We start from the raw sequence: 96,278 nt of genomic DNA on the forward strand, positions 1-96,278 counted from the left end.
GGTAAGCAAATGCAATGTGGGGGCGGGCTTGCTCGCGAAGGCGGTGTATCAGTTGACGCATGCATCGACTGACCCACCGCCTTCGCGAGCAAGCCCGCTCCCACATTTGAAGCTTCATTTGTTTCGAAAGGGGGCTTAAAAGGCAAAGGCACCATCAAACACCGGCTTGTCATCCAGCGCCAACACCCCGCTGGCGAAGATCAGGTCCAGGTGATGACTGCCTTTCTGCCCGCCACCCAAGCCCAGGTGCAACCCGCAATGGCGCTCTTCAAACCCGGCATTGCGCGCATACAGGTCCTTGACCCCTTCATTGGTACCAATCCCCAACTCCTCCACACGACGGTTGGACGGGTTGGCATTCAGGTACTTGTTGAAATCATCCGCCAGCCCCGGCACCTCACTGGCCACGCTGCAAACGGTGGAGTTTTCGATCCATAACTCCAGCGGTGATTGCAGCACGCCGTATTTGCGCGCAAAGGGGATGGTGCTGAGGAAGGTGCCGACAAACCGCACCTGGCCGTTGATGGCTTCACTGTGGGTGGCGATTTCGCCGGGGGCCAGGTCGTGGTTGCCGACGCCGTTGATATTGGTCCACTTCTTGATGCTGCTCATCGGCGCTTCCAGGCGCGAACCGTGTTTGTCGGTAAAGCTCAGCACGTTGGCCTGGGCCATGCGCCGGATCAGCGTGGCGTTGAGGTCGGCGATGCGTTGGGGCTCGACGCTGAAGGTGTCGTAGAAATAGTCGCCGTAATCCTTGAACAGCAGGGATTTCTTCCAGTGTTCGGCCATCACGCCTTGCAGGGCGCGGATAAAGTCCGGGCCTTCGGCGCGTGGGTTGGGCAGCGTGGAAGAATCGTAGAGAAACAGGTACAGGTCACAGGTTTGAATGGCCTGTGCCAAGGTGTCGCTGGGCGCCAGGTCCAGGCGTTGCAGTTGGAAGTTGAAGCGGGCGGCGCTGCCGTGGGTGATCGCCTGGGCGATGGCGTCATAGCGCTCGGTATGGCCCAGCAACACGGTGGGACGGTTCAGGCCGCTGAGGGCCGGGTGGTGCGCAAGGTAGTAGAGAAAGTGTTCGACGGCGCGGGCCTTGTCCATGACGGGTGTCCTTCTGTGCCTTGGGTAAGGGGGCAGGCGCCGTGCACAGCGCCTGCCGGATGCCTGCCGGGTATTAGAAAGGCCACATCGCGGTGCCAAAAGGCACAACGGCATCGGCTTGCATCATTTCAACGGCGGCCTCATGGGTCGGCGCTTCAAACCAATCGTCGAGTTGCAGTTCGGTTTCCAGGTCGTTTTCCAGTGCTTGCATGGTGTATCTCCTAGAGGACGTTGATTGAGAACGGCTCACCCACGGGCTTCGCGGGCAAGTGCAAAGAACCTAGAAGAGAGTGTTTCGAAATGCAAAAAATTTATTGACACGGTTTCATTTGGATTTTTTCTTCTGTTTTTTGATGGATTTTTTTATTCAGGCAAAACAGTGCATTGGCTGAAGCGATTCTTCAGATGCTGCCTACCGACAGAATTCCGTTGAGGGCTGCCGAAGTCTGGCTGTAACGCAGGTTTTCCGGGGTGTAACGACAGCTTTACGAAAATGTCCTGGCTTTGTTGGGGGTTGCGATGATGTAAGCATTAGCTGACAGAATCGTCTGTGCACTTTCCCGGTGCGTGCCGAAGCTGTCGAGCGGTGTACAATGCGCCGCGTTTTACTGTGACCCCCCTTGCGTACCCACGCAAAAGGCCAAGACCTCAGGGTTTGATCCCCCTGATCACTCCGCCTGGCCACGAGCCGGACGGGTTCGATTTCGTCACAGATAAAAACAAACAGGTGACGCATGACCATTAGAAAGACGCTGTACTCCTGGTGCCTGCGCTGGGGTTTGAGCGGCGCTGCTTGAGTCGGTAATTCAAGGCAGCAACCTGCATTCAACTCTTCAAACCTTGCGTGAGACCCTTTTCATGAGTGGACCCCATTCTTCTTCAGGCGAGCTGAAACGCGGCCTGAAAAACCGGCATATCCAGTTGATCGCCCTCGGTGGCGCTATCGGCACCGGCCTGTTCCTGGGCTCGGCCGGGGTGCTCAAATCCGCCGGCCCGTCGATGATCCTGGGCTATGCCATCTGCGGCTTTATCGCCTTCATGATCATGCGCCAGCTTGGCGAAATGATTGTCGAGGAGCCGGTTGCCGGCTCTTTCAGCCACTTTGCCCACAAGTACTGGGGCGGTTTCGCCGGCTTCCTGTCGGGCTGGAACTGCTGGATTCTGTACATTCTGGTGGGTATGTCGGAGCTGACGGCCGTCGGCAAGTACGTGCACTACTGGTGGCCGGAGATTCCGACCTGGGTCTCGGCGGCGGCGTTCTTCGTGCTGATCAACGCGATCAACCTGGCCAACGTCAAAGTCTTCGGTGAAGCCGAGTTCTGGTTTGCCATCATCAAGGTGGTGGCGATCGTCGGCATGATTGCCCTGGGCAGTTACCTGCTGGTCAGCGGCAGCGGCGGCCCGCAAGCCTCGGTCAGCAACCTGTGGGAGCATGGTGGTTTCTTCCCCCATGGCGTCGGCGGTTTGGTGATGGCCATGGCGATCATCATGTTTTCCTTTGGCGGCCTGGAAATGCTCGGCTTTACCGCTGCCGAAGCCGACCAGCCACGTACCGTGATCCCCAAGGCGATCAATCAGGTGATCTACCGCATCCTGATTTTCTACATCGGTGCCCTGGTGGTACTGCTGTCGCTCACACCGTGGGACAGCCTCTTGGCGACCCTCAACGCCTCCGGCGATGCCTACAGTGGCAGCCCGTTCGTGCAGGTGTTCTCGATGCTGGGCAGTAACACCGCCGCGCATATCCTCAACTTCGTGGTGCTGACGGCCGCGCTGTCGGTGTACAACAGCGGTACCTACTGCAACAGCCGCATGCTCTTGGGCATGGCCGAGCAGGGCGACGCGCCCAAGGCCCTGGCGAAGATCGACAAGCGCGGCGTGCCGGTGCGTTCGATCCTGGCCTCGGCGGCGATCACCCTGGTGGCGGTGCTGATGAACTACCTGATGCCCCATGACGCGCTGGAACTGTTGATGTCGCTGGTGGTGGCCACGCTGGTGATCAACTGGGCGATGATCAGCTTCTCCCACTTCAAGTTCCGCCAGCACATGAACCGCATCGGCCAGGTGCCGCTGTTCAAGGCGCTGTGGTACCCGTATGGCAATATCATCTGTGTCGCGTTTGTGGTGTTTATCCTGGGCACCATGTTGATGATTCCAGGCATTGACCGCTCGGTGTACGCGATCCCGGTGTGGGTGGCGTTCATGGGTGTGTGTTATTGGGTCAAGAACAAGCGTGCGCAGCAGCCCGTCGCAGTCCAAGCCTTGACGGTGAAGTAAGGCCATATACTGCGCTAAATGTGGGAGCGGGCTTGTGTGGGAGCTGGCTTGCCTGCGATAGCATCACCGCGGTGTACCTGTTACACCTCGGTGCCTGCATCGCGGGCAAGCCCGACTCCCACACAAGCCCGCTCCCACATTTTTGACCGCGCTCGGCTTGAGGGGGCGTATCTCTAACTCTCCTAACAAGGCTTGCGCTTTCCATGCTGGTGATTTCCAACAACGTACACTTGCCCGATGCCGAGATCGAGCTGACCGCCATTCGTGCCCAAGGTGCCGGTGGGCAGAACGTCAATAAAGTGTCGAGTGCGGTGCACCTGCGGTTTGATATTCCGGCCTCGTCGTTGCCAGAGTTCTACAAGGAGCGTTTGCTGGCGCTGCGCGACAGCCGGATCACCAGCGAAGGCGTGCTGGTGCTCAAGGCCCAGCAATATCGCACCCAGGAGCAGAACCGCGCCGATGCGCTGGAGCGCCTGGTGGAGTTGATCCAGAGCGCCACCAAGGTCGAGAAAAAAAGGCGTCCGACCAAGCCCACCCTGGGCTCGAAGAAACGCCGCCTGGAGTCCAAGACCAAGCGCGGCAGCATCAAGGCCGGGCGCGGCAAGGTCGACTTCTAGGCGTCGCGTGTTTCGCGGGCCTTGGGCGCCTGCCGGTACAGGTAGATGCTCAGCAGCAAACCGGCGAAAGCGGCGAGGGCGGCGAACAGGAAGATCGAAGCAAAGCCAAAACCTGCCGCCACGGCGCCCGCCAGTGGCCCGGTGATGCCCAGGGACAAATCGATAAACAGCGAATAGGCGCCCACCGCCGAGCCACGGCTGGAGGCCGGCACCAGGTTGACCGCCTCTACCCCCAACGCCGGGAACACCAGGGAAAAGCCGAAGCCGCTCAACGCCGCACCCGCCAACGCCAGCTGGGCATCCGGCGCCAGCCACAGCAACAGCAGGCCCAGCACTTCCACCGACAGGCAAGCGATGGCGACGCGAAAACCGCCGATGCGGTTGATCAAGTTGCCAAACAGCAAACGCGCGCCGATAAAACTGGCACCGAACAGGCTCAAGGCCCACACCGCGTTATCCCAGTGCTGGGTGCTGTAATACAGCGTGATAAAGGTGGCGATGGTGCCAAAGCCGATTGAACCCAGCGCCAGCGCGCAACCATGGGGCAGCACGCGGCCCAGCACATTCATGAACGGCAAACGGATGCCGGGCACAATCGGCGCGGCTTGTTTTTTCCAGGCCAACAGCACGCCCAGCACGGCCAATAGAATGATGCTGACGCCCATGCTCCACAGCCCCAACTGGCTGACCAGCAGCACCCCCAACGGCGCACCGACCGCCAGCGCGCCGTAGCTGGCGATGCCGTTCCAGGAAATAACCTTGGCCGTATTAGCCGCACCGACGCGGCCAATGCCCCAGCCAATCGCGCCCGAACCCACCAGGCTTTCGGCGCTGCCCAACACCAGTCGACCGATCAGCAGGCAACCGAGGCTGAAGGCCGGCAGGCTGGAGAACCACGCCGCCAGCAACATGAATACGCCGCTCAAACCGCAGCCCACCAGGCCGATCAGCACGGCGCGCTTGCTGCCCAAGTTGTCGATGATTTTGCCAGCATAGGGGCGGCTCAGCAGGGTAGCCAGGTATTGCACGCTGATCACCAGCCCGGCGATAACGGCGCCATAGCCCAGTTGGCTATGCACATAACCCGGCAATACGGCCAGGGGGATGCCGATATTCAGGTAGCCGATAAAGGTAAACAGCACGATGGAAACGACTTGCAGCGTGACCGCCATGGGGCGCTGGGTATCTGGCATGGGAGAGATCCACTGTCGCAGCAGGTAAAGATAGGCTGCTAATGATACCGGCGCGCAGGCCGGGCAGGGCGGCAAAAATGTAAAACGTCAGATCTAAAGCCGATCAAGCGTGGGCGGGGGCCAGCAATTGGGTGGTCACCAGGGCCGCCAGGGCGTTTTCCTGAGTGCCAAAGCGCTTGAGCAGTGCCGCTTGCTTGTCGGCACTGAGGCGGTTCCAGACTTCGACCATCTGCAAGGCAGCGTCGAGTACAGCGGTGTCCGGCGTGTCGGAAGGGGAAGTGGTCATAGTGAAGGTCTCGGATGATTCAGGCAGTGTGGAAAGCGCTCAAAGGCGCGCTTTCCACACGGTCTGGTACGGCGTCAGTCCCGGCTTTCGCGCTCGACTGGTTTTGCTTCTTTGGCCTCAGGCTGCTTCTCGCTGGCCTGCTGCGGTGTTGGCTGCTCAGTTGGGTGCAGGCTTGGGAAGGGGAGATTAGGTATCTCGTGCATCGTGGTCGCTCCTCGCAAGGTCTGTTTTTTCAATCGCAGGTGATTCCGCGCTCTCAAAAAGCCTTGGCAGGATACAGCACCGTAAATGACAAAAAGACTTTTATCTCGATTGTCCCGCCCATTTTTCTCCTAAAAGACTGTAGGAGCGAGCTTGCTCGGGAAAAGCGTCAACGATAACTCGGTGCGTCAGGTAGCCAGCGGTGTCTGTGCGAGCTTCGCGAGCGAGCTCGCTCCTACAAGGGATTTAGAACGGCACCTTGCCGAGGATCATGTCGCGGTACATCACAAAATCCCCCAGCAAGCTGTAAAACGGGTGCTGAAAGGTGGCGGGGCGGTTCTTTTCGAAGAAGAAGTGGCCTATCCAGGCAAAGCTGTAGCCCGCGAGCGGCAAGGCCAGTAGCAGGACCAATGAGCCTCTGCCGATGGCATAGGCGAGAATGCCGATCACCAGGGTGGTGCCGATAAAGTGCAGGCGCCGACAGGTGCTGTTGCCATGCTCGGCCAGGTAGTACGGGTAGAACTCGGCAAAACTATTGAATTTCTTGATGTTTTCCACGGTCACCGGCCCTCTGGTTGTTGTGCCGCCAACGGGTGCGCGGCGGGGAGCTTATTTGAGTCTAGAGTGAACAGTGCTAACAGCCAGTGACAATAGATGCCACTTTAGTATCCTTGGCTTCCTGGCTGCCGTTTGAGCCTGCTTTCAATAAGAAGACGCCATGAGCGAACGAACAACTTCTGCAAGCTGGGCGATGGGCATCGTCAAGGCGCTGGAAATGGATGGCCTGGATTGCAGGGCCTTGTTCAAGCAGTTGGGCCTGGATTATGCGTCCCTCACTGACCCCGATGCGCGCTTCCCGCAAGACGCCATGACCCGCCTGTGGCAGCGTGCGGTGGAGGTGTCGGGCAACCCGGCGATTGGCCTGAACATGGGCAAGGTGGTACGGCCTGCCTCGTTTCATGTTGCCGGTTATGCGTTGATGTCCAGCAACACCCTGGCCGAAGGCTTTATGCGCTTGGTGCGCTACCAGCGCATCATCGCCGAAAGCGCTGACTTGAGTTTCCGACTTTTACCCGAAGGCTATGCGTTGATTCTGACGGTGCATGGCGATCATCTGCCGCCCACCCGTCAAAGCGCCGAGGCCTCGCTGGCCAGCGCTCTGGCCCTGTGCGGCTGGCTTACCGGGCGCACCCTGCAACCGCGCAAAGTGCTGCTGCAAGGCGACCAGCCGGCGGACTTGGCGCCCTACCAACACGCCTTCCACGCGCCTTTGCAATTCAATGCACCCTATGACGCGTTGATTTTCGAGCAGGCCGACATGGAGGCGCCGCTGCCCACAGCCAATGAAGCCATGGCGCTGCTGCATGATCGCTTTGCCGGAGAATACCTGGCGCGTTTTTCCGAAAGCCGCGTGACCCACAAGGCGCGTCAGGTGCTGTGCCGCCTGCTGCCCCAGGGCGAACCCAAGCGCGAAGCGGTGGCCCAGACGTTGCACCTGTCCCAGCGCACCTTGCAGCGGCGGCTACAGGAGGAGGGCACCAGCTTCCAGGCCTTGCTCGATGACACCCGGCGCGAACTGGCCGAGCAGTACCTGGCACAACCCAACATGACCCTGCTGGAAATCGCCTACCTGCTGGGCTTTGCCGACCCGAGTAACTTTTTCCGCGCCTTTCGCCGCTGGTTCGATGCCACGCCCGGCGAATACCGGGCGCGGTTGCAGCAAATGTCGACCGTCAGTGACGCCAGAACGCCGGAATGCACAACACAAACACGGTGATGATCTCCAGGCGTCCCAGCAACATGCCCAGGGACAGGATCCACTTGGCGGCATCCGGCAGGGTGGCGAAATTGCCGGCCGGGCCGATGGTTTCGCCCAGGCCGGGGCCCACGCCGGATACGGTACTGGCGGCGCCGGTCAATGCGGTCATCCAGTCCACGCCCAGCAGTGACAGGGCCAGGGCGATCATGCAGATAGTGATGGCGAAGAAAAACGAAAAGGTCAGAATCGAGCGCACGATCTCTTCATCGAGGCGATGGCCGTTGTACTTCTGCTTGATCACCGCGCGTGGATGAATCAACTGATTCAAGTTGGCCTTGAGCAGGATATAGGCCACCTGGAAACGGAAGATTTTGATACCGCCCGCGGTGGAGCCCGAGCAGCCGCCGATAAAGCCCAGGTAGAAAAACAGCATCAGTGAGAAGTTGCCCCACAGGCTGTAGTCCCCCAGTGCAAAGCCGGTGGTGGTCACCACCGATGTCACGTTCAGCGCCACATGACGCAAGGCATCGAGCCAATGCAGGTTGGTTGTCCACCAGTACCAGGTGCCGAGTACCAGCCAGGTCACCAGCAACAGGCCGAGCAGGCCTTGCACTTGCTGGTCCTTGATCAGCGCCCGACGGTTGCCGCGCAAGGTGGCCACGTACAGGGCGAACGGCAAGCTGCCGAGGATCATCACCACCACCGCGACCCAGTGCACCGCCGGTTGTTTCCAATGGGCCAGGGACTCGTCCGAAGTGGAAAACCCACCGGTGGAGATCGCCGACATGGCATGGTTGATCGCATCGAACACGCCCATTCCGGCCCACCAGAAGGCCAGGCTGCCGAAGATGGTGATGCCCACATACGCCGCCACGATCAAGCGCGCCACCATATGCGAGCGAGGCATGACCTTTTCCGAGCGGTCCGAAGATTCGGTCTGGAACAGGCGCATGCCACCAATGCGCAGCAGCGGCAGGATCGCCACCGCCATGCCGATAAAGCCGATACCGCCGAGCCAGTGCAAAAGCGAACGCCACATCAAAATGCCTGGCGACATGCTGTCCAGGCCGCTCAGCACGGTGGACCCGGTGGCGGTGATGCCGGACATGCTTTCAAAGAACGAGTCGGTGTAGCTGATGTGCTGGGTCAGCAAAAAGGGCAGGGCGGCGAAGATGCACACCACTACCCAACTGCTGACCGTAAGCAGGTACATGTCCCTGGGGCGCAGGTGCACGTGCTCGGGGCGGCCAGGGATGACCAGCGCCAACCCGGCGATAAAGGTGATCAGGCTGGCCCACAGGAACGAGGGGAGGTCGCTGGTGCGTTCGAAGATCACCAGGGTCGCCATCGGGATCACCATGGCGACCGCAAGGGTGATCAGGAAGATGCCGATGATGAAACCGATGATACGCAGGGTCGGCAACGCCATGAAGTTCGCTCGGGTGATTGGGCAGAGGCGCCATTCTACCTGCGGTGCAGGTCTTGTAAACCAAGGGCTGCGGTGGCTTGGTGTCTACACAACTTCGCAGCGACGCTGAAGTTGTGGCGAGGGAGCTTGCTCCCGTGACTGGCGCAGATTCCCTGACACATCACGATCCAACTGTGGGAGCTGGCTTGCCTGCGATGGCGGCCTGACAGCCGATGCTTATCTACCTGACACCCCACGATCCAACTGTGGGAGCGGGCTTGCTCGCGAAGGCGGCCTGGCAGTCAACACAGTTGGACCGGGTACATATCCGTTATTTAGGTAACGGCGACCTAGGGTTCCGCTCTGACAGCGGGTCACTTTTGGAAAAGAGCCCGGAATGCCGGCCCAGCCAAAAGTAACCAAAAGGGCTCTTGCCCCACCACTCGGCACCTCGCTTAGGCTCGGTGTGCCCGTAATCCGCCAGTGATTTGGGGGGCCGCCGCCACGCGCCATCCATGGCGCGGGGCGGCTAAACCGGCATCCCTGCCGGTTTACCCCCCAAATCCCTGTCGAATTCCGGCCAGCGTGGTTTGACGGGGCGCCTAAGATCAAAAGCAGATCAAGAGCGGCTCGCTTCGCATCGTGGAGTGTGTGGCCGGGCGCGGTCAACTGTGGCTTGCCTGCGAAGGTATCGACTCGGTTTGCTTGAATCACCGAGTTGTCTGGATCGCAGGCAAGCCAGCTCCCACAGGGACGGGTGCAGCAGTTATTGCGCACATGAAAAAGGCGACCCGCAGGTCGCCTCTTTCAACTGCGCTTGATCAGAACTCGTGATCAGCACTGTCCGGGTTCAGGTCGCTGATGCCCAGCTTGCCGGCAGCGGCTTCGATCGAGCCGGTCTGCTTGACCAGGGCGGCGATCGAGTCACGCACGATCTGGTTGCCCTTTTCATTGTCCGCGGCGATCAACTGGTCGTAGTGCTCGCCGTTGTTGGCGTGGTCAACCATCACTTGGATCTTCGCTTCGGTGGCCGCCAGGTCAGCCTTGAGGGCTGCATCGGCTGCCGGGTCGGCCTTGGCCACCAGGGACGACAGGCTGGCGCCGGTCAGCTTGGTGCCGTCAACACGGGTGTATTCGCCCAGGTAAACGTTACGGATGCCCTTGGCGTCGTAGAAGTGCGAGTAATGGGTGTTGTCGCTGAAGCAGTCTTGCTCGTCTTCCGGCGAGTTGGCTTCCAGGGACACTTTCATGCGCTCCCCGGCGAGCTCGCCCAAAGACAGGCTGCCCATGCCGAACAGCATTTTACGCAGGCCGTCGGTGCCCGGTTCCGACTCCAGGGTGGCGCGGTAGTTGTCTTCGACGTTGGGCTTCCAGTTGTCGACCATTTCCTGCAGGTCGCTGACCAGCAGTTGGGTGACCGCACGCAGGTAAGTGCGGCGGCGCTCGTTGTGGCCGCCGGTTGCACCGTCACCGGTCATGTAGTCCGACGCCGGACGGTTGCCCGCGCCTGGGCCGGTGCCGTTGAGGTCCTGGCCCCACAGCAGGAATTCGATGGCGTGGTAGCCGGTGGCGACGTTCGCTTCGGAACCGCCCAGCTCATTGAGGCTGGCGAGTTTTTCCGGGGTGATGTCCTTGACGTCGACCTTGTCTTCGCCCACCTGAATCTCGTTATTGGCGATGATGTTGGCGTTGGCACCGGGGTTACCCAGCGCGTGCTCGTAGGACTTGTCGACGTAGTCGATCAGGCCTTCGTCCAGGGGCCAGGCGTTAACTTGGCCTTCCCAGTCGTCGATGATGGTGTTGCCGAAGCGGAATACTTCGCTCTGCAGGTAGGGTACGCGCGCGGCGATCCAGGCGGTACGGGCCGCTTTCAGGGTTTCGTCGTTCGGGTTGGCGAGGAAGGTGTCGATTGCAGTCTGCAGGGTTTTTGCGGTGGATTCGGCGTCGCTGTACACCGCAAACACCATGTCTGCGTAGTGCGCGACCACGGCCTTGGCGGCCGCTTCGTCGACCTGGCCTGCCGGGGCAGCCGCCGGTGCGGTAGTGCTGGCGGCAGCGGGTGCCTGGGGCGCGGCGGCCTTGTCTTTACCTTCGCCGCAACCGGCGAGAGAAATGGCAATGGCCAGCAGACTGGCGGTGGCCAGGGGCATACGAATCATGGCGAACATCCTGCTTCGGTTGTTGATAGGGCGCGCGGGGAGCGCAAACGCTGCGACATAATGCGAAAGATTTGCATTTTGTGTAAAGGCTTATACGCGGGAAATATTGAGTATCGAAGTGTAAATTCAAAGGCTCACGGCGTTATTGCGCTCTGACTGCTTCAAATAAGCCGTCAACTCCCGGGCCTGCAGCGGTTTGCTGTAGTGATAACCCTGCCCCTCATGGCACCCCTCGGAGATGACGTAGGCCTCCTGTTCGGCAGTCTCCACTCCTTCGGCAATCACCTGCATGCCCAGGCTTTTGCCCAGTTGGATAATGGCACGCACGATGGTTGCGTCATCGTCGTCGTCCTGCAGGTCCTGGACGAAGCTCTTGTCGATCTTGATCTTGTCCAGGGGCAGGCTCTTGAGATAACTCAAGGAGGAATAGCCGGTGCCGAAGTCATCAATGGCGATCAGTGCCCCGGAGCGGCGCAGGCTCAACAGATGCTGGGCGGCGGTGCTGATGTCTTCCATCAGGCCGGTCTCGGTCACTTCCAGCTCCAGGCTGCGCGGTGGCAGGCGATAGATCTGCATCAGGTTGTTGACCACCCGCGGCAACTCGGTGTGGTGCAGTTGCACGGTGGACAGGTTGACGGCCATGCGCAGCGCCGTGAAACCCTGATCATGCCATTCGCGCAATTGCCGGCACGCCTGGTCCAGCACCCATTCGCCAATGGGAATGATGGTGCCGTTCTGTTCCGCCAGCGGGATAAACAAGTCCGGCGGTACCAGCCCGTGCTCAGGGTGCTGCCAGCGCAGCAGGGCTTCCACGCCCACCACCTGATGGTCGCGGTAGCTGATTTGCGGTTGGTACACCAGGTGCAACTGCTCACGGCTCAGCGCATCGCGCAGGTCTTTCTCCAATTCACGGCGCCGGCGCATTTCGCTGTCGACGCTGGCGATATAAAACTGGTAACGGTTGCGCGAGCGGCTCTTGGCCAGGGTCATGGTTTGCTCGGCTTTTTGCAGCAACTTCTCGGTGCTGTCGCCATCCTCCGGGAACAGCGTAATGCCAATGGTGGCGCGTAGGCGGATCAGGTCGTGGTCGAGGGCGAATTCAGCCTCCAGGTCATCGAGAATGCTTTGCGCCAGTTCGGCGGCTTCGTAGGGCTGGTCGATATCGGCTTGCACCAGGGCGAACTGGTCACCGCCCAGGCGGGCGAGCGTACCCAGGCGGCCGCTGTGGGCGCGCAGACGGTCGGCCAGGGCCAGCAGCAGTTTGTCGCCGGCCTGGTAGGTAAACTGCTCGTTGACGCTCTTGAAGTCATCCAGGCCCACGCACAACACCGCGACACGGCGTTGCCGGCGGCCAGCGTCCGTGAGGATCTTGTCCAGTTGCGCCTGCAACTTCTGGCGGTTCGGCAGGCCGGTCAGGAAGTCGTATTGGGCCATGCGCAACAGGCTCGATTCGGCCTCGTGGCGCAGGTGGGTATTGCGCTCGATGGATTCGAGCAATTGGTTGGCGGTGTTTATCCACTGCCCCAGTTCGTTGCGTTCGTGGCCCTTGAGCTGAGGGATCTTGTGCTCGCTGGGGCGGTCCGGGTTGATCGAGGTCAGGTGCTCGATCATCCGCGACAGCGGTTTGGTCAGCATCCAGTGATACACCAGGTACAGCACCAGCCCCATGGCGAGGGCGCGTAATACCCCCGAGATAAAGATGATGACCGAGCTGACCAGGAAACTTCGGCCATAGGTGGCGGTGTCGAGGGTGATACTCAGGTCGCCGTAATATTCGCTGTAGGGGCCCTTGCCCACCAACGCAGTGGTAAAGGAGCGTTCCTGACCAAGAATCAGGTCGGTCAACCAGCGGCTGGGGGACTGCTGTAAAGGGCGGCTTTTTTCCGCCAGCATGGTCTCGTTGGGGTGGCCGATAGAGGCCATGCGCACAGCGTCGTCCTGGAACAGACCTTCGATCACCTGCATGCCCATCTCGCGATCCAGGCTGTACACGGCCTGGGTCGAGGGGTCGCGAAACATGTCGAGGATGCGCTGGGCATCGCCCGCGACGGCCTGGCGCGTCTTGTAGGCATCAAAAACGATCTGCGCCACGCTCAGCGCCACACCCACGATCAAGGCCGACAGCAGCACAACCCGTAGCAACTTCACCGACAAGCTGTTCTTGAGTTCCAGCTTCAAAGGGGCATTCCTTGTCTCATGCGGGTGGCCGTCAATATGCCATGAGTATTGGCAATCTGGTGATGGCAGTCAAAGGGACATTGGGGCTTGGGATAAATTGAGGGTGTTGCTGAATAAAGGTGCCGCGGCGACAACTTATGGTGGGGCTTTCACAGGCGGGCAAAAGGGCACGACGTGCGCAGCAGGCTTGGCAGGGGAGAAGGCGGAGCAGATCCGCCTTCCAGTTCGACGACCTTCTTAATAATTGCACTTACCCTCTGACTGGTGTGCGTCCCCGGCGACCTTTGCGTCCTTGCCGACCGTGTCTACGAGCTTGTTCGCCAAGTCCAGAGCGCCTTTTGCCACATCCAGGCCCTTGTCGAGAAGGCCCGATATCATCGGGATTGCGCCTGCTGCCATCGAAATAGGATCCATCGTCATTCTCCACATTCATTCAGGAGGGTTATTCCTCCTGACGGTTGTGTGGTCAATTGTTACGGTTGAGTTCCGGTATCTCTGGGCTGTCTGCCTGGTGTGCATAAAAAAGCCCGGCGATTGCCGGGCTCAAGTTCAGCGAATGTCCTGAGACGGTACTCCAGTCGATCGCTGGCGATTGATGTCAGTATCAGGCGAGGCCAGTGCCCCTGTTTGTCTCAAGGCGCTGCTTCGCTGAGGGCGGTTTACTTCCGGATACTAATCCATAACTTGTGCCAGCTACCATTCGGCAACCAAGTACCATTACCTATGAGCGTATTCAAACCATCCACTTTTTCCATTTCACTCAGCGCCCCGGTATTACTCAATACGCCGGTAACACCAAATAGCAGGGTGTTAAAGTCTTGGAATAGTTCGATGCTCGGTGTTTCCTTGAGGACCCCAGTGTATTGATAAGGCTCTATCAGGCGCAGCTTAGATATAGGATCCATATTCTCCGGCAGCTCGCCAAGGCCGGCTCGCACTATTTTTTGCGCCGGCGAAACAGCTGCCGTGCGTCGAAAGACGTTCTTGCCGACAGTGCGTGTCGTATTCCCCAGGTAGTTGGAAAGTCTTGCAAATCTCTGTGGCATGTTCTTGATCAGTGCCGTAGCTCCAGAGGCAATACCGAAGAATAGTGAGGCCCAGGCCAGTCCTTGGGACCATTCCGGATGGCTCTCGGCAATAACTACTGCGGTGACCGCCAATACTGCTGAAGTAAGAGCGGCCAAGGCCGCTGCTACTATCAGCGACGCCGGGGCCGTCATAATTGCGGTGAGCACCCCTATACCGCTAAATAGTATAGTGGAAATCACCTTACCACTCTCACCAAGGCTGAGAGGCTCGGGCAGATTGTCTCCCCAAATGTTCCTCAGTGCCCGGCTAACCGAGAAGTGACCGCTGGGGTCATGAAAGTTGATCGGGTCGTTACCGACACAATAGCCGTAGGCGTGTGGGCCACCGATGCCAAATGGGCTGCTGGTGTCTGGGGCGTGGAACTGTCGTATCTGGGGCAGGTAGACGCGTTCGCCCAAGGGGATTTGGCCGTTCGTGGCGTCCTCGTATTCTCCTTGGTAGCCCAATAAGGAGTGGGTATCTTCGAAGAAATGTTCGCCGAACGCGGTATAGGCATGAAACTTTGTTGTGTCAGCCACTGCGTCGTAGGTGACACACACCGTGCCATTAAGGTCTCGCCATTCGTACAGGATCCTGTCCACCCCTGAAATCCTGGTTTGTTGGGCGATGCAACTGGCGCTGCCGGGCTGCAATTGCCGGAAATTGCTGTCATTCTCAATGGCATATTCGCCGTTGAGCTGGCCCTCTCTATAGATGAGCTGACGTTGGTCCGGCCCCTCACCGACTGTCATCAGGCTATCATCGGGGGCGTAGCTGTATAGCTTGCTCCCTATCTGCGTCAAGTGCCCCAACCAGTCATAATGGTATTTTCTGCCTTTTTGATCTTGAGAGATGCGGCCGGCGGCGTCATAGGTCAAAGTGGCCGATTTTGTGTAGTCCGCATGCGTGTTCTCGATCTTTTCCAGGCGAACCCCCATTGAGCTGTCGTAGGTATAGGTCGCGATATTGCGCGCGCCAGCGAAGGTGCTGACACACCGGCTGACATTGCCAAGTGCGTCGTAGGTGAACTCTTCTTTGTCTATGAGTTTTCCTTTCGGGTTTTGTGGCCTCCATACCCCTGTTGTCGTGCATGACTTAAGCCTCCCAGCAGCTGTGTAGGTGAAGCTGCGTGAGCCCAGGACGTCGCTGTCTCCTTTCAACTGAACCTGTTTGAACCGGCCGTCACTATAATAAGATGTCATTATTTTAAGGACGATGGAGGTATTGACGGGGTGAAACTCGCGCATGATTTCACGTTGCTGAGCGTCGTATTCATATTTGAGATCAACGTGTTTCGCTGCGTCGGTCTTAACCTCTAGACGTTCATTCTCTGCGAGCCCTTGGTCATTGTATGTGTAGGAGGTGACGAACTCTTTTTTGCTAAAGGTACGCTGTCCACCTGAGTTGTATAGGAACTTCGTTGTCGCGCCGAATACGTCGGTATCACTGAGTAAACGCCCTGCGGGCGAGTAACTGCAGGATACTTCTTTGGTTTTGCCAGGCTGCGTCTGAGCGTGTTGTTGCGTCACGCGCAGTTGGCTGTCATGGTGGTGTTTCAGAATACGCTCTCCCTCACTGGCGGTGGAGATGTTTTGCCTGGCATGGGCATAGCTGAACGTTTTCTGTTTGCTGCCGTCTTCGTTAGTGATTTTGCTCAGCTTGTTGCCCAGTTCCGGGATGTACTCATGTTTGAGGACGAGGCCGTCCGCTGTTTTTGTCGAAGCAGGGACCGTGCTGGCGCCAATGTAGGTATAGGTTTCGGTCGCGTCGCCCCGGGTCAAGCTAGTGACACGGCCCCACGCATCAAACGTACGTTTACCCAGCGAGCGTCTTTGCAGGCCAAGGAGGGAGAAACTGATGTCTATGGTTTCAGGTTCGTTGCTCGGAGAAAAAGCGGGGTAGGTGTAATGGTAGGTGTAGGCAAGGTTTAAAAGGGGTAGCAAGCCTTTATCGTCTTCAACATGGGCCTCCGTGAGTACGCGTCCGAAAGAATCACGGGTATAGGTGATGGTGGTGACCCCGAACTCGCCATCGGTTTGCAACTGCTCAAGGAGTCGCTCCTCTGTGTAGGTAGCGGTTTGAGTCTGATAGACCGCGCCATTCTGATCGCGAAACTCAACTTTCTTGATTGTTTCGTCCTCGTTGTAGGTGGTTACCTTTCTATGTTTATCAGCGGGTGTTCCGCTCCACTCTGTGCGTGTCATCGCGATGGGGTCGTAGTGGTTAAAGTCTCGCCGGCCGCTGCTATAGTTTCGCTGCTCGACTTCACCCCAACCATCATAGACCACCTCACTCCACTCACTGAGCTGCGTGCCGTCTGCGTGGTAATCATATTGAGTGCTGCGCTTCTCCCTTCCGTAATTGTCGTAGCTGACCTCCTTGAGCAGGCGTTGAGTGCCTGGTTCGGGGTAGTCGTACTCTCTGAGGAGTCGGTCCTGCCCATCGTATACTTCTAAGCGAACCTGCCCGTTAGCTTCAGTGATCATGACTTGGCCTGGGGCAGGGTAGGTATAGGCCGTGATTTGCTTATACGTTGGGCTCTGCGCACATAAAGTGAGGGTCGCTAACCTTCCGAACGCGTCGTAAGTGTACTCGGCCCGATTACCGTCCGTGTCTACCTGGCGTATAAGTCGCCCGCTAAGTACGCTTTGAGTGCTTGAGGAAACGCGCGTCTGAGTGCCGATGCTCTCGGTGGTTGTGGTGGTTAGCTCGGAATTGTTTGTGCCTCCAAGAGCGTAATTGAAGTCTCGAACGGGTAAGCCGAATTCGCCGTCCTTCTGAGTGATTTTTTTTGGTTTTCCTTTTCGAAAGCTGTTTTCTTGGTAATACTCAATGTGTTGGTAGGTTATGCGTTGCTTGAGAGGGTTATAGGGCGAAAAGATTTGAATTAATTGGCTAAGTTTTTGCTCGCTCATGCCCTTTATTGAATCATAATCGAACTGTTTGACGATCTTAACTCCGGGAGATGAGCTCAATGAGAACTGAGTTTCTTGGCGGGGTAGAGGAGCTTGGCCATTGACAGGAGGGTCGTAATTATATTGAGTTGCTTTTCCCGGTTGTATGTTCTCGATCAGGGCGGCATGTTGATTAAATCGATTTTTAATTTCTACCTTTCGGCTCTTGGTGTTGTGGCGGTACGTAATAGTTCGGTCGTTTTTTATAGCGGTTGAGTCAGCAGAGATTGTGTGGCTTGTGGTGATAATGAAAGGTACGTTGCGGCTGGATCTTGTCACGGTTTCCAATACGATTTCATTGGTGTTGTAGTCGTATTTGTATTCTGTTATCGCTTCGTGAAATTCGGTGGTTATGTAGTAATCAAACCTGTCTGAGCGGTCGTATTCATAACGGTGAACAAATGGTAGGACGCCATTACTAGGGTAGATGTAATGTTCGTTCACACATGGCAGTTTTGTTAATTTCGGATTGTCCGGAAAACTCAACCCATTGTCGTTATACAACAACACTTCGACGAGGCCGTCCCAATTGGTGAATTTGTTCAGTAACCAACCAGCGGTCTCATGGTCCAGATACTCAAGCTTGGTTTGGATATCGTCGGCGAGCACTACGGATGTGAGGGCGTAGTCCTCAATGTTCAGTTGATAACGCAGTTTTTCAGCGGGGTGGGTCGGCCAGTAGGTCATGGTGACGGGGGTTATCGCTGGTTGGTCGGTGTCATTGGCAAGTGTGTATTCTATTTCGATCAGGGGATCTCCCTCGCCGTCACCGTCGCGGATACTTTGTAATTTTGTCTGGTAATAGGTTTTACCCTCTATGATATGAGGTGTGGCTATCCAGTTAAAATGCAGCTTGTTGTAACCATCGTCGGTCAGCCACTCTGGAAAATAAAATAATGTGTCTTCCAATTTTGATAGGAGCTCTACTCTACCTCCGCGCCGGACCTTTAGTTTTCCATCATTATCCCATTCAGCGTCGATCGTAGGGGTGTTCAAGTTTTTGCCCTTTTTCAGGGACAGTGTTTCTCCACTATGGAGCGTCAGCCTTTCATATTCCTCACTGTAGAGGGTCGGGCTGAATTCCCAGCCGTCGCCCAGGGCGGCTTGGTTGTTGGTCAGAGGGCTATAGAATAGGTTCATTTCGAATACGGGGCCATTGCCTGAGTTACCGATAATTGCAGGCATCTTTATATAAGCTTCAAACAACCCGGTACGGGTGTTCACCATATTGGATTTTTGTGTGGTTGCATTAAAGATTGGCTCGCTTTCGTAGTCGGCCGGGTCTTTGCCCATTGGGTTGTGCGCCATGGTTAATCTCCTTATAACGTGATAGTCCTGACCGTTCAGAACGGGGTATGGAGATATGAGCGTATGGAAAAATCAACCGGTTAGAACCTGTGAGTTCTGACAGTTGTTTATAATGATTGGCTATGGCTTGGGTTGTTTGTAAGTATATGTAGGGAGGTGACTAGGCATAAAAAAACCGAAATCCAAAAAGGACTTCGGTTTTTTGAACGGATCACGGATTATTTGATAATCACTCAAATGACCAGCAGTGCGGCAAGCGTTGCTTAGGCAGTGAAGGCCTTACCTTCGAACTGCTCAGCCACGAACTTCCAGTTGACCAGGTTCCAGAACGCTTCCACATACTTTGGACGCACGTTGCGGTAGTCGATGTAGTAGGCGTGTTCCCAAACGTCGCAGGTCAGCAGCGGGGTGTCGCCGTTGGTCAGCGGGTTGCCGGCGCCGATGGTGCTGGCCAGGGCCAGGGAACCGTCAGCCTTTTTCACCAACCAGCCCCAACCGGAACCGAAGGTGCCGACCGAAGTCTTGGTGAACTCTTCTTTGAACTTGTCGAACGAACCGAACGCAGCGTTGATGGCTTCAGCCAGCGCGCCGGTGGGTTGGCCGCCGGCGTTTGGCGCCAGGCAGTTCCAGTAGAAGGTGTGGTTCCAGACTTGAGCGGCGTTGTTGAAGATGCCGCCCGAGGAAGACTTGACGATCTCTTCCAGGGTCTTGCCTTCGAACTCGGTGCCAGGCACCAGATTGTTCAGGTTCACGACATAGGTGTTGTGGTGCTTGTCGTGGTGGTATTCCAAGGTTTCCTTGGAGATGTGCGGCTGCAGGGCATCGTGTGCGTAGGGCAGCGGCGGCAATTCGAAAGCCATGATGATTCTCCTAATCAGGTCAGTTGCGGTGAGCGCAAGGCCGATCACGGGCGGCCAAACATGCGCCGGGGAGTTTGTACTCTTTGCGGCGCAGGGGTCCGATCATAGCACCGGGGGTGCGGCATAACCACGCAACAACTGTGTGGGATAGAGGTTCCAGCGCGTTTTGGAATATTGCTCAGGCGCTGATCAGTTGATAGGCCACCGAGAACATCATCGCGGCCACCAGCAGGTCCAGCAGGCGCCAGGTGGCCGGGCGTGCCAGCCAGGGTGCCAGCCATGCCGCGCCCAACGCCAGGGTGGCGAACCACAGAAACGAAGCACTGGCCGCACCGGCTACGTAGGCACCCGGTTCGGTTTGTTGCGCGCCCAGGGAGCCGATCAACAGGACCGTGTCCAGGTAGACATGGGGGTTGAGCAAGGTCACCGCCAGGGCGCTCAGCAATACGGCGCGCAATGAGCGCGTCTTGAGGCTGTCGCTTTGGTCCAGGCTCTGTTTCGAGCAGGCCCTGCGCAACGCGCATGCGCCGTACCACAGCAGGAACGCAGCGCCGCCCCAGCGTGCCACCGCCAGCAGTATCGGGCTCTGCGCCAGCACGGTGGCCAGCCCGAATACCCCAGCGGCCACTAGCAGTGCGTCGCAGATCACACACAGCGCCGCCACGGGTAAGTGATGTTCACGGCGCAGGCTTTGCGCGAGTACGAATGCATTTTGGCTGCCGATTGCCATGATCAACCCGAGGGCCACCAGCAAACCGTTCATATAGCTTTGCCACATAGAGGAAGATCCTTGTTGATGCTCAAACGATGCTGGCTATGGTGACGCTTGAGGTTGTATAAGAAAAACCAATATTGCTGATCGCTCATTAGAGAAACTGATGTTCGACTATAAATTGCTTTCCGCCCTGGCGGCGGTGGTGGAACAAGCCGGCTTTGAGCGCGGTGCCCAGGTGTTGGGGCTGTCGCAGTCCGCCATCTCCCAACGCATCAAGCTATTGGAGGCGCGCGTCGGCCAGCCGGTGTTGATACGCGCCTCGCCGCCGACGCCCACCGATATCGGCCGGCGCCTGCTCAACCACGTGCAGCAGGTGCGTTTGCTGGAGCGTGACCTGCAAAGCCAGGTGCCGGCCCTGGACGAGGAGGGCATGCCCGAGCGCCTGCGCATTGCCCTGAATGCCGACAGCCTCGCCACTTGGTGGGCCGAGGCAGTCAGCGACTTCTGCGCCGAACAGCATTTGCTGTTGGACCTAGTGGTCGAAGACCAGACCGTGGGCCTCAAACGCATGCGCGCCGGTGAAGTGGCGGCCTGCATTTGCGCCAGCGAACGCCCCGTGGCCGGTGCCCGCAGCCTGTTGCTGGGCGCCATGCGTTATCGGGCGCTGGCCAGCCCGGCCTTTCTGGCGCGGCATTTTCCTGAAGGTGTGCGGGCCGACCAATTGGCGCGCACGCCTGCGCTGGTGTTCGGCCCGGATGATTTTCTGCAGCACCGCTACCTGGCGTCCCTGGGCGTGGACGGTGGTTTCGAACACCATCTATGCCCGTCATCCGAAGGCTTTATCCGCCTGACAGAAGCTGGCCTGGGCTGGGGCCTGGTGCCTGAATTACAGGTGCGTGATCAGTTGGAAAGCGGCGTATTGGTCGAGTTATTGCCAGATAAGCCCATCGATGTGCCGCTGTACTGGCATCATTGGCGCAGTGGCGGGCAACTGTTGGGCTTGTTGACCGACCATCTGGCCGATGTGTGTGGCCATTGGTTGGTGCCGTTGGAGTGATGGCGCGCGTCAAGGCAACAGCGATGAAAAACGAAAGAACACGGAGTACGACATGAAAATTCTGGTCACCGGCGCAAGCGGCTTCATCGGCGGGCGCTTTGCGCGCTTCGCCCTTGAGCAGGGCCTGGACGTGCGGGTCAACGGGCGGCGCGCCGAGGGTGTGGAGCACCTGGTACGGCGCGGTGCCGAGTTTATCCAGGGTGACTTGAATGACGCCGACCTGGTGCGCGACCTGTGCCGCGATGTCGAAGCCGTGGTGCATTGCGCCGGCGCCGTCGGGCTGTGGGGCAAGTACCAGGACTTCCACCAGAACAATGTGCTGGTCACCGAAAACGTCGTCGAGGCATGCCTGAAACAGCGCGTCGGGCGCCTGGTGCACCTGTCGTCGCCGTCGATCTACTTTGACGGTCGCGACCATCTGGGGCTCACCGAAGAACAAGTGCCCAAGCGTTTCAAGCATCCCTATGCCGCCACTAAATACCTGGCTGAGCAGAAGGTCTTTGGCGCCCAAGAGTTCGGCCTGCAAGTGATAGCCCTGCGCCCACGGTTTGTTACCGGGGCCGGCGATATGAGCATCTTCCCGCGCCTGCTGAAAATGCAGCGCAAGAACCGCCTGGCGATCGTCGGCGACGGCTTGAACAAAGTCGACTTCACCAGTGTGCACAACCTTAACGAGGCGCTGCTCAGCAGTTTGCTCGCCACCGGCTCGGCGCTGGGCAAGGCCTACAACATCAGCAACGGCGCACCGGTGCCGATCTGGGATGTGGTGAACTACGTGATGCGGCAAATGGAGCTGCCCCAGGTGACCCGTTACCGCTCCTACGGTGTTTCTTACAGCGTGGCGGCCTTGAATGAAGCCTTCTGCGCGATGTGGCCGGGGCGGCCGGAACCGGCATTGTCGCGCCTGGGCATGCAGGTGATGAACAAAGATTTCACCCTCGACATCAGCCGCGCCAGGCATTATCTCGACTACGAGCCCAAGGTCAGCCTGTGGGCCGCGCTCGACGAGTTCTGCAGCTGGTGGAAAGCCCAGGACCCGGGCCGCCAATAAGCTCATAACCAGCAACACTTCGGGAACCCAATTCCAGGTTCCGAGTCGATCCATGCGCCGGGAGTGCGGTTTATACTCCTGCCGCTCGGCTTTGCAGCCAGCCATCTCATTGATTCAGGGTAGATTCATGCGTAACGATGCTAAAGACGACTTCGACAACGTTCCCAGCCTGCGGGCCGATATTGGGGATGACGATGATTTCGTGCCGACCGCCGCGACGTCGGTGCGTTCGCGAACGACGCCCGTGGTCAAGGTCAAGAGCGCCAGCACCGGCCCGTTGTGGGCACTGGTCGGCGCGCTGTTGATCGCCTTCGCGGGCCTGGCCTGGTGGAGCTTCCAGCAGATCTCCCTGATGGGCCAGCAGTTGGTCGCCACCCAGGAGAGTTTTGCCCGCATCAGCGAAGAAGCGGCCGGGCGCCTGCAGGCGATTTCCGGCAAGGTCGTGGCCAGCGAAGCCAATGTGAACAACGGCAGCGAAGCCTTGAAACTTCAGATCAAGCAGCTGGAAGCCCAGTTGCAGGAGCAGGGCAAGCAACAGTTGGGCGTCGCGGGGCAGGCCACCGAACTGGACAGCCGCCTGGCGCAGATGAGTGCCAGCACCACCGAACTGACAGCGGCCAACACCAAGCTGCAAGGCCAGGTGCAGGCCCTCACTGACGCGGTCGCCAGCCTTACGGCAGCGCAGGCCGAGGTCAAGGGCCTGGCCACCGATGTGGCCGCCTTGAAGAAACAAGGCAACCCAAGCGCGGCCATCGCCCGTCTCGAGCAGGACCTGCTGGTACTCAAGAGCGCCCAGGAAAACCAGCCGGCCAACGTCGACGCGCCGACCAACAAGGAATTCGACGTGTTCCGCATCCAGACCACGCGCAATATCACCACCTTGCAGAGCCAGGTGCAGAACTTGAATCAGCGCCTCAATGCGCCGGCTGCGGCCACCCCACTGGGCCAATGACCGCAAATCGTCCTCTGTAGGAGCGAGCTTGCTCGCGAAAAACGTTAACGATCACGCGGGTTTCCTGGATAAGCGTGGCGCTTGTTGGCTTTTCGCGAGCAAGCTCGCTCCTACATTAGGATTAGGGTGTTGATTGTCACCACTTGGTGACATTTGCCATCCCTTTCGTTACTTGCCCATCCCACGCCCTTGTTTAGACTCCGGTCATCCCAAAAAAACAATAAGGGCCACCCATGACCACCCATCCACTGCCTGCCAGCAGTTGGCTGAATGCACCTGCCCATCACGCTTGGCTCGCCGCCGAAGGCCAGCGGCTGCTGGCGTTCGCCAAGGCATCGCGCCTGCCGGACGGTTTCGGCAACCTTGACGATAAAGGCCAGTTGCCGGCCAATGCCCGCGCCGAAACCATGAACACCGCGCGCATGACCCACAGCTTTGCCATGGCCCATGCCATGGGGTTGCCGGGTTATGCCGAGTTGGTGGCGCACGGTGTGGCGGCGCTCAGCGGCCCGCTGCGCGACAGCGAGCACGGTGGCTGGTTCGCCGCGCCCCACGCGGCTGATGGCAACACCGGCAAGGCCGCCTACCTGCACGCCTTCGTGGCCCTCGCGGCCAGCTCTGCCGTGGTGGCCGGCGCGCCGGGTGCACAAACATTAATGAACGACGCCATCCATATCATCGAACAGTTCTTCTGGAGCGAAGAGGAGGGCGTCATGCTCGAATCCTTCGCCCAAGACTGGGGCGGCGTCGAAGCCTATCGTGGCGCCAACAGCAACATGCACGCCACCGAAGCCTTCCTGGCGTTGGCCGATGTCAGCGGTGATACACGCTGGCTGGACCGCGCGCTGCGCATTGTCGAGCGAGTGATCCACACCCACGCCGCCGGCAACCAGTTCATGGTGATCGAGCATTTCGACGCGCAGTGGAAGCCCTTGCTCGGTTACAACCAAGACAACCCCGCCGATGGCTTTCGCCCTTACGGCATCACACCCGGCCATGGTTTTGAATGGGCGCGGTTGCTGCTGCACCTGGAAGCTGCACGCCTCAAGGCCAAGCTGGCCACGCCGGACTGGCTGGTGAGCGACGCCAAAGGCCTGTTCGCCAGTGCCTGCGAGTACGCCTGGGCGGTGGATGGTGCGCCGGGCCTTGTCTACACTTTGGATTGGAACCAGCGCCCGGTGGTACGCGAGCGCCTGCACTGGACCCATGCTGAAGCCAGCGCCGCCGCTCAGGCGCTGCTCAAACGTAGCGGCGAGCTGCATTACGAAACCTGGTACCGGCGCTTCTGGGAATTTTGCGAAACCCACTTCATCGACCGGCTCCAGGGCAGTTGGCATCACGAACTCAGCCCGCACAACCAACCCAGCAGTAAAATCTGGGGCGGCAAACCTGACCTGTACCATGCCTGGCAAGCGGTCGTGCTGCCTGCATTGCCCTTGGCACCCAGCCTGGCCAGTGCATTGGGCAGCGGATGCTATGTCACCAAGTGGTGACATTTGTGCGTCCCTTTGTTACCTGCGCCCTGAAAATCCATGTTTAAACTCCGTGCAGCGCAAGCTCTAGACTTGCATGCATAACAACAAGAAAAGGTACTCAGATGAACGCGATTAATCGCCTCGCCGTCGCTATTTCCATTGCCTCGTTGTTCCCCCTCAGTGCATTTGCCGCCGACTCCAAAGGTACGGTGGAAGTGGTGCATTGGTGGACCTCCGGCGGTGAAAAAGCGGCTGTGGATGTCCTGAAGGCCCAAGTTGAGAAAGACGGCTTCACCTGGAAAGACGGTGCTGTAGCAGGCGGCGGTGGCGCCACTGCCATGACCGTGCTCAAAAGCCGCGCGGTCGCCGGCAACCCGCCAGGCGTTGCCCAGATCAAAGGCCCTGACATCCAGGAGTGGGCGTCGACTGGCCTGCTCGACACCGACGTGCTCAAAGACGTCGCCAAAGAAGAAAAATGGGATTCGCTGCTCGACAAGAAAGTCTCCGACACCGTGAAATACGACGGTGACTACGTCGCCGTGCCGGTGAATATCCACCGTGTGAACTGGCTGTGGATCAACCCGGAAGTCTTCAAGAAAGCCGGCATCACCAAGAACCCAACCACCCTCGAAGAATTCTACGCAGCGGGCGACAAGCTCAAGGCTGCAGGCTTCATTGCGCTCGCCCACGGCGGCCAGCCTTGGCAGGACAGCACCGTGTTCGAAGCGGTGGTGCTCTCCGTGATGGGCGCCGATGGCTACAAGAAAGCCCTGGTCGACCTGGATAACGGCGCATTGACTGGCCCGGAAATGGTCAAGGCCCTCACCGAGCTGAAGAAAGTCGCGACCTACATGGACGTCGACGGCAAGGGCCAGGACTGGAACCTGGAAGCGGGCAAGGTCATCAATGGCAAAGCCGGCATGCAGATCATGGGTGACTGGGCCAAGTCCGAATGGACCGCCGCCAAGAAAGTCGCCGGCAAGGATTATGAGTGCGTAGCGTTCCCGGGCACCGACAAAGCCTTCACCTACAACATCGACTCCCTGGCGGTGTTCAAGCAGAAAGACAAAGGCACTGCCGCGGGCCAGCAGGACATCGCCAAAGTGGTGCTGGGTGAAAACTTCCAGAAGGTGTTCAGCATTAACAAGGGCTCGATCCCTGTGCGTAACGACATGCTGACCAAGATGGAATCCTACGGTTTTGACTCCTGCGCCCAGACCGCCGCCAAGGACTTTTTGGCCGACGCCAAGACCGGTGGCCTGCAGCCAAGCATGGCCCACAACATGGCCACGACCCTGGCGGTACAGGGTGCGTTCTTTGATGTCGTGACCAACTTCATCAACGACCCGAAAGCCGACCCGGCCGACACGGCCAAGAAGCTTGGCGCGGCGATCAAGTCGGCCAAGTAACAGCTGTGGAGCGGGCTTGTGTGGGAGCGGGCTTGCTCGCGAAAGCGGTGTATCAGACAGCATGTTTGGTGACTGACCTGCTGCATTCGCGAGCAAGCCCGCTCCCACACGAGCCGCGTACCAGACGGTTCTGCTGCTAGTCCTTTTTCCCTGTACTGGATTTTCCCATGAGTTCTGTTGCTGTGTTCAGCAAGGCCTCGCCATTCGATGTGCTGCAGCGCTGGCTCCCTAAACTGGTGCTGGCGCCGAGCATGTTCATTGTGCTGGTGGGCTTTTATGGCTACATCCTGTGGACGTTCGTGCTGTCGTTCACCACCTCGACGTTCCTGCCCAGCTACAAATGGGCGGGCCTGGCGCAGTATCAGCGGCTGTTTGATAACGACCGCTGGTGGGTGGCGAGCAAGAACCTGGCCGTGTTCGGCGGCATGTTCATCGGCATCACCCTGGTGATCGGTGTGCTGCTGGCGATTTTCCTCGACCAGAAAATCCGCCGCGAAGGCTTTATCCGCACCATTTACCTGTACCCGATGGCGCTCTCCATGATCGTCACCGGTACCGCCTGGAAATGGCTGCTCAACCCGGGCATGGGCCTGGACAAACTCCTGCGGGACTGGGGCTGGGAAGGCTTCCGTCTCGACTGGCTGATCGACCCGGACCGCGTGGTCTACTGCCTGGTGATCGCTGCTGTGTGGCAAGCCTCGGGCTTTATCATGGCGATGTTCCTCGCCGGCCTGCGCGGCGTTGATCAGTCGATCATTCGTGCTGCACAGATCGACGGCGCGAGCTTGCCGCGCATCTACTGGAGCGTGGTGCTGCCCAGCCTGCGTCCGGTGTTCTTCAGTGCGGTGATGATCCTGGCGCACATTGCGATCAAGAGCTTCGACCTGGTGGCGGCAATGACCGCAGGCGGCCCGGGCTACTCGTCCGACCTGCCGGCGATGTTCATGTACTCGTTTACCTTCAGTCGTGGCCAGATGGGCATGGGCTCGGCCAGTGCAATCCTGATGCTCGGTGCGATCCTCGCGATCATCGTGCCGTACCTGTATTCCGAGCTGAGGACCAAGCGCAATGACTAGTCTCGCCGCCAAACCTGCCATCAGCCTGAGCCGCATCGCGATTTACGCGGTGCTGATCCTGGCGGTGCTGCTGTACCTGGTGCCGCTGGTGGTGATGCTGCTCACCAGCTTCAAGACCCCGGAAGACATCAGCACCGGTAACCTGCTGAGCTGGCCCACCGTGGTCAGCGGCATCGGCTGGGTCAAGGCCTGGGCCACCGTGGATGGCTACTTCTGGAACTCGATCAAGATCACCGTTCCTGCTGTGCTGATCTCTACCGCCATTGGCGCCTTGAACGGCTACGTGCTGTCGTTCTGGCGCTTTCGCGGTTCGCAGTTGTTCTTCGGCCTGCTGCTGTTCGGCTGCTTCCTGCCGTTCCAGACCGTGCTGCTGCCCGCGTCGTTTACCCTCGGCAAGATGGGCCTGGCCAGCACCACCACCGGCCTGGTGTTTATCCACGTGGTCTACGGCCTGGCGTTCACCACGCTGTTCTTCCGTAACTACTACGTGAGCATCCCGGATGCGCTGATCAAGGCCGCACGCCTGGACGGAGCGGGGTTCTTCACCATCTTCCGCCGGATCATCCTGCCGATGTCGACGCCGATCATCATGGTCTGCCTGATCTGGCAGTTCACCCAGATCTGGAACGACTTCCTGTTCGGTGTGGTGTTCTCCAGCGGCGACTCCCAGCCCATCACGGTAGCGCTGAACAACCTGGTCAACACCAGCACCGGGGCCAAGGAATATAACGTGGATATGGCGGCGGCGATGATCGCCGGGCTGCCGACCCTGCTGGTCTATGTGATCGCAGGCAAGTATTTCGTGCGCGGCCTCACGGCCGGCGCGGTCAAGGGGTAATCATGGCTACGCTTGAACTTCGCAATGTAAACAAGACCTATGGCGCCGGCCTGCCCGACACCTTGAAGAACATCGAACTGTCGATCAAGGAAGGCGAGTTCCTGATCCTGGTCGGCCCGTCGGGCTGTGGTAAATCCACGCTGATGAACTGCATCGCCGGCCTTGAGACCATCACTGGCGGCGCGATCATGATCGGTGATCAAGACGTGAGCGGCATGAGCCCCAAGGACCGTGACATCGCCATGGTGTTTCAGTCCTACGCGTTGTACCCGACCATGAGCGTGCGCGAGAACATCGAGTTCGGCCTCAAGATCCGCAAGATGCCGCAAGCCGACATCGACGCCGAAGTGGCTCGCGTGGCCAAGCTGCTGCAAATCGAGCACTTGCTCAACCGCAAGCCGGGCCAGTTGTCCGGTGGCCAGCAACAGCGTGTGGCCATGGGCCGTGCCTTGGCGCGTCGGCCGAAGATCTACCTGTTCGACGAACCACTGTCTAACCTTGACGCCAAGCTGCGCGTCGAGATGCGTACCGAAATGAAGCTGATGCACCAGCGTCTGAAAACCACCACCGTCTACGTGACCCACGACCAGATCGAAGCGATGACCCTGGGCGACAAAGTGGCGGTGATGAAGGACGGGATCATCCAGCAATTCGGCACGCCGAAGGAAATTTACAACGACCCTGCCAACCTGTTTGTGGCAAGCTTTATCGGTTCACCACCGATGAACTTCGTTCCCATGCGCCTAAAACGCCAGAACGGTGATCTGGTGGCGGTGCTCGACAGCGGCCAAGCCCGTTGCGAGTTGGCGCTGGGCATGAATGACGCCGGGCTGGAAGACCGCGATGTGATCCTGGGCCTGCGCCCGGAGCAGATCGTGCTGGCAGCGGGCGAGGGTAATGGCTCGTCGAGCATTCGTGCCGAAGTGCAGGTGACTGAGCCGACCGGCCCGGACACCCTGGTGTTTGTGCAGCTCAACGACACCAAGGTCTGCTGCCGTTTGGCGCCGGACGTGGCACCGCAAGTGGGCGAGACCCTGACCTTGCAGTTCGACCCGGCCAAGGTATTGCTGTTTGACGCCAAGACCGGCGAGCGATTGGGCACGGCGGCTTCATTGCCGGCACAGGGGCATGCCGACAATGTGACCCAGTTCAAGGGCCGCTAAAGCATCGTGTAGGAGCGAGCTTGCTCGCGAAGGTCGTTAACGATAACGCGGGCATCCTGGATGAGCGCAGTGACCTTGAGTTTTTCGCGAGCAAGCTCGCTCCTACAGTAATGTGGTTAATGGTTAACTCGTTGTTTTAGCTAAAAAAATGTAACCCGCGTTAGATAAAAACAGTTTAATAACAATAAAGACGAGGATGTAGGGATGAAAAAGCAACACAACAACACCCGGCTGATCTGCCAACTGTCAGCGGCAGCAGCCCTTGTATTGTCCGCCAATGCGATGGCGGCCGATGCATTCAGCGCCGATTCCAAGTGGATGACCGGCGATTGGGGCGGCGAGCGTACCAAGCTGATCGAGCAAGGTATCGACATCAAGGCCGACTACGTTGGGGAGATGGGCTACAACGCTCACGGTGGCTACAACGACGACAAGACCGGTCGCTACTCTGACCAGTTTGGTCTTGGCGTGGCACTGGACCTGCAAAAACTGTGGGGCTGGGATAACACCCAGGCCAAGATCCAGTTGACCAATCGTAATGGCCAGAACATTTCCAATGACCGCATTGGCGACCCGCGTGCCGGCACCTTGAGTTCCTCGCAAGAAGTGTATGGCCGTGGCCACATGGTGCGCCTGACCCAGTTCTGGATTCAGCACCAGATGTTCGACAACAAGTTGGACGTGAAGCTCGGTTACTTCGGTGAAGGCGAAGACTTCAACACCTTCCCTTGCGACTTCCAGAACCTGTCGTTCTGCGGTTCCCAGGTCGGTAACTACGTCAATACCTGGTACAACTGGCCGGTCGCCCAGGCCGCTATCCGCGTGAAGTACAACATCACGCCTGAGCTGTATGCGCAAATCGGTGCCTACAACCAGAACCCTTCGCAGCTGGAGCACGGCAACGGCTTCAAACTCAGCGGCAGTGGTACCAAGGGCACCGTGATCCCGGTGGAATTGGTCTGGTCGCCGAAGGTTAATAACCTGCCGGGCGAATACCGTGTGGGCTTCTATAAAAGTGCGGCCGATGCTCCGGATGTACGTGAAGACGTCAACGGTAACGATGCGGTCCTCAGCGGCGCCGACTTCCGTACCCGCAGCAGCAAGAAAGGTTACTGGTTCGTTGCGCAACAGCAACTCACCACCCATAACGGCGACGCTTCCCGTGGTCTGAACATCGCAGCCAACGCGACCTTCCATGACAAGGAAACCAACCTGGTCGACAACTACCAGTCGTTGATGCTGGTGTACAAAGGCCCATTCGATGCGCGTCCAAAAGATGACGTCGGCATTGGCGTCGCTCGCCTGCATGTCAACAATGATGTGAAGAAGAACTCTGAGCTGCTCAACGACGCCAGGGGCGTGATCGACTACGACAATCCGCTGTACACGCCGATTCGTGAGACTGAGTACAACGTCGAACTCAACTACGGTTTCCACGTCACCAACTGGCTGACTGTGCGTCCGAACCTGCAGTACGTTGTCCAGCCTGGCGGCGTGGATAAAGTCGACAACGCGCTGGTAGCGGGCCTGAAAATTCAGTCTACGTTCTAACGCTGTTGCGATAAGCTCCTCTCTCTGTGCGCATTTGCGGGTAGCCATGGCTATCCGCTTTTTTTTGCGTGGCACTGTGATATTCGGGACCTGGGCACATGCACGAGCAACCGCTGCAACGCTTTTTCAAATCCCTGCGCGAGCGGCCTGTGTTCGCCTGGGAGCGCTTTCAGATGCGCGACGTGTTGGTGATCGATCATCCGCTGTGCCAGGCGGTGTTCAGTCGCCAGGGCGCACAACTGTTGCACTTTCAGCCCACCGGCCAGAAGCCCTGGCTGTGGTGCGCAGCCAAGTGGCCGCAGGTCGGCGCCATTCGTGGCGGCGTGCCGGTGTGCTGGCCGTGGTATGGCCGCCACCCCAGCGAAAATGCCTGGCCTTCCCACGGTTGGGCCCGCTTGATCGACTGGAAACTGCTCGACAGCAGCACCGATGACGACGGCGTGCGCCTGCACTGGCAATTGCAACTGTGCGACTGGCAGGTGGACTTGCACGCGCACCTGGGCGACACCCTGGAACTGCGCCTGAGCACCGAGCATCACGACGAGCTGCCGTGCCAGTTGAGCCATGCATTGCACGCTTACTGGCGTATTGGTCACGTTGATGAGGTAGCGCTGTCTGGGCTTGAAGGGGCGCAAGGTTATGACCAGCTCAATCGCCAGGTTTGCCAGCAGGAAGGCGAATTGCGGGTCGATGGTGGATGCCAGCGGGTGTTCCAGCATGAGGGTGAACTGCAGCTCAAGGACCACGCCTGGCAGCGTGAACTGTGCATCGACACGGGCGACACTGCCGACACCGTGGTGTGGCACCCGGGGAGCCGACCGCTGTTGGGCGTGAGCTTTAACGAAGCGTCGGGGTTTGTGTGTGTGGAGGCGGCGATGGCGGCGGCGAGCCTGGCGCCGGGGGAGAGGGCGCATCTGAGTTTGCAGGCGCGGGCTGGAGCTTAGCGGTGTGGCTGATGGCGCTATCGCAGGCAAGCCAGCTCCCACCTTTGGAATGCATTTCCCTGTGGGAGCTGGCTTGCCTGCGATAGCGCCGGTACTGCTGGCAGGGCTGCCTGCTAGTTGAACTCATCCCCCACCGGATACCGGCTGTCATTCAAGCTCTCTTTGATCTTGCGCAAATGCGGCTGGAAATCCACCCCACGACGCAAGGTCATGCCGGTCGCCAGCACATCCAGCACGGTCAACTGGATGATCCGAGAAGTCATCGGCATGTAGATATCGGTGTCTTCCGGCAACGGGATGTTCAGGCTTACCGTACTGGCCTTGGCCAGCGGCGAGTTCTCGGCGGTCACGCCCAACACTGATGCACCGTTTTCCCGAGCGATACGCGCCACTTCCACCAGCTCGCGGGTACGGCCAGTGTAGGAAATGATCACGAACAACTCGCCGGTGTGCGCCACCGAGGCGATCATGCGTTGCATCAGCACGTCGGCGTGGGCGGTCACTGCCAGGTTGAAGCGGAAGAACTTGTGCAGCGCGTCCATGGCCACGGGAGCCGAAGCGCCCAGGCCAAAGAAGTGGATTTGCCGCGCCTGGATCAACAAGTCCACGGCCTTGCTGATCAGCGCCGGGTCCAGGGCCTGGCAGGCGCTGTCCAGAGAGGCAATGGCGCTGCCAAAGATCTTCTGGGTGTAGGCCTCGGGGTTATCATCGGCCTCTACGGCGCGGCTGACATACGCGGCGCCACTGGCCAGGCTTTGCGCCAACTGCAATTTAAGTTCAGGGTAGCCGCTGACACCGAACGAACGGCAGAAACGGTTGACCGTCGGTTCACTGACCGAGGCGGCCTGGGCGAGGGCGGCGATCGAGAAGCGTGTGGCCTGCTGCGGGTTGAGCAGGATCACTTCAGCGACTTTGCGCTCGGCCTTGTTCAATTCTTCGAGGCGGTTCCGGATCTGTTCCAGAAGATTTCGCACGCGGTCCATTCAGTCTTTCCTTCGGGCGACGATGCAAATAAAAAGGCGGTAACCAATCGATGAGTGGCTTTTCGCGGTGGCCTATCCTACTGAGGGTAGCTGAACACCACCACTCGCAATGCGTATTTCCGGAAAATGTTGTGGTTATTACTACATTTTTCCTTGAGTGATGCCTTGAAAAAAGGTATTTGTAGCTTAACTTGATAAAAGAACAAACATCATGCCTTCGATAACCGTGGAACCCTGCACCTTTGCCCTGTTTGGCGCCTTGGGTGATCTGGCGCTGCGCAAGTTATTTCCTGCCCTTTATCAACTCGATGGCGCCGGGTTGCTGCACGACGACACGCGCATCCTGGCCCTGGCCCGTGAAGCCGGCTCCGAGCAGCAACACCTGGCCCACATCGAAAAAGAATTGCGTAAATACGTCGGCAAAGAGCTCGACGAAACCGTGGCCCAGCGTTTCCTCGCACGCCTGGCTTATGTGCATGTCGACTTCATGAAAGCCGACGACTACGTCGCCCTGGCCGAAAAAGCCGGCAGCGATCAACGCCTGATTGCCTACTTCGCCACCCCGGCGGCGGTGTACGGCGCGATCTGCGAAAACCTGTCAAAGGTCGGCCTGGCGGAAAATACCCGCGTGGTGCTGGAAAAACCCATCGGTTCGGACTTGGAGTCGTCGCGCAAGGTCAATGACGCCGTGGCGCAGTTTTTCCCGGAAAACCGCACCTACCGCATCGACCACTACCTGGGCAAAGAGACGGTGCAGAACCTGATCGCCCTGCGTTTCGCCAACAGCCTGTTTGAAACCCAGTGGAACCAGAACTACATCTCCCACGTGGAAATCACCGTGGCCGAGCAGGTTGGCATCGAAGGCCGTTGGGGCTATTTCGACAAGGCCGGCCAGCTGCGCGACATGATCCAGAACCACCTGTTGCAACTGCTTTGCCTGATTGCCATGGACCCGCCGGCCGACCTGTCCGCCGACAGCATCCGTGACGAGAAGGTCAAGGTGCTCAAGGCCCTGGCGCCAATCAGCCCCGAGGGCCTCACCACTCAAGTGGTGCGCGGTCAGTACATCGCCGGCTACAGCGCTGGTAAAGCCGTGCCGGGTTACCTGGAAGAAGACAATTCCAACACCCAGAGCGACACCGAGACGTTCGTTGCCCTGCGTGCCGATATTCGTAACTGGCGCTGGGCCGGCGTGCCGTTCTACCTGCGTACTGGCAAGCGCATGCCGCAAAAGCTGTCGCAGATTGTCATCCACTTCAAGGAACCGTCCCACTATATCTTCGCCCCCGAGCAGCGCCTGCAGATCAGCAACAAGCTGATCATCCGCCTGCAGCCGGACGAAGGCATTTCCTTGCGCGTGATGACCAAGGAGCAGGGCCTGGACAAAGGCATGCAACTGCGCAGCGGGCCACTGCAACTGAATTTTTCCGACACCTATCGCAGCGCACGCATCCCTGATGCCTACGAGCGGTTGTTGCTGGAAGTGATGCGCGGCAATCAGAACCTGTTTGTTCGCAAAGATGAAATCGAAGCCGCGTGGAAGTGGTGTGACCAGTTGATCGCCGGGTGGAAAAAATCCGGTGATGCGCCCAAGCCGTATGCGGCCGGGTCCTGGGGGCCGATGAGCTCCATTGCACTGATCACGCGGGATGGGAGGTCGTGGTATGGCGATATCTGAATTGAAACTGCCTCAGGGCGTCACTGCCCATGAGTACCGTACGCCTGCGCTGCTGGCCGATGGCCTGGCCAATGACGTGGCCGAGCAACTGCGCGGGGCCATCAGTGCCCGTGGCGAGGCGACGTTGGTGGTGTCCGGTGGCCGCAGCCCCGTGGCGTTTTTCCAGAACCTGGCCAAGCAGGGCCTGGACTGGTCCAAGGTCACCATCACCCTGGCCGATGAACGCTGGGTGCCGGTCGAACACGCCGACAGCAATGCTGGCCTGTTGAAGCAACACCTGCTGCAAGGTCTGGCGGCCAAGGCGAAGTTCTTGAGCCTGTACAGCCCTGCCGCCAACCTAGAAGACGCTGCCGAGCAGGCCGATCGCCTGCTGGGCGAGTTGCCAGCCATTGATGTGCTGGTGCTGGGCATGGGCGATGACGGTCACACCGCATCGCTGTTCCCCAACAGCCCCAACCTGAGTGAAGCGCTGAAGGCCGACGGTACCCGCCGTTGCTGGCCGATGCTGGCGCCCACTGTGCCGCACCAGCGCCTGACCATGAGTCGTGCGTTGCTGGCCACGGCCGACTACACCGTGCTGTCAATTTCCGGCAGTTCGAAATTGACGACCTTGAGCGCCGCCCTGGCCAGCGACGATGTTGCTGCCATGCCGATTCGCGCGTTTTTGCAACCTACTCTAGAGATTTACTGGTGCCCATGAGCCAAGGATCAGCCGCTATGAAAAGCCCTCAACCGACCGTGTCCATGGCGGATAAAGTTGCCTTGATCGACAGCCTCTGCGCCAAGGCGCGGATCCTGCCGGTGATCACCATCGCCCGCGAGCAGGACATCCTGCCGTTGGCCGACGCCCTGGCAGCCGGCGGTTTGACCGCGCTGGAAGTGACCCTGCGTTCCGAGTTCGGCCTTAAAGCCATTCAGGTCTTGCGCGAGCAGCGCCCTGAGCTGTGCACCGGTGCCGGTACCGTGCTTGATCGTCACATGCTCGAAGCGGCAGAAGTGGCAGGCTCGCAATTTATCGTCACCCCCGGCATCACCCGTGACTTGCTGGAAGCCTCGGTGCACAGCCCGATCCCGCTGCTGCCGGGCATCAGCAATGCCTCCGGCATCATGGAAGGCTACGGCCTGGGTTATCGCCGCTTCAAACTGTTCCCGGCTGAAGTCAGCGGTGGCGTTGCGGCCATCAAGGCCCTTGGCGGCCCGTTCGGCGAAGTCAAATTCTGCCCGACTGGCGGTGTTGGCCCGGCCAATATCAAGAGCTACATGGCATTGAAGAACGTGATGTGCGTGGGCGGCAGCTGGATGCTGGATCCGGAGTGGGTCAAGAACGGCGACTGGGCGCGTATCCAGGAAGTCACTGCCCAGGCGCTGGCGCTGCTGGACTGAACTGATTTATCGAATCGTTGTTGCTGTGCTTAACGGCATTTTTGCGGCGCACTTGGTCGGTGTGCCGCTTTTTTTTGCCTGTAAAAACCTCAAACACATCGCCGTTCTGAAGGTGGGAGCTGGCTTGCCTGCGATAGCTATTTATCAGTTAGCCCATCTTTGGCTGATACACCGCTATCGCAGGCAAGCCAGCTCCCACAGTTTTAATCGGTGTTTAGTTGGGTGATCGCGTGGACCAGCGCATTGATGTCCGCCGCCGACGTCACCAGCCCCGGCGTCACCCGGATACAGGTACCAAACGCCGCGCCCGTGCGCGTAGTGGTGAAAAGGCCGTACTCCTTGAGCAACCGGTCCACCATCACCTGCTGATCCCGCCCGATGAACTTGAAGGCGGTGATCCCGCAATACAGTCGCGTGTCATCCGAAGTCAGCACTTCAATCCCCGGCAACGGCCGCACCTGGTTCACCCACAGGTTGCGCAGGTGATTGACGCGTGCGCCCTTGGCCGCAGCGCCACCCAATTGTCGATGCTCTTCAAACACCAGGGGCAAAGTCATCAGTGCGGGGAAGTTCGGCGTGCTGTAGGACGTACGGGCTCGCACATCGGTGGCCGGGTAGTGGAATTCACCCATGTCCGGGTCGATATCGGCCAGGCGCTCCGGTGCGATGTACAAAAAGCCCAGGGTCAGCGGTGCGCCGATCCATTTGTGCAGGTTGAAGCCTGCGAACTGAATGCCCAGTTCGGCCAGGTTGAATTCGATCTGGCCCAATGCGTGGGCGCCGTCGAGGATCACGTCGATTGCGCGTTCGCGCGCGGCCTTGGCAATGGCCGCAACCGGCATGACCAGCCCGGTGCGGTGGGTTACATGGGTCAAGGCCATGAGCTTCAGGCGCGGGTACTGCGCGAAGGCCTCGTGATAAGTCTGTATCAGGCTGTCGAAACTGGCCGGGTGGGTGTGGGCCACCTCTATCACTTCCACGCCGCGAGTCGCTGCCAACCAGCGCATGGCGCCTTTGACCGTGTCGTACTCCAGGTCGCTGATCAGCACCTGGTCGCCCGGTTGCAGGCGGTTGTAGTGGCGGATCAGCGACTGCAAGGCTTCGGTGGCGTTACGGGTGAAAGCGACCGACTCCGGGTCGACATCAATCAACCCGGCCAACTGGCGGCGTATCTCGATGTTTTCGCCCTGCTCAAAACGCTGGCGCACATGCACCGCGTTGCTGCGGTTGATAAAGCTGATGTGCTCAAGATATTGGGCCTGCACCGCCCGGCTCATGCGCCCGAAGTAGCCGTTTTCCAGGTTGATCGGGCCGGGCTCGCACTCGTAACGCTGAGCGATGGCGTGCCAGTGCGGTTCGTTATCAGCATTCCTTGGCATGGCGAATCTCTTTAGTGGCGGGGGGCGGGTTTACCGTGTTTGGCGCGCAGCGGTTCGAGCAATTCGGACAGGCCGTTGTGGTCGATTTCCTGCATCAAGGCCAGCAAACCACCCAGTTCACCGTGGGGGAAACCTTCACGGGCGAACCAATTCAGGTAGGGTCCAGGCAGGTCGGCAATGATCCGGCCTTTGTATTTGCCGAAGGGCATTTGGCGGGTGATGAGCAGTTCGAGTTTTTCGGGATTCATGAGCGTCGCAGGGTTGAGGCCAGGCTTTCGAAAATACAGGCATTCTGCATGAAGGCCAAATGACAGATCATGCAAATAACCAAGATACAGATGGTTCAATAATTCGTAACTTATTGAAATAAAACATAAAAATAATTTTTGAAAACCTGGCACGGGCGCTGCAATAACCAAGGCAACCTTCTAACCCGTACAAGGAATTGAAAAATGACTGATATCAACAAAGAATCGATCTCCGTACTGAACGACCTGATCGAGACCAGCATCGACGGCCAAAAGGGTTTCAAGGAATGCGCTGAAGACATCAAGCATCCAGAACTCAAGGCACTGTTTGCCAAGCGTGCCGTTGATTGCGGTACCGCTGCCGAAGAACTGAAAACGGCTGTGCGTGCCTTGGGCGGCGATCCAGAGAAGTCTGGCAGTGTTGCCGGCGCCCTGCACCGTGGCTGGGTCGACGTGAAGTCGATGGTCACCGGCAAGGACGAGGAGGCCGTGTTGAACGAAGCCGAGCGCGGTGAAGACCACGCCCTGAAGGCTTACAAGGAAGCGATCGAGAAGATCAACAAGCACAACCTGGTAGGCATTCGTGATTTGGTTGAGCGTCAGTACCACGGTGTACAACGCAACCACGACCAGGTAAAGGCCCTGCGTAACCAGGCTCGCGCTCAGTCGTAAGCCATACGCTGGACCTAGTGTGGGAGCGGGCTTGCTCGCGAAAGCGGTGGATCAGTTACTGTTGTATTGACTGACACACCGCATTCGCGAGCAAGCCCGCTCCCACATTTGTTTTATACAGCGGCTGGATCAGCCGATGCTGATCGGCGGCAATTCGGTCAAGGTCACGACTTGCTGCTTACGTGGCGCCAGAATCTCCGCCTCGCCATCCACCACCAACTCATCACGCTGGTTGAACACCCGAGTGGCAATGCGCACGCGAAACTTCGGCATTTTCTCGAGGATTTCCAAGCGCACGGTCAGGGTGTCGCCGATCTTCACTGGCTTCTGGAAGGTCATCTGCTGGCCGATGTAAATCGTGCCCGGCCCAGGCAGCTCGCAGGCCACCGCCGCGCTGATCAGCGCACCGCTGAACATGCCGTGGGCAATCCGCTCCTTGAACATGGTCGCCTTGGCGTATTCAGCGTCCAGGTGCACCGGGTTGTGGTCACCCGACATGGCGGCGAACAGCTGGATATCGCGCTCTTCGACGGTTTTGCTGAAGCTGGCAGTCTGGCCCACTTCAAGCGCTTCGTACGGGGTGTTGGTTACCTGGGTCATCTGAAGGTGCATCCTGTGGCTTAACGGTAATTAATCGGCTGATTTTAAAGCAAAAACTATTCGCAGCGGGTGGGCCTGCGCAACGCCAGCGCCTGGTCGAGCCAGGCCAGCAGGTCGGCGGTGACTTCATCCCGGTTGGTTTCGTTGAACACCTCATGGCGCGCCTGCGGGTAGAGCGTCAATTGCACGTCCTGGCAGCCAGCTTCACGCAGGGCGTGGGCCAGATCCTTGAGACGCTTGCCTTCACTCACCGGATCACAATCGCCGCCCATCACCAGGATCGGCAGGCCGGGGTCGATCTGCGCCAGGTTGGAGACTTTGCTGATCTGCTGCAAGCCGCCCAACAGGTCGATCCACAATTGATTGGTGCAACGAAAGCCACAGAGTGGGTCGTTGATGTAGTTGTCCACTTCAACCGGGTCGCGGCTGAGCCAGTCGAACTTGGTGCGATTGGGTTTGAAGGCTTTGTTGAATGAGCCGAACGACAGGAAGTCGATCAACGCGCTGCGTCCTCGCAGGCCTTGGCGCGCTCGCTCGATGCGCGCAATGATTTGCGCTGCACGGTAGAGGGCCACCGGCTGGAAATTCGAACCGCTGAGTATTGCGCCATGCAAGCTGGCGCTGTGATGCAGCAAATACGCCTGGGAGATATAGCTGCCCATGCTGTGGCCCAGCAAGATGATCGGCAGCCCGGGATGCTGTTGGCCAATGTGCTGATTGAGGCTGGCCAGGTCGCCCACCACTTTGTTCCAGCCATCCGTCTCAGCATACAGCCCAACGGTGCCGGCCTCGGCGGTACGGCCATGCCCACGCTGGTCCAGCGCATACACACCCAGGCCTGCTGCACACAATGCCTGCGCCAGGCGGGCATAGCGGCCGCCATGCTCGGCCATGCCATGGGAAATCATCACCACGGCCCTGGGCGGGCCGTCGGGCAGCCATTGGTTGACGTACAGACGGGTGTGGTCGTTCGCGGTCAGCCAGAAGGTGCTGTGGTTCATGGCGGCTTCCTTTGCTCAGGGTGGTTGCATTGTATAGCTCATCCGGCGTGGGGCGGGGTATCTGCCTACGCGTTAGGTACAAGATTCATACAATCAATGACACAGTTCAGCGTCTTGCCTGTTTGGCCATAGCTGCTAACTTCCCCAAAGCTCCGCTTCTTATTGCTGCACACCTGCATGGCAGCGGCCGGACACACTCAGGTATAGAGGACAAGAATAATGCAACCTGATTTCTGGAATGACAAACGCGCGGCGGGCGTCCCCAATGCCATCGACCTCAGCACCTACAAGTCGGTGATCGAGGTCTTCGAGCGTTCCTGCAAGACCTTCGCCGACCGTCCGGCATTCAGCAGCATGGGCATTACCCTCACCTACGCCGAGCTTGAACGCCAGAGTGCGGCGTTTGCCGGTTACCTGCAGCAGCACACCGACCTCAAGCCCGGCGAGCGCATCGCGGTGCAACTGCCCAACGTGCTGCATTACCCGGTGGCGGTATTCGGCGCACTGCGCGCCGGGCTGATCGTGGTCAACACCAACCCGCTGTATACCCCGCGCGAGATGCGCCACCAGTTCAAGGACGCCGGTGTGCGCGCGCTGGTCTATCTCAACCTGTTCGGTTCGCGGGTGCAGGAGGTGTGCGCCGATACCGAGATCGACTACCTGATCGAAGCCAGGATGGGCGATTTCATGCCCGCCGCCAAAGGCTGGCTGGTCAACACCGTGGTCGACAAAGTCAAGAAGATGGTTCCGGCCTACCACCTGCCGCGGGCAGTGTCGTTCAAGCGCGCCCTGCGCATGGGCGCGGGCCTTGGAGTGACGCGCCACCCGGTGACCTTGGACGATATCGCCGTGCTGCAATACACCGGCGGCACCACCGGCCTGGCCAAGGGCGCGATGCTCACCCACGGCAACCTGGTGGCGAATATGCAGCAGGTGCGGGCGTGCATGTCGCAACTGGGCGACGACGGCCATCCGCTGGTCAAGGAAGGGCAGGAGGTGATGATTGCACCGCTGCCGCTGTACCACATCTATGCATTCACGGCCAATTGCATGTGCATGATGGTCTCCGGTAACCACAACGTGCTGATCACCAACCCACGGGACATCGGCGGGTTTATCAAGGAGCTCAAGCAGTGGCAGTTTTCCGGCCTGTTGGGCCTGAACACACTGTTTGTGGCGCTGATGGACCACCCGGATTTCAAGACCCTGGATTTCTCCCACCTGAAGATCACCAACTCCGGCGGCACCGCCTTGGTCAAGGCTACGGCGGAACGCTGGAAGGCGCTGACCGGCTGCGCCATCGGTGAAGGCTATGGCCTCACCGAAACCTCGCCAGTGGCCAGCACCAACCCCTACGGCGGCCTGTCGCGCCTGGGTACCGTGGGCATCCCGGTGCCGGGTACGGCGATGAAAGTCGTGGATGACCTGGGGCAAGAACTGCCGTTGGGCGAGCGTGGCGAGTTGTGCATCCAGGGCCCGCAAGTGATGAAGGGCTACTGGCAGCAACCGGCCGCCACCGCCGAAACCTTGGACGCCGATGGCTGGTTGAAGACCGGTGACATTGCGGTGATCGACACCGATGGCTACATCAGCATTGTGGATCGCAAGAAGGATTTGATCATCGTCTCGGGTTTCAACGTGTACCCCAACGAAATCGAAGACGTGATCATGGCCCACCCGGCCGTGGCCAACTGCGCCGTGATCGGCGTGCCGGACGAGCGCACGGGGGAGGCGGTGAAGCTGTTCGTGGTGGCACGGGCCCAGGGGGTGAGCCTTGAGGAACTGAAAGCGTACTGCAAGGCCAACTTCACCGGGTACAAGGTGCCCAAGCATATTGTGTTGAGGGAGTCGTTGCCGATGACACCGGTGGGCAAGATCCTGCGCCGGGAACTGCGCGACATCGCTTGAATTGAAACCGGGTACAAAAAATGTGGGAGCTGGTTTGCCTGCGAAGGCGGCCTAACAGTCAACACAGTTGGACCGGGTACATATCCGTTATTTAGGTAACGGCCACTTAGGGTTCCGCCCTGACGGCGGGTCACTTTGGAAAAGCCCCAAAGTAACCAAAGGGCTCTTGCCCCACCACTCGGCACCTCGCTTAGGCTCGGTGTGCCCGTAATCCGCCAGTGATTTGGGGGGCCGCCGCCACGCGCCATCCATGGCGCGGGGCAGCTAAACCGGCATCCCTGCCGGTTTACCCCCCAAATCCCTGTCGAATTCCGGCCAGCGTGGTTTGACGGGGCGCCTAAGATCACAAGCAGATCAAGATCAAGAGCGGCTCGCTTCGCATCGTGGTTACCGTTGGCTGCTACAGCCTACAAAGTTATGTAGATACCTATGCTGCGATAGCAGTGTTTCAGTCACGTGTTGAATTGACTGAGCCACCGCTATCGCAGGCAAGCCAGCTCCCACATCGTCATTCTGCACCCTTGAGAGCTTGTTCTAGAGCCATTCCTGGTGTTATAGAATTTTTGCTCTAAAAGTGACCATTGGATATTCTTGAGTCATGTTTATGACTGTAGGGCCCTCTTTTGGCTCTAGGCGGCCCTTGGCAAAGCTGCTACTCTCGGCGCGCTTTGTGACTTCTAGGCCTGCTTTAAAGCGCCAGACTCACCTAAAAACATACACCAATAATAATCGCATCAAATGCGATGATGAATTCGCGTCGCTGAGGAGTGGGCTTCCATGAATGAAGACTTTTGGAAGGATAAGTACCCCGCCGGGATTGCTGCACAGATCAATCCAGACGAGTATCCGAATATTCAGGCGGTACTGAAGCAGTCCTGCCAGCGCTTCGCTAACAAACCGGCTTTCAGCAACCTGGGCAAGACCATCACCTACGGTGAACTGTACGAATTGTCCGGCGCATTCGCCGCCTATCTGCAACAGCATACCGACTTGAAGCCTGGCGATCGAATCGCCGTGCAACTGCCCAACGTTCTGCAATACCCGGTCGCTGTATTCGGTGCGATCCGCGCCGGCCTGATCGTGGTCAACACCAACCCGCTGTACACCGCGCGGGAAATGGAACACCAATTCAATGATTCGGGGGCCAAGGCCCTGGTTTGCCTGGCCAACATGGCGCACCTGGCTGAAAAAGTCGTGCCCAAGACCGCCGTCAAGCACGTGATCGTCACCGAAGTCGCCGACCTGCTCTCGCCGTTCAAGCGCGTGCTGATCAACAGCGTGATCAAGTACGTGAAGAAAATGGTCCCGGCCTATCACTTGCCTCAGGCCATCAAGTTCAACGACGTGCTCGCCAAGGGCCATGGCCAGCCGGTCAACGATGCCAGCCCGGCCAGCGGCGATGTGGCCGTGCTGCAATACACCGGCGGTACCACCGGCGTGGCCAAGGGCGCGATGCTGACCCACCGCAATCTCGTGGCCAACATGCTGCAATGCAAGGCGCTGATGGGCTCCAACCTCAACGAAGGCTGCGAGATCCTGATCACGCCGCTGCCGCTGTACCACATCTATGCCTTCACCTTTCATTGCATGGCGATGATGCTGATCGGCAACCACAACATCCTGATCAGCAACCCGCGCGACCTGCCGGCGATGGTCAAGGAACTGTCGAAGTGGAAGTTCAGCGGCTTCGTCGGCCTCAACACCCTGTTTGTGGCGCTGTGCAACAACGAAGGTTTCCGCAAGCTGGACTTCTCTGCGCTGAAGGTCACCCTGTCGGGGGGCATGGCGTTGCAACTGGCAGCGGCGGAGCGTTGGAAGGCGGTGACCGGCTGCGCGATCTGCGAAGGCTACGGCATGACCGAAACCAGCCCGGTGGCCACGGTCAACCCGATCCAGCATATCCAGATCGGCACCATTGGCATTCCGGTGCCTTCCACCGCGTGTAAAGTCATCGCCGACGACGGCACCGAGCTTGCACTGGGTGAAACCGGCGAGCTGTGTGTGAAAGGTCCACAAGTGATGAAGGGCTACTGGCAGCGCCAGGACGCCACCGACGAGATGCTCGACAGCGAAGGCTGGCTGAAAACCGGCGACATCGCGATCATCCAGCCAGACGGCTACATGCGTATCGTCGACCGCAAGAAGGACATGATTCTGGTCTCCGGTTTCAACGTCTACCCCAACGAGCTGGAAGACGTGCTCGCGGGCCTGCCGGGCGTGCTGCAGTGTGCGGCCATCGGCGTACCGGATGAAAAATCCGGTGAGCACATCAAGTTGTTCATCGTGGTCAAGCCAGGGGCTACGCTCACCAAGGACCAGGTGATGGAACACATGCGCGCCAACGTCACCGGCTACAAGGTGCCCAAGGCCGTGGAGTTCCGTGATGCGTTGCCGACTACCAACGTGGGCAAGATCTTGCGGCGTGAATTGCGGGATGAAGAGCTGAAGAAACTCGGTCTTAAAAAGTAACCCATAAAAAACCCCGCTGATGCGGGGTTTTTTATGTGGGCGCGGTCGTCACCTTCTGTAGGAGCGAGCTTGCTCGCGAAAAACTCACAGGCACCGCGTTTATCCAAGAAGCACGCGTTACCGTTGACGTTTTTCGCGAGCAAGCTCGCTCCTACAAAAGGCCTGTCAGGGCAGCCCGCACGGTTTTTACAGGGCGAACTGGGCGAAGCTCACACCCGCACCGGCGGGGCGTACGTCCTTCAAGAACGAATCCTTGTCGGCACTCAGCTCCAGGGTAATCTCCGGCTTGCGCTTGCCCGCATTGCGCACCACCAGCCCTTCGAGCTTTTCACGCAGGAACACGGTCGGCACCTTCAGGTGCAGCAACTGGTCGGTGTCGGCGTTGTGCATCAACAGGTGGATCCACTCGTACTGGCCCACGGCAATGCGCCCCACCGGCAGGTCGAACCACCAGATGTTGCGTTTGCGGTCCAGGTCGGTGAAGTGGCAGTTGTTGACGCCGAGTACGGCACCGCCCAGTTCCTGGTTTCTGCGGGCAATGGCCTGTGCTTTATTGAGTTTCATAACCTTCCTACGGGATCTGTTATTCAGCGTTGCAGCCTGAATGTGCCGGGCATTCTCGTGGGTTGGCTGCAAAACATAAAGCCAAACCTGCCGCTTTCGATGAAATGCTTGCGCAAAAATAATTGAAACTCTGCCGTTGCGCTTCAGGTCAACCGCTACGTAGTGACCAAAAACCATTTGATTGTTATCAGGAGTAATACCATGAGCAGCACTTCCGATAAGGTAAAGGGCTTGGCGAACGAAGCTGTGGGTAACATCAAGCAAGGCGTCGGTAAAGTCACAGACAACGACAAACTGCGTGCTGAAGGCGTGATTCAAGAGAAAAAAGGCGAAGCGCAGCAGGCAGTGGGCAAGACCAAGGACGCAGTGAAAAAAGCCACTGAGTAACACGTCCTGGCTGGCTGAACCCAGCAGCCCGACGGCCATCCACGGATGGCCGTTTTTGTATCCGGTGGTGCAACTAAACTTTCGAAATTGTTTCAAAGTCGCCAAATGGGCTACTTTGATGTAGAAAACGGCCCCTGAGTCGCCCACGAACTCAACCTCTTTGCGGCGAAAGGAGACGCTATGCTTTTTCCGGTACTCGATGGTCTCAAGCTGCACAAGGTGCTGGTACGCACCATCAAGGAATTCGTCGATGACGAAATGCCTACCTACGCCTCGGCACTGGCCTACCAGATGCTGTTCTCGTTGTTTCCGTTCCTGCTGTTTCTCATTGCCCTGATCGGCTTCCTGCACCTGCCGGACTTCTTCAGTTGGCTGCGCCTGCAATCAGAGCTGGTATTGCCCCCCCAGGCGCTGGAGCAGGTCAACCCGGTGATCGATCAGTTGCAGCAGTCCAAGGGCGGCTTGCTCTCGGTGGGTATCGTCATCGCGCTGTGGACGGCCTCTGCGGGCGTGCGCCTAATGATGAGCGCCATGAACGCCGCCTACGACGTGGTTGAAGGGCGGCCGATCTGGAAACGGTTCCCGCTGTCGATCTTCTACACCGTGGGCATCGCCGGCATGCTGCTGGCCGCCGCCGCGCTGATGGTGCTGGGCCCGCAGGTCATGGAGTGGCTGGCCGGGCAGATCGGCATGCAGGAATTCGTGGTCACGCTGTGGACTATCCTGCGCTGGCCGCTGATTGTGATCTTGCTGATGTTCGCCGTGGCTCTCATGTACTACGTGATGCCGGACGTCGAGCAGGAATTTCGCTTTATCACCCCCGGCTCCGTCTTGGCCGTGGTGGTATGGATCGTCGCCTCACTGGGCTTTGGCTACTACGTCAAGACCTTCGCGGATTACAACGCCATGTATGGCAGCATCGGTGCGATCATTGTCTTGCTCCTGTATTTCTACATCTCTGCCGCCGTACTGCTGCTGGGCGCAGAGATGAATGCCGTGATCGAACACATGTCCGCCGAGGGCAAAGACCCCGGTGAGAAGGAAATAGGCGAGCCGGGCCACACTGATGAAAAACAACACGTCTCTGGCCTAGGCCGGGACCACTCCAAGCCCATGACCGAGCCTGAGCAATGATCCGTGAAATCCTGAAAATGGGCGACGAGCGCCTGCTGCGTATCGCCCCGCCGGTACCGCCGGAAATGTTCGACAGCCCGCAGCTGTGGCAACTGATCGACGATATGTTCCAGACCATGGAGCACGTGGGCGGCGTTGGCCTGGCCGCGCCGCAGATTGGCGTGGACCTGCAACTGGTGATCTTCGGTTTCGAAGCCAGCGAACGCTACCCGGACGCGCCGCCGGTGCCGCAGACCATCCTGATCAACCCGCTGATCACACCGCTCAGCCCGGTACTGGAAGAGGGCTATGAAGGTTGCCTGTCGGTGCCCGGCCTGCGCGGCGCCGTGAACCGTTACCAGCAGATCCGCTACGAAGGGTTCGACCCCAAAGGCGAGCCGATCGTACGCTTTGCCGACGGTTTCCATGCGCGGGTGGTACAGCATGAGTGCGATCATTTGATCGGCCGGCTGTACCCGTCGCGGATTACCGATTTCAGCAAATTCGGGTTTATTGAAGTGATGTTCCCGGAGCTGGACCCAACGGCTGACGAATAGCCCTTCTGACACACTCACAGTTCAACTGTGGGAGCTGGCTTGCCTGCGATAGCGGTTTATCTGTCACAGATAGATTGGCTGGCCCACCGCCATCGCAGGCAAGCCAGCTCCCACATGGGTTCAGCGTTTATCCAGGGCATTGAGCCCCATCGCAATCATCGGTTTATTGCGCTTGTAACGCACCAGCCGCTCACTCAGCGATTGCGGCAAAACCGTGTCCTGGCTGAACCCCATCCCCTGATACAACCGTTCCAGGTCCGGATGGCACAACAACCAAACCGTCCCCTCAATACTCGCCACGGCCTCGCCGATCAATCGAGCCGCCAGCCCCTGGCCACGATGAGTCGGCGCCACAAACACCCCCGTCAGCCACTGCCCGCCCACCACCGGGCTCAAGCACAAGCCGGCCACGATCTCGCCATCTCGCACTACCCACAAACGGCCGCCCTTGAGCGCCTTCATCGATGAATTGTGGCTGCGGTAAAACTTGTTCAGCAGTGGCCACAGAGGCTCGGCCAGCGGTTCGATGTGCAATGGGGGCATGGGGTTCAGACAAGCGTTATCCAGGGCAGGGGATTATAAGCGCCTTCTGCCGGGCAATAGGTGGTATACCCAGTGCTACGTCCCCTGTTAGTGGAGCACGCATCATGGCCAAAGGTATGGATTCAAAGAAAGCCGCGAAGAAAAAACCGGCAAAGACTGCGGATGAAAAACGCGCGGACAAGAAGACCAAAACATCCGAAGCAGGCCTGTTCGGTCACTGAGTTACAAGCTTAGAACCCAACGATCTGCAAGATTTTCCCGCCTCATTGCACAGAGCAGGAAACACCTGCTCTGAGCTGCCGATGACCCATTACCTTGATCCGACCCAGCGCCGGGAAATCGAAGCCCTGGCGACGACCTTTGTGGCAAGAACCGAGTGGCCGACCTGGCTGCTGTTGATCGGCGTATATGCCGGCTGGTTCGCGGTGATCCTTGGCAGCTGGTGGCTGGGCCTGTGGCTGAGCATATTGCTGCTGATTCCGCTGGTGACCCTGTGGCTATCGGTGCAGCACGAATTGCTCCACGGCCACCCGACTCGTTCGTTATGGCTGAATAAACTCCTCGGCTATGCCCCGTTCGCGGTGTGGTATCCCTACACGCTGTACCGCGACAGCCACCTGTTGCACCATAACGACCACGACCTGACTCTACCGGGCATCGACCCGGAAAGCCGCTACCTCAATCAGCAGCAATGGAACAACAGCTCGCTGTTCGAACGTGGCCTGCATTGGCTGACCAAGACCTTGCTTGGCCGCTTCCTGCTGGCAGCGCCGTTGGCGATTGGCCGGTTGGCACGTCACGAATTTCAACGCCTGCCCCAGGTATGGCCGATGTGGCTGGCCCACGGCGCCGTCACTGTGTTGATGCTGAGTTTCATCGCCTACTACAGCGCGCTTGCGGTGTGGCATTACCTGCTGCTGGTCAGCGTGCCAGCATTGTCCCTGGCCTCGGTCCGTTCCTACTATGAGCACCGCCCCCATCCCCGGCCGGAACAGCGCACAGTGCTCAACGAAGCGTCCTGGCCCTGGGCCTGGCTGTTTCTCAACAACAATCTGCACCTGGTACACCACGATCTGCCAAAGTTGCCGTGGTACCTGCTGCCCAGGGTGTACCGTGCCCGGCGCGAGCAGTGGTTGGCGCGCAGCGGTGGTTTCCTGGTGCAGGGCTACGGCCAGTTGATCAGTCGTCACGGACTCAAGGCCATCGACAGTCCCCGGCACCCGTTTGCCTGAGAGGCGACCATGAGTGAGCATTACGCCGACCTGCGCATGTACGTTGCGCCCCAGCCCATCCAGCAGGCCAATCAACGCTGGCTGGCGCGCATCCTTGAGCGACTGAAGCTGCATCGTCTTGACGCCGACCACCTCGACTTGCCCGGCCTGTGGCTTTCGCCGCAATTGCTCGTCAGCCAAACCTGCGGCTACCCGCTGATGACCCAATTGCGCGGCCAGGTACGCATCATTGGGCGCCCCCGTTACGAGTTGGTCCACAGCAGCCACGGCGAACATTGCAGCCTGCTGTTGACCCGCGCTGACAACCCGCGTAACCGCCTGACGCAGTTCTACCAGAGCCGCGGCGTGATCAACGGTCACGACTCCAACAGCGGCATGAGCCTGCTGCGTCACTGCGTGGCGCCGTTGCAGCGCGACGGGCGGTTCTTCGCCAGCGTCGGCATCAGCGGCGCCCACCGCGAGAGCTTGCGCTGGCTGCGTGAAGACCGCGCCGACCTCGCTGCCATCGACAGCGTCACCTACGACTACCTCGCCCGATTCGCCCCCGAAGAGGTCGCGGGCCTGCGTGTCATCACCCGCAGCGCGCCGAGCCCGACTTTGCCCTACATAGGCGCGCTGGGCTTGAGCGACGTGCAGGTGGCGCAGATTCGTGAGGCGATGAACCTGGCGTTGCAGGACCTGCCGCAGGTGACGCAAACCTTGGGTGTGCAAACCGTGCTCCCTGCCAGCGAAGACGACTATCAGGTGGTGTTGGATTACCAACGGCAGGCCGTCAGCGCCGGCTACCCGAAACTTCAATAAAGTTATATAAAAATGAATTTTAAATATTATTAAAGCATAAGCAGCCTTGCTAGGATGGCTCCACCGGAACACCGGACATACCGCGCAACCTACTCAGAAGGAGCCACTATGTCCGGCGCCGATAGTGCTCACAGCGATTACGTGGGCTCACTGTTTCGCATTCATTACCCTTGGCTGTGCAGCCGCTTGCACCGCTACCTCAACTCCCGTGCCCACGCCGAAGACATCGCCGTCGACGCGTTTGTCCAGCTTCTGAGTGCACCTGAGGTAGCGCCGATACGACAGCCCCGCGCATTGCTTACCACCATTGCCCAGCGCCTGGTGTACCAGGTGTGGCGTCGGCGTGATCTGGAGCGTACCTACCTCGCTGCGCTGGATGACGATGCAGCCTGCGCCGAGGACCGCGCCCAGGTACTCGAAGCCCTGCAAGCCATCGATCTATTGCTCGAGCGCTTGCCGGCCAAGGTCAAGACGACGTTCCTGTTGTCCCGCGTCAACGGCCTGACGTACCCCCAGATCGCCGCCGAACTGGGGATTTCCCAGCGCTCGGTCAGTGACTATATGGCCCGCGCTGTTACCGGCCTTGAATCCCACACCGATCAAATGTGGGAGCTGGCTTGCCTGCGATAGCGGTGAGCCAGCCAACACTTCTGACCCTGACAGGCCGCCATCGCAGGCACGCCAGCTTCCACGCTTACTGTGCTCACTTTGAATCTGATCGAACCACCAAGAGGCAACTTATGAAAGCAATCAAACACCTGCTGGGCAGTTCGCTGCTGGCATTGGCGGTATTGGCGCAGCCCACCTCAGCGGCCGAACCTTCCACGTTGCGCATTGGCTACCAGAAAAGCTCGGTCAGCATGGTGCTCGCCCGTGAGCACAAGCTTTTTGAAGCGGCGCTGCCCGGCACCCAGGTGCAGTGGACCGAATTTCTCGGCGGCCCGCCGCTGATCGAAGCGCTTAACGCCGGCAGCCTGGACATCGGCAATATTGGCGACATCCCGCCGATCTTCGCCCAGGCGGCCGGGATCGACTTGCAGTATTTCGCCGTCGAGCCTAACGAAGGCAAGGCCGAAGCAGTGCTGGTGCCCAAGGCCAGTACGGTGCAGACCGTGGCCGAACTCAAGGGCAAACGCGTGGCGTTGCTCAAAGGCTCCAGTGCGCACAACTTGTTCCTCAAGAGCCTGCTGCGCGCCGGGTTGCAGTGGAAGGATGTGAACGTGGTGTACCTGTCGCCTTCCGACGGCCGTGCCGCGTTCGAACAAGGCAAGGTGGATGCCTGGGTGGTGTGGGACCCGTACTACTCGGCCGCCGTGATCGACGGCTCGGCACGCGTGCTGGGGGATGGGCAAGGGTTGAACCCTGCGGGCAGTTTTTTCGTGGTCAACCACCCGTTTGCCAAGCAGCACCCCGAGGCCATCGCCACGATTATCCAGACACTAGGCAAGGCCCAGCGCCTGTCGCTGGATCAGCCCGACGCGAGCATCGCGCTGATGGCCGGCACTTTGGGGCTGCAACCGGCGGTGGTCAAAAGCTACTTCGAACATCGCTCCCCTGAACCGATCCGTCCCTTGGAGGCCATCGACATTGCCAACCAGCAACGCACCGCCGACCTGTTTTTTGCCAACGGCCTGATCCCGAAAAAAGTCGATGTGCAGCAGGCTGTCTTTAAGCCCCTTGGTCATCCCTAAGCAATGCTGGCGGATTAGTGGCCTTGCAGAGTGCCAAGGCCTGTCTATGCTCACCCAGAACCGTTAACGACGCTTGGCCGATAAAGCGTTTCCAATGGTTATTTCCCCATGCAGGTGTACCAGAAATATCCAACGTATGAATGGAATGCGCCCTCCAGGCGCCGGGAATCTAGGGTGATCTGACCATGTTCAACCGCCAGCACAAATCCGACCTGCAAGAAATCCAGCGTTTTTCCTGTGCCCTCACCGAAGCCAACGCCAAGCTTGCCGCTATCAGCCGCTCCATGGCGATGATCGAGTTCGACCGCACGGGAGTGATCCTTAATGCCAACGAACGTTTTTGCCAAACCATGGGCTACGGCGTCGAGGAGATCCGTGGCAAACATCACCGTCTGTTTTGCGAGGAGGCGTATACCCACACCGATGCCTACCACCAGTTGTGGCGCGACCTGGCGCGAGGCGAGGCGCTCAGCGGCACCTTCATGCGCCTTAACAAGCGCGGTGAGCAAGTGTGGCTGCAAGCCAGCTACTTGCCAGTGCTGGACAGCGACCATCAGGTACGCAGTGTGATCAAGGTGGCGGCGGATATTTCCGCACGGGTCCATCACGAACACGAAAACCAAAGTCTGATCGACGCCATCAGCCGTTCCATGGCGGTGATCGAATTCACGCCACAGGGCCAGATCCTCAATGCCAACGAAAACTTCCTGCGCACAGTGCAGTACACGCGCGAAGAAATCATCGGCCAGCATCACAGCATGTTTTGCCACCGCAGCGAAGTGGAGTCCCCGGCGTATAAGGCGTTTTGGGCTTCACTCAATCGCGGTGAGTTTCACTCCCACCGCTTCGAACGTAAAAACAAATACGGCAAGACCCTGTTTCTGGAAGCCTCTTACAACCCCATCTTCGATACGCATGGGCGCTTGTACAAAGTGGTGAAGTTCGCCAGCGATATCACCGAGCAAGTCAGTACCCTGCGCACGGCCGCCGACTCGGCCCACGCCACTTCGGTACAGAACGATGCCTGCGCCCGCAAGGGCTCGCAGGTGGTGCAGCAAACGGTGCAGATCATTGAAGCCATGTCCCACGACCTTAACCAGGCGGCGCAGAGCATCGATGCGGTGAGCAAGCAGTCGGACATCATCGGTGCCATCGTGCAAACCATCCGCAGCATTGCCGAACAAACCAACATGCTGGCCCTGAATGCGGCAATTGAAGCCGCGCGCGCGGGCGAGCACGGGCGTGGGTTTGCGGTGGTGGCCGATGAAGTGCGCAGCCTCGCCGCACGCACCAGCCAGGCCACCGTTGAGATCGTGGACGTGGTACGCAAGAACCACGACCTGTCGTTGAGCGCAGTGTCGAGCATGCAGTCGAGTTTGAGCCGCACGGGCCTGGGCGTGGAGTTGGCGAACGAGGCGGGGCAGGTGATCCTGGAGATCCAGGAAGGCTCACGGCATGTGGTGGATGCGATCAGTCAGTTCAATTCGACGCTGCAATTGCAATAACTGAACACTGCGCTGATCCCATGTAAAAAATGGTCCAACGGTGGGAGCGGGCTTGCTCGCGAATGCGGTGCTTCAGCCAACTTATCAGTGACTGACACTCTGCTTTCGCGAGCAAGCCCGCTCCCACCGTTGCTCTGCTGTGTGGCTCAGATCGCGGCCAAGGTTTCTTTGAGTGTATGGGCTGGCGAAGCAGTGGCCTTCGCCGCAACCTGCTGCTGTTGCTGCTCTTTCAAGCGCTCGGCCACTTGTTTGGCGATGGCGTCTTGTTTTTCCTGGGGCAGCGCCTGCACTTGCTCTTCGGTCAGCCCTTGTTCCTTGAGCAACTGTTCACGAATACGTTCGGCCGGGGATTTGCTCATGTATTCGGTGAACTCGGTACGTGCCCCGTTAGTCGTGGCCTGTAACTGCACGCGGGTCTTGGCGAAGGCTTCGTCGATGCGATCGCTGGCCTTGTCCAATTCCCTCTGCGCGGCCGGCACGGTGACGCTGTGTTGCGCAGCCTGCAAAGCGCCGCTGTACAGCGCACTGGCGGCGGCGTTGGCGGGGTCCATGTCGGGTCGCGTGATCTGTTGCACGTTCGACGCCGCTTGAGTGTTGTTAACCAGCATGATCGGTCACCTATGAAAACAGACGGTGCGACAGCTGGAGCAAATACTGTGCCGGGTGCCGTACCCCAGTGTTTACTGGGGCGGGAGTTGTCGGCGCGGCAAGCCTTCTCCTTGTGCGGCCAACCGTTGCCGTCAGTGAGCGATGTTCTCCAGCGCCAGGTTGCGCGTGCGTGGCCCGAACCAACTGATGGTAATCATCACGATCAACATGCTGCTGGCGATAAACGCCAACACACCCGGCGTGCCCAGGTGTTCGAGGATAAAACCGATCAACAAACTGCTGAACACCGTGGATAAACGGCTGAACGAATAACAGAACCCCACCGCCCGTGCACGGATATTGGTGGGGAACAATTCGCTCTGGTAGGAGTGATAACTGAAGCTCAGCCAGGCGTTGCAGAAGGTGATCATCACCCCGCAGAAAATCAGCCCTAACGCGGTGGTTTGCAGGGCAAACAGGCTGCCGAAGATCACCGCCCCCATGGCCGAGCCGACAATCTGCCATTTGTTCTCAAAGCGGTTGGCCACTTTGACGAACAACAGCGGGCCCAGCGGGTAGGCGAGGGTGATGATGAAGGCGTAGAGCAGGCTGTGGGTCACGCTGACCCCCTGGCCCGAGAGCAAGGCCGGCAGCCAGTTGCCAAAGCCGAAGAAGCCGATGGCCTGGAATACATGAAACACGATCAGCATCAAGGCGCGGCGACGGTAGGGCGGCTGCCAGATATCGGCGAAACGGCCACTGCCTTGCACGCTGATCGCTTCGGGCTCCGGCATGTCCAGCGGCTTGCCGTGATCCTTTTGGCAGCGTGCCTCCAGGTTGTTCAGGATCGTGTCGGCTTCTTCGAAGCGGCCCTGTTGTGCAAGCCAGCGCGGTGACTCCGGCAGGCGCTTGCGCAGTTGCCAGATAAACAGCGCAAACACCGCACTTGAGAGCACCACCCAGCGCCAGCCCGCGATACCGAACGGCGCCTGTGGCACCAACCACCACGACATCAAGGCCACGGCCGGCACCGACAGAAACTGGATAAAAAACGCAAAGGCAAACGCCGAACTGCGCATGCGCTTGGGCACCAGTTCCGAAAGGTAGGCGTCGATGGTCACCAGTTCGATACCTAGGCCAATGCCCACCAGAAAGCGCATGCAAATGATGCCCACGGCCGAGGTTTGAATGCCCATCAACACCGTGGCCACGGTGTACCAGACCAACGCAAAGGTGAAAATCGCGCGGCGCCCGAAGCGGTCGGCGATGGGGCTGAGCAGGCTGGCCCCGAGAAACAGGCCCAGGAATGTGGCCGAGGCGAAAGCGGCCTGGTCCGAGAAGCCGAACACACCTTCGCTGCCGGTATGAAAAATCCCGTCGCTGATCAGACCAGGGCTGATATAGGCGGTCTGGAACAGGTCATACAGCTCGAAAAAACCGCCGATGGAAAGCAACGCCACCAGGCGCCAAATAGTGGCGACGGCGGGCAGGCGGTCGATGCGGGCGCTGATGTGGGCGGCACGGGTGGGGTCTGAAACGCAGGCGGCGAGTGTGGGCATGAATGACCTTCAGTTGGCGGTAAGTTGTAGGCTTTAAGCCACACCGCTTTTGTTTGGGAGTGCTTAAAGCGCGCAACTGCTTTTCTAATTATGGCCGTCGAGAGCGAAGGTCTTGAAACCGGCGTGTTGGCTGAGGCGTTGGTAATACGCCGCGATGGCGGGGTAGGGTGGCCGCTCCATGGGGGTCATCTGCCATCGATGCACAGAAAGGCCTATCAAGATGTCTGCGAGGGTGAACTCTTCGCCGGCGACGTAGGCGCAGGTTTTGGTCAACTGTTGTTCAAGCAAGGCCATCTTGTCATTCCAGGCCTGCACACCCGCCTGGATGCGTTGCGGGTCCTGATAGTCCGGGTTTTGACGCACCAGTGCGTGGAACGCATAGCCCCACGAAGGGTTGAGTTCGGTGGCTTGCCAGTCCATCCACTGTTCGACCCGTGCACGCAAGGCAGGCTCAACGGGTAGCAAGTCATGGCGCTGATAGAGGCCGACAAGGTAGCGGCAAATGGTATTGGACTCCCACAGCACGCCATGGTCGTCGATCAGCACCGGCACCTGGGCGTTGGGGTTCAAGGCGAGGAAATCGGGGGATTGGGTGGGCTTGAAACCGATGCCCCAGTCTTCGCGCACATAGTCGATGCCCAGCTCTTGGCAGGTCCAGAGTACTTTGCGCACGTTGATGGAGGAGGTGCGGCCCAGGATTTTCAGTGAATGGCCCATGGTGCTTCCCTGAAGATGAAGAGATGACAAGGGCAATTTAGCAGGCGTCGCGGGCTACGACGAGTGTTTGGGCGGTTAGGATTAACGTATCGCTCGCGGGAGTCGAGAAGGCGTTTCAAGAACGTGCAGGCTTTGAATGTTAAAGCCCGCACGTAGCAGCAGGATCATTCTTCACTAAAGTTGTTCACGTTGAAAGTACCCACAAATTCACTTCCCCGAGAGATGAAGGAGAAGTTTCCTGTGAGGTGCTGGGCTTGTCTTATAAGTGTAATGTTGAAGGTTCCGCTTTCGGCATCATAATAGATACCTTCATCACCTATGTAATGGTCGAAATAGGCGAAAGGAATTTTTCCGGGTATAGGGCCAAGTTCCCCTGTGCTCTCGCCATCCGGTGCTGGCAGTACCAGTCCGACCTGCAGAATTTCATTTTCCTTGTCCTTGATAGAGCAACGGCCCATCACGAGAAGGGTTTGTGTTCTATCGTACAAAAAGATTTGGGTGGCAGCGAACTCGCCATAGGGAGATTTGCTAAGAGTGAAGCTCGCTGTTGATCTGTGACGTTTTCTTTTTTTAGCGTCCATAGTGCAGGCCTCTTTTGACGTAGTAAGGACCACTGTTGAGTGCAAGCGGTCATTCGATTAAATGACAGCCTTTCAAAGGCGTCTACTGGTAGATCTCACAGTGGTTATGCTGTATTTCAAGGAATAGGGTGAAGGGTTTTGACGCTGCGAGCCGTGATGGCTAACGCGTTAAATTAAGAAGGCTTGCTGCCGATTTCGTAGTCTCAGTCACTGGAAACATCGACTGACGGACGGCTATCGGGAGCAAGCCCCTCCCACTCCATGGCCGATTGAGGTCTTAACAGCGTGGTGTGTGTTGGTCCATGGCCTTGCCCACCAGCAATACGCTCAGCTCGCTCAATTGATGAATGGCCAGGGCTACATCGCGGTGTTTGCCAGTGAGGTCATCGGATAGGTCGAGCAGGAGGGTGCTGACAGAGCAGACGGTTTCGTAGCTGTTGGCCAGTAGGGTTTCGGTGGAGATATCGGGTATGAGCGTGAAGAGGGTGGTTGGCGGCGTATCGATTTGTTTGATCATTAGAGCATCCTGGAATGGGCTGCCGCCGCATCGCTACTAAACGATGGAGGCAACTGTACGCAGGTTAGTAGACCGGTGGACACTCAAAGCCGGCGCACCCGAAAGTGCCCTACGCACAGCCGCCATTAACGCGGGCAGACTTATGCACTTAGAGTGACCGAACTCGGGCTACTAAACCCGATCACCGAGAAATTCAGCGACCGTCAAACTTTAGAGACCGCCACCGAGGCGCACAAGCCGGCGGATTCTGACGTAAGCGTAGGCAGCGGAGCAAGGCGCTTGCTGCAATGTCAGGCACTTCCTACAGGCGTCCCACAGCGCTCTGACTGCTCTTACACGATTACGTAGGAATTCTGAGTTTCAGGTGGTTCAGTTAAAGATTGATTGACTGACCCACCGCCTTCGCGAGCAAGCCCGCCCCCACATTGATTGGGTTTCTTCAGGTGAATCAGGTCAGGCGCCCTGAACATCCCGCGCATCTCGCGCCCGGAACCGTGCGAGCGAATTCGGCCACTGCGGTGGCCTGCGGGGCAGACGACAGGGGCAATTTACCAGACGTTTGGGAGCTGTAGCGAGGTTGGGCAGAGATCAGAAAAGGCAAGCACTTGCCTGACCAGGCGCAGTGCTGCCTTCAGGTGGATGGTTGTGTGAGCGCTTATTGAGGAGCATTGAAATTATTGATGTAGTACACGCCACGTTCGACGGTAATAATATCGTTTGGGTCGTCGGTTTTGGCGGCTACGAAGGCAAATTTTGCATCAAGGATATTGTTTTCGTTGTTGACGATTTCAAATGTCCCCGAGGTGGCCGGGTATTGATAAGAACCCCCATTAGGATTAGGCACGTTATAAATAACTTGAACATTCCCCTCCTGTTTTGAATCAAGTTTATAGGTGCCTACTGCGAAGTTCTTATCTATTTCAAAAGCAATAAAATGGCTGTCCTGTATGAACGCCAGTGTGGTGTTTTTTGTGCCAGGGAAGGTATTCAAGTGGAGAATGTTGTGAGAATCAAAACTCTGGTTAGCCTCTTTTAAGAAACCAGTGATTTTGTTGGGCGAATTCATGATGAGTCTCCTTGAGAATTAATGAGCATGCCGGGGGGCTGCGCCTAATATTTAGGCCGCGTACACAGTTCGCGTCTACTGTCATTTATGACAGTTTTCTGCGTCGGCCGATGAGTGGTTGCGTACATTGACAACCGCCTGTTGAAAGGGAAATGGCGATTTCAGGTGGTTTAGTTAAAGATTGATTAACTGACCCACCGCCTTCGCGAGCAAGCCCGCTCCCACAGGGAATCTGTGCCAGGCGCTGATTCTGCGGACACTACATTGATTGTGTTTGGCTCGACGATCAGGTGCTCTCGCGCACCTGCAACTCAAACCCCATATCCACCACCGGCTTGGCCACCTTGTTGCCCGCCATGATCGTCAGCAGATGCTCCGCCGCTCGGCGCCCGATGGCTTCCCGTGGCGTGCTGATGCTGCTCAGGCGCGGCACCATGAAGGACGAGGCGGGCAGGTCGTTGAAGCCCAGCACAGCTACACGTTCCGGTACCTTGATGCCGTGGCGCAGGGCTTCGAGCAGGGCGCCCTGAGCCAGGTCGTCGTTGCCGAAGAAGATCGCGTCCACATCCGGGTGGGCGGCCAGCAGTTGTAAAAACAGTTCACCACCCAGGCCCACGGAGGAAGGGCGTGGTGTCAGCAGCTCTAGCGCCGGGTCGTACATGCCTGCTTGCTGCAAGGCGCGGCGGAAGCCTTCGCCACGCAGCAAAGTACGTTGGTCCAGTTGTGCGCCGATATAGGCCAGGCGCTTGCGACCCCGGGACAGCAAGTGCGCGGCCGCGGTCTCGCCGGCGGCCAGTTGCGAGAAGCCCACGCAGTTCACCCCGGCATTGGGGTCCAGATCCATCATGTACACGCAGGGCACATTGCTGGCCTCGACCATTCGTCGCGCGCTTTCGGTGCGGTCAAAGCCGGTCAGCAACAACCCTCGTGGCTGGTAGGCCATGTAGTTGCGCAACAGGTCTTCTTCTTCATCGCGTGAATAATGGGAGTTGCCGATCAGTACTTCAAAGCCCTTGGGCCGCAGTACCTGATGGATAGCTTCCAGGGTTTCGATAAACAGCAGGTTGGACAGTGACGGCACCAGCACCACCACCGAATGGCTCTGCGCCGAGGCCAGGGCGCGGGCGGCGGGGTTGACCACGTAGCTCAGTTCGGCGGCGGCCTGTTGCACTTTTTCCACCAGTTCGGTGGCCACCGTGCTGATACCGCGCAGGGCGCGGGAGGCGGTGATCGGGCTGACGCCAGCAAGGCGCGCCACTTCATTGAGGGTAGGGCGGCCCGTTGTGCGGGTATTTTTATCGTTCTTGGAGGTCATCAGGCGGCTTGCCAAACAAAAATCGAGGCACTAAGGTAGCGCTGTCTCCAAAGGGCTGCAAATTATTGAACCTAGGGTTGCCTGATCCGGTTCGAATGATTGGAGCGGATGCACGCGTCACTCCATAAAAATGACAAGTCGGCGCGGGAAAAGCCTGTTTTTGCACTAGCCTTACGCTATGCAAAGGTAGCGCTATCTGCGTCCTGAGGTGTTTCATGAGTCAACCTGTTACCGCCCTGGTCATCATGGGTGTTTCCGGCTGTGGCAAGTCCAGCGTCAGCCAAGCCCTGTGCGCCCTCAACGGCGCCACTGCCATTGAAGGCGACAGCTTTCACCCTGCCGCGAACATCGAAAAGATGAGCGCCGGCCACCCCCTCAACGACGACGACCGCGCCGGCTGGCTCGACATCCTGTGCGATGAACTGCGCCGCGCGTTGAAAGCCGGCGAGCATCCCGTACTGACCTGTTCGGCCCTGAAGAAAAAATACCGTGACCACCTGCGCGAAGCCGCGCCGGGTCTGGGGTTTGTCTTCTTGGAGCTGACCCGCGAAGTCGCCGCCGACCGCGTGTCTCACCGCCCCGGCCATTTCATGCCGGCCAGCCTGATCGACAGCCAGTTCGCCACCCTTGAATCGCCCAAGGGCGAGCCGCTGACCCTGGCCTTGAACGCCAGTGAAGACAGCGTGAAGGAGCTGGCCGAGCAGACCGATACCTGGTGGCGCAAGCACGGCTTTGAACCTACTCATTAATTTTTTGCCGGAAAGATAGCGCTATCCCCGGCAGGAAGTTCAACACCCGCTTTAATAACAACAACAAACAGGAGAGACCCCCCATGTTTGGCATGTCCCACGAGTCCTACCTGCTGCTAGATGCAGTAGTCACTATCATCGGGTTGATCGTACTGATCACCAAGTTCAAGGTGCACCCGTTCATTGCACTGATCATCGCGGCCGGCTTCCTCGGCCTGACCTCGGGCATGCCCGTGGACAAGATCATCAAGGCGTTCCAGGACGGTTTCGGCGGGGTGCTCGGCTTTGTCGGCATCATCCTCGCGCTGGGCACGATGCTCGGCAAGATGATGGCCGAGTCCGGCGGTGCCGATCAGATCGCCCAGACCCTGATCCGCGCCTTCGGCAAGGAAAAGGTCCAGTGGGCGATGATGTTCGCCGCGTTCCTGGTGGGCATCCCGCTGTTCTTCGAGATCGGCTTTGTGTTGCTGATCCCGCTGGTGTTTATCGTCGCCCGGCGTACCGGCGTGTCGCTGATCAAGATCGGTATTCCGCTGCTCGCTGGCCTCTCGGCGGTGCACGGCCTGGTGCCACCGCACCCAGGCCCGCTGCTGGCCATCGGCGTGTTCGGTGCCGATATCGGCAAGACCATCCTGTACGGCCTGATCGTCGCCCTGCCGACCGCCATCATCGCCGGCCCGATCTTCGGTACGTTCATCGCCAAGTACATCCCCGGTAACCCGTCCCAGGAACTGGTGGACCAACTGGCCCGTGAGACCGGCAACAAGTCGCTGCCAAGCTTCAGCATCACCCTGATCACCGTGCTGCTGCCGGTGTTTCTGATGCTGCTCAAAACCTTTGCCGACATCGCGTTTGCCGAAGGCAACGTGGTGCGCAACTGGATGGACATGATCGGCCACCCGATCACTGCGCTGTTGCTGGCCTTGCTGTTGTCGCTGTACACCTTTGGCCATCGCCAGGGCATCCACTCCAAGCAGATCCTCAAGCTGCTCGACGCCAGCCTGGCGCCGACCGCCGCGATCATCCTGATCATCGGTGCCGGTGGTGGCTTCAAGCAGATGCTGGTGACCAGCGGTGTGGGTGACGTGATCGGCCATATGGCGGTGAACGCGCAGATCAACCCGATCCTGCTGGCGTGGCTGGTGGCGGCGGTGATTCGGATTGCCACCGGTTCCGCCACGGTCGCGACCATTACTGGCGCAGGCATTGTGGTGCCGGTGGTGGGCATGATCCCTGGGGTTAACCGTGAGTTGTTGGTGCTGGCGACGGGCGCAGGTTCGTTGATCCTGTCTCACGTCAACGATGCGGGGTTCTGGCTGGTCAAGCAGTACTTCAACATGACCGTGGCCGAGACGTTCAAGACCTGGACGGCGATGGAGACCATTCTGTCGATCGTGGCGCTGATCTTCATCATGTTGCTGTCGTTGGTGGTGTAAGCCACACCCCAAAGCAAGAGTGGGAACTGATCAAGTGTGGGAGCTGGCTTGCCTGCGATAGCGGTAGTGAATCCAACACTGCCATCGCAGGCAAGCCAGCTCCCACATTGATTGGGTTTCTTCAGGTGGATCAGGTCAGGCCTTGCTGACCAACCCATCCGCCCTGAACATCCCGCGAATCCCGCGCACGGCCTGGCGAATCCGGTCCTGGTTCTCGATCAGCGCAAAGCGCACATGATCGTCGCCATACTCACCAAAGCCGATCCCCGGCGACACACACACCTTCGCTTCCAATAGCAGTTTCTTGGCAAACTCCAGCGAGCCCATGGCCGCGTACTGCTCGGGAATCTTGGCCCAGACATACATCGACGCCTTCGGGTTCTCCACCATCCAGCCCAGCTCATGCAGGCCTTTGACCAGCACATTGCGGCGCTGGCGGTACTGCTCGGCGATGTCTTTGACGCACTGTTGGTCGCCTTCCAGCGCCGCAATTGCCGCCACTTGCAGCGGGGTGAAGGTGCCGTAGTCGTGGTAGCTCTTGATGCGCGCCAGGGCATTGACCAGTTCCGGGTTACCCACCATGAAGCCGATGCGCCAGCCGGCCATGTTGTAGCTCTTGGACAGGGTGAAAAACTCCACCGCAATGTCCTTGGCGCCGGGTACTTGCATGATCGACGGGGCTTTCCAGCCGTCGTAGACGATGTCGGCGTAGGCCAGGTCGTGCACCACCAGTACGTCGTACTGCTTGGCCAGGGCGATCACCCGTTCGAAGAAGTCCAGTTCCACGCACTGCGCGGTGGGGTTGGACGGGAAGCCGAGGATCATCATCTTCGGCTTGGGGATCGAGCCGCGAATCGCGCGCTCCAGCTCAGCGAAGAAGTCCACGCCGGGTATCAGTGGCACCGAACGCACCTGGGCGCCGGCAATCACTGCGCCGTAGATATGAATCGGGTAGCTGGGGTTGGGGACCAGCACGGTATCGCCTTGGTCCAGGGTGGCCAGCATCAAGTGCGCCAGGCCTTCCTTGGAACCGATGGTCACGATGGCTTCGGACTCGGGGTCGATATCCACCGCGTAACGGTCCTTGTACCAGCGCGAGATTGCCCGACGCAGGCGCGGAATGCCTTTTGAGGTGGAGTAGCCGTGGGTGTCGTCGCGCTGGGCGACGGTGACCATTTTCTCCACGATATGAGCAGGCGTGGCGCCGTCAGGGTTACCCATGCTCAAGTCGATGATGTCTTCGCCGCGCCGACGCGCAGCCATCTTCAGCTCGGCAGTGATATTGAAAACATAGGGGGGGAGTCGATCTATGCGCGCAAAGCGGCGCGGCGAACCTTGGTCTGCCATTGTTGCCTCGAGGTACGTAAGCGCCCGGAACCGTCCGAGCGACGTCGGCCACTGCGGTGGCCTGCGGGGCAGACAATACGGGCGATGATGGCCCGTTGTCCAGATGCGTAGGAAATTTTCTACATGGAGTGCAACGCAGATATGCCCCTATACTCGATGCGGGTTTGTTCCCTCATAAGAAGGAGACTGTTCGTATGGATCAGCAGACAAAACAACCGTTGGAGCCACGCCTGGAAGCCGGCAAAGCCTTGGTGATCGCCGGGGTGCAAGGGCGATATTCGAAAGCCACCGTGGGCGATATCCCACGGCTGTGGGAGTTGTTCGATACCTGCATCAAGGACATCAAGAAGCGCATTGGCGGTGTGACCTACGGGGTGTGCCATAACCCGCATCACGGCGAATTCGATTACCTGGCAGGTGTTGAAGTCCCGGCCAAGAAGGACGTGCCGAGCAATTTCGAGGTGATCGAAATTCCGCCACTCAACTATGCCGTGTTCCCCCACTACGGGCCGGTGCAGGCGCTTGAGCAAACCTACGAACGCATCATGTTCGAATGGCTGCCGCATTCGGGCTACAAGGTCATGGGCGCGGATTTTGAGCGCTACAGCGCGGATTTCGATGCCAGGAAGGGCACGGGGACGGTGGAGATCTGGCTGCCGATCGGGGAGCGGGGCTGACACGGCGCCTGATGTCACGTAAACACGACATGCACGCTTAAAAGTCATGTTTACGTGACATTGCCGCTATGGATCAAACCTGAAACTCAACCGGCGCTCATACCCTACGCGGCCCTTGTACGCCTCACCGCGATCCACCCATCCCGCCCTTAGGTACAACCCCATCGCCGCCAGGTTGTGGGCATCCACCGACAACTCCAACCCCTTGATCTGCGGCCATGCCTCGCGCGCCACGGCGGGCAACGCCCGCAAACACACCTTGCCGTATCCACGCCCCTGCTGATGCCGGTCTACCTGTAGTGCGTGGAGGGTGGCGCTGTGTTCATCGGCCCAATGAGGCAGGCACGGCGGGCGCTTGAGCAGCAGGAACGCCACGGGAAGGTCGTTGGCCAACAGCGCGAAGCCCTTGACCCCAGGGCTCGGGTTGGCGAGCAGGGTATTGAGGGCGCAATACATATCACCGCAAAACGGCAGTTGTTCAGGGTGAACTTCGATGGCGCCGACTTGCTGTTGTTGCACAGCGTTCAGCGCCTCGTAGGCAACGAGGCGGGTTTGCATGGGGCTGTCCGAACGGCTGCAAGGGAAGTGGCAGTTTATCGGGTTTGGGCCATGGGAAATTATTTTTCAGGGGTATGTCGATTTCCCTTCGGGCCATTCGACTAAGGGTGTCTTCCGTGATTTTTCACCCCAAGGAGTCATCGCCATGAGCACTGCAATCAAGAGCCTGATCGAGCAATGGAAACACGCCGTTGTCAGCCGCGATATCGACCAGATTGTCAGCTTTTACGCCGACGATATCGTCTCGTTCGACGCCGTAACCGCCCTGCAATTCAAAGGCAAGGCGGCCTACCGCGCACACTGGGAAGCGTGCATGGAGCACTGCCCCGGGCCCGGCATCTTCGAGTTTCATGAACTGCATGTCGTCGAAGCGCCAGACAGCGCATTCGCCCATTGGCTGGCCCACTGCGGCGGCGCCGGGCCGGACGGTGAGGTGAAGGCTTGCTGGATGCGCGTAACCGCCGGCTACCAGCGCATCGATGGCCAATGGAAGGTGGTGCACGAGCACTGGTCGGCACCGTTTGATATGCACAGCGGCACGGCGTTGTTCGACCTGAAACCTTGAGCATCGCGAACTATAGTCAGTAGTCCGAAAACGGAGAACGCCATGAAATACCTGTGCCTTATCTACAGCGACGAACAGGTGTTGCACACCTCGCCCGACAGCCCCCATGACTCGGAATGTCTGGCCTACGCCGAGTCCATCCAGGCCAGCGGGCGCATGCTGGCCGCCGAGCCGCTGGAGTCGGTGACCACCGCCACTACCGTGCGCATGCGCAACGGCAAGCTGTCGATCACCGACGGGCCGTTTGCCGAAACCAAGGAGCAGCTCGCCGGGTTCTACCTGATCGATGCCAAGGACCTCAATGAAGCGCTCCAGGTGGCGGGCGGCATTCCGGCGGCTCGGGTCGGCAGTGTGGAAGTGCGCCCCGTGCGCCAATTGGATCTCTCAACACAATAATCAAAAGCCTTGAGGAGGTTTCCCAGTGAACACTCAACCCGCTGAATTTGAACTGTCCAGCAGGCCCACCAGGCCATGGGGCTTTCATGATGGCTGGGGCCGGAGCCTGGAGCGCCTGGTGAAGTGGGTGACCGAGGACATGGCCGATTGACCGCGCAGATCGACGCCATTTACCGCAGCGAATCACGCCGCGTGCTCGCGACGTTGATTCGCGTGCTGGGGGATTTCGACCTGGCCGAGGAGGCGCTGCACGAAGCATTTTTTGTCGCCGTGCAGCGCTGGCCCGAGGATGGCGTGCCGGATAATCCTCGTGCGTGGCTGGTGTCCACCGGCCGCTTCAAGGCCATCGACCGCTTGCGGCGCCAGTCGCGGTTCACCCCGTTATTGGAGGCGCAGGCCGACGCGTTGGAGGCCGCGCCGTGGAGTGATGAAGACGTGGAAGACGACCGCCTGCGCCTGGTATTCACGTGCTGCCACCCAGCGTTGGCAGCCGACGCCCAGGTTGCGCTGACCTTGCGCGAGATCTGCGACCTGAGCACCGAGGCCATCGCTCACGCTTTTCTTGTCACACCCACCACCATTGCCCAACGCATCGTGCGCGCCAAGGGCAAGATCCGTGAGGCGAAAATCCCCTATCAAGTGCCGTCCCGAGCCGAATTGCCCGAGCGGTTGGACAGTGTGCTGCGGGTGATTTACCTGGTGTTCAACGAGGGCTATTCGGCCTCAGCGGGTGCCGATCTCACCCGTGAAGAGCTGATCCTGGAGGCGATTCGCCTGGGCCGTTTGCTGCTGGAGCTGCTGCCCGAGCCGGAAGTCATGGGCTTGCTGGCGTTGATGCTGCTGCACGAGTCGCGCCGGCCCGCCCGTACTTCTGCCAGCGGCGAACTGGTGCTGTTGGACGCTCAGGATCGTACGCTTTGGGACAGCGCCTTGATCGCTGAAGGCTGCGCACTGGTGGAGCAGGCGCTCACCACGCGGCGCTTTGGACCGTATTGCCTGCAGGCGGCGATTGCCGCCGTACACGCCGAGGCGCCCAGCGCGGGGCAAACCGATTGGCGGCAGATTGTCGGGCTCTACGATGTATTGCTCAGGGCTGTGCCGTCGCCGGTGATCGAGTTGAACCGTGCGGTGGCGGTAGCGATGGAGCAGGGGCCGTTGGCGGGGTTGGCGCTGGTAGACAACCTTTTGCAGCGCGGTGAGTTGCAGGACTACCACTTGGCGCATTCGGCGCGTGGGGAGTTTTGCCGGCAGTTGGGGCGGTTTGACGAAGCCCGCAGCGCGTACGAAAAAGCTTTGGCCCGGACCCAACAGGCGCCAGAAAAACGCTTCATCACGGGACGCCTCGCCGAACTCAATTCCCCCAGACAGTGACGATCCAACTGTAGGAGCGAGCTTGCTCGCGAAAAACTCACCGACGCCGCGTTTCTTCAGGAAGCACGCGTTATCGTTGACGTTCTTCGCGAGCAAGCTCGCTCCTACAGGCTCATTCCAGCATCTTCTCCAGCAACCAGCTCCCCGCAGGCCCCGGCGGCTGTTGCCGCGACCAAAGCGCATCCACCGCCACTGAACGCGGCCAACTGCGCACCTTGAGTTCAACCAACTGGTTGCCGCCAAAGCGCTCCACCAGCCAGCGCGGTATGGGTGCCCAACCAAAACCCAGCTGCGCCATTTCCATCAGCATCAGGTAACTGGGCGCCGACCAGACGCGTTGCGTGCCGCGGTTTTCATTGGGGCTGATGATGCTCGCCAAGCGCAACTCCCGGTGTTGTTGCAGGGTGTGCGGGGCAACCTTTTCCAGGCTCGCCAACGGGTGTTTAGGCGAGACGAACAGCGCGATCTCCGTGCGTTCCTCCACGGGGGAAAACGTCAGGTCCGGCGGGTAGACTTCCTGTTGCTCGATAAACGCGATCTGCGCCCGGCCACTTTGCACCAGCGCGATCAGGTCTTCGCATTCCGCGATCAGGCATTCCAGCTCAAGGTCCGGGTAGCGTTGTTCGAAGGCGGTGAGGGCGACCTCGAACCGATCGGATTGGTAAGTATCGGACATGGCGATACTCAGCTTCGGCTCCAGGCCTTGCGATAACTGACTGGCCGCCAGCTCCAGGCGGCTACTGGCTTCCAGCACTTGCTCAGCCCGTTGCAGCAAAACATGCCCCGCGGGCGTGAGGGTCGGTTTGCGGCTGCTGCGGTCAAACAGCACCACGTCCAGGTCGATCTCAAGGCTGGCCACCGCCGCGCTTACGGTGGACTGGCTCTTGCCCAGCTTGCGCGCCGCCGCGGAAAACGAGCCTTGGGTGGCCGCCTGGACAAACGCCTGAAGCACTTCATGGGAGGCCATGACTATCGCCTTGATCGATGGTTATTGGTTATGAAGTATCGAGACAAAGCCTGATCATGGCAACCATCGTCACTCACGGAGCCGGGTCATGACCCCTACCAAATCCCTTACTGAACGCGTTTTTCAAGCCCTTGGTTTCGAAGGGTTGGCCTTGTTGATCTGCACGCCACTGCTGGTGTGGATCACCGGCCGGCCGGCGCTGGAGATGGGCGCAGTGACCTTGGGCATCAGCCTGTTGGCACTGAGCTGGAACGTGGTGTTCAACAGCCTGTTCGACCGCCTTAAAACCCGCCTGCAACTGGCCAACGGCGGTTGGACCCGTGTGCTGCATGCGCTGCTGTTTGAAGGCGGCCTGATTGTGCTGGCGGTGCCGTTGATTGCCGCCTTGATGAAGATCAGCCTGCTGGAAGCCTTCATCCTCGACATTGGCGTGTTGCTGTTCTTCCTGCCGTACACCTACGTGTACCACTGGGGTTATGACGTGTTGCGCGAGAAATTCGCCGGTAAAACCCCAGTTACCCTGTAGGAGCGAGCTTGCTCGCGAAGATCGCCAACGATAACGCGGGACCTCTGGAAACACGCGGCGCTCTTGAGTTTTTCGCGAGCAAGCTCGCTCCTACAGAGGGGAAGCCGTTTAGAGGAACATCCCGCCCGACGCCTCGATCCGCTGGCCGGTGATCCAGTGGCTGCCCTCGGCCAGCAAGATCGAAATCGCGCCGCCAATGTCGTCCGGCAAGCCAGCGCGGCCCAGGGCGGTGTTGTTGGCCACCATCGTATTTACGTCGGTGTTATCGCGTACCGCGCCGCCGCCGAAGTCGGTGGCAATCGCACCCGGTGCCAGGGTGTTCACGGTAATCCCCCGTGGGCCGAGCTCTTTAGCCTGGTAGCGCGACAACACTTCCACCGCGCCTTTCATGGACGCGTAGGCCGCATAACCCGGCAGGCTGAAGCGTGCCAGGCCGCTGGAAATATTGATGATGCGCCCGCCGTCGTTGATCAACGGCAGCAGTTTTTGCGTGAGAAAAAACGGCGCCTTCACGTGGATCGCCACCAACTGGTCGAACTGGGCTTCGGTGGTCTCGACAAAGCTTGCGTGGGTGCCGACTCCAGCGTTGTTGATCAGGAAATCGAAGCGATCCACGGCGAACACATCCTTGAGCAACGTACCGATCTGGCCAACGAACGCATCGAAGGTCGCGCTCTGGCTTACATCCAATTGCAGCATGGCTGCGCGGCCGCCCAAGGCCTCTACTTGAGCAACCACGGCTTGGGCTTCGGCCGCTGCGCTGTGGTAGGTGCCGATGATGTCGATGCCTTGCGCAGCCAGGTGCAGGGCAGCGCTTTTGCCCAGGCCACGGCTGGCGCCGGTGATGAGTGCGATTTTACGGGTCATGGGGCAGTCCTCGAATGGGGTTAGTGGGACTGAGTGTATTTGTCCGCCCATTACGTGATAAACAGCGCTATAACGGAATCACTGGCCGGATAAGGCGAACAATCCATGAACAAGCTAGAGCTACTACGTACCTTTGTGCGGGTGACGGAATTGTCGAGTTTCACGAAGGCCGGTGAAAGCCTCGGCCTGCCGCGCTCCACCGTGTCCGAGCATGTGCAGGCGCTGGAAGAACTGCTGGGTGCGCGGCTGTTGCAACGCACCACACGCAAGGTGCAAGCGACCCAGGATGGTCGTGTGCTGTACGAACGCAGCAAGGACCTGCTGGCGCACATGGAGGAATTGGAGGGCTTGTTTCGCCAGGATGAAACCCAACTGGCCGGGCGCATACGGGTGGACATGCCCAATGTCATGGCGCGAGGTTTGATTTTGCCGAACCTGCCCACCTTCATGGCGCTCCACCCGCTGATCGACATGGAGATCAGTTGTTCGGACCGCCAGGTGGACCTGATTGCCGAAGGGTTCGACTGCGTGGTGCGCGTCGGCGCCCAGCCCGATCAAACCGTGGTAGCGCGTCGGGTGTGCAGCATGCCGATGGTCAACTGTGCGAGCGCGGCGTACCTGCAACGGTATGGCGTGCCCAAAACCCTGGCAGACCTGGCGCATCACCAGTTGGTGCATTACGTGCGGCCACTGGGCGCACGCTCGGCCGGGTTCGAGTACCTAGTGGGCAACAAGGTGCAGCGGTTACCGATGGCAGGCCGGGTGACGGTCAACAGCACCGACGCCTATCAGTCGGCATGCCTGGGCGGGTTTGGCATCACCCAGGTGCCGCAGCTCGGGATACGCGACTTGTTGGCCAGCGGCGAGTTGGTGGCGGTGTTGCCCGACTACCAGGCGCCGCCCCTGGATGTGTCGTTGCTGTACGCCGGCCAGCGGCATTTGCCATTACGAGTGCGGGTGTTCATGGACTGGTTGGCCGCCACCCTGCACGCCCATCTCTAGCGGCGTGCCGACAACTGCTGCGGTGCCAGGAACGCGTCGTGGAAGTAGTCCCGGAACGCTTGCATCGCCGGGGTAAAGGCGCGCTCGCGGTGCCAGGCCAGGCCGACGCTCATGGGCGTGACCGGGTCGGTGACGGTCAGGGTTTCGATGCGCTTGCCTTCCAGGGACCAGGGCCGGTGCACCAGGTCTGACAGGATCGCCACGCCGCTGCCGTTGGCAACCATGCTGCGCACCGCTTCCACCGAACTGGTGCGCAGCCGCACCTTGGGCGTTTGCCCGGCCTGTTCCCAGTAGCGCATGGCGCTGTGTTCGGCTTCATCGACGGTGAGCAAAATGTAGGGTTCTTGGGCCACGTCGGCCAGGCTCACGGCATCGCGTTCGCACAACGGGTGATGGCTGGGCAACCACAGGCGGCGCTCGGAGTTGAATAGAATTTCCGAGACGATATCTGCGTGGGTGAGGTTGGCGGTGAGCACCACGGCCATGTCGAACTGGCCATCGAGCAGGCCCTGTTCGATGGCCTGGCGTTCCTGCTCGAACACCTCAATGGTCACGTCCGGATGCCAATGTTCCATGCGCTGCAAATGGTGCGGCAGGAAATAACCCAACACCGTGTAGCTGGCCGCCACCCGCAACACGCCGCTGGCGCGGTAGTCCGGCAGCGGGCTGTTCAGGGCGTCTTCCACGCTGCGCACAATCACATAGGCACGGTTGAGAAAATGCCGCCCGGCGTCGGTGAGGTTCATGCCCTGGGCCGAGCGCACAAACAACTGCACGCCGAGCATGGCTTCCAGCTCCTTGATCGCCGTGGTCACCGCCGATTGGGAAATATTCAAGTGAATCGCCGCCTGGGAAATCTGGCCGATCTCGGCGGTGGCGACGAAGTAGCGAACCTGGCGCAAGGTAAGGGACATGAGCGATATCTGATTTTCAGAAGATGGGCCATCTGATAATAGATCTTCCCAAGGGGTCAAGCCCCGGCCTACTTTGCGGGCATCACCTTTGGCGGAGCGACCTCGATGCAGGCAGTGGATTTCAATTCAGACATGGGCGAAGGCTTTGGCCCCTGGACCATCGGCGACGGCGTCGACGCCGAGCTGATGGCCTACATCAGCTCGGCCAATATCGCCACCGGCTTTCACGCCGGCGACCCCGGCACCATGCGCCGCACCGTCGAGCGCGCCAAGCAACTGGGTGTGGCGATTGGCGCGCACCCAGGCTTTCGTGACCTGGTGGGTTTCGGTCGCCGGCATATCAACGCACCAGCCCAGGAACTGGTGGACGACATGCTCTACCAGCTCGGAGCCCTGCGTGAAATGGCCCGTGCCCAAGGCGTGACCCTGCAACATATCAAGCCTCACGGTGCGCTCTACATGCACCTGGCCCGCGATGAAGAGGCCGCCCGGCTGTTGGTGCAAAACCTGCAAATCATCGAGCCCACATTGTTGCTGTACTGCATGCCCAACTCGGTGATCTGGCGCATTGCCAAGGAACTGGGGCAGCCGGTGGTGCGCGAGTTCTATGCCGACCGTGAATACGACCTGAGCGGCTCCATCGTGTTTACTCGCAACGTGCGGGCGCTGGACCCCGCCACGGTTGCCGCGCGGGTCTTGCGTGCCTGCCAGACCGGCCTGGTACGGACTGTCGAAGGCGAAGACCTGGCGATTGAATTCGATTCCATCTGCCTGCACAGCGACACCCCCGGCGCCCTGGAACTGGTGGAGGCCACCCGTGCAGCCCTGGACCAGGCGGGCATCGACGTCAGAACACCCCAATAAGATCCAACCCTTACTTTTTTGCCTGCCTTTCTACAATGATTCCAAGAGGAACAGACATGGCTGAAACGTCCCCCATCCGCTACAGCTTCGGCGGTGATGAACACCTGTTTGCCGAGGTCAGCGACAGCATGTCCCTGGAGGCTTTTTTCAAGGGCATGGCGGTGACCCGCGCCGTGGAGCGCCTGGCGCTGGAAGGCGTACTGGATGTGTGCCTGGCCAATGCATCGTTCCAGATTCGCTTCGACCCCGACCGCATCGCGCCCCATGTACTGCTCGACGCCGTGCAAAGCGCCGAAGCCCAGGCCGTGGCCGAGCGCACCTTGCGCACGCGCATCATCGAAATCCCGGTGCTCTATAACGACCCCTGGACTCACGAAACCCTGATGCGCTTTCGTGACCGCCACCAAGACCCCAGCGGCACCGACCTGGAATACGCCGCACGCATCAATGGCCTGGCCGACGTAAACGCGTTCATCGCCGCCCACAGTGGCGCGCCGTGGTTTGTGTCGATGGTCGGCTTTGTCGCGGGCTTGCCGTTCATGTTCCAGATGGTCGAACGCGAGCGGCAATTGCAGGTACCCAAATACCTGCGGCCACGCACCGACACACCGAAACTGACCCTGGGCCACGGCGGCTGCTTTGGCTGTATCTACTCGGTGCGAGGGGCGGGTGGTTACCAGATGTTCGGCGTTACCCCGGCGCCGATCTACGACCCGGCGCAGCAGTTGGCGTACCTCAAGGCGCACATGGTGTTCTTCCGCCCTGGCGATATCGTGCAGTTCAAGCCTATAGACCGCGAGGCTTATGACCGGGCCGTCGCCGAGGTGGACGCCGGGCGTTTCGATTTACGCATTCGCCCGGTGGAATTTTCCCTGGATGCCTTTCTCGCCGACCCCATCGGCTATCCGAAAACCCTGCAGGAGGCGCTGGCATGATCAAGGTCCTCAAACCTGGCCTCGCCACCTCCGTGCAGGACCTGGGCCGCGAAGGTTATTACCACTTGGGTATCCCACCGTCGGGGGCGCTGGACCAATACGCGTTGAGTGCGGCCAACCACCTGGTGGGCAATCCCGTGGGTGCGGCGTGCCTGGAATGCACGTTGATCGGGCCGCAGTTGGAGTTCCAGCAGGACGCGCTGGTGGCCTTGAGCGGCGCCTTGATGTCGCCGCGCCTGGACGGCGAAGTGGTGCACCAGGACACCGCCTTTGCCGTGCGCGCCGGGCAGGTGCTGCGGTTCGAGTTTCCCAAGGCCGGCGCACGTACTTATCTTGCCGTCGCCGGCGGTATCGATGTGCCGTTGGTGCTCGGCAGCCGCTCCACCTACACCCTCGGCGCCCTCGGCGGGTTTAATGGCCGGCGCTTGCAGGAGGGCGATCAATTGCCGATCGGTACCGCCAGCGGTGCGGGGCGTGCGGGCAACAGCTTGCCGATGGCGTTGCGGCGTTCGGTCGGCGGCGACGTGACGTTGCGGGTGGTGCCGGGGCTGTATTACGAGCGCTTGACTGACGAAGCCAAAAGCAGCTTTTTTGCCGAACCGTGGACGGTGGGGTCCGAGGCCGATCGCATTGGCTATCGCTTCAAGGGCGGCAGCGCGTTGAGCTTCCAGCCACGGGAACAGCCGTTTGGCGCGGGCTCCGATCCGTCCAACATCGTCGACAGTTGCTACCCGATTGGCTCGATTCAAGTACCGGCGGGGCTGGAGCCGATTGTGCTGCACCGCGATGCGGTATCGGGCGGTGGCTACGCGATGATTGGCACGGTGATCAGCGCCGACCTGGACTTGATTGGGCAAATGCAGCCTAACCAGCGGGCGGGGTTTGTGGCGGTGAGTCTGGAGGAAGCTTTGGAGGCGCGGCGGGTGTACAAGAAGCGGCTCAAAGCGATGGCTGGACTCTTCAATCACTGAACATACGCATAACCCCTGTGGGAGCAGGCAAGCCAGCTCCCACAATTGGGGCTTATTTCAATTTGAGAATTTGCGAAAGGCCCAACGCCCGGCGATCAGGGTAAAGGTTGCGACCAAGGCCACCAATATCCAGAAGCCTTCCGGGTCTTGAGACAGGGGCACCCCACCCACATTCATGCCAAAAAAACCGGCAATGATGTTGATCGGCAGCGCCAGCACTGTCACCACCGTGAGGGTAAACAGCGTGCGGTTGCTCTGTTCATTAAGGTTGGCGGCGATCTCTTCCTGCAACAGCTTGATGCGCTCGCCCAAGGCGGTCAGGTCGTTGATGATCAGCGCAAATTCCTCGGTGGATTTGCGTAACTCCTTCACGTCTTCCTTTTGCAGCCATTGCGGCGGGCGATTGAGCAGGCGCAGCAGCGAGCCCGGTTCCAGCGCCAGCAGGCGTTGCAGGCGCACCAGCACGCGGCGGGCGGCACCCAGTTCGGCGCGGTTAATGGACAGTCGCGAAGACAACAGCTGATCTTCGATATGGTCGACGCTGATACTGGTCTTGCGCACGATCTGCGTCAGCACTTCGCCCTGGTCGCGCAGCAGGTGCACCAACAGCTCCAAGGGGGAGCGAAAGTGTTCGCCGGCCTTCACCGACGAGCGCAATTTATCCACCGAGTGCAACGGCTGCAGGCGCGCGCTCACCAGCAAGCGGCTGCGGGCGCACACCCACAGCGTGGAAATATCCGACGACACCATGCTGCTGAAGTTGAACACCACATCGTTGACCACCGCCAGCAAGGCCGAGTCCACATGCTCGATGCGTGTGGAGCGCGAGCCCTCGTGCAGGGCTTCAAAAAATTCTTCCGGCAGCGACAAATGCGCCTGCATCCAGCGCTCGCAGGCGGCGTGGGCCAGGTTCAGGTGCAGCCACAGGAATTCTTCTGGGTCTGGCGGTTGCTGCAAGGCGGCGAGGGCTGTGGCGGAATCAATTTGTTGGCCTTTTTCGCCGGGGCGAAAGCGGAAACCGTAAAGCAGGCCAAACAGATCGGAATCCTGGTGGGCGTGGTCGATGCTGTGGTTCATGGCGACTCGCAGAGAAAGGGCCTGTAGGACGTTTCACAGGTTCCTAGGCGAATCATTGCAAGGCGGTATGACGGTTATGTGACGGTTTGAGGCGCGCATAAAAAAACGCGCCACCCGAGGGTGGCGCGTTTTTTCAAGGTTCAACTCAGGTGTCTTGCTTGTTTTCCAGCACGGCACCGGTCTTGGCGTCGAGCTTCACATCCCATTTTTTGCCGGTAGTGTCGGTCAGGTCCACTTCGTAGACCAGCTTGCCCGCTTCGTGATCCAACTCGGTATCGTTGATGGTCGCGCCGGCATGTTGGGCGACGGCGGCGGCGTTGAGCTTTTCGAACGCCATCACTTCACCGGACTTGAGCAGGCTAGGAATCTGGTCCGGACGAACGTCAGCCTGGGCCAGGCCGGCGGTCAAGGTCAGGGCAGTAGCAGCGAACAGGGCAGTCAAAGTTTTCATGGTGTGTGTCCTTCTTAGGTTGAGCTGTTTAAGTGGCGCCAGATTAACCGGCGCAACTTAACTCATCCTTAATGGCTCACTGACACCAACGCTTTTAGTACTTATGGTCGTTGAGCAGGTCTTGCACGCTGGACGACGGCCAGCGCTTGTAGAACTTCAACAGCTCGGCGGCGCGGTTGGTGAAGATGCCATCGACGCCGGCCTTCATCACCTTCTCGAAGTCCACCGGCTCATCCACGGTATACACATGCACCAGCAGGCCCTTGTCGTGGGTCAGCTTGTTCATTTCAGGCTTCACCAGGTCGGTGTAGCTCTGGTCGCCGTGGTCGGTCAACTCTGCCGAGGGGCCGGTGCCGATGGCGCCGAGGCTTTTGGCTTCATCGACCCACTTTTCGAATTCGGCGGCGTCTTTGGGCTCTTGCTTGGCGTAGTAGGCGGCCTTGGTGGTTTCGCCAGACTCGGCGAAGGTCACTTTGGATTTGGGCTCGATACTGCCTTCACCCACCCACAACAGCAGGATTTTCGGGGTATTGGGCATTTCCTTCTGCAGCTCTTTGAGGCTGGCGGTTTCGAAGGTTTGCAGCACCACGCGGCCTTTGCCCTGGCCGACACCGGTGTTGCTCTTGCCCAGCTTGGAACCGGCGGAGCTCAGCCAGCCTTTGTCCAGCAGCTTGTTTTTCAGGTCGGCTTCGATACCCGGGAACTGCTTGGGCTCCTTGGTCTCGATGTACAGGCCGGGTTTGTGCGAGGGGTTGCCTTCGGCGATCTTGATGATGTCGTCCAGGCTCTGAATCTTCAGGCCAACGAAACCAGGGCGCGCGCGGTCCGGGTAGGCGGCGTTGAACCAGCTGCCGGCGTCGAGGGTTTGCAGTTCTTTCCAGGTGAACTCGTTGGCGGGCGCGTCTTTGCGCTCGGGGAACTTGGTGGCGACGTCGGTGGTGCGCTGCAGGTTGTTGTCGTGCAGGGCGAACAGCACGCCATCTTTGCTGCGTTGCAGGTCCAGTTCCAGGTAGTCGGCGCCCAGGTCGCGTGCAACCTTGTAGGCCGCGGCGGTGGATTCAGGCGCGTCGTAGGAAGCGCCACGGTGAGCGATCACGGCAGGATAGGGGATGCCTTCGTTTGTCGCCAATTCGGCCGGGCTGACCGGCTCGGCAGCCTGTGCCTGGCCAAGGCCGAGCATCAGCGCCAGCAGCAAGGCGCTTTTGGAAAACGTGACAGGCATATGCGAAGTCCTTTCGTGGAGGTAACTTTGAGAAGGTGTCCTTTTTAACAATTGATTGCGAACGGCGCTATCACCAAACCGACATTAACGTGCGCACCGGCCAATTTTGTGGACTTTTTTGCAGGGCGTTGCAGTATTCTTACGGGTAGCTGCCCCGTCAGAGGGCGGTATTTTTTGCCACGCGTGTAAACCATCTTTCCAGTCCCTGTGGGACTTTTCAGTGAGGTTTACCATGCGCATCACTTCCGAGCTTATCTGCCAGGCCGCCGACCAACTCCAGGGATTTGTCGGCCTCAACCGCAAGACCGGCCAGTACATCGTACGTTTCAGCGAAGACTCATTTGGCATGGACGTGGCTGATGACGGCATCATCCCTACAGCCGAGTTCGTCTGGCTGCCGGCCGCCGACCACACCATGACCCTGTGCCGAGCGCGCCTGCAGTTGTTGCTCGACCAGAATATCGACGACCGCATCAACATCACCGAGCCGCTACGCGTGTATATGCGCCGGGTAGAGATCCCGCAGATCAGCGCGTTGCGTAGTTTGGTGAGCTAGTCGTCCGTCATTTTGCAAGCGATGACGAGCAAATGTGGGAGCTGGCTTGCCTGCGATGGCGGCCTGCCAGCCGACACTTATCTACCTGACACCCCGCGGTCAAAACTGTGGGAGCGGGCTTGCTCGCGAAGGCGGTCTGGCAGTCAACACAGTTGGACCGGGTACATATCCGTTATTTAGGCAACGGCCACTTAGGGTTCCGCCCTGACGGCGGCTCACTTTCGAAAAGCGCGAAAGTAAGCAAAGCGCTCTTGCCCCACCACTCGGCACCTCGCTTAGGCTCGGTGTGCCCGTAATCCGCCAGTGATTTGGGGGGCCGCCGCCACGCGCCATCCATGGCGCGGGGCGGCTAAACCGGCATCCCTGCCGGTTTACCCCCCAAATCCCTGTCGAATTCCGGCCAGCGTGGTTTAACGGGGCGCCTGAGATCAAGATCACAAGCAGATCAAGAGCAAGATCAAGAGCGGCTCGCTTCGCATCGTGGTTACCGTTGGCTGCTACAACCTACAAGATTGTGTAGATACCTGTGGTCATCGCAGGCAAGCCAGTTCACACAAGGGGCAGTATTTCAAGTGGGGAAGGTGTAGGCCCGCTCTACCTTGCACACTCGCGTGTGAAACGCCGCATACCAAGTGGCCCGCCCTTGCTCGCGCACCTGCCGATGCTCGGCCTGCTGTTTCCAGGCCAGGATCGCCGCCTCGCTGGTCCAATAGGACACGGTGATTCCCAGCCCATCCTCCCGCGCTGATTCCACCCCCAGAAACCCCGGTTGTTGCCTGGCCAGTTCCAGCATACGTGTGGCGGCTTCGCCATAACCCTGATCGCCATCCGTACGCAGCGAGCTAAAAATCACCGCGTAATACGGTGGGGCGGGTGTCTTGGCGATCATGCCGATACCTCCTGGCAGGCGTTGAGCAGCGCAATCGCCAGCGGCGGCGTGATGCCCTTGAGCGCGGCGCGTTCGGGCTGGAACAGGGTGGCGACGAAGAACGGGTGGTCGAGCAGTTCCACCGCGCGCAGGTCGCCCGCCGAATCGTGGCCGGTGGGGATCAGGTTGGCTTGCAGCAGGGCGTCGGCGAAGGTGGGGTTGATGCCGTAGCGGCAGCGGTATCCTTCGTGGATAGCCAGGCTGCCGTAGGCCTGGGCAATGCGCGTGTATGGGGCCAGGCGCACGGTGTCGCTCACTTCCACCAGGGAGCAGTCCAGCGGCGTGATGACGGCGCGCTCAGCATCCGGTACTAATTCGCCGTGCTGGGCATCGGCCCAACCGAGCACGTTGCGGGCATATTCCAGCACGGCATGTTGAAAACCGCCGCAGGTGCCGAGGAAAGGGCGACCTTGTTCGCGGGCAAAACGGATCGCCCGCAGGGCGCCGTCGACATCGCGATAGGGGCTGCCGGGTACGCACCAGAAGCCGTCAAAGTCGTGCAGGGCAGAAGTGCAGGTGAGGGTGTCGGTGGTCAGCCATTGCACCTGGACACTCAGGCCCAGAGCGTCGGCGGCCTGTTGCAGGGCCACGGGAATGGCCTGGTGGGCGGTCACATCGGGGTGGTAGTCACCGATCAGGGCAAGGTGCAGCGCGGGGGTTGGCATCGTGTACGTCCCATGGCTTGTGGTGGGTTGATACCCACTATAGATTGGCGCTCACGCAATCAATATTGGCGTTTGCCCACATGTTCAATGCAGCCACGCACTATCAAATCGACTACGCTGACCTGTCATTGATCCTGGCGCTGGTGCGCGGCGGCACTCTGGCGCGGGCGGCGGCGTTGCTGCGGGTGGATGTGTCCACGGTGTTCCGTGCGGTGCGACGGCTGGAGGCGGCGCTGGGCCAGACCCTGTTTGAAAAAAGCCGTGCCGGTTATTTGCCCACCAGCCTGGCGAGCAACCTGGCACAACAGGCCGAGCGTGCCGAGCAGGCGCTGGAGGCGGCGCGCATTGGCGTGGAGCAGGGCGGTGAAGTGATCAGCGGCACCGTGCGCCTGACCTGCACCGACTCGGTGTTGCAAGGCTTGCTGTTGCCGGCCCTCGCGCAGTTCATGCCGGCCTACCCGGCGTTGACCCTGGAACTGAGCACCTCCAATGACTTCGCCAACCTCAGCCGCCGCGATGCGGATATCGCCCTGCGCCTGACGAAGGCGCCGCCAGCGCATCTTGTCGGACGCTGCCTGGGGCCGGTGACCTATCAGGTGTGTGCCAGTGCCGACTATGCGCGCCAGCACCCAGGCCATGACTGGGCCGACCTGGCCTGGATCGCGCCAGACGACTTTTTACCCGATCACCCCACCGTCATCTGGCGTCGTGAACATTTGCCGGGCGTGCGTCCCCGTTATCGGTGCAACAGCATGCAGTCGGTGACCGAATTGGTAAGGGCTGGATTGGGCGTGGCGGCACTGCCGGATTTTCTCATGGGCGATGGCCTGCAACCGCTGGGCCCTGCGCTGGCAGGGCACGATACGGCGCTGTGGTTGTTGACGCGGCCTGATTGCCGGGCGTTGCGCTCGGTGGTGACGCTGTTTGATGAGCTGGGGCGGCATGTGCGCTGGCTGCGAAGTTAACCTCCAGACAGCCAGCGCCAATGGGTCAGCGATTACCTCGCTCGTTCGCAAACGCGCTCACCGCCTGTACCGCCTCGCCGGTGCCTTCGCGAATCTGCAGGATCACCGTGCCGGCCTGGTTGGCCAGTTCCACACCCTGGGCGGCGCGGTCGCGGGTGGCGTCCATGCTGTCGATGGCTTGGCGGGTTTCGTCCTGGATCATGGCGATCATGCCGGAGATTTCGGCGGTGGAGCCGCTGGTGCGCGCCGCCAGTTGCCGTACTTCATCGGCCACCACGGCAAAGCCACGGCCCTGCTCGCCGGCGCGGGCGGCTTCGATGGCGGCGTTGAGGGCCAGCAGGTTGGTCTGGTCAGCAATGCCGCGAATGGTATTGACGATGGCGGTGATCTGTTGCGAGCGCTCGCCCAGCTTGGCGATCAGTTGCGAAGAGGTGTCGATATCCACGGCAATTTCGCGCATGCCGGTGGCGGTTTTCTGAATCACCTCGGCGCCTTTTTCCGCCATCTCCTGGGTGTTCAACGACAGGTGATAAGCCTGTGCGGCGCTTTGTGCGTCGGCGGCATGCTGTAGCACGCGGGCGGTGACGTCCGAGGCGAACTTCACCACTTTGCACAGGCGCCCGCTGGCGTCGTACACCGGGTTGTAGTTGGCTTCCAGCCACACCACCTGGCCGTGTTTGTCCACCCGCTCGAACTGGCCATTGAACAGCTCGCCCTGGTTCAAGCGCTTCCAGAACTCGCTGTAGGCCGCACTGTTGGCCAGCTCGGGCGTGCAAAACAGGCGATGATGCTTGCCCTGGATCTGCGCCAGGCTGTAGCCCATGCGCTGCAGGAAATTGCCGTTGGCGGTGATGATGGTGCCGTCGAGGTTGAACTCGATCATCGCCATGGCGCGGTCGATGGCTTCGAGCTTGGCGTTGGCTTCGCTTTCGGCCTGCAGGCGTGGGGTGACGTCCATGGCGTATTTCACCACTTTGATCACGTTCCCCGCTTCATCCCGTACCGGGTTATAGCTGGCTTCCAGCCACACCGAGGCGCCGTTGGCGCCTACTCGTTCAAAGGTGCCCGACTGGAATTGGCCGTTGCGCAGGTGTGTCCACAGCTGGTTGTAATCCGCGCTGCGGGCGAACGCCGGGGTACAGAACATCCGGTGGGGCTGGCCCAGGATCTGTTCGGCGCGGTAACCCATGGTCTTGAAGAAGTTGTCATTGGCGCGCAGCACGGTGCTTTGCAGGTCGAATTCGATCACGGCCATGGAGCGCTCAATGGCGTCCAGCAGGCTGGTCTGTTGGGCAAGGCTGTGTTGCAGGGTACTGATGGTTTTCTTGTGAGTGTGAAATAGCATGGTGGAGGGCTCGGGCATGCAAGCGTATGCGGGGTCCATGTATTTGCGCCTGACCCCGTAGGGCCCCTGGCCTTACGGTTGACTTGCTCATTGCCAGCTTCCTGATGCTGACAGAGGGGGTGGAACAACGGTCTCAGAGTGATCAATCGGCCTGGAAGTTCGCCCATCAGGCAGGACTATTTTGGCCAGGCGACCAATGGCAGCATTATGCTATTGCAGCAGGTGGACGGAGCAAGATTCGGACGAGTTGTCATCAGACAACTCAGGCTGAATGAGCGGCCGTGCATTCGCTGACCTTGACGCGGTTGCGGCCGCTGTTTTTGGCGGTGTACAACGCGCGATCCGCCGCATCGAGCCACATGACCGCGTCCTTGAACGACGGGTGGAAATCCGCCAGGCCAATGCTCAGGCTGACGCGCAGGTCGGGGATCTGCGCATGACGATAGCCGCTGAAGGTTTCGCGTAGATGTTCCATCACCTGGGCAGCGGCGTGCAGGGGCATTTTCGGCAGAATCACACAGAACTCATCGCCGCCGTAGCGGCCGGCCAGGTCTTCTTCGCGCAAGTGTTCGCGCAGCGCTTGGCTCAACTGGCGCAGTACCGCGTCACCGACGGTGTGGCCATGCACGTCGTTGATGTGCTTGAAGTGGTCGATATCGATCAAGGCAATGGTCGCTTGGCCCTGTTGCTGCTGGCACTTGTGAAACTTGAGGTTGAGCAGGTCTTTCCATGAACCATGGTTGAGCAGGCCGGTAAGGCTGTCGACGCGGCTCAGGGCGCTGAGGGCGCGTTTGTGCTCCGACAGTTTGATCGCCAACTGGTAACAGACCATGCCGATGGCCATCGGGTAGAGCGTCAGCATCGGCAGGCAGGTGTAGACCTCGGTGAGGCTGACGCTGGGGTCGAACTTGACGCCGAACAGACCCCAGGCCACCGCGATACCGGCCGCCTGTGCCAGCAACCCGCGCAGGAACAGGCGTTTGCCACCGGCTGCGACGTTGTTCATGGCCATCATCGACAGAATGGTCACCGCTGTCAGTGGTGAAAACTGGGCGGCAGCGGCCCAGAAACCGCCCAGCACCGAGTCATACAGCAGGTTGCGTTGTTCGGCCTGGTAGGGAAACGGCGAGTGGGTGGAAATCAGGTACGCCACGTGCGGCCAGGCAATGCCGTTGAACAACAGCAACGCCCAGACCCAACCGGGCATCGACAAGGGATACAACGCGCCGATCACGCTGATGCTGCCGATACCCAGGCCGATAATCCTTGGCGTGTAGATTCGCCTGGCAAATGAAAGCCCTTTGCCTCGTCTGTTTTCCATAGTGTCCTGGGTCAACTTTTTTTGCGGGTGCAACAGCACGCGTCAACGGGCAGAGCCGGTGGTCGGATAAGAAAGGTGAATTGTCGATTATTCCCGTGGGATTAATCAGTGTCCTTCCAGGCCATTTGCGCAAAACAGCGGGTAAATACGCCAGAAACGACCTTAAATGTCGCGCCTGCAACAGGGCTTACTGGGGCGGGTGCTGCGTGCTGGCTTCGTAACCGGCGAGAAACAGGTCGATGGCCGATTCGATGACGTGGGCCTGTGCGACAAGGTCGAGGGTGGGCTGGCCGAGGGTGATTTGCGGCCAGAACGCAAAAGCCTTGAGCAGGCTTTGGATCTGATGGGCAGCGAACGCCGGGTCGGTGCAGGTGAGGCGGCCATCTTCCTGAGCGGCGCGTACCCATTGGGTAAAGCCTTCTTCCCGTGCGCTGAGGCGGTTGACCATGTCTTGCGCACGCTCCGGCGAATGGATGGTGGCAGCAATGGCCACGCGTGCCAGGTCGAGGAAGTTGGCGTCCGACATCATCTGCATTTTCGCTTCCAGCAACGTGCGCAGTTGGTCGCGCAGGGGGCGGTCGCTGGTGTAGATCACGTCCAGTTGGGCAACACTGCTGGCCCACAACTGGTGGAGGATCTCGGCGAACAGTTCTTCCTTGCTAGGGAAATGGTTGTACACCGTGCGCTTGGAAACGCCCGCAGTGGCGGCGATTTTGTCCATGCTGGTGACCTCGAAGCCGTTCTCGCGAAATTCGGCAATCGCCGCCGCCACGATGGCTTCGCGTTTACGCTCGGTGAGGCGTTTGGGGGCAGTCATGGAAGGCATTCGACTCAACAATGAAATTACACCGAGCAGTTTACTTGCTCCGGATTTTGTTGCAATCTAGAAACTACACTGTGCAGTGTAATACTTGAGCGGACCGCAGGAGTCACTTCGTCATGGCCACTATTTCAACCCGTCTCGACCCTGCGCCCTCGGCGCCCAAGCCTGCCGAGCAGGGCCTGGGGCACTTCAGCAACGACGCCCCGGTGCAGCACGGTGGCTTGGGCAAGACCCTGCGTATTTTCTGGAACATGCTGTTCAACAAACCGCGCACCACCCGGCCGGTGGGGCAGATTCCGGTACAGCCACTGACTCGCGAGCAGTTATTGGCCGCACCTGATCACAGCGTGTATCGCCTCGGCCATTCAACGGTGTTGCTGAAAATGCGCGGTAAATTCTGGGTCACCGACCCGGTGTTTGCCGAGCGCGCCTCGCCATTTCGTTGGGCCGGCCCCAAGCGTTTTCATCAGCCGCCGATCAGTCTTGAAGAGCTGCCAGCGCTGGAAGCGGTAATCCTTTCCCACAATCATTACGACCATCTCGACCGCAAAGCAGTGGTCCAATTGGCCGAAAAGACCCGCTACTTCCTGGCGCCCTTGGGCGTGGGTGACACGCTGGTCAAATGGGGCGTAGACGCCAGCAAAGTGCGCCAACTGGAGTGGTGGCAGGGCACCGAAGTCGATGGCGTTCGTTTTGTCTGCACGCCGGCCCAGCACTTTTCCGGGCGCGGCCTGTTTGATGGCAACCAGACACTATGGTGCTCCTGGGTGATGATCGACGACACGCGACGTATCTTTTTCAGTGGCGACACCGGCTATTTCGACGGTTTCAAACGCATCGGCGAGCAATACGGGCCGTTTGACCTGACCCTGATGGAAACCGGCGCTTACAATGTTGATTGGCCCCATGTGCACATGCAGCCTGAGCAGACACTGCAGGCGCATATCGATCTGAAAGGGCGCTGGCTGCTGCCGATTCATAACGGCACCTTCGACTTGGCCTTCCACGCCTGGCACGAACCGTTCGACCGCATCATGGCCCTGGCCTGGGATCGCAATGTCTCGATCACCACCCCGGCAATGGGCCAGGCATTTCGCTTGATTCAGCCCGAGCGTGGGCATGCCTGGTGGCTGGAAGTGGAGCCTCAACCGGTTAACGAACACGCAGCAGGCTGAGCCGAAAACCCGCTTGGAAAAGAGTTTTTCAGCGGATTTCAGCTCTGCGACAAACGCCAAATGAGAGTGCGATGATCCCGCGGGAATTTTATCTCCGGGAGGACGTTTCGATGGACAGCCACTGTAAGAAGCTTTGGAGAATGGGGTTGCCTTGCGCCCCAGCCCAGCCACTGCCCGCGCCAATAAACGCCGCCGACGTGCCCGCTTCACCACCCCATGCAGCCCCCACTTCTATTGTCTTTGGCGCCGAACAGGCTGCGGGCGCCACGCTCGTCCCTGGGTATAACGCCCTGGCGCCCCATATACGGCCAGTACGTGACCCGGCGCTATCACTTGTCGCCATCAGCGGCGTGGACCCTACCGAACCGGTAATGGTCGAAGTACCGCTGGTATTGAATAACACCACCTTCACCGCCACGCAGGCGTTGACGGGCTATCGGATCGGCTATGCCGAGCGCTATGTGCAGGGCAATCAGGTAGAGCCGGTTGAGCGCAGCGCGGCTTTGCAGCGGGTTTTCGACACCCTGCGTCACGCCGGTGTGCAATGGGTAGCGGTGGACATGCAGCGCAGTGGCGACAGTCAGCAGGCCTGTCGTGAAATCGATGAACTGGTGGCAGGTCTTCGCCTGGATGCCCTGGTGTCGGAGGACCCGGAAGCCGCCTTCCATCACGCCTCCAGAAGCGGATACCCCACGGCGTGTGAAACCCTGGAGGATGGCTCCCGAGTCTGGTTTTACGGCGCGCGCTGGGCAGGTGATCGTTTGGCGGCACTGGTGCGCGCTTACCGCGTGCTTCGGCCATAGACGGTATAGATGCCTACACCGGGCTGGGAAGGGTAGGACGCGGTGGCAGGATTCGCCTGAAATAACCGTGGGGTGTCGGCTCTTAGACTGGTGCGGTGTTATCGGCAGATAGCGCTCACACTCAGTCAAAAAGAGGGGCATTTGATGATCGGACCAGTTTCGGCAGGTGGATGGGCGACAGGCCTGCTTCAGGAGCTTTCAAACCCTGTGCAAGGTTTCAAAAGTGCCTGCCAGATGTCAGTGGAGATGGGCCAGGGAGGCGGCGTCACCTCAGAGTCACTGTTGAAGGACTCGCTCAAGCAAATTGCCAATATTGATCGCGGGCTACAGGGCGGCAATGCATTCTTGGAAACCAACCCGGATGCCCTCAGTGAGGCGAAGGCCCGCGATAAGGAGCGTGCCGATGGCCGTGTTCGCGGGCATTTGCATGGTGTGCCGATAGCGCTGAAGGATGTCTTTGAAACCAACGACCGCATGCAGACCAGCGCAGGCTCAAAGGCTTTGGTGGGCGCGCCGGCCACTAAAAATGCCAAGGTCGTCGACAATTTGCTGAAAGCCGGAGTGGTGATTGTAGGCAAAACCAATATGAGTGAGCTGTCCAACTTTCGCTCACTATCACCTGCCGATGGCTGGAGTTCCCGAGGTGGCCAGACGTTGAACCCGCATCGACTTGGCGGGCCGGTGGCAGGCTCCAGTTCTGGCTCGGCAGTAGCTGTAGCGCAAGGGCATGTGCCGGTGGCGTTGGGGCTGGAAACCAACGGCTCGATCATCAGCCCGGCAGCCCACAACGGTGTGTTTGGCCTGAAAACCACGACGGGCCTGGTCAGCACCGAAGGCATCATGACCAGCACCCGCATGGATGCGGTGGGGACTTTCACTCGCAATATCTGCGATGCGGCAGAAGCGCTTAACGCAATGACCGAGACCACTGTGTATACCAAGGGCCTGCGTTCCGACGCCTTGAAGGGTAAGCGAATTGGCTATACCCCTTTACCTGAGCTGTCTGCTGAGGAGGCCAAGGACCCAGCCAAGCGAGCAGACCGCAAGCACTATGAGCAGGCGCTGGAGGTATTGAAGGCCCAGGGTGCGATCCTGGTGCCAGTGGAGGCGCTGGAAGATAGCGTGTCAGATGAAGCTTTTGAAGCATATAACGAAGCGCTTTTCTCCGAGGTCAAGCAGCAACTGGACGACTATCTCGCCGGGCGGGAGGGCTTGCCGGTCAAATCACTTTCTGAGCTGATCGCTTTTATCAAACGCACGCACAAAGCGGGTGAGCCAGACCGGAAACTGTTGGAAATGATCAATGACCTGGAGACCACCCCGCAAAAACGCGAGGCGTTGTGGGAAGCGATCCTTCCTGTATTTCAGAAAACCGTTGATGACCCCATGAAGGAGCACAAGCTCGACGCCATGGTGTCGAACTTTCTGTCCCACAACTATTTTTACAGTGCTGCGGCCGGGTACCCCGGTATATCCGTTCCATCAGGCATGGATGATGAAGGCATGCCGACAGCACTTTATTTTTATGGCTCCGGCAATAGTGAAGCCACCTTGCTCTCTGTCGCCTATGGTTATGAACAAGCCTCGCAGGCCATCCGAGAACCGGCTTTTCTCCCAGGTATTCCTTTTACGCAAACACCAGCCAGTCCAGATAAAACGGTTGAGGCCACCAACGGCTGAAATTGAGTCAGCCTCTGCTGGTTGCCACTGTTGAACCCATCAATTGAGAAATGAGGCCTTGCACAGAAGGTTGCGTCGCCGGGGTATCAAACCGGCGCGCACTCATCCCCCACCCCGGTGCGAACCCCGGGAAAAACACCAGCCCTTCGGCCTCCAGGCGAAACGCCAGGATCAAACGGGTTTCATCGTCCACGTCGCCGTGGCCTTCCAATTGCTCAATTGCTGGTACCGCCACGCCAGCCTGGCGAGCCAGCTCTTCGCGGCTCCAGCCCAGCATGACGCGCGCCTGCGCGCAGTGTTTGGCGGTGAATTGATGCAGGACGATCTGTTGTTCTACGAAAGAACTCATTGCCAGAGAGGACATGGGGTTTTCTCCAGGTTCGACAGGGGAGGTGCAACTATACTGTGTTTTTGTACAGTTGTTTCTACCGCTCATCCACTGGCGATGCAACCCCTTATGATTCCAGCGCTGGCGCCTCACGAATAATCAGGTGGTCCAGGTTCTCGATCCTGGCGCTGAATACCCCGAACGTTTGCTCGGGGTTTTTCTTACTGGGCACCTGCATAAGCTGCGGTGTGACCCCATAGAAAAAGCAATACAGCGGCCGTTCACTGCTGGCCGCCGCCTTGATCTGCTCCAGGAATGCCGTGCGCTTGCGGTAGTTTTCGATAAGCTTTTTGCTCAGGTAGACGTTCACCGAATAAGGCTTCTTGTCGAGCCACACCTTCTTCTCGAAGTCGATGCGAAAGCTGCTGGTGTAGTCCTTGATGGCCTTGATCTTGCCCCAGTAGATCAAACCCTGGTTGTCTTGCAGGTATTCGATCCTCTTGAAAAATGCCCAGTAGGTCGCCGTGTGCTCACCGATCTTCAAGGGCATGGCCTTGAGCTTGTCCTTGTCATCGATGTTGGACACGTAGCACTCCACCGGGTGTGCGAACACGCTGGTTTTGTCCGGGGTTGTGTCATTACTGCCGGAGGATGTCGACGCGCGGTTTGCAGGCACTTTCGTCGGTTCTTGCAGGGCGCTTGCGTCGTTGCCGACTACCGGCGTTTTAGGCGCGTACAGTCGACGCGTCAGCACAAACTCCGATGGGAAATTTTCCTCACGCTCGTCATCACTTTCACCCGTCGCCGATTTATGGCTGCCGGCATAGCGGCAGCCATCGATATGCCGAGTGCCGGGTTTGTTCTTGAAGTGCGGCGTGCGCTGGTAGTTGACGTTCTTGGCGTTGAAAGTGCTCAACGCATTGGTGCTATCGAAGGCCGCGCGGCAGGCGTCGTTGGGGCACAGAAAGCTGTCCTTGTCGGAATCGAAGCCGGTGGTTTCGTCGAAATTCAGGTCTCGCACGTCATAGATCGACAGCTTGTCGTCGAGACTCAGGCTGTAGGCCGTGTCGAATTTCATGGGGCTCGGGTCCGTCAGAGGTTTGGCTATTAATAGCCGGATCTTGGGTAAATATCAGCAAGAACCTGCCACGCGGCGCCCGCTCAAGAAACACAGGGTGCCGCCTATGGCAGTGAGTGCGGCCAGGGCAAAGAACATGCTGGTGGGTGCTGCGTTGATCAGCAGGTAGCCGCAAATCACCGGACTCATGGCCCCGCCAAACGCGGCCAGGTTCTGGGCACCGTAGTAACTGCCCCGTAGTGCATCCGGCGCAATGGTGTCGATAAACAGAAATTCCGAGGGGTAAATGATCATCTCGCCCAAGGTGAACACGAACATCGCCAGGCACCAGCTCAGCAGACTGTTCGCCTGGCTGAAGCCGACCAACCCGGCAATAAACAATAAGGTACCCAGCACGATCCAATGGCGCAGTTGCTCGCGCTTGAGGAATCGACCGATTTGGTACTGCATCAAAATCACGGTGATGGCGTTGCAGGCCAGCACCGCCGACAGAATTTTCAGTGCCTGGTCGGGTGTGTAGGCCACTAGCAAAAACTGCGACAGATACAGGGTGTAGCGCCCATGGACGATGGTGCTCAACAGGCTGCCGCTGGTGAACAGGATCAACGTGCGGTCGCTGCGCAAGGTGCGCAGGGTGCTGAGAAAGCTCTGGGGTTTATGACTGTCGTCCCGTTGAGTCGGCGCAATACCGATCATCAGGAACAGGCTGCCAAAGGCAATGGCACTGGCAATCAGGAACGGCGCCCACGGCAGTTGGCCAGCAATCAATACGCCCAACATCGGGCCGGTCGCATAGCCCACATTGGTCAGGGTGTAGCGCAGGGAAAACACTTTGGCGCGCTCACCCACCGGCAGGTTCTCGCTGATGATTGCCTTGGAGCCGATCAGGAACAACGCCGACGCGGCTTCAGTGATGACCAGGGTCAGGGTGGTGAGGTAGAGGTTGCTGGCAAAGGTCAGCAACAAAAAACCGATGGAGCTGGAGAGCATGGCCAGGATCAGCAGCTTGCGCTTTTCCAGGCGGTCGATGATGTAGCCGCCGTACAACCCCAGGAGCGTGGCGATAAACACGGCAATCCCCATCAGCAGGCCGATGTCCTGCTGGTTGAGGCCCAGGCGTGTGCTCAGCCAGAGGGCCAGCAACGGGCTGGTCATGGCGCGGCTGACCACGATGGTCACCGAGCAGATCATCAGGCGACGGATTACCAGGGAGTAGGTGGCCACAGTGGGGTGGGATCCTTGTTATACCTTCACGACAACACAACTTAAATGTGAACACAGAACCAGTGTGGGAGCTGGCTTGCCTGCGATAGCGGTGGGCCAGTTTGCATCGTCATTGGCTGAACCACCGCTATCGCAGGCAAGCCAGCTCCCACAGGGTTTTGCAGTGTTTACTGGCCTGCGTTTATGCTGATCTTCTCGACCGCCCCCTGCTCCAGATCCCACTTCTTCAGGATCTTGCCGTACGTCCCATCATCAATCATGCCCTGCAACGCCTCACTGATCGCCGCGACCAACTCGGTATTGCTCTTCTCAATCCCAAGCCCGGTGAACTGCTTGGAAATCGCCAGCCCCACCGGCTTGTACTTACCCTTGTCCAACGACATCAAATAAGGAATGGTCTCGCTGCCCTGCATCGCCGCATCCAGGCGGTTTTGCTGCAACTGCGCGCGGGCATCTGCCGAGCCTTCGGTGCCGATCACCACGATTGCCGGCTTACCCGCCGCTTCGCAGTTTGCCTTGCTCCAGGCGGTAATTTCCGACGGCCAGGTGGTGCGGCGGCTGGTCCCGACTTTTTTACCGCACAGGTCGGTCAATTCCTTGATCTCTTCACGCTTGGCCAGTGTGTACAGCTGTGGGCCGCTGGTGAAGTAGTCGACGAAGGTCACGGCCTTCTGGCGCTCGGCGGTGTCGGTCATGCCTGACAGCACGATGTCCACACGCTTGGTGGTCAAGCCGCTGAGCATCTGCTCGAAGCCGGTTTCCTGCCACTTGATCTTCACGCCCAGGCGCTCGGCGAGGGCGTTGCCCAGGTCGAAGTCAAAACCGGTGAGTTTGTTGGTGGCCGGGTCCTTGAAGTCCATCGGCGGGTAGTTCGGCACGATGGCCGCGCTGATCTCACCCTTGTCCTTGATGGCTTGCGGCAAGGCTGCCAATACACACGAGGAGGCCATCAGGCCTGCAAGCAAGGTAGGGATAAACATCTTTTTCATGGGGGCGTTCTCGTTAGTTTTTTAGTTAAGTGCGAACGGCAGAAATAAAGCTTTGGGTACGCGGGTTTTGTGGGCTTATTAGAATGTCTTCGGGGCTGCCGGCTTCCACAATCTGGCCGGCGTCCATAAACACCATGCGGTTGGACACTTCGCGAGCGAAGCCCAATTCATGGGTGACCACGATCATGGTCATGCCGGTGGTGGCCAAATCGCGCATCACCGACAGCACTTCGCCTACCAGCTCTGGGTCGAGGGCTGACGTGGGTTCGTCAAACAGCATCAACTTGGGGCGCATCGCCAAGGCCCGGGCGATTGCCACACGCTGTTGCTGGCCACCGGACAATTCCACCGGGTAGGCATTGCGCTTGTCCGCCAGGCCAACGCGGGCCAGCAATTCCAGCGCATCTTCGATGGCTTCCTTGGGCGAGCGCTTGAGCACCTGGCACGGGCCTTCGATGATGTTTTGCAACACGGTCATGTGCGGGAACAAATTGAACCGCTGGAACACCATGCCGGTGGCCAGGCGCTGGCGGGCGATCTGCGCTTCGCTCATTTCGTGCAGCTTGTTGCCGACCACCCGGTAACCGACCAGTTCGCCATCGACCCACAGGCCGCCCTTGTCGATTTTTTCCAGCTGGTTGACGCAACGCAGCAGGGTACTTTTGCCCGAGCCGGACGGGCCGATGATGCACATCACCTCGCCTTGCTCGACCTCGATATTGATGTCACGCAGGGCGTGATACTGGTCGTAATACTTGTTCAGGTTGACGGCCTTGACGATGCTTCTCATGGGGCAAATCTCCTCAACCCAGACTTACGAACGCTTGCCGGCGCCGCGGGCAAAACGACGCTCGAGGCGGCTTTGACCAAATGAAAGAACAGTCACCACCGCCAGGTACCAGATGCCCGCCACAATCAGCAGCTCCATCACCCGGGCGTTGGCGTAGTAGATGTTTTGCGCGTTGTGCAGCAGCTCGGAGTACTGGATCACACTGGCCAGGCTGGTCATTTTCACCATGCTGATGAACTCGTTGCCGACCGGCGGGATGATCACGCGCATGGCCTGCGGCAGAATGATCCTGCGCAGCGCCTGCAGGCTCGGCATGCCGATGGACTTGGCCGCCTCGTACTGGCCTGTGTCCACCGACAGCAAGCCAGCCCGCACCACCTCGGCGGTGTAGGCGCCCTGGTTGATGCTCAAGCCGAGCAGGGCGGCCACGAAGGGCGTCATCAGGTCGACGGTGTCGATGCTGAACAGGCCCGGAATCGCGATCACCGGGAAGATCAACGCCAAGTTGAACCACAGCAGCAACTGCAAAATCAGCGGTGTACCGCGAAACAGCCAGGTGTAGGTGATGGCCACGTAACGCAGGATCGGGTTGGCCGACATGCGCATGATCGCCGTGATCACCCCGATCACCACGCCCAGCGCCATCGCCAGGATCGACATGACGATGGTGTTCACCAGGCCCCACAGGATGGCTTGCGATGTGAGGAACTGGCCAATGTAGGACCATTCGATCTGGCCATTGGCAAACGCGCGCAACAGCGCCGCCAACACAATTACGATCAACGTGGCAAAAAACATCCGCCCGTAATAGCGCCGCGGGACATGCTCGTACTGCGTGATATCGAACTGGTTCTCGGACAACTTGCGCTCGGCTTCCAAGCGCTCTGCTGGGGTTTGGCTCATGCTGCTACTCCAAATGCTGTACACAACCGCCCACTGTAGAAGCGAGCTTGCTCGCGAGAATCGTCAACGCTAACGCGGGCAACCTGACACCCCGCATTATTTTCGGGTGCTTCGCGAGCAAGCTCGCTCCTACAAAGTGAGCGCGTTCAAATTCTGAAACCGGTGTAGGTGTCGGCCCATTGCTGCTGAGCGACCAGTGCCGTCTTCAACCGCCCAATCTGCTCCTTCACCCGCTCCGGCGCCGTGCCACCCCAGCCACTGCGCGCCGCAATCGCCGCCTCCAGGGTCAGGCAATCGCGCACGTCCGGGGTGAGCCGCCCATCCACCTCGGCCAACATCGCCGGCGAGGCTTGCCACAACTCAATCTCATGCTGCTCACAAGCCTGCACTAGCGCGCCGGTTATTTCATGGGCCTCCTTGAACGGCACCCCACGGGTGGCCAACCAATCCGCCACCTCAGTCGCCAAGGTAAAACCCATCGGAGCCTGGCGTCGCAACTCCTCTACCTGCACCTTCATGGTCGCCACCATCCCGGCCATCGCCGGCAACACCAGCAGCAAGGTGTCCACACTGTCCAACACGCTGTGCTTGTCTTCACTCAAATCGCGGTTGTACGACAGTGGCAACGACTTGAGCGTCGACATCAGCCCGGTCAGGTTGCCGATCAAACGCCCGGCCTTGCCCCGCGCCAGTTCGGCAATGTCCGGGTTCTTTTTCTGCGGCATGATCGAACTGCCAGTGGCGTAGGCATCGTCCAACACCACCCAGCGAAACTGGCGCGATGACCACAGGCAAAACTCCTCCGACAGTCGCGAAATATTCACCCCGAGCATGCCCGCCACAAACAGGAACTCCGCCACATGGTCACGGCTGGCGACAGCGTCGATGGAGTTTTCACACGGCCCGGTGTAGCCCATTTCCTTGGCCGAGTGCTGCGGCTGACGTGCTATCGCAGAACCTGCCATGGCGGCCGCGCCCAATGGCGACAGCGCCGTACGCGCATCCCAATCCACCAGGCGCTGCACATCGCGCAGCATCGACTGTGCGTGAGCCAGCAAGTGATGGGCGAACACAATGGGTTGCGCCTGCTGCAAATGGGTAAAGCCCGGGCAGATGCTCTGCACATGTTGCTCGGCCTGTTCAACCAACGCCTGCTGCAAGCCCAACACCTCGGTGGCGATGGTGCGCGCATGGTCACGCAGGAACAGGCGCAGATCGTTGGCCGTCTGGTCATTGCGCGAGCGCCCGGCGCGCAACTTGCCGCCCAGGGCACCGAGGCGCTCGGTCAATACGCGTTCGATAAAGGTGTGCACGTCCTCATCATCCAGGGTGGGATGCAGACGACCGGCGGCGAAATCCTCACCGATATGGTTTAGGGCCTCGAGAGTGCGTAGGGTTTCTGACTCATCCAGCAAACCGGCGCGCTGCAACTCACGGGCATGGGCGCGGGAGCCGGCCAGGTCGTAGGGCGTCAGGCGAAAATAACGCTCAGGGCAACGCGACAACGCGGCCAATGCCGCAGACGGACCGGTCTTGAAACGAGCGCCCCAAAGGCGGTCGGTGGGCTGGGACATGGGTGTTCCTCACGCTTGTTTTTAGAAGAGTCGGAGGCAGTTTCAACAGAAGTTTATCGGTGTAGAACCGGCATCTGACGCGCCGTATTCAAGGTTGCCAAGGGCGGATGTTTATGTTCATTATCGCCGCCTGGCTATGTTCAAGGATTGGGTTCAAGCCTGTTGAATATGGCACTCGAGGTCAACGCGCATTATGGAAACCCCACTTTCCACTTCTGGAAACCTGCCGCCAAAACCCGGCACCCGAGCACCGCTGCAACTGAGCGGGTTGGACTTCAAATTACTGCGGGTATTTATGGCCGTGGTCGAAGCCGGCGGCTTCAGTGCTGCGCAAAACGAGTTGAACGTGGGCCTGGCCGCCATCAGCAAACAGATCTCCGACCTGGAGATTCGCATCGGCATGCGCCTGTGCACACGGGGCCGCGAAGGGTTCGGGCTGACCGAAGAAGGCAAGTTGGTGTATCAGGCCTCCATCGAGTTATTTACCTCGGTGGACAGTTTTCGCGACAAGCTTAGTTCGGCGCAGAATGAACTCATCGGCGACCTGAGTGTGGGCGTTATTGATAACACCGTCTCCGACGTTAATTCCCCACTGATTACCGCCCTGGGCAACTTACATCGCCAATCGCCAAAAATAAGAGTGCGCCTACACGCCTCGCAATTGGACGAAGTTGAACGTGGCGTAGTGGAAGGGCGCCTGGTCGCCGGCATCGTCCCGGTGTACCAACGCCGTGAAGAATTCGACTACTTCCCGCTCTACGAAGAAAAGGCCCACGCCTACTGCGCTGTAGGGCATCCACTGTTCACCGCGAGCGACATCACCCCCGATGCCCTTCGCCAATATGAAGTGGTGAACCATCGGTATGCGATCCATCGCGACAAGGCCAACTTCGTCAACCACGACAGCCAGTCCGCCTCGGCCTCACAAGTGGAAGCCGTCGCCATCCTGATCCTCACCGGCCGCTTCCTGGGCTTTCTGCCAGAACACTACGCCACGCCACTGGTAAGGGAAGGACGCCTGCGCGCACTGTGCCCGGAGCAGGTACAGCTGAGCACCGCGTTCAACCTGATCCTGCGTCACAACGCGCCGAGAAGCCCGATGGTAAAAGCCTTTGCAACAGCGTTGGGTGTAGACCTGAAGACGCCGGCCTAAGCCTCAACAAAGCTCAAATGTGGGAGCTGTCGAGCCCCAGCGAGGCTGCGATGGGGGAGCACCTCGGTCGCCCGTCGATCTACAAACCCGTATCGCTAGCTTTTTCGAAGCGAGAAGTGGATTTTTTTAACGAATTTCAATACTCATTACTATTTTTCGCGACCGCAGAGGATGATAGGTCTGTTTCATGAAGGCCGTGAGCGCCTTCATGCTTGGCTTGCCGAAAATCAACGTTCAACCAGTAACGAAATGTATATCCCATTGACATATCCATTTCGTGGTGTAGCGTTGCGTAATCACACGACCACTGGAGGTAGGCCAATATGGATCAAGGTTCTGTATTTCAAAGCAACCGCAGCCAAGCTGTACGTTTGCCAAAGGCAGCTGCGCTGCCGGATGACGTAAAACGTGTAGATGTCGTCTCAATCGGTAGGGCCCGAATCATCACCCCAGCCGGTGAGTCATGGGACAGCTGGTTCGATGGCGAGGGTGTCACGCCGGATTTCATGAACGACCGAGATCAGCCTGCTGACCAAGAGCGGGAATCTTTTTAATGCTCAAGTTCATGCTCGATACCAACATCTGTATCTTCACAATCAAAAACAGACCTCAGCAGGTGCGCGAAACCTTCAAAAAGCACTATGGCCAACTAGCTATCAGTACAGTAACCCTGATGGAGCTGATTTACGGCGCGGAAAAATCACCTAACCCAGAGCGAAACTTGGCTGATGTCGAAGGCTTTGCAGCACGTCTGGAAGTTTTGAAATACGACCAGGATGCCGCTATGCACACAGGCCAACTTCGCGCTGAGCTAGCGAGAGCTGGTACTCCGATAGGTTCATACGACCAGATGATCGCTGGGCATGCCCGTTCGCAGGGCCTGATTATGGTCACTAACAACCGGCGCGAGTTCGACCGCGTGCCAGGTTTGCGGGTAGAAGATTGGGTGTAAGCGGCGAGGTAAAATGCCGTACCGAATACGGTTTACGCACCACGCCGATCCAAATGTGGGAGCTGTCGAGCCCCAGCGAGGCTGCGATGGGATCGCATCGGTTCACCCGCCAACCCCGCCCACTCGCATCACCGCTGCAACCGAGCCCGCTTTTTCTTCTTCGCATGAAAATGCCGAAAATGCGCATCCTGCGCCGCCGCCAACAACTCCCGGTCTCCACGCGTATCGCCCCAGGCCCTGAGCCGATACTCCCCCAGGTCGCCGTACACCGCCTCAAGCCGCAGCACCTTGTTCTCACAACGGCAATTATTCCCGGTGAGCTTGCCGGTCAGCACCCCATCCACCACCTCAAGCTCAGTGCCGATCAAACGAATGCCGAGCCGGTCGGCAAACGGCTGCAACACCAACGCCGGCGACGCCGAACACAGCGTCACCACCGCCCCGGACTTCACCTCATCCGCCACCGACTGCAAACCGCTCGGGCGCATCAACTTGCTCCAGCGCGCCTGGCAATATTCCTGTGCTTGCTGCTCAACCCAAGCCTTCTTCACCCCGGTCATAAAGGTGCGAATCAACTGCGCCTTCAACTCATCCCGGCTGATCTGCCGCACCAAAAACCGCAGCCCCGGCACCGCCAGCTTGACCATCCGGCCATAAAACTCACCGGTGCCGAAGGCAAACTTGAGGAAGGGCACGAAACTGTCGTGGTGGGTGAGGGTGCCGTCGAAGTCAAAGACGGAAAGTACTTTGGCGTCTGCGGGGCCGGCTTCGAGCATGTCTGGGTTCACGGGTTGGCCTCGGTCCTATCTAATAGTTTTTAAGCTGACATCAGCTGTGACAACGGGAGTCTACTCCCGTGCCAATCTTCCAATCTTGGCGTAAAGCTCTTCGGTGAAAGCTTCCCGATCACTTGACTGGTGACAACGCTGATAGCAATTGGGGCACAAGGCTACAGCATTGGGGTTGCGATCCGAACCCTTCCGGGCCAGGTGCTTGACGTGATGTACTTCAAGAAATGGCAAATTCCTTTTTCACCGACGAAAAAAAGCCCTGAACATGTCAGGGCTTCCTTTAGTGCTTAATCTGGATCAATCCCAGCTCAACGCCCCACCCGTCTGGTACTCGATCACGCGGGTCTCGAAGAAGTTTTTCTCTTTCTTCAAGTCCATGATCTCGCTCATCCACGGGAATGGATTGGTGGTGCCTGGGTACTCTTCCTTCAAGCCAATCTGCGTCAAACGACGGTTAGCGATGAATTTCAAATAATCTTCCATCATCGCCGCATTCATGCCCAACACCCCACGCGGCATGGTGTCGCGCGCATATTCGATCTCCAGCTGCGTACCCTGCAGAATCATCTGGGTCGCTTCTTCCTTCATCTCGGCATCCCACAGGTGCGGGTTTTCGATTTTGATCTGGTTGATCACGTCGATACCGAAGTTCAGGTGCATCGACTCATCGCGCAGGATGTACTGGAACT

The 96,278-nt window shown here is 59.2% G+C and carries 94 protein-coding genes and 3 pseudogenes; 48 read left to right on the forward strand and 49 right to left on the reverse strand.

Annotated features, from left to right (window positions below; genetic code table 11):
- Positions 1–135: 135 nt before the first annotated feature.
- Complete coding sequence (locus tag MF6394_RS23990) at positions 136–1,095, reverse strand: leucyl aminopeptidase (RefSeq protein ID WP_069558755.1); 960 nt, start codon at positions 1,093–1,095, stop codon at positions 136–138.
- A 73-nt stretch (positions 1,096–1,168) separates the two neighbouring features.
- Positions 1,169–1,306 carry a hypothetical protein gene (locus tag MF6394_RS34335; RefSeq protein ID WP_003175756.1) on the reverse strand — a complete coding sequence of 46 codons (138 nt, stop codon included), beginning with the start codon at positions 1,304–1,306 and terminating at the stop codon, positions 1,169–1,171.
- A gap of 647 nt (positions 1,307–1,953) precedes the next feature.
- Between MF6394_RS34335 and MF6394_RS23995 the strand changes: the two genes are divergently transcribed.
- Both MF6394_RS23995 and arfB read left to right on the forward strand, forming a co-directional pair.
- Positions 1,954–3,372: an amino acid permease gene (locus MF6394_RS23995; RefSeq protein WP_069558754.1), complete on the forward strand. Its 1,419-nt coding sequence runs from the start codon at positions 1,954–1,956 to the stop codon at positions 3,370–3,372.
- A 203-nt stretch (positions 3,373–3,575) separates the two neighbouring features.
- The gene (arfB, locus tag MF6394_RS24000) at positions 3,576–3,989 is read left to right on the forward strand and encodes an alternative ribosome rescue aminoacyl-tRNA hydrolase ArfB (RefSeq protein WP_032895560.1); all 414 of its coding nucleotides are present in this window, start codon (positions 3,576–3,578) and stop codon (positions 3,987–3,989) included.
- Here the strand turns inward: arfB and MF6394_RS24005 are convergent.
- The 3 genes from MF6394_RS24005 to MF6394_RS24015 form a co-directional block, all read right to left on the reverse strand.
- Positions 3,986–5,182, reverse strand: a complete 1,197-nt coding sequence (locus MF6394_RS24005; protein ID WP_078467701.1) for an MFS transporter — start codon at positions 5,180–5,182, stop codon at positions 3,986–3,988. The genes arfB and MF6394_RS24005 overlap by 4 nt on opposite strands.
- Positions 5,183–5,285: 103 nt before the next feature.
- Complete coding sequence (locus tag MF6394_RS24010) at positions 5,286–5,468, reverse strand: hypothetical protein (RefSeq protein ID WP_044267771.1); 183 nt, start codon at positions 5,466–5,468, stop codon at positions 5,286–5,288.
- A gap of 447 nt (positions 5,469–5,915) precedes the next feature.
- Positions 5,916–6,227, reverse strand: coding sequence for a DUF962 domain-containing protein (locus tag MF6394_RS24015; protein WP_003193783.1), 312 nt, complete (start codon positions 6,225–6,227; stop codon positions 5,916–5,918).
- Between the two features lie 160 nt (positions 6,228–6,387).
- On the opposite strand from MF6394_RS24015, the gene MF6394_RS24020 reads away from it, so the two are divergent.
- Entirely contained in the window at positions 6,388–7,446 is a 1,059-nt protein-coding gene (locus MF6394_RS24020) for an AraC family transcriptional regulator (RefSeq protein WP_003193782.1), read from the forward strand.
- Here MF6394_RS24020 and MF6394_RS24025 read toward each other — a convergent pair.
- From MF6394_RS24025 to MF6394_RS24055, 7 genes are all read right to left on the reverse strand, one after another.
- Complete coding sequence (locus tag MF6394_RS24025) at positions 7,403–8,857, reverse strand: TrkH family potassium uptake protein (protein WP_003193780.1); 1,455 nt, start codon at positions 8,855–8,857, stop codon at positions 7,403–7,405. The two genes, MF6394_RS24020 and MF6394_RS24025, sit on opposite strands and share 44 nt — an antisense overlap.
- Positions 8,858–9,657: 800 nt before the next feature.
- Positions 9,658–10,995, reverse strand: coding sequence for an imelysin family protein (locus MF6394_RS24030; protein ID WP_032895564.1), 1,338 nt, complete (start codon positions 10,993–10,995; stop codon positions 9,658–9,660).
- A gap of 126 nt (positions 10,996–11,121) precedes the next feature.
- On the reverse strand, positions 11,122–13,173 hold the full coding sequence (locus MF6394_RS24035) for a putative bifunctional diguanylate cyclase/phosphodiesterase (RefSeq protein WP_047711652.1): 2,052 nt from the start codon (positions 13,171–13,173) through the stop codon (positions 11,122–11,124).
- 237 nt (positions 13,174–13,410) lie between these two features.
- Entirely contained in the window at positions 13,411–13,587 is a 177-nt protein-coding gene (locus tag MF6394_RS34195; protein ID WP_153475495.1) for a hypothetical protein, read from the reverse strand.
- 245 nt (positions 13,588–13,832) lie between these two features.
- Positions 13,833–18,503, reverse strand: a complete 4,671-nt coding sequence (locus tag MF6394_RS24045) for an RHS repeat domain-containing protein (protein ID WP_078467702.1) — start codon at positions 18,501–18,503, stop codon at positions 13,833–13,835.
- A 263-nt stretch (positions 18,504–18,766) separates the two neighbouring features.
- Positions 18,767–19,363 (reverse strand): superoxide dismutase, encoded by a 597-nt coding sequence (locus tag MF6394_RS24050; RefSeq protein ID WP_014719672.1) that lies wholly within the window; start codon positions 19,361–19,363, stop codon positions 18,767–18,769.
- Positions 19,364–19,541: 178 nt separating this feature from the next.
- Positions 19,542–20,141 (reverse strand): LysE/ArgO family amino acid transporter, encoded by a 600-nt coding sequence (locus tag MF6394_RS24055; RefSeq protein ID WP_032895568.1) that lies wholly within the window; start codon positions 20,139–20,141, stop codon positions 19,542–19,544.
- 100 nt (positions 20,142–20,241) lie between these two features.
- On the opposite strand from MF6394_RS24055, the gene MF6394_RS24060 reads away from it, so the two are divergent.
- The 10 genes from MF6394_RS24060 to MF6394_RS24105 all read left to right on the forward strand — a co-directional run bounded on the left by MF6394_RS24060 (position 20,242) and on the right by MF6394_RS24105 (position 31,594).
- A complete protein-coding gene (locus MF6394_RS24060; protein ID WP_078467703.1) occupies positions 20,242–21,135 on the forward strand; it encodes a LysR family transcriptional regulator ArgP in 894 nt (297 codons plus the stop codon).
- 52 nt (positions 21,136–21,187) lie between these two features.
- On the forward strand, positions 21,188–22,186 hold the full coding sequence (locus tag MF6394_RS24065; RefSeq protein WP_044267744.1) for an NAD-dependent epimerase/dehydratase family protein: 999 nt from the start codon (positions 21,188–21,190) through the stop codon (positions 22,184–22,186).
- A gap of 127 nt (positions 22,187–22,313) precedes the next feature.
- The gene (locus MF6394_RS24070; RefSeq protein ID WP_069557659.1) at positions 22,314–23,138 is read left to right on the forward strand and encodes an ATPase; all 825 of its coding nucleotides are present in this window, start codon (positions 22,314–22,316) and stop codon (positions 23,136–23,138) included.
- Between the two features lie 233 nt (positions 23,139–23,371).
- Positions 23,372–24,631 (forward strand): D-mannose isomerase, encoded by a 1,260-nt coding sequence (locus MF6394_RS24075; RefSeq protein WP_078467704.1) that lies wholly within the window; start codon positions 23,372–23,374, stop codon positions 24,629–24,631.
- A 104-nt stretch (positions 24,632–24,735) separates the two neighbouring features.
- Positions 24,736–26,022 carry an ABC transporter substrate-binding protein gene (locus tag MF6394_RS24080; RefSeq protein WP_003193767.1) on the forward strand — a complete coding sequence of 429 codons (1,287 nt, stop codon included), beginning with the start codon at positions 24,736–24,738 and terminating at the stop codon, positions 26,020–26,022.
- Positions 26,023–26,189: 167 nt separating this feature from the next.
- Entirely contained in the window at positions 26,190–27,098 is a 909-nt protein-coding gene (locus MF6394_RS24085) for a carbohydrate ABC transporter permease (protein WP_003193765.1), read from the forward strand.
- Complete coding sequence (locus MF6394_RS24090; RefSeq protein ID WP_003193763.1) at positions 27,091–27,936, forward strand: carbohydrate ABC transporter permease; 846 nt, start codon at positions 27,091–27,093, stop codon at positions 27,934–27,936. The genes MF6394_RS24085 and MF6394_RS24090 overlap by 8 nt, the downstream gene beginning before the upstream one ends.
- Positions 27,937–27,938: 2 nt before the next feature.
- Positions 27,939–29,099: an ABC transporter ATP-binding protein gene (locus tag MF6394_RS24095; RefSeq protein ID WP_044267736.1), complete on the forward strand. Its 1,161-nt coding sequence runs from the start codon at positions 27,939–27,941 to the stop codon at positions 29,097–29,099.
- 204 nt (positions 29,100–29,303) lie between these two features.
- The gene (locus MF6394_RS24100; protein ID WP_078467705.1) at positions 29,304–30,650 is read left to right on the forward strand and encodes a carbohydrate porin; all 1,347 of its coding nucleotides are present in this window, start codon (positions 29,304–29,306) and stop codon (positions 30,648–30,650) included.
- A gap of 98 nt (positions 30,651–30,748) precedes the next feature.
- A complete protein-coding gene (locus tag MF6394_RS24105) occupies positions 30,749–31,594 on the forward strand; it encodes a D-hexose-6-phosphate mutarotase (protein WP_047711647.1) in 846 nt (281 codons plus the stop codon).
- A 113-nt stretch (positions 31,595–31,707) separates the two neighbouring features.
- Here the strand turns inward: MF6394_RS24105 and MF6394_RS24110 are convergent, their stop codons facing one another.
- Positions 31,708–32,568, reverse strand: a complete 861-nt coding sequence (locus MF6394_RS24110; RefSeq protein ID WP_169856377.1) for a MurR/RpiR family transcriptional regulator — start codon at positions 32,566–32,568, stop codon at positions 31,708–31,710.
- Positions 32,569–32,788: 220 nt separating this feature from the next.
- On the opposite strand from MF6394_RS24110, the gene zwf reads away from it, so the two are divergent.
- The 3 genes from zwf to MF6394_RS24125 are packed head-to-tail and all read left to right on the forward strand — an operon-like array spanning position 32,789 to position 35,638.
- Positions 32,789–34,255: a glucose-6-phosphate dehydrogenase gene (gene zwf, locus MF6394_RS24115; protein WP_047711646.1), complete on the forward strand. Its 1,467-nt coding sequence runs from the start codon at positions 32,789–32,791 to the stop codon at positions 34,253–34,255.
- Positions 34,242–34,955: a 6-phosphogluconolactonase gene (pgl, locus tag MF6394_RS24120; protein WP_078467706.1), complete on the forward strand. Its 714-nt coding sequence runs from the start codon at positions 34,242–34,244 to the stop codon at positions 34,953–34,955. The genes zwf and pgl overlap by 14 nt, the downstream gene beginning before the upstream one ends.
- A 17-nt stretch (positions 34,956–34,972) precedes the next feature.
- Positions 34,973–35,638, forward strand: coding sequence for a bifunctional 4-hydroxy-2-oxoglutarate aldolase/2-dehydro-3-deoxy-phosphogluconate aldolase (locus MF6394_RS24125; RefSeq protein ID WP_026067364.1), 666 nt, complete (start codon positions 34,973–34,975; stop codon positions 35,636–35,638).
- 203 nt (positions 35,639–35,841) lie between these two features.
- On the opposite strand, the gene MF6394_RS24130 is transcribed toward MF6394_RS24125, so the two are convergent.
- Both MF6394_RS24130 and MF6394_RS24135 read right to left on the reverse strand, forming a co-directional pair.
- A complete protein-coding gene (locus tag MF6394_RS24130) occupies positions 35,842–37,017 on the reverse strand; it encodes an aminotransferase class V-fold PLP-dependent enzyme (protein ID WP_078467707.1) in 1,176 nt (391 codons plus the stop codon).
- 11 nt (positions 37,018–37,028) lie between these two features.
- Positions 37,029–37,265 (reverse strand): DUF3820 family protein, encoded by a 237-nt coding sequence (locus tag MF6394_RS24135; RefSeq protein ID WP_008056784.1) that lies wholly within the window; start codon positions 37,263–37,265, stop codon positions 37,029–37,031.
- A 204-nt stretch (positions 37,266–37,469) separates the two neighbouring features.
- On the opposite strand from MF6394_RS24135, the gene MF6394_RS24140 reads away from it, so the two are divergent.
- Entirely contained in the window at positions 37,470–37,937 is a 468-nt protein-coding gene (locus MF6394_RS24140) for a ferritin-like domain-containing protein (RefSeq protein ID WP_034128518.1), read from the forward strand.
- Positions 37,938–38,066: 129 nt separating this feature from the next.
- On the opposite strand, the gene MF6394_RS24145 is transcribed toward MF6394_RS24140, so the two are convergent.
- Together MF6394_RS24145 and MF6394_RS24150 are read right to left on the reverse strand one after the other, a co-directional pair.
- Entirely contained in the window at positions 38,067–38,537 is a 471-nt protein-coding gene (locus MF6394_RS24145) for a MaoC family dehydratase (protein ID WP_047711644.1), read from the reverse strand.
- 56 nt (positions 38,538–38,593) lie between these two features.
- Entirely contained in the window at positions 38,594–39,538 is a 945-nt protein-coding gene (locus MF6394_RS24150; RefSeq protein WP_078467708.1) for an alpha/beta hydrolase, read from the reverse strand.
- A 219-nt stretch (positions 39,539–39,757) separates the two neighbouring features.
- Here MF6394_RS24150 and fadD2 point away from each other — a divergent pair, with 219 nt between their 5' ends.
- A complete protein-coding gene (fadD2, locus tag MF6394_RS24155; RefSeq protein ID WP_078467709.1) occupies positions 39,758–41,446 on the forward strand; it encodes a long-chain-fatty-acid--CoA ligase FadD2 in 1,689 nt (562 codons plus the stop codon).
- A 777-nt stretch (positions 41,447–42,223) separates the two neighbouring features.
- On the forward strand, positions 42,224–43,915 hold the full coding sequence (fadD1, locus tag MF6394_RS24165; protein ID WP_032895580.1) for a long-chain-fatty-acid--CoA ligase FadD1: 1,692 nt from the start codon (positions 42,224–42,226) through the stop codon (positions 43,913–43,915).
- A gap of 186 nt (positions 43,916–44,101) precedes the next feature.
- Here the strand turns inward: fadD1 and MF6394_RS24170 are convergent, their stop codons facing one another.
- Complete coding sequence (locus MF6394_RS24170) at positions 44,102–44,479, reverse strand: hypothetical protein (RefSeq protein WP_003193739.1); 378 nt, start codon at positions 44,477–44,479, stop codon at positions 44,102–44,104.
- Between the two features lie 201 nt (positions 44,480–44,680).
- On the opposite strand from MF6394_RS24170, the gene MF6394_RS24175 reads away from it, so the two are divergent.
- The 3 genes from MF6394_RS24175 to def all read left to right on the forward strand — a co-directional run bounded on the left by MF6394_RS24175 (position 44,681) and on the right by def (position 46,536).
- Positions 44,681–44,866, forward strand: coding sequence for a CsbD family protein (locus tag MF6394_RS24175; protein ID WP_003193737.1), 186 nt, complete (start codon positions 44,681–44,683; stop codon positions 44,864–44,866).
- A gap of 180 nt (positions 44,867–45,046) precedes the next feature.
- The gene (locus tag MF6394_RS24180; protein WP_032895581.1) at positions 45,047–46,000 is read left to right on the forward strand and encodes a YihY/virulence factor BrkB family protein; all 954 of its coding nucleotides are present in this window, start codon (positions 45,047–45,049) and stop codon (positions 45,998–46,000) included.
- Complete coding sequence (gene def / locus MF6394_RS24185) at positions 45,997–46,536, forward strand: peptide deformylase (protein WP_044273159.1); 540 nt, start codon at positions 45,997–45,999, stop codon at positions 46,534–46,536. The genes MF6394_RS24180 and def overlap by 4 nt, the downstream gene beginning before the upstream one ends.
- 120 nt (positions 46,537–46,656) lie before the next feature.
- Here the strand turns inward: def and MF6394_RS24190 are convergent, their stop codons facing one another.
- The gene (locus MF6394_RS24190; protein WP_047711642.1) at positions 46,657–47,079 is read right to left on the reverse strand and encodes a GNAT family N-acetyltransferase; all 423 of its coding nucleotides are present in this window, start codon (positions 47,077–47,079) and stop codon (positions 46,657–46,659) included.
- Positions 47,080–47,381: 302 nt separating this feature from the next.
- Between MF6394_RS24190 and MF6394_RS24195 the strand changes: the two genes are divergently transcribed.
- The 6 genes and pseudogenes from MF6394_RS24195 to MF6394_RS35245 form a co-directional block, all read left to right on the forward strand.
- Entirely contained in the window at positions 47,382–48,311 is a 930-nt protein-coding gene (locus tag MF6394_RS24195; protein WP_069557652.1) for a fatty acid desaturase, read from the forward strand.
- A gap of 9 nt (positions 48,312–48,320) precedes the next feature.
- A complete protein-coding gene (locus tag MF6394_RS24200; protein WP_078467710.1) occupies positions 48,321–49,112 on the forward strand; it encodes a phosphate/phosphite/phosphonate ABC transporter substrate-binding protein in 792 nt (263 codons plus the stop codon).
- Positions 49,113–49,220: 108 nt separating this feature from the next.
- Positions 49,221–49,742 carry a sigma-70 family RNA polymerase sigma factor gene (locus tag MF6394_RS24205; RefSeq protein WP_044273163.1) on the forward strand — a complete coding sequence of 174 codons (522 nt, stop codon included), beginning with the start codon at positions 49,221–49,223 and terminating at the stop codon, positions 49,740–49,742.
- 110 nt (positions 49,743–49,852) lie between these two features.
- Entirely contained in the window at positions 49,853–50,803 is a 951-nt protein-coding gene (locus MF6394_RS24210) for an aliphatic sulfonate ABC transporter substrate-binding protein (RefSeq protein ID WP_078467711.1), read from the forward strand.
- A 185-nt stretch (positions 50,804–50,988) separates the two neighbouring features.
- Positions 50,989–51,762, forward strand: a pseudogene (locus tag MF6394_RS35240) (PAS domain-containing protein); the annotation flags it as partial.
- A gap of 150 nt (positions 51,763–51,912) precedes the next feature.
- A pseudogene (locus MF6394_RS35245) lies at positions 51,913–52,308 on the forward strand (methyl-accepting chemotaxis protein); the annotation flags it as partial.
- Between the two features lie 146 nt (positions 52,309–52,454).
- On the opposite strand, the gene MF6394_RS24220 reads toward MF6394_RS35245, so the two are convergent.
- From MF6394_RS24220 to MF6394_RS24250, 7 genes are all read right to left on the reverse strand, one after another.
- Positions 52,455–52,916, reverse strand: coding sequence for a hypothetical protein (locus tag MF6394_RS24220; RefSeq protein ID WP_069557650.1), 462 nt, complete (start codon positions 52,914–52,916; stop codon positions 52,455–52,457).
- 132 nt (positions 52,917–53,048) lie between these two features.
- Positions 53,049–54,455 carry an MFS transporter gene (locus MF6394_RS24225; RefSeq protein WP_069557649.1) on the reverse strand — a complete coding sequence of 469 codons (1,407 nt, stop codon included), beginning with the start codon at positions 54,453–54,455 and terminating at the stop codon, positions 53,049–53,051.
- Positions 54,456–54,539: 84 nt separating this feature from the next.
- Positions 54,540–55,172: a glutathione S-transferase family protein gene (locus MF6394_RS24230; RefSeq protein WP_044273168.1), complete on the reverse strand. Its 633-nt coding sequence runs from the start codon at positions 55,170–55,172 to the stop codon at positions 54,540–54,542.
- Positions 55,173–55,336: 164 nt separating this feature from the next.
- Entirely contained in the window at positions 55,337–55,753 is a 417-nt protein-coding gene (locus MF6394_RS24235; protein WP_044273169.1) for a hypothetical protein, read from the reverse strand.
- Positions 55,754–56,030: 277 nt separating this feature from the next.
- On the reverse strand, positions 56,031–56,270 hold the full coding sequence (locus MF6394_RS24240; RefSeq protein ID WP_044273170.1) for a DUF6124 family protein: 240 nt from the start codon (positions 56,268–56,270) through the stop codon (positions 56,031–56,033).
- A gap of 655 nt (positions 56,271–56,925) precedes the next feature.
- Positions 56,926–57,336, reverse strand: a complete 411-nt coding sequence (locus MF6394_RS24245) for a hypothetical protein (RefSeq protein ID WP_069557648.1) — start codon at positions 57,334–57,336, stop codon at positions 56,926–56,928.
- A gap of 286 nt (positions 57,337–57,622) precedes the next feature.
- Positions 57,623–58,654, reverse strand: a complete 1,032-nt coding sequence (locus MF6394_RS24250) for a LacI family DNA-binding transcriptional regulator (RefSeq protein ID WP_161793224.1) — start codon at positions 58,652–58,654, stop codon at positions 57,623–57,625.
- A 212-nt stretch (positions 58,655–58,866) separates the two neighbouring features.
- On the opposite strand from MF6394_RS24250, the gene MF6394_RS24255 reads away from it, so the two are divergent.
- Positions 58,867–59,400, forward strand: coding sequence for a gluconokinase (locus MF6394_RS24255; RefSeq protein ID WP_044273172.1), 534 nt, complete (start codon positions 58,867–58,869; stop codon positions 59,398–59,400).
- 83 nt (positions 59,401–59,483) lie between these two features.
- Positions 59,484–60,836 carry a GntP family permease gene (locus MF6394_RS24260; protein ID WP_069557647.1) on the forward strand — a complete coding sequence of 451 codons (1,353 nt, stop codon included), beginning with the start codon at positions 59,484–59,486 and terminating at the stop codon, positions 60,834–60,836.
- Between the two features lie 135 nt (positions 60,837–60,971).
- On the opposite strand, the gene alaC is transcribed toward MF6394_RS24260, so the two are convergent.
- Positions 60,972–62,183: an alanine transaminase gene (gene alaC, locus MF6394_RS24265; protein ID WP_044273173.1), complete on the reverse strand. Its 1,212-nt coding sequence runs from the start codon at positions 62,181–62,183 to the stop codon at positions 60,972–60,974.
- Positions 62,184–62,377: 194 nt separating this feature from the next.
- Between alaC and MF6394_RS24270 the strand changes: the two genes are divergently transcribed.
- A complete protein-coding gene (locus MF6394_RS24270; RefSeq protein WP_069557646.1) occupies positions 62,378–62,860 on the forward strand; it encodes a GyrI-like domain-containing protein in 483 nt (160 codons plus the stop codon).
- 66 nt (positions 62,861–62,926) lie between these two features.
- Here MF6394_RS24270 and MF6394_RS24275 read toward each other — a convergent pair whose 3' ends face one another.
- Positions 62,927–63,418 carry a GNAT family N-acetyltransferase gene (locus tag MF6394_RS24275; RefSeq protein ID WP_069557645.1) on the reverse strand — a complete coding sequence of 164 codons (492 nt, stop codon included), beginning with the start codon at positions 63,416–63,418 and terminating at the stop codon, positions 62,927–62,929.
- Between the two features lie 145 nt (positions 63,419–63,563).
- Here MF6394_RS24275 and MF6394_RS24280 point away from each other — a divergent pair, with 145 nt between their 5' ends.
- Genes MF6394_RS24280 through MF6394_RS24290 form a run of 4 tightly spaced genes read left to right on the forward strand, consistent with a single transcriptional unit; the run spans position 63,564 to position 65,750 of the window.
- Complete coding sequence (locus MF6394_RS24280; RefSeq protein WP_044273176.1) at positions 63,564–63,983, forward strand: YybH family protein; 420 nt, start codon at positions 63,564–63,566, stop codon at positions 63,981–63,983.
- 42 nt (positions 63,984–64,025) lie between these two features.
- Positions 64,026–64,379 (forward strand): YciI family protein, encoded by a 354-nt coding sequence (locus MF6394_RS24285; RefSeq protein ID WP_003193695.1) that lies wholly within the window; start codon positions 64,026–64,028, stop codon positions 64,377–64,379.
- A gap of 25 nt (positions 64,380–64,404) precedes the next feature.
- Positions 64,405–64,530: a hypothetical protein gene (locus MF6394_RS34960; protein ID WP_256557798.1), complete on the forward strand. Its 126-nt coding sequence runs from the start codon at positions 64,405–64,407 to the stop codon at positions 64,528–64,530.
- Positions 64,527–65,750, forward strand: coding sequence for an RNA polymerase sigma factor (locus MF6394_RS24290; RefSeq protein WP_069557644.1), 1,224 nt, complete (start codon positions 64,527–64,529; stop codon positions 65,748–65,750). Before MF6394_RS34960 ends, MF6394_RS24290 begins: the two co-directional genes overlap by 4 nt.
- A gap of 112 nt (positions 65,751–65,862) precedes the next feature.
- Here the strand turns inward: MF6394_RS24290 and MF6394_RS24295 are convergent, their stop codons facing one another.
- A complete protein-coding gene (locus tag MF6394_RS24295; RefSeq protein ID WP_047711630.1) occupies positions 65,863–66,717 on the reverse strand; it encodes a LysR family transcriptional regulator in 855 nt (284 codons plus the stop codon).
- An 88-nt stretch (positions 66,718–66,805) separates the two neighbouring features.
- Between MF6394_RS24295 and MF6394_RS24300 the strand changes: the two genes are divergently transcribed.
- Positions 66,806–67,243, forward strand: a complete 438-nt coding sequence (locus tag MF6394_RS24300) for a multidrug/biocide efflux PACE transporter (protein ID WP_047711629.1) — start codon at positions 66,806–66,808, stop codon at positions 67,241–67,243.
- 108 nt (positions 67,244–67,351) lie between these two features.
- Here the strand turns inward: MF6394_RS24300 and MF6394_RS24305 are convergent, their stop codons facing one another.
- On the reverse strand, positions 67,352–68,110 hold the full coding sequence (locus MF6394_RS24305) for an SDR family NAD(P)-dependent oxidoreductase (RefSeq protein WP_044273181.1): 759 nt from the start codon (positions 68,108–68,110) through the stop codon (positions 67,352–67,354).
- Positions 68,111–68,215: 105 nt separating this feature from the next.
- Between MF6394_RS24305 and MF6394_RS24310 the strand changes: the two genes are divergently transcribed.
- The gene (locus tag MF6394_RS24310) at positions 68,216–69,112 is read left to right on the forward strand and encodes a LysR family transcriptional regulator (RefSeq protein ID WP_078467712.1); all 897 of its coding nucleotides are present in this window, start codon (positions 68,216–68,218) and stop codon (positions 69,110–69,112) included.
- Here the strand turns inward: MF6394_RS24310 and MF6394_RS24315 are convergent.
- Complete coding sequence (locus MF6394_RS24315) at positions 69,109–70,026, reverse strand: LysR family transcriptional regulator (RefSeq protein WP_044273183.1); 918 nt, start codon at positions 70,024–70,026, stop codon at positions 69,109–69,111. The genes MF6394_RS24310 and MF6394_RS24315 overlap by 4 nt on opposite strands.
- A gap of 105 nt (positions 70,027–70,131) precedes the next feature.
- Here MF6394_RS24315 and MF6394_RS24320 point away from each other — a divergent pair, with 105 nt between their 5' ends.
- The 3 genes from MF6394_RS24320 to MF6394_RS24330 are packed head-to-tail and all read left to right on the forward strand — an operon-like array spanning position 70,132 to position 72,796.
- Complete coding sequence (locus tag MF6394_RS24320; protein WP_078467713.1) at positions 70,132–70,890, forward strand: 5-oxoprolinase subunit PxpA; 759 nt, start codon at positions 70,132–70,134, stop codon at positions 70,888–70,890.
- 56 nt (positions 70,891–70,946) lie between these two features.
- Positions 70,947–71,825, forward strand: a complete 879-nt coding sequence (locus MF6394_RS24325) for a 5-oxoprolinase subunit B family protein (protein WP_047711626.1) — start codon at positions 70,947–70,949, stop codon at positions 71,823–71,825.
- Positions 71,822–72,796 (forward strand): biotin-dependent carboxyltransferase family protein, encoded by a 975-nt coding sequence (locus MF6394_RS24330; protein WP_047711625.1) that lies wholly within the window; start codon positions 71,822–71,824, stop codon positions 72,794–72,796. Before MF6394_RS24325 ends, MF6394_RS24330 begins: the two co-directional genes overlap by 4 nt.
- Positions 72,797–72,853: 57 nt before the next feature.
- On the opposite strand, the gene MF6394_RS24335 is transcribed toward MF6394_RS24330, so the two are convergent.
- The 3 genes from MF6394_RS24335 to MF6394_RS24345 form a co-directional block, all read right to left on the reverse strand.
- Positions 72,854–73,873 (reverse strand): transporter, encoded by a 1,020-nt coding sequence (locus MF6394_RS24335; protein ID WP_069557640.1) that lies wholly within the window; start codon positions 73,871–73,873, stop codon positions 72,854–72,856.
- Between the two features lie 145 nt (positions 73,874–74,018).
- Positions 74,019–74,324: a PepSY domain-containing protein gene (locus tag MF6394_RS24340; RefSeq protein ID WP_014719623.1), complete on the reverse strand. Its 306-nt coding sequence runs from the start codon at positions 74,322–74,324 to the stop codon at positions 74,019–74,021.
- Between the two features lie 94 nt (positions 74,325–74,418).
- On the reverse strand, positions 74,419–75,546 hold the full coding sequence (locus MF6394_RS24345; protein WP_044273186.1) for a glycerophosphodiester phosphodiesterase family protein: 1,128 nt from the start codon (positions 75,544–75,546) through the stop codon (positions 74,419–74,421).
- 232 nt (positions 75,547–75,778) lie between these two features.
- Here MF6394_RS24345 and MF6394_RS24350 point away from each other — a divergent pair, with 232 nt between their 5' ends.
- Positions 75,779–76,102 (forward strand): DUF2025 family protein, encoded by a 324-nt coding sequence (locus MF6394_RS24350; protein WP_032895610.1) that lies wholly within the window; start codon positions 75,779–75,781, stop codon positions 76,100–76,102.
- A gap of 568 nt (positions 76,103–76,670) precedes the next feature.
- Here the strand turns inward: MF6394_RS24350 and MF6394_RS24355 are convergent.
- The gene (locus MF6394_RS24355; protein ID WP_047711623.1) at positions 76,671–76,991 is read right to left on the reverse strand and encodes an antibiotic biosynthesis monooxygenase family protein; all 321 of its coding nucleotides are present in this window, start codon (positions 76,989–76,991) and stop codon (positions 76,671–76,673) included.
- On the reverse strand, positions 76,988–77,695 hold the full coding sequence (locus MF6394_RS24360; protein ID WP_078467714.1) for a CTP synthase C-terminal region-related (seleno)protein: 708 nt from the start codon (positions 77,693–77,695) through the stop codon (positions 76,988–76,990). The genes MF6394_RS24355 and MF6394_RS24360 overlap by 4 nt, the downstream gene beginning before the upstream one ends.
- Before the next feature lie 80 nt (positions 77,696–77,775).
- On the opposite strand from MF6394_RS24360, the gene MF6394_RS24365 reads away from it, so the two are divergent.
- Positions 77,776–78,660 (forward strand): LysR family transcriptional regulator, encoded by an 885-nt coding sequence (locus MF6394_RS24365; protein ID WP_044273615.1) that lies wholly within the window; start codon positions 77,776–77,778, stop codon positions 78,658–78,660.
- A gap of 25 nt (positions 78,661–78,685) precedes the next feature.
- Here the strand turns inward: MF6394_RS24365 and MF6394_RS24370 are convergent, their stop codons facing one another.
- The 3 genes from MF6394_RS24370 to MF6394_RS24380 all read right to left on the reverse strand — a co-directional run bounded on the left by MF6394_RS24370 (position 78,686) and on the right by MF6394_RS24380 (position 82,143).
- On the reverse strand, positions 78,686–80,005 hold the full coding sequence (locus MF6394_RS24370; RefSeq protein WP_078467723.1) for a methyl-accepting chemotaxis protein: 1,320 nt from the start codon (positions 80,003–80,005) through the stop codon (positions 78,686–78,688).
- Positions 80,006–80,267: 262 nt separating this feature from the next.
- Entirely contained in the window at positions 80,268–81,326 is a 1,059-nt protein-coding gene (locus MF6394_RS24375) for a diguanylate cyclase (protein WP_044273616.1), read from the reverse strand.
- Positions 81,327–81,513: 187 nt separating this feature from the next.
- The gene (locus MF6394_RS24380) at positions 81,514–82,143 is read right to left on the reverse strand and encodes a TetR/AcrR family transcriptional regulator (protein WP_069558634.1); all 630 of its coding nucleotides are present in this window, start codon (positions 82,141–82,143) and stop codon (positions 81,514–81,516) included.
- A 122-nt stretch (positions 82,144–82,265) separates the two neighbouring features.
- Here MF6394_RS24380 and MF6394_RS24385 point away from each other — a divergent pair, with 122 nt between their 5' ends.
- From MF6394_RS24385 to MF6394_RS24395, 3 genes are all read left to right on the forward strand, one after another.
- On the forward strand, positions 82,266–83,324 hold the full coding sequence (locus MF6394_RS24385) for an MBL fold metallo-hydrolase (protein WP_078467715.1): 1,059 nt from the start codon (positions 82,266–82,268) through the stop codon (positions 83,322–83,324).
- A gap of 140 nt (positions 83,325–83,464) precedes the next feature.
- Positions 83,465–84,127: a hypothetical protein gene (locus MF6394_RS34340; protein WP_238597310.1), complete on the forward strand. Its 663-nt coding sequence runs from the start codon at positions 83,465–83,467 to the stop codon at positions 84,125–84,127.
- A gap of 234 nt (positions 84,128–84,361) precedes the next feature.
- A complete protein-coding gene (locus MF6394_RS24395; RefSeq protein WP_078467724.1) occupies positions 84,362–85,807 on the forward strand; it encodes an amidase family protein in 1,446 nt (481 codons plus the stop codon).
- 7 nt (positions 85,808–85,814) lie between these two features.
- On the opposite strand, the gene MF6394_RS24400 is transcribed toward MF6394_RS24395, so the two are convergent.
- The 7 genes from MF6394_RS24400 to argH form a co-directional block, all read right to left on the reverse strand.
- Positions 85,815–86,171 carry a helix-turn-helix domain-containing protein gene (locus MF6394_RS24400; RefSeq protein ID WP_078467716.1) on the reverse strand — a complete coding sequence of 119 codons (357 nt, stop codon included), beginning with the start codon at positions 86,169–86,171 and terminating at the stop codon, positions 85,815–85,817.
- A gap of 91 nt (positions 86,172–86,262) precedes the next feature.
- Entirely contained in the window at positions 86,263–87,213 is a 951-nt protein-coding gene (locus tag MF6394_RS24405) for a hypothetical protein (protein WP_078467717.1), read from the reverse strand.
- A 54-nt stretch (positions 87,214–87,267) separates the two neighbouring features.
- A complete protein-coding gene (locus tag MF6394_RS24410; protein WP_069558630.1) occupies positions 87,268–88,437 on the reverse strand; it encodes an MFS transporter in 1,170 nt (389 codons plus the stop codon).
- 167 nt (positions 88,438–88,604) lie between these two features.
- Entirely contained in the window at positions 88,605–89,426 is an 822-nt protein-coding gene (locus MF6394_RS24415; protein WP_078467718.1) for an ABC transporter substrate-binding protein, read from the reverse strand.
- 25 nt (positions 89,427–89,451) lie between these two features.
- Entirely contained in the window at positions 89,452–90,216 is a 765-nt protein-coding gene (locus MF6394_RS24420) for an amino acid ABC transporter ATP-binding protein (RefSeq protein WP_078467719.1), read from the reverse strand.
- 24 nt (positions 90,217–90,240) lie between these two features.
- The gene (locus tag MF6394_RS24425; RefSeq protein ID WP_044273622.1) at positions 90,241–91,119 is read right to left on the reverse strand and encodes an amino acid ABC transporter permease; all 879 of its coding nucleotides are present in this window, start codon (positions 91,117–91,119) and stop codon (positions 90,241–90,243) included.
- A 146-nt stretch (positions 91,120–91,265) separates the two neighbouring features.
- On the reverse strand, positions 91,266–92,693 hold the full coding sequence (gene argH, locus MF6394_RS24430) for an argininosuccinate lyase (protein WP_078467720.1): 1,428 nt from the start codon (positions 92,691–92,693) through the stop codon (positions 91,266–91,268).
- Positions 92,694–92,886: 193 nt separating this feature from the next.
- Between argH and MF6394_RS24435 the strand changes: the two genes are divergently transcribed.
- The 3 genes from MF6394_RS24435 to vapC all read left to right on the forward strand — a co-directional run bounded on the left by MF6394_RS24435 (position 92,887) and on the right by vapC (position 94,798).
- Positions 92,887–93,846 carry a LysR family transcriptional regulator gene (locus MF6394_RS24435; protein WP_078467721.1) on the forward strand — a complete coding sequence of 320 codons (960 nt, stop codon included), beginning with the start codon at positions 92,887–92,889 and terminating at the stop codon, positions 93,844–93,846.
- 323 nt (positions 93,847–94,169) lie between these two features.
- Positions 94,170–94,400 carry a type II toxin-antitoxin system VapB family antitoxin gene (vapB, locus tag MF6394_RS24440; protein ID WP_034135537.1) on the forward strand — a complete coding sequence of 77 codons (231 nt, stop codon included), beginning with the start codon at positions 94,170–94,172 and terminating at the stop codon, positions 94,398–94,400.
- Complete coding sequence (gene vapC, locus MF6394_RS24445) at positions 94,400–94,798, forward strand: type II toxin-antitoxin system tRNA(fMet)-specific endonuclease VapC (RefSeq protein ID WP_069558626.1); 399 nt, start codon at positions 94,400–94,402, stop codon at positions 94,796–94,798. The genes vapB and vapC overlap by 1 nt, the downstream gene beginning before the upstream one ends.
- A 128-nt stretch (positions 94,799–94,926) precedes the next feature.
- Here the strand turns inward: vapC and MF6394_RS24450 are convergent, their stop codons facing one another.
- The 3 genes and pseudogenes from MF6394_RS24450 to MF6394_RS24460 all read right to left on the reverse strand — a co-directional run.
- On the reverse strand, positions 94,927–95,574 hold the full coding sequence (locus MF6394_RS24450) for an HAD-IB family hydrolase (RefSeq protein WP_044273627.1): 648 nt from the start codon (positions 95,572–95,574) through the stop codon (positions 94,927–94,929).
- Between the two features lie 72 nt (positions 95,575–95,646).
- Positions 95,647–95,820, reverse strand: a pseudogene (locus tag MF6394_RS24455) (HNH endonuclease); the annotation flags it as partial.
- A 66-nt stretch (positions 95,821–95,886) separates the two neighbouring features.
- Positions 95,887–96,278, reverse strand: a 392-nt coding sequence (locus MF6394_RS24460) for a ribonucleotide-diphosphate reductase subunit beta (protein ID WP_078467722.1), incomplete at its 5' end; no start/stop codon positions are given.

Origin of the sequence: Pseudomonas sp. MF6394, assembly GCF_002018845.1 — a bacterium.
Classification (GTDB): domain Bacteria; phylum Pseudomonadota; class Gammaproteobacteria; order Pseudomonadales; family Pseudomonadaceae; genus Aquipseudomonas; species Aquipseudomonas lactis.

Bases quoted from the DNA above. Each gene is read 5' to 3' on its own strand.
- MF6394_RS24260 (WP_069557647.1), top strand. From the start codon at position 59,484: ATGTTTGGCATGTCCCACGAGTCCTACCTGCTGCTAGATGCAGTAGTC.
- MF6394_RS24335 (WP_069557640.1), bottom strand. From the start codon at position 73,873: ATGAACCACAGCATCGACCACGCCCACCAGGATTCCGATCTGTTTGGC.
- MF6394_RS24075 (WP_078467704.1), top strand. From the start codon at position 23,372: ATGACCACCCATCCACTGCCTGCCAGCAGTTGGCTGAATGCACCTGCC.
- MF6394_RS24375 (WP_044273616.1), bottom strand. From the start codon at position 81,326: ATGGAAAACAGACGAGGCAAAGGGCTTTCATTTGCCAGGCGAATCTAC.
- MF6394_RS24395 (WP_078467724.1), top strand. From the start codon at position 84,362: ATGTCAGTGGAGATGGGCCAGGGAGGCGGCGTCACCTCAGAGTCACTG.
- MF6394_RS34335 (WP_003175756.1), bottom strand. From the start codon at position 1,306: ATGCAAGCACTGGAAAACGACCTGGAAACCGAACTGCAACTCGACGAT.
- MF6394_RS24025 (WP_003193780.1), bottom strand. From the start codon at position 8,857: ATGGCGTTGCCGACCCTGCGTATCATCGGTTTCATCATCGGCATCTTC.
- MF6394_RS24420 (WP_078467719.1), bottom strand. From the start codon at position 90,216: ATGAGAAGCATCGTCAAGGCCGTCAACCTGAACAAGTATTACGACCAG.
- MF6394_RS24285 (WP_003193695.1), top strand. From the start codon at position 64,026: ATGAAATACCTGTGCCTTATCTACAGCGACGAACAGGTGTTGCACACC.
- MF6394_RS24255 (WP_044273172.1), top strand. From the start codon at position 58,867: ATGAGTCAACCTGTTACCGCCCTGGTCATCATGGGTGTTTCCGGCTGT.
- MF6394_RS24150 (WP_078467708.1), bottom strand. From the start codon at position 39,538: ATGAACCACAGCACCTTCTGGCTGACCGCGAACGACCACACCCGTCTG.
- MF6394_RS24230 (WP_044273168.1), bottom strand. From the start codon at position 55,172: ATGGGCCATTCACTGAAAATCCTGGGCCGCACCTCCTCCATCAACGTG.
- MF6394_RS24220 (WP_069557650.1), bottom strand. From the start codon at position 52,916: ATGCTGGTTAACAACACTCAAGCGGCGTCGAACGTGCAACAGATCACG.
- MF6394_RS24225 (WP_069557649.1), bottom strand. From the start codon at position 54,455: ATGCCCACACTCGCCGCCTGCGTTTCAGACCCCACCCGTGCCGCCCAC.
- MF6394_RS24130 (WP_078467707.1), bottom strand. From the start codon at position 37,017: ATGCCAAGGAATGCTGATAACGAACCGCACTGGCACGCCATCGCTCAG.
- fadD1 (WP_032895580.1), top strand. From the start codon at position 42,224: ATGAATGAAGACTTTTGGAAGGATAAGTACCCCGCCGGGATTGCTGCA.
- zwf (WP_047711646.1), top strand. From the start codon at position 32,789: ATGCCTTCGATAACCGTGGAACCCTGCACCTTTGCCCTGTTTGGCGCC.
- MF6394_RS24330 (WP_047711625.1), top strand. From the start codon at position 71,822: ATGATCAAGGTCCTCAAACCTGGCCTCGCCACCTCCGTGCAGGACCTG.
- MF6394_RS24135 (WP_008056784.1), bottom strand. From the start codon at position 37,265: ATGAATCCCGAAAAACTCGAACTGCTCATCACCCGCCAAATGCCCTTC.
- MF6394_RS24060 (WP_078467703.1), top strand. From the start codon at position 20,242: ATGTTCGACTATAAATTGCTTTCCGCCCTGGCGGCGGTGGTGGAACAA.
- MF6394_RS24350 (WP_032895610.1), top strand. From the start codon at position 75,779: ATGCGCATCACTTCCGAGCTTATCTGCCAGGCCGCCGACCAACTCCAG.
- MF6394_RS24435 (WP_078467721.1), top strand. From the start codon at position 92,887: ATGGAAACCCCACTTTCCACTTCTGGAAACCTGCCGCCAAAACCCGGC.
- MF6394_RS24145 (WP_047711644.1), bottom strand. From the start codon at position 38,537: ATGACCCAGGTAACCAACACCCCGTACGAAGCGCTTGAAGTGGGCCAG.
- MF6394_RS24300 (WP_047711629.1), top strand. From the start codon at position 66,806: ATGACCCCTACCAAATCCCTTACTGAACGCGTTTTTCAAGCCCTTGGT.
- MF6394_RS24245 (WP_069557648.1), bottom strand. From the start codon at position 57,336: ATGAATTCGCCCAACAAAATCACTGGTTTCTTAAAAGAGGCTAACCAG.
- MF6394_RS24125 (WP_026067364.1), top strand. From the start codon at position 34,973: ATGAAAAGCCCTCAACCGACCGTGTCCATGGCGGATAAAGTTGCCTTG.
- MF6394_RS34340 (WP_238597310.1), top strand. From the start codon at position 83,465: ATGGGGTTGCCTTGCGCCCCAGCCCAGCCACTGCCCGCGCCAATAAAC.
- MF6394_RS24030 (WP_032895564.1), bottom strand. From the start codon at position 10,995: ATGATTCGTATGCCCCTGGCCACCGCCAGTCTGCTGGCCATTGCCATT.
- MF6394_RS24010 (WP_044267771.1), bottom strand. From the start codon at position 5,468: ATGACCACTTCCCCTTCCGACACGCCGGACACCGCTGTACTCGACGCT.
- MF6394_RS24355 (WP_047711623.1), bottom strand. From the start codon at position 76,991: ATGATCGCCAAGACACCCGCCCCACCGTATTACGCGGTGATTTTTAGC.
- MF6394_RS24195 (WP_069557652.1), top strand. From the start codon at position 47,382: ATGACCCATTACCTTGATCCGACCCAGCGCCGGGAAATCGAAGCCCTG.
- MF6394_RS24320 (WP_078467713.1), top strand. From the start codon at position 70,132: ATGCAGGCAGTGGATTTCAATTCAGACATGGGCGAAGGCTTTGGCCCC.
- MF6394_RS24070 (WP_069557659.1), top strand. From the start codon at position 22,314: ATGCGTAACGATGCTAAAGACGACTTCGACAACGTTCCCAGCCTGCGG.
- MF6394_RS24380 (WP_069558634.1), bottom strand. From the start codon at position 82,143: ATGACTGCCCCCAAACGCCTCACCGAGCGTAAACGCGAAGCCATCGTG.
- MF6394_RS24400 (WP_078467716.1), bottom strand. From the start codon at position 86,171: ATGTCCTCTCTGGCAATGAGTTCTTTCGTAGAACAACAGATCGTCCTG.
- MF6394_RS24325 (WP_047711626.1), top strand. From the start codon at position 70,947: ATGGCTGAAACGTCCCCCATCCGCTACAGCTTCGGCGGTGATGAACAC.
- vapC (WP_069558626.1), top strand. From the start codon at position 94,400: ATGCTCAAGTTCATGCTCGATACCAACATCTGTATCTTCACAATCAAA.
- MF6394_RS24275 (WP_069557645.1), bottom strand. From the start codon at position 63,418: ATGCAAACCCGCCTCGTTGCCTACGAGGCGCTGAACGCTGTGCAACAA.
- MF6394_RS24340 (WP_014719623.1), bottom strand. From the start codon at position 74,324: ATGAAAACTTTGACTGCCCTGTTCGCTGCTACTGCCCTGACCTTGACC.
- MF6394_RS24295 (WP_047711630.1), bottom strand. From the start codon at position 66,717: ATGGCCTCCCATGAAGTGCTTCAGGCGTTTGTCCAGGCGGCCACCCAA.
- MF6394_RS24055 (WP_032895568.1), bottom strand. From the start codon at position 20,141: ATGTGGCAAAGCTATATGAACGGTTTGCTGGTGGCCCTCGGGTTGATC.
- MF6394_RS24170 (WP_003193739.1), bottom strand. From the start codon at position 44,479: ATGAAACTCAATAAAGCACAGGCCATTGCCCGCAGAAACCAGGAACTG.
- MF6394_RS24280 (WP_044273176.1), top strand. From the start codon at position 63,564: ATGAGCACTGCAATCAAGAGCCTGATCGAGCAATGGAAACACGCCGTT.
- MF6394_RS24415 (WP_078467718.1), bottom strand. From the start codon at position 89,426: ATGAAAAAGATGTTTATCCCTACCTTGCTTGCAGGCCTGATGGCCTCC.
- MF6394_RS24270 (WP_069557646.1), top strand. From the start codon at position 62,378: ATGGATCAGCAGACAAAACAACCGTTGGAGCCACGCCTGGAAGCCGGC.
- MF6394_RS24235 (WP_044273169.1), bottom strand. From the start codon at position 55,753: ATGGACGCTAAAAAAAGAAAACGTCACAGATCAACAGCGAGCTTCACT.
- MF6394_RS24105 (WP_047711647.1), top strand. From the start codon at position 30,749: ATGCACGAGCAACCGCTGCAACGCTTTTTCAAATCCCTGCGCGAGCGG.
- MF6394_RS24365 (WP_044273615.1), top strand. From the start codon at position 77,776: ATGTTCAATGCAGCCACGCACTATCAAATCGACTACGCTGACCTGTCA.
- MF6394_RS24065 (WP_044267744.1), top strand. From the start codon at position 21,188: ATGAAAATTCTGGTCACCGGCGCAAGCGGCTTCATCGGCGGGCGCTTT.
- MF6394_RS24405 (WP_078467717.1), bottom strand. From the start codon at position 87,213: ATGAAATTCGACACGGCCTACAGCCTGAGTCTCGACGACAAGCTGTCG.
- MF6394_RS24210 (WP_078467711.1), top strand. From the start codon at position 49,853: ATGAAAGCAATCAAACACCTGCTGGGCAGTTCGCTGCTGGCATTGGCG.
- MF6394_RS24005 (WP_078467701.1), bottom strand. From the start codon at position 5,182: ATGCCAGATACCCAGCGCCCCATGGCGGTCACGCTGCAAGTCGTTTCC.
- MF6394_RS24425 (WP_044273622.1), bottom strand. From the start codon at position 91,119: ATGAGCCAAACCCCAGCAGAGCGCTTGGAAGCCGAGCGCAAGTTGTCC.
- MF6394_RS24050 (WP_014719672.1), bottom strand. From the start codon at position 19,363: ATGGCTTTCGAATTGCCGCCGCTGCCCTACGCACACGATGCCCTGCAG.
- argH (WP_078467720.1), bottom strand. From the start codon at position 92,693: ATGTCCCAGCCCACCGACCGCCTTTGGGGCGCTCGTTTCAAGACCGGT.
- MF6394_RS24450 (WP_044273627.1), bottom strand. From the start codon at position 95,574: ATGCTCGAAGCCGGCCCCGCAGACGCCAAAGTACTTTCCGTCTTTGAC.
- MF6394_RS23990 (WP_069558755.1), bottom strand. From the start codon at position 1,095: ATGGACAAGGCCCGCGCCGTCGAACACTTTCTCTACTACCTTGCGCAC.
- MF6394_RS24200 (WP_078467710.1), top strand. From the start codon at position 48,321: ATGAGTGAGCATTACGCCGACCTGCGCATGTACGTTGCGCCCCAGCCC.
- MF6394_RS24175 (WP_003193737.1), top strand. From the start codon at position 44,681: ATGAGCAGCACTTCCGATAAGGTAAAGGGCTTGGCGAACGAAGCTGTG.
- MF6394_RS24080 (WP_003193767.1), top strand. From the start codon at position 24,736: ATGAACGCGATTAATCGCCTCGCCGTCGCTATTTCCATTGCCTCGTTG.
- MF6394_RS24385 (WP_078467715.1), top strand. From the start codon at position 82,266: ATGGCCACTATTTCAACCCGTCTCGACCCTGCGCCCTCGGCGCCCAAG.
- alaC (WP_044273173.1), bottom strand. From the start codon at position 62,183: ATGGCAGACCAAGGTTCGCCGCGCCGCTTTGCGCGCATAGATCGACTC.
- pgl (WP_078467706.1), top strand. From the start codon at position 34,242: ATGGCGATATCTGAATTGAAACTGCCTCAGGGCGTCACTGCCCATGAG.
- MF6394_RS24095 (WP_044267736.1), top strand. From the start codon at position 27,939: ATGGCTACGCTTGAACTTCGCAATGTAAACAAGACCTATGGCGCCGGC.
- MF6394_RS24020 (WP_003193782.1), top strand. From the start codon at position 6,388: ATGAGCGAACGAACAACTTCTGCAAGCTGGGCGATGGGCATCGTCAAG.
- MF6394_RS24315 (WP_044273183.1), bottom strand. From the start codon at position 70,026: ATGTCCCTTACCTTGCGCCAGGTTCGCTACTTCGTCGCCACCGCCGAG.
- def (WP_044273159.1), top strand. From the start codon at position 45,997: ATGATCCGTGAAATCCTGAAAATGGGCGACGAGCGCCTGCTGCGTATC.
- MF6394_RS23995 (WP_069558754.1), top strand. From the start codon at position 1,954: ATGAGTGGACCCCATTCTTCTTCAGGCGAGCTGAAACGCGGCCTGAAA.
- MF6394_RS24090 (WP_003193763.1), top strand. From the start codon at position 27,091: ATGACTAGTCTCGCCGCCAAACCTGCCATCAGCCTGAGCCGCATCGCG.
- MF6394_RS24345 (WP_044273186.1), bottom strand. From the start codon at position 75,546: ATGCCTGTCACGTTTTCCAAAAGCGCCTTGCTGCTGGCGCTGATGCTC.
- MF6394_RS24305 (WP_044273181.1), bottom strand. From the start codon at position 68,110: ATGACCCGTAAAATCGCACTCATCACCGGCGCCAGCCGTGGCCTGGGC.
- MF6394_RS24140 (WP_034128518.1), top strand. From the start codon at position 37,470: ATGACTGATATCAACAAAGAATCGATCTCCGTACTGAACGACCTGATC.
- MF6394_RS24180 (WP_032895581.1), top strand. From the start codon at position 45,047: ATGCTTTTTCCGGTACTCGATGGTCTCAAGCTGCACAAGGTGCTGGTA.
- MF6394_RS24310 (WP_078467712.1), top strand. From the start codon at position 68,216: ATGAACAAGCTAGAGCTACTACGTACCTTTGTGCGGGTGACGGAATTG.
- MF6394_RS24085 (WP_003193765.1), top strand. From the start codon at position 26,190: ATGAGTTCTGTTGCTGTGTTCAGCAAGGCCTCGCCATTCGATGTGCTG.
- fadD2 (WP_078467709.1), top strand. From the start codon at position 39,758: ATGCAACCTGATTTCTGGAATGACAAACGCGCGGCGGGCGTCCCCAAT.
- MF6394_RS24190 (WP_047711642.1), bottom strand. From the start codon at position 47,079: ATGCCCCCATTGCACATCGAACCGCTGGCCGAGCCTCTGTGGCCACTG.
- MF6394_RS24045 (WP_078467702.1), bottom strand. From the start codon at position 18,503: ATGGCGCACAACCCAATGGGCAAAGACCCGGCCGACTACGAAAGCGAG.
- MF6394_RS24360 (WP_078467714.1), bottom strand. From the start codon at position 77,695: ATGCCAACCCCCGCGCTGCACCTTGCCCTGATCGGTGACTACCACCCC.
- arfB (WP_032895560.1), top strand. From the start codon at position 3,576: ATGCTGGTGATTTCCAACAACGTACACTTGCCCGATGCCGAGATCGAG.
- vapB (WP_034135537.1), top strand. From the start codon at position 94,170: ATGGATCAAGGTTCTGTATTTCAAAGCAACCGCAGCCAAGCTGTACGT.
- MF6394_RS24100 (WP_078467705.1), top strand. From the start codon at position 29,304: ATGAAAAAGCAACACAACAACACCCGGCTGATCTGCCAACTGTCAGCG.
- MF6394_RS24205 (WP_044273163.1), top strand. From the start codon at position 49,221: ATGTCCGGCGCCGATAGTGCTCACAGCGATTACGTGGGCTCACTGTTT.
- MF6394_RS34195 (WP_153475495.1), bottom strand. From the start codon at position 13,587: ATGGATCCTATTTCGATGGCAGCAGGCGCAATCCCGATGATATCGGGC.
- MF6394_RS24240 (WP_044273170.1), bottom strand. From the start codon at position 56,270: ATGATCAAACAAATCGATACGCCGCCAACCACCCTCTTCACGCTCATA.
- MF6394_RS24370 (WP_078467723.1), bottom strand. From the start codon at position 80,005: ATGCTATTTCACACTCACAAGAAAACCATCAGTACCCTGCAACACAGC.